Consider the following 97,156-nt stretch of genomic DNA (forward strand, 5'->3'; position numbering starts at 1 on the left):
TCGTTCGGCATTTCGTGTTCCCGACTCTATCAGACTCTTTCGTGTCCGACTTCCTCGGTGCTTTCCAGTTCTTCGCTTTCGCGTTTCCCTTTCCGGCAGTTCCGACTCTATCAGATCCTTTCGGGCCTGACTCCCAGTCAGCGGGCTTTGTCATTGCGGCTGTTGGGCCGTTCCGACGTCTCAAACCCTAGCGGATCTCCCGGACGGCTCATAATCGAGCCTGTCGAATGAATTCCGGCATGCCGAAATTCTTCCCGAGTGGGAGATCGCGCAGAGTTTGGGTGTGCCGCGTGCGCGGCGAGTGGTCGACGCAGAACCGTTCCGGCTCCGTGACAACTCGAAGAACCTTACGGATCGGCGAGGTCGGTGTCAACCCCTGCCCTTCCCCCGTCAGTCGAGGTCCGTGAGACGGCCGCCGGCGTCCGGCTGGGCGTCCTCGACCCGTCGCAGCAGCCGGATCAGCATCTCGCCGAGCGAGCCGCGTTCGTCCGCTGAGAGGTCCTGGAGCAGGTCCTCCTCGAAGCTCGACGCCATCCGCATCGCCTCGAGCCACTTGGCCCGGCCCTCGTCCGTGAGCTCCACGATCACGCGCACGCGGTTGCTCTCGTCCCGGTCCCGGGTGACCAGCCCGTCCGCCGCCATCCGGTCGATGCGGTGCGTCATGGCGGCCGGGGTGAGGCCGAGGCGCTTCGCCAGCTCGCCAGGGCCCAGCCGGTAGGGGGCCCCGGAGACCACGAGGGTCTTCAGTACTTCCCATTCCGTGTTGCTGATGCCGAGTGCGGCGACCTGGCGGCCGTACGCCACGTTCATGCGGCGGTTGAGGCGGCCCAGGGCCGAGACGACCTTCTCCACCTGCGGGTCCAGGTCGCCGTACTCGCGCTGGTAGGCGGCGATCTGTTCGTCGAGGCTCGGCTCCTGGGGGCCGTGCGGCTCTGGGGTCTCAGGCATGCCGCGCAGTATGACACGTACTCGTTGGCCTTTAAGTCCTTCGATGTGTACTGTTGAGGTTCTAACTTTAGTGTTGAAGTCTTCAGACTTCAGCTCTTCTCATCGAAACCTTGAGGCAGGTGAGTGTGACCAGGGCAAGGGCCATGGGCGCCGCGATGCGCCGGATCCAGATGGGGAACGCGTTGAGTGCGTTCGGTATCGGGTTCACCGTTCCGTATCTGTATGTGTACGTCGCTCAGGTGCGGGATCTGGGCGCGAGTACAGCAGGTGTGGTGCTCGCCGTCTTTGCTGTGGCCGCACTTCTCGTCCTGCCGTTCACCGGGCGCGTCATCGACCGGCGGGGGCCGGTGCCGGTAGTGGTCGCCGCCGCTGTCGTCGCTTCCGCCGGCGCTCTGTGCATGGGGCTCGCCACCGACGTGCCGATGGTTCTGCTGTCCGCCGCGCTGCTCGGCGCCGGTACGGCGGTGGTGCAGCCGGCGCTCGCCACCATGATCGTGTGGTGCTCCACCCCCTCCACCCGTACGCGGGCCTTCGCGATGCAGTTCTTCCTGGCGAACCTCGGGCTCGGCATCGGCGGCCTGATCGGCGGCCAGCTGGTCGACGAGAGCCGGCCCGACAGCTTCCTGCTGCTCTTCGGCATCGAGGCGGTCATGTTCCTGGTGCTCGCCGGGATCGGCGCCGGCGTCCGGCTGCCGCACGCGGCCGTCATCCCCGGTGCCGTGCCGCAGGACGATGCCGCTCCCAAGGGCGGCCTGCGGGCACTGCTGCAGCACCGCGCGATGGTGCAGTTGTGCGGGCTCGGGTTCGTCCTCTTCTTCGCCTGCTACGGGCAGTTCGAGTCGGGTCTCGCCGCGTACGGCACCGAGGCGGCCGGGATTCAGCCGTCGACGCTGGGCATCGCCCTGGCGGCGAACACGGCGGTCATCGTGCTCGCGCAGTTCGTGGTGCTGCGCCTCGTCGAGCGGCACCGGCGCTCGCGCGTCATCGCGCTCGTCGGACTGATCTGGACCGTCGCGTGGATCGTGGCGGGGTACGCCGGTCTCGGGCACGGCAGCCAGACGATGGCCACGGCCGCGTTCGTCTCCACGTACGCGCTCTTCGGACTGGGCGAGGCGATGCTGTCGCCGACCGTCGCGCCGCTGGTCGCGGATCTGGCGCCGGAGTCGATGATCGGCCAGTACAACTCGGCGTTCGCGCTGGTCAAGCAGCTCGCGCTGGCCGTCGGGCCCGCGGTCGGCGGGCCGATGGGAGCGTCGCTGCACGCGCCGTACATCCTCACCTTCGTCGCCTTCTCGCTGGGCATCAGCGTGCTGGCGCTGCGGCTCGGCAAGCAGCTGACCCCGGCGCAGGACAAGCCGCTGCCCACCAAGTCGCGGGTCGTCGCCTCGGGCACTCCGGCGAAGGATCTCGCTCCGGCGGGTTAGGGCGCCGTACCCCGGGGGTCAGCTGTCCGGCAGGGCGAACTCGCACCAGACCGCCTTGCCGCCGCCTGGCGTGCGGCGGCTGCCCCAGGACGAGGCGATGGTCGCGACGATAGAGATGCCGCGTCCCGCCTCGTCCGCCGGTTCGGCGCGGCGGCGGCGCGGCAGGTGGTCGTCGCCGTCCGTCACCTCGATGATCAGGCGGCGGTCGGTGCGGCGCAGGCGCAGGCGCATCGGGGGCGTGCCGTGCTGGAGGGAGTTGGCGACGAGCTCGCTCGCCGCCAGGACGCCGAGGTCGCACAGCTCCACCGGGAAGCGCCAGGAGGCCAGGACCCCGGTCGCGAAGGCGCGGGCCCTGGGAGCCGCCTCGATGCCGCCGAGCAGCTCCAGCGCGGCGTTGTGGAAGAGCTCCGCGTCCGGGCCGGTGCGGGTGGGGTGCTGGAGGACCAGCACCGCCACGTCGTCGTCGTGGTCGGCCGTGACGCCCAGCGCGCGGATCAGGCGGTCGCAGACGACCTGGGGCGTGCCGGTGGCGCCGGACAGCGCGCGCTCCAGCGCTGCCACGCCCTCGTCGATGTCCTCGCGGCGGCGCTCGACGAGACCGTCCGTATAGAGGACGGCCGTCGAGCCCGGCGGGAGGGCGATCGTGCCGGAGGTGTGCATCCAGCCGCCGGTGCCGAGCGGGGGTCCCGTGTGGTCCTCGGCGCGGCGGACGGTGCCGTCCTCGTCGCGGACGAGGATGGGGAGGTGGCCCGCCGACGCGTAGACGAGGCGGCCCTCGTTGGGGTCGTGGACGGCGTACGCGCAGGTGGCGATCTGGCTGGCGTCGATCTCGGCGGCGAGGCCGTCGAGCAGTTGGAGGACCTCGTGGGGCGGGAGGTCGAGGCGGGCGTACGCGCGGACCGCCGTGCGGAGCTGGCCCATCACAGCGGCGGCCCGCACCCCTCGGCCCATGACGTCGCCGATGACCAGGGCCGTCCGGCCGGCACCGAGGGTGATGACGTCGTACCAGTCGCCGCCGACCGCCGCGTCGGTACCGCCCGGCTGGTAGGTGGCGGCGATGCGCAGGTCGTCGGGCTGCTCCAACTCCTGGGGCAGCAGGGAGCGCTGGAGGGTGACGGCCGTCTCGCGCAGGCGGCGCTCGCTCGCGCGCAGCCGCTCGGCGGCCTCGGCGTGGTCGGTGACGTCGGACGCGAAGACGAGCACGCCGTTCTCTCCGCTGCCGGCGGTGCCGGCCGGGAGCTCGATCGGCGTACAGGTGATGGTGTACGAGCCGCCCTTGGGGACCTTGCGGGACTTGACCGTACGGGGCGTGCCGCTGCGCAGGACCTGGTCCAGGAGGGGGAGCAGGCCGAGCTCGTCCAGCTCGGGGAGCGCGACGGCGGCCGGGGCTCCGGGCTCGCGGGGTCCGAAGGCGGCGGCGTAGGCGTCGTTGACGTACGCGACGCGGTGGTCGGGGCCGTACACCAGGGCGACGAGGGCGGGGAGGCGGCCGAGGATCTCGCATACGGAGAGGTCGGTCAGGGGCTGCGCCGCGGCCGAGGAGGGCAGGGCGTCGTCGCCGGGCGTGTCCTGGGCGTCGGGCCCGTGCTCGGACGGCCGGCCGTACTCAACGCGGGCCGCCGGGACGGAGCCGCGGTCGCTCCGCGCTGCGGCGCGGCGCTGCGTTCCGGGGAGACGGGCGCTCCAGCGCGTGAAGTTCACTGACTTTCAAGCCTCATGGTGTCGCGTTGCGTTGTGTGGCGTGACTGACGCTGTGGTCGCTGCGTTCGTTGGGGTCGCTGCGCTTGCTGTGGGGGGAGGAACTGCTGTGCCGTTACAGCGGGTGACTCTGGGCGGGCGTGAGCCAGCCTATGGTCACACGTCCAGTGTGACCGACCGCACTGACAGTCGTCACGTGGTCTTGGGCGGCTCGCCGCCCGCGGCCAGTTCGAACTCGGCGCGCGGGTGCTCCAGGGAGCCGAGGGATACGATCTCGCGCTTGAAGAGCCCGGCGAGGGTCCATTCGGCGAGGACGCGGGCCTTCCGGTTGAAGGTCGGCACGCGGCTGAGGTGGTAGGTGCGGTGCATCAGCCAGGCCGGATAGCCCTTGAGCTTGCGGCCGTAGACGTGCGCGACGCCCTTGTGGAGTCCGAGCGAGGCGACCGAACCGGCGTACTTGTGCTCGTAGTTCTTCAGCGGTTCGCCGCGCAGGGAGGCCACGACGTTCTCGGCGAGGACCTTCGCCTGCCGTACGGCGTGCTGGGCGTTGGGCGCGCACTCCTGGCCCTTCTCCGGCGCGCTGAGGTCGGGTACGGCGGCGGCGTCGCCCGCGGTCCAGGCGTGCTCGGCCCCTTCGACGGTGAGCCGGGCGGTGGCGGCGAGGCGGCCGCGTCCGTTCAGCGGCAGGTCGCTCGCGGCGAGGACGGGGTGCGGCTTGACGCCCGCCGTCCACACGACGGTGCGGGTGGGGAAGCGGGAGCCGTCGCTGAGGACGGCGACGCGGTCCGCGCAGGAGTCGAGGCGGGTGTCGAGGCGTACGTCGATGTTGCGCCTGCGCAGTTCACGGATCGCGTACTTGCCCATCTCCTCGCCGACCTCGGGGAGGATGCGGCCGGACGCCTCGACGAGGATCCACTTCATGTCCTCGGGCTTGACGTTGTGGTAGTAGCGGGCGGCGTAGCGGGCCATGTCCTCCAGCTCGCCGAGCGCCTCCACCCCGGCGTATCCGCCGCCGACGAAGACGAAGGTGAGCGCGGCGTCGCGGACGGCGGGGTCGCGGGTGGCGGAGGCGATGTCCATCTGCTCGATGACGTGGTTGCGCAGGCCGATGGCCTCTTCGACGGTCTTGAAGCCGATGCCGTAGTCGGCCAGGCCGGGGATCGGGAGGGTGCGGGAGACGGAGCCGGGCGCGAGGACGAGTTCGTCGTACGTGATCTCGACGGCGCCGGTGCCCTCCTCCTCGGTGGCGAGGGTCGTGACGGTCGCCGTGCGCTTGGCGTGGTCGATGGACTTGGCCTCGCCGATGACGATCTTGCACTTGTCCAGGACCCGGCGGAGCGGCACCACGACGTGACGCGGGGAGATGGAGCCGGCCGCCGCCTCGGGCAGGAACGGCTGATAGGTCATATAGGGATCAGGCGTCACCACAATGACCTCGGCCTCGCCGCTTCTCAGCTTCCGCTGGAGGTGCAGCGCGGTGTACATCCCGACGTAGCCGCCGCCGACAACGAGAATGCGCGCAGGTTCTGTCACTGTCCCATGACGCAACGGCGACGGGAGTTTGTCCACAGGGCCGGCAGATTGTGTGACCGGAGGTCATGCGTGCCGCACACCGCTGGAATGACCGATCGATCGGGAAGGGTCGCAGGTCAGCGGGTGAGGAGGGGGTGCGGACAGTGGCCGAATCAGGAAGGTTTTGGGCGATACTCCGATCGGGCGGGCGCTCCGTGCGGAACTACCCCCTTCTGTATCTACGCGCGCTCAACTATGTTCGTATCTCGTCGGGGCGGCCAGGTCCGCGGTCCCGGCCGACTATCAGGGCGGGGAGTCTCCGGGGGGAGACATCATTACCGGGGGAACGCTGATGCACATTCAGGAATCTCATTGGCAGACGGCCGTCGCATCCGACGGCCACGGGCGTGCGGGGGCGGGATCTCGCTCCGCACCGCTGCGTGTGGACGCACAGCGCAATCTTGAGCATGTACTGCGAGCCGCTCGCGAGGTCTTCGGCGAGCTGGGCTACGGAGCGCCGATGGAGGACGTGGCGCGACGGGCCAGGGTAGGGGTCGGGACGGTGTACCGCCGCTTCCCGAGCAAGGATGTACTGGTGCGCCGCATAGCCGAGGAGGAGACCTCCCGGCTGACCGACCAGGCGCGTACGGCTCTCGGACAGGAGGACGAGCCGTGGTCGGCGCTGTCCCGCTTCCTGCGTACGTCGGTGGCGTCCGGCGCTGGCCGGCTGCTGCCGCCGCAGGTACTGCGGGTGGGCGTGGACGGCGGCGAGGGCGGCGACGGTGCGACCGGCGCCGATGTCGTGGGCATCGCGGAGGCGCCGACGGTCCGGGGCGAGGTGCGGGTGCCGCAGCAGCGGCAGGCCGTGGCCCCGGTGGGTGCGGGCTCCGCGGGGCCCGAGCTGCGGCTGGTCGAGCAGCGGCCCTCGGGCACCGGTTCCGACGGCCTGGGCAGCGACGACGCGGGTGCGGCGGAGCTGCTGGAGGTCGTGGGGCGGCTGGTGGACCGGGCGCGTGCGGCCGGTGAGCTGCGGGGTGATGTGACGGTGGCCGACGTGCTGCTGGTGATAGCCACGGCGGCGCCTTCGCTGCCGGACGCCGCGCAGCAGGCGGCGGCCTCCGCCCGGCTGCTGGACATCCTGCTGGAGGGTCTGCGGTCCAGGCCCGCGTGAGTCCTGATCGGGACTCGGGCGGGTGTGCCCCGCCGGCCCGCTTGTTCGCCGGGTGGCGGACGGGCGGGCCTTCCGCTGTCCGGGGGCGGTTTCCGACGGCGAGCGGGAGCGCGGACGGTCGAATCCGCCGAGCCTCTCCCCGTTCGGGTGAACGTTAGTGCTCACTTACGGGAAAACTCCCCGGATGAGTGGTTCCCCGTTCGGAGCAATGGGCAGTGCTTCGCCCCGTGGGATTCTTGGCCGGTATTTCCGGGTCCGAGGGTGCTTACGGGGGCTTCCGCTATGGGTGTTGAGGGGCGGGACGAGCCGCTCGACCGGGTCGGCACGGAGCCCGACGGGCCGCCGCCCGCGGGGCAGGTGCCGAGCCAGGCGGGGCCGGGTCGGGCGGACGGCTACGGCTCGGGAGGCGGGCACGGCTCGGGAGGCGGGTACGGCTCGGGAGGCGGGTACGACGGCGCGGACGGGAACGCGGCCGCGTACGAGGAGACGTACGCGGCCGAGGACGGTGGCGGGGGCTGCGGGACCGTGCTGCCGGGGCCGTGGCCGGCGGCCGTGGAGGGCGACGACGCGAGCGTCCCCATGCAGCGCGAGGGCAGGACGAGCGGGGGCGGCGGACCGGCGGCGCTGACGCCCACCTCTGACGCCTCGCTGATCGAGCGGATGCGCGCCGGCGACGACGGCGCGTACGAGGAGCTGTTCCGGCGGCACTCCGACGCCGTGCGCCGGTACGCCCGTACCTGCTGCCGGGACGCCCACACCGCCGACGACCTGACGGCCGAGGTCTTCGCGCGCACCCTTCAGGCGGTGCGCGGGGGCGCCGGGCCCGCGCACGCCGTCCGGGCGTACCTGCTGACGACGGTGCGGCGGGTGGCGGCGGCGTGGACGAAGACCGCCAGGCGTGAGCACCTGGTCGAGGACTTCGCGGTCTTCGCGGCGCAGTCGGCCCGTTCGGTGGACGCCTCGGACGACGACACCCTGGAGCTGGGAGCCGACGTACGGGCCATGCACGAGGCCGAGCAGACGCTGGCGATGCGGGCGTTCCGCAGCCTGCCCGAGCGTTGGCAGGCCGTGCTGTGGCACACCACGGTCGAGGAGGAGTCGCCGAGCGAGGTCGCGCCGCTGTTCGGGCTGACGGCGAACGCCACAGCCGTGCTGGCGTCCCGCGCGCGGGAGGGCCTCAAGCAGGCGTACCTCCAGGCGCACGTGAGCACCGCGCTGACGGCGGGCGGCGACTGCGCGCGGTGGGCCGACCGGCTCGGCGCGTACGCCAGGGGCGGGCTGCGGACGCGCGCCGAGCGGGGGTTGCGCAAGCATCTGGAGGAGTGCGCGCAGTGCCGGGTGGCGGCCGGCGAGCTGAGCGATGTCAACGCCGGGATTCCGGCGCTGCTTCCGGTCGCCGTCATCGGCTGGTTCGCCGCCGGGTACGCGGTCAAGGCCGCCGGGCTGGTGGCGGGTGGCGCCGCCGGAGCGATGGGGGCGGCCGGGGCGGGGGCCGCCGCGGCGGCGGCCGGCGGGGGGTCGAGTTCGGCGGGGGGCGCGGCCGGTGCGGTCGCGGGCGAGGCGATGGGTGCCCCGGCCAAGGTGGCGATCGGTGCGGCGGTGGCCGTGGCGGTGACGGCGGGGGTGGTGTTCGCGCTCGCGGGTGAGGAGCCGAAGCCGGAGCCGAGGGCGGTGGCCAAGCCGCCGGCGTCGCGGCCGGCCGTACCGCAGCGGCCGAGCGCGAAGCCGCCCGCACCGCGTGCGCCGAAGCCGCCGATGGCGCTGCCGGAGCCGTCGCCCACGCGTACGGCTTCGCCCAGGCCCTCGGCCCCTGAGGCACAGCCCGCTCCGAAGCCGAAGCCGCCCGCGCCCGAGCCGCCGGAACCGGAGCCGACACCGCCGCCCGCACCGACGCCTCCCCCTCCTCCTCCGCCGCCGGCCGCCCCGGTCGTCTACCAGGTGAACACGCTGAAGTACGGCGCGTTCGGCGACCACACGGAGCCCGAGGTGCGGGTCGCCCGGAGCAGCTGGCTGTGGCAGCGCTACGGCATGTCGATCGGAGGCGTGCGCTACGGCAACGGTGTGACGACGCACGCGAAGTCGTCCGTCACCATCGACCTCAACCGCGCCTGCACCACGTACGACGCGCTGGTCGGCATCGACGACATGACGATGGGCATCGGGTCCGCGCGCTTCTCCCTGTACGGGGACGGCGCGCTGCTGTGGCGTTCGGGGCTCGTGCGGGGCAACGACGGGGCGGTGGCGGTGCGGGCGGGCATCTCCGGGCGGAAGTCGATCCGGCTGGTCGTGGAACCGGAGCACCCGCACGAGTCGATGGTCCTGGCGGACTGGGCGCAGTCACGCATCAGCTGCGGGGGCTGAGGGCGAGCGGAGCGGCGTCGACAGGTGGGGTCAGAGGGCCCGGCGTGGGGGGACTCCGCCGGCCACCGCGCGTTGGCGCGGGGCCGCCGTGCCCGTCCAGCAGGTTCCGCGCCGCGAGATCAGGCGGCGCAGCCACAGCTCCGTCGAGACCAGGTCGGCGAGGCCGTCCAGGGGGACCGGTTCGCCCTCGGCCGCCGCGCGCAGGGCCTTGCGTACGACGCGGGCCTCGATCAGGCCGGCGTCGGCCAGCAGCGGTGCGTCGAACAGTGCGATCAGGTCGCCGATCGCGGCGCGCAGCCCGGCGCGGGCGGCCACCGCCGAGGAGGCGTGCGACGTGGCGCCCCAGCCCGGCGGCAGGTCCCTGATCCCGGCCCCCGCCAGGACGGCGCGCAGGATCGCCGCGCGGGCGCCCGGCTGGACCCGCAGGGCCTCGGGGAGGGTACGGGACGCCCGTACGACCTGGTTGTCGAGGAACGGGGCGTGCAGGCGCTGGCTGCGCACCTCCGCGGCCTGCTCGAAGACCCGGTGGTCGGCCGCCGCCCGCGCCAGGGCGGCCCGGGCGCGGGCCTCGCCCGGACGCTGGACCGACGAGGGCCGGGTGATCGAGCCCTGGAGGCGAACCGATACTTCAGCCAGCGCCTCACCCGTCAGCCAGCGTGCCGCGGGGCCCGGTCTGGTCCAGGAGAGCGCGGCGAGTGAGGCGTCGAGGGCCGTGACCGGGGCGTTGCCCGTGCTCCGGGCGCCCGGCTCGTCGAAACGGCCGTCCATGAGACGGGCCGCCGCCTCCTCGATGCCCGCGCGGTACGGCGTACGGGCGAGGCGGCGTGCGGCGCGGTAGACGGTCAGCGGGACGAAGAGGGAGTGGGCGGAGGGGCCTTCGACCTTCGCGAGGGCGGCGACCGGTCGCAGCAGGTCGCGCCGTCTGCGGTCCATCAACAGGTCGGCCAGGCGGGCCGGATGGGCGTCCAGGACCTGGCGCGCGCCGTGCCCCGTGAAGTGGTCGGCGCTGCCCGCCGCGAGGCGGCGGCGGTGGCGCTCGGCGGTGACCAGGGACGGCCCCGGTTCGTCGGTGAGAGGACCGCTGTCCAGGTCGGCGTACGGCAGGGCTTCCGCTCCGGCGGCCACGACGACGTGGTGCAGCCTGGGGTTGGCTGCGATCGCGCCGGCCCGCTGCAACTCCGCGTCGCCGCCGGGGCCTTCGGCGGTCAGGTCGTTGAAGGTGACGGCGAGCAGCCGCTCCCCCGCGCCCGTGCCGTGGCCCAGGACCGTGCCGGGCACCCCCGGCAGGCCCGCCGCGAGGAGGGCCAGTGTCGCCGAAGCGCTGCCGCCCGAGAGGTCGGCGCCGATGCCGGGGACCGGCGCGCCGCGGGCGGCGCGGCGGTCGGCGGGGCCCATGCCGGGGACGGGGCCCGGGTCGGGCGGCACGGTCTCGGGGGCGTGGCGCGGGGCGGTGAGTCTGGCCCGTACCGCTTCGACCAGCGCGTCGCGCACTCCGTCGACGGCTCGCTCCGCGTCGAGTTGGGGCGCGGCCACGGCGAGGGAGGCCACCGGTTCGTACCCGGTGATCTCGCGGGATCCCTCGCGCAGGACGAGCGCGTGGCCCGGTGGGATGCGCCGTACACCCGCGTACGGCGTGCCGTCGCGCAGCGCCTCCGGCACGTCGGGGCAGGCGAGCAGGGCGGCGAGGTGGCCGATGTCGAGCTGTGCCTCGATGAGGTCGGCGAGCGGGAGCGCGGCGGTGGCGTACGCGGTGCCATTGGCCCAGGGCGTGTAGAAGACCGGGCGGGCACCTGCCAGGTCACCGACCACGGTGACGCGGCGGCCGGCCTGGACGACGGCGGTGTAACTGCCGGACCATGCGGTCAGGTGCCGCAGTGCGCCGCCGCGCGCCGCGAAGAGGCCGACGCGCAGTTCTTCGTCGGAAGCGCCGCAGCAGCCGAGGACGGCGATCCGGGTGAAGGGGTCCACGCTGACGACGCGGACCTCGTCGGGGCGCCAGTCGCCGACGGCCCACAGGGGGTCGGGGTCGCCCCACAGGAGCTGGGAGCCGACGGGGTGCACGGTGAGGGATTCGTCGTCCGCGGAGGGATGGGACGAGGGCCGCGAGGAGGCGGGGCCGGCACCGGCCGTGCCGGGCGCCCGGACCGCTCCCACTGTCCCGAAGCTGGCGGCGACACTGCTCCACCCCACCAACCACCGCATCGCGCCTCCACAGGCTGTGGACAACCAAACGCACGTACCGAAGCGGCATCGACGAATTCGAGAAGCGGCTTCGGGACCATGCTGCCACGACAACGGCACGCAGGAGGTGCTGTGGAAGGCGTACGGGCAAGTCAATGCGCCCGCCGCGTACAGGACTTCGGCCGGTTTGGGCGACAGGCGCCATTCAGCCATTCTGCGGTCCCGGCGGTACCCGGGGGGCGCCGCGGGGAACGCACAGTCCGGGAGGCGCTGTCCGCCTCCCGGACCGGTCCGCCGCCCGCGGGGATGAAGGCGGCGGTGTCCCCCAGCCCACTGGATCCAGTGCAGCGGGCCGACCCACGCGACTCCCATGGAACGGCTCCGGCCGTCGGCCCGACGAGAGCGCAGGGCGGGCGCACGGCCACACGCACGGAGCACGGGCGTGTCGCGGGCGTTCGTGTAACTACACGAATCTCGCCATACGGACCACCGCCCCTTAACGGTCGGGAGGCGGAGAACTACGCTGGGTTTACTGATGTTCTGAGCGGGCCGCATATTCCGGCTGGGCTGGCCGCGTGGTTGTGCGGGCGGTACGGCTGGAAATGTCCCCGCCGGACGGCTGTCTGTGTCGAGGGGTGGCGCATGTCCAGGGAGCAACGCGGGCCGAACGAAAAGCTCGGCACGGTTCTCGCCCTCGCGGGAATCAGCAATGCCGGCCTGGCGAGGCGGGTCAACGATCTCGGGTCGCAACGCGGCCTGACACTGCGGTACGACAAGACGTCGGTGGCCCGGTGGGTGTCGAAGGGCATGGTGCCGCAGGGCGCCGCGCCCCACCTCATCGCCGCCGCCATCGGGGCCAAGCTCGGCCGGCCCGTGCCGCTGCACGAGATCGGGCTCGCCGACGCCGATCCGGCGCCGGAGGTGGGTCTGGCCTTCCCGCGCGACGTGTCGGCGGCCGTGCGGTCGGCGACCGAGCTGTACCGGCTCGATCTGGCCGGCCGGCGGGCGGGCGGCGGCGGCATCTGGCAGTCCCTGGCGGGGTCGTTCGCGATCAGCGCGTACGCCACACCCGCCTCCCGGTGGCTGATAACACCGGCCGACTCCTCGGTCGCGCGGGATTCCGCGGCCGACGAGTCGGCGGCCGACGCGACTCCGCTGCGGGTGGGACACGCGGACGTGGCCAAGCTGCGCGAGGCGGCGGAGGACGCGCGGCGCTGGGACTCGAAGTACGGCGGCGGGGACTGGCGTTCGTCGATGGTGCCCGAGTGCTTACGGGTTGACGCGGCGCCGCTGCTGCTCGGCTCGTACAGCGACGACGTCGGCCGCTCGCTCTTCGGCGCCACCTCCGAACTGACAAGGCTCGCGGGGTGGATGGCCTTCGACACCGGGCAGCAGGAGGCCGCCCAGCGGTACTACATCCAGGCGCTGAGGCTGGCGCGCGCGGCGGCCGACGTGCCGCTGGGCGGGTACATCCTGGCGTCGATGTCGCTCCAGGCGACCTACCGGGGCTTCGCCGACGAGGGGGTCGACCTGGCGCAGGCGGCGCTGGAGCGCAACAGGGGGCTCGCCACCGCCCGGACCATGAGCTTCTTCCGGCTGGTGGAGGCGCGGGCGCACGCCAAGGCGGGCGACGCGCAGGCGGCGGGCGGCGCGCTGAAGGCGGCCGAGGGGTGGCTGGAGCGGGCGCGGGAGGGCGACGCCGATCCGTCCTGGCTGGGCTTCTACTCGTACGACCGGTTCGCGGCCGACGCGGCGGAGTGCTACCGCGACCTGAAGGCGCCGCGCCAGGTGCGGCGCTTCACCGAGCAGGCGCTGTCCCGGCCGACGGAGGAGTTCGTGCGCTCCCACGGGCTGCGGCTGGTGGTGTCGGCGGTCGCCGAGCTGGAGTCGGGGAACCTGGACGCGGCGTGCGCGGCGGGGACCCGGGCGGTGGAGGTGGCGGGGCGGATCTCGTCGGCGCGGACGACCGAGTACGTACGGGACCTGCTGCACCGGCTGGAGCCGTACGGCGACGAGCCCCGGGTCGCGGAGCTGCGGGAGCGGGCGCGGCCGCTGCTGGTGGCGCCGGCGTAGGGGTGCGCCGGCCGGGCCCCCTGTGCGGGCGGGAGGGGCCGGGGGCCCGCGGCCGGTGGTTTGAAGGCGTTGTCAGTGGGTCAGTGCATCATCGGGAGTCCGGGGGCGCTCCCCGGAGAGCACGAATCCGGACATGGCCGCGGTGGGAGGTGGAGCGATGCCGTACGACCGCTGTGACCGGTACGACTGCGATGTGCTGGTGATCGGTGCGGGCATCGTCGGCCTCTCGGCGGCGTACGCCGTCACCCGCGCCGCCCCCGGCACCCGGGTGGCGGTGCTGGAGAAGGAGCGGGGCCCCGCCCTGCACCAGACCGGGCGCAACAGCGGCGTGATCCACAGCGGCATCTACTACCGGCCCGGCTCGCTCAAGGCGCGGTACGCGGTGCGGGGCGCGGCCGAGATGGTCAAGTTCTGCGCCGAACACGGCATCGCGCACGAGGTCACGGGCAAGCTGATCGTCGCGACGGAGCGGGAGGAGCTGCCCAGGCTGCACGCGCTGGTGCAGCGCGGGCGCGAGAACGGCATCCCGGTGCGGGAGCTCGGGGCCGCGCAGATAGCGGAGTACGAGCCGAACGTGCGGGGCCTGGCGGCGATCCACGTGGGGACGACCGGCGTGTGCGACTACGGTGCGGTGGCGCGCCAGCTCGCGGAGAGTCTCGCCGCTTCCGGCGGGGAGGTCCGGTACGGCGCGGAGGTGGCCGCCGTCGACCGGCGGCCCTGGGGCGTCGCGGTGCGCACGGCCGGCGGGGCGGTGGTGCGGGCGCGGGTCCTGGTGAACTGCGCGGGGCTGCACTGCGACCGGGTGGCGCGGCTGGCGGGCGACGACCCGGGCATGCGGATCGTCCCCTTCCGGGGTGAGTACTTCGATCTCGCGCGCCCCGAGCTGGTGCGCGGCCTGGTCTATCCGGTGCCGGACCCGGCGTTCCCCTTCCTCGGGGTGCACCTCACCCGGGGCATCGACGGCGGCGTCCACGTCGGGCCGAACGCGGTTCCGGCGCTCGCCCGGGAGGGGTACGCCTGGTCGGCGGTCCGGCCGCGCGAGCTGGCCGGCACCCTCGCCTGGCCGGGTTCCTGGCGGACAGCCCGGCGGCACTGGCGGTACGGGGCGGGGGAGCTGCACCGCTCACTGTCGAAGCGCGCGTTCGCCGACGCGGTGCGGCGGCTGCTGCCGGACATCGCGGAGGCGGACCTGCGGCCGGCCCCGGCCGGGGTGCGGGCGCAGGCGGTGCTGCGGGACGGGACCCTGGTCGACGACTTCCTGATCCGGGAGGCCCCGCGCACGATCCACGTCCTGAACGCCCCTTCCCCGGCGGCCACGGCCTCACTCCCGATCGGCAGACAGGTGGCGCGGCGGGCGCTGGGGGTGCTGGGGGCGGCTGGGGTGTAGGGGGGCGCGGGCGCGGGGGATGCCAAGGCGGCCGGGGCGCGGGCCGCCCAGGGGGCCGGGGCCTGCCCCGGAGAAGCGCCGCAGGCGGGGGCTGCCCGGCGCGCCGTAGAATCGGGGCATTGTGTCTGAGTCCTCCCGCGTCCACCCCGACGCCACCACCCCCCATGTCTCCCCCTTCCACCGGGCCAAGGGCGAGCCCCGGTTCCCCGGTGGCCCCGCACCCGACCCCGCCGGTTCGCACCACGAGCGGCGGATCCGCAGCTTCCAGCCGCGGCGCAGCCGGGTGACCGCGGGCCAGGCCGAGGCGCTGGAGCGGCTGTGGCCCCAGTGGGGCCTGGACATCGACGGCCGGCGGGTCCTCGACCTCGACGAGCTCTTCGGCGGCCGCGGCCTGCCCGTCGTGCTGGAGATCGGGTTCGGGATGGGCGAGGCCACCGCGCAGATGGCCGCCGAGGACCCCGCCACCGGCGTCCTCGCCGTCGACGTGCACACCCCCGGCCAGGGCAACCTGCTCGCTCTCGCCGAGCGCGCCGGTCTCACCAACGTCCGGGTCGCGAACGGCGACGCGATCATCCTGCTCCGCGAGATGCTGCCGCCCGCCTCCCTGGCCGGCCTGCGCGTGTACTTCCCCGACCCGTGGCCGAAGAAGCGGCACCACAAGCGGCGCCTCATCCAGCCCGAGTTCCTCGACCTGGTCGCGCCCCGCCTCGCCCCCGGCGCGCTCGTGCACTGCGCGACCGACTGGGAGCCGTACGCCGAGCAGATGCTGGAAGTGCTCAGCGCGCACCCCGACTTCGAGAACACGGTTCCGGGCGGCGGCTACGCACCCCGGCCCGCCTTCCGGCCCCTCACCCGCTTCGAGGGCCAGGGTCTCGACAAGGGCCATGTCGTGAACGACCTGCTCTTCCGCCGCCGGTAGGGCGCACAGGCGCCATCGCCGGTGTCAGTGCCGATCGTTAGGGTCGACGGGTGTACGAGAGCCCTCCGCACCCCCGGCAGCACCCGGCGGTCCCGGACTGCGAGCAGCAGCCGCAGTTCACCGCCGTACCGCCGCCCGCGCTCTGGCGCTACAAGCCGCGCCGCGCGTGGTGGCGCACCAGGGCGGTGCGCGCGGGCGCGGTGATCACGGCGCTCGCGCTCTGCGCCCTGGTGATCCTGGCGATCGTCCGCGACCAGACCGGCACGCAGGGCTTCCTGGTGGGCCTGGGGCTGGCCGGGCTGCCGGTGCCGTTGCTGGCGTCGGCGTTCCGCTGGCTGGACCGGGTGGAGCCCGAGCCCTGGCGGAACCTCGCGTTCGCCTTCGCCTGGGGCGCGTTCGCGGCGGCCCTCGTCGCGATCGTCGCGAACAGTTTCGCGACCCGTTGGATAGCCACGGCCACGGCCGATCCCGCGGGGGCCGAATCTCTCGGCGCGACGGTGATAGCGCCGGTCGTCGAGGAGAGCGCGAAGGCGGCGGCGATATTGCTGATCTTCCTCTTCCGCAGACGGGACTTCACCGGGCTCGTCGACGGGGTGGTGGTCGCCGGGTTCACGGCGACCGGCTTCGCCTTCACCGAGAACATCCTCTACCTCGGCAACGCCTTCGGCGAGGACCAGGAAGCGGGCGTCTCCGGCCTCGCGTCGGTGACGGCGGCGACCTTCTTCGTACGCATAGTGATGTCGCCGTTCGCGCACCCCCTGTTCACGGTGCTGACCGGCATCGGCTTCGGGCTGGCCGCGCTCGCGTCGCCGCGCGGGGGGCGGTGGCGGCGCATCGCGCTGCCCCTGCTGGGCCTGGTGTGCGCGATGGGCATGCACGCCCTGTGGAACGGCTCGGCGGTCTTCGGGGGGCTCGGCTTCTACCTCGTGTACGCCGTCTTCATGGTCCCCGCCTTCGCACTGCTGACCTGGCTGGCGGTCTGGACGCGCCAGCGCGAGCTGGGCACGATAGCCGCCGAGCTGCCCGCGTACGCCGCCGCCGGCTGGCTGCTGCCCGCCGAACCGCTGGCCCTGTCCTCGATGCGGGCCCGCTCGCTGGCGCGGGGCGCGGCGGCGCGCAGGTACGGAAGCGGCGCTGCGGGGCGTGCCGGGGGCCGGGCGGCCGCCCGTGCCGTCGCCGAGTACGAGCTGTTCGCCACGTCCTTGGCCTTCCTGCGCCACCGGGCCCACCGCGGCGCGCTGGGCCCGGACTTCACGGCACGCGAGCAGGAGCTGCTGCACCATCTGTGGCAGCGCAGGGAGGTCGCCGGTCCGGCGCTGGAGTACGCGGCGCGGGCGGCGGGCCGGGTACGGCTCCCGCCGCCCCGGCCGCCCGCGTGGCAGCCGTACGGGTACGCGCCGCCCCCGCACCGGGACTACGCGGCGTACAACCCGTACCGGCAGCAGTGACCGGGGCCCTCCAGGGACGCGAGGACTCGGGGCCCCAGGCAAGACCTGGACCCGGACAGACCGGCAGCCCTGGGCGCGGGGGGCGTGCGTCAGGGCTGCCGGGGACCGGGGCGGTGCGGTGCCGCGCTCCGGCGGGGACCGGCCGCCGGAGCGCGAAGCGAAAGGCGGAGCCGTCAGACGGTGAGGCCCTTGCCGCGCAGCCACGCGGCCGGGTCGACGCCCGCGCCGTCCGGCGTGTGCACTTCGAGGTGCAGGTGCGCCCCGGTGACGTTGCCGGTGGCGCCGACGCGGCCGATGACGTCGCCCGTACCGACCTCGCCGGACGTGACGGTCATCGAGGAGAGGTGGCAGTACCAGACCTCCGTACCGTCCGGGAGCTCCAGGACGATGCGGTAGCCGTACGAACCGGACCAGCCCGCGGACTTGATCGTGCCGCCGTGCACGGCCTTGAGCGGCGTGCCCGTCGGAGCGGCGAAGTCGAGGCCGGTGTGCTGGCCGGAGGACCACATAGCGCCGGCCTGCCCGTACGTGGAGGTGAGCGTGTACGACGAGAGGGGCATCGCGTAGCTGGCGGCCAGCTTGGCGAGCCGCTCCTCCTCCGCCTTGCGCGCGGCCTCTTCCCGCGCCTCGCGCTTCTCCTCCTCGGCCTCGCGCTTCTCCTCGGCCGCCTCGGCCTCCGCCGCGCTCTGCTGCTTCTTCGCCTCGGCCGCGGCCTTCTCGGCGGCCTCCTTCTCGGCGGCGACCTTCACCTCGGCGTCGGCGGCGGCCTGCTGCTGCTCGGCCTGCTGGAGGATGCGGGCGCGCAGGGCCTCGCCCGCGTCGGTGGTGCCCTGCCGGGCGTCGGCTGTCGTGACGCCCGCGGTGGAGAGCGGGGCGGCGGCCACGACGGCCTCGTTCGCCGCGCCGGCCTGCACGTCGGAGCCGGATTCGGCGTCGTCGGACATCAAAGAGCCGACACCGGGTAGTGACTTGGGGTCGGGAAGCGAGTCCGTTATCGCGTCGGGAAGGGAGATCGATATGGCCGGCTTGTCCTGGGCGGTGGCGATTCCGCCCGCGCCGACCGCGGCGATGACGCCCACGCCGAGAACGGTGGAGCTGCGACCGAGACCGCCGCGCTGCTTGGCCACACGGTGACGGCCGCGTACGGGACGGACGGATTCCTCAGTCGGATTCCATTCCTCCCAGGTCCCCTCCCCGCCGACGTGCGTGCCGGTGTCGTGGGCCGCCCCGTAAGGGGGCATGGCGGTCTGGGGGGCGGGGCTGTTGGACGCCACGGAGGCGTGCTCCTTTCCTTCCTTCTCGCCTACCGGGTTAGCTGACGGGTTCGGAGCAGGAAGGTCTCCTACGAGCCTCTCCGTGGGTACGAAGCGGCCCGATTCACCCCAAGGAACGTGGTTCCCCGGTTCCCTCGCGGGATTCGGCGTGTGCGCACGGTGCCGTCTCTTGCGACGACTGGGACGACCGCGCTGCGTTATCGAACGTTAATAGACACCGGCTTCGGTTTCCAAGCTGTTCCAAGTGATCGTTAAGGGTCTTGGACTGAACCAATCGGGACACAAGCAGTCACAGTCGGACGAGTTGACCGCCACTCAGAAAACATCCGTCGCATGACGGTTCGTCAATCGTTATGCGCAAGGGTGTTCTGGACTACGCAGCGTCGCGAGCCGGATCCCACGGCTAACTTCAGCACCATGGTCGTCAACAACACGCAGTCGGTGGCCGATCGCTACCGCGAGTTCTCCGAGCAGCAGGCGCGCGCCGTTTCGCCCGTGTACGCCGAACTCACCGCCCGCATCAGCAAGGACCCGGACTTCTGCGCCCTCGTCGCCGCTCTCCCGCCCGGCAACAAGCAGCAGCCCAACCTCCTCCTGGCCGCCGTCCGGTATCTCGGCGGCCCCTACGAGCGGTGGGCGCCCTTCCGTGACTGGACCCTGACCCACTGGGACGCCGTACGCGCCGTCATGCTGGCCCGCTTCACCCAGACCAACGAGCCCGCCCGCTGCGCCACCCTGCTGCCCCTCCTCGCCGCGCTCCCCCAGCCCCTCGCCCTCATCGAGGTCGGCGCCTCCGCGGGCCTGTGCCTCCACCCGGACCGCTACGCGTACCGCTACGACGACGGCCCCGTCCTGGGCGACGCCCCCGTCACCTTCGACTGCCGTACGGAGGGTCACGCGCCCCTGCCCAGCGCGCTCCCGGACATCGCCTGGCGGGCCGGCATCGACCTCAACCCCCTCGACCCCACCGACGCGGACGACGTCCGCTGGCTCCAGTCACTCATCTGGCCCGGCCGCACCGAGCGCCCCCGCCAGCAGCTCGCCGCCATCGAGGCGGTCCGTACGGCGCCCAGGCCCCGCATCGTGCGCGGCGACCTCGTCGACGAACTCCCGGCGCTGGCCGCCGAGGCCCCCGGGGACGCCACCCTGGTCGTCTTCCACACCGCCGTACTGACCTACCTGCCGCTCGCCCGCCGCGAGGAGTTCGCCGCGCTCGTCCGCGAGCTGGCCGGCCACTGGATCTCCAACGAGCACCACACCGTCCTGCCCTGGCTCGACGCCCCCGCCCCGGACGACGAGCACCTTCTCACCCTCGCCCTCGACGAGCGCGCGGTCGCCTTCACGGCCCCGCACGGCCAGAGCCTGCACTGGTTCGCTCCTCCGGCAGCTCCGGCCGCCTGACCAGGCCCACCGTCCTGCGGCGGTCCCGCTGCCCCTCGGCGGGCCGCCCGACCGCCAGCAGGGCCATGTCGTCCGTGGCCGCCCCGGCCGTGTGCAGCCGTACGTCGGCGACGAGCGCGTCCAGCAGCTCGTCGGGGCCGGGGAAGATCCGGCCGCGCAGCCGGGCGGCCGGGTCGTAGAAGACCCCGGCCGCGTTCCGCGCCTCGGACAGGCCGTCGGTGTAGAGCAGCAGCGTGGCACCGGGCGGGAACGCGCACTCCAGCGTCCGGTCCGGCCAGGCGCCCAGGTCGCCCATCCCGAGCGGCAGCGCGGCCTCGGGCGGCACGATCTGCGCGATGTCCCCGTCGGCGTACAGCAGGAGCGGTTCCGGGTGGCCCCGGTTGACGAACCGCACGACGCCCCGACCGTGCGGGATCTCGGCCAGTACGGCCGTGGTGAAGCCCTCGAAGGCGTCGAGCCCGTCGCGCCGGGCGCCCTCCCGCGTCAGCGCCCGCTCCAGCCGCCGCGCCACCCCGTCGAGCGCGCTCTCCTGCTCCGCGGCCTCCCGGAACGCCCCGACGACGACGGCCACCGCCTCCACCGCGCCGAGCCCCTTGCCGCGTACGTCGCCGACCACCAGCCGCACCCCGGACGGCGTGTCCTGGACGGCGAACAGGTCCCCGCCGATGAAGGCGTCCGCCTGGGCGGCCTCGTACCGCGCGGCGATGTGCAGCCCGGCGATCCGGTCCGCCGGTACGGGGAGCACGGCGCGCTGGGCCGCCTCCGCGATGGTGCGGGCGGAGGCGAGCTGCCGGCCGCTGCGGCGTACGACACGGTTGATGAGCAGCGCGAGGACGGCGACGGTCACCACGGTGATCAGCTCGGTCACGGACTCGACGTGCGTGGAGGTGCCGTTGTAGAGATGCAGCCCCACGACGGCGGCGACGGCGACGGCGCCGGTCACCAGGGTGTTGCGGAACGAGGACAGCGGGGCTGCGATCAGCGGGGCTGCCGCGAACAGCGGCGACGCGGTGAAGTTCGGCGGCGTGGTGACGTCGAACGCGCACCCGCCGACGATCAGCAGCGCGGGCAGCGCCCGGACGAACCGCGAGACCGCCCTGCCCCCGCCGCGTCCGGCCGCCGCTCCGCCCAGCTTCCCCACCAGTGGTCTCCTGCTCGCCGCGCACCCGGCTGCGGACCGTACCGCGCCCAGCCCAGGCTGGCCGCAGCCGCGCCGGGCGGCCATCGGAGGCCGACCGAACGGGGGACGCGGGAGCTCCCCGGACACGACGAAGGCCCGGATCTCTTCCGAGATCCGGACCTTCGTCTTCTTCTTCAGTAGCGGGGACAGGATTTGAACCTGCGACCTCTGGGTTATGAGCCCAGCGAGCTACCGAGCTGCTCCACCCCGCGTCGTTGAACTCAACTGTACGCCATCGGGGAGCCACCCCCGACCACACGCCCCACGCAGCTCACACGGCCCACCGCGCTCCGGGCGGACGGCCGGGTCGAACACGGTCGGGCCGTACCACCACCCCTGCGGGGCGCCGCCAACCCGCCTCCCCCGCGGCGGCGTTACTCCGCGATCTCCGTACGCTCCCACCACTCGTACACCGTCACGCGCCCCTGGTCGGTGTCCTGGTGCCGCGCCGTGACCTTGAAATGCTCGTACCCGCCGCGGTGCGGGATCTTCAACTCTTTCCCGGGCGGCGTGATCGGCACGATCCGCTCCCGCAGATCGTCCGGCCCGCCTTCGAGGAGCGCCTTTTGCGTCATGCCCCAGTCTTCGCACGGCTGCCCCGCACGCGCACGTCGGAGCGCCCGTCCGAGAACGCGAGAGCGCCCCGCCGGACGTGTCCGGGCGGGGCGCTGACGTGCGGGTCGACCGGGCTGCCCCGGTCGCCTCGGGCGGTAGGCCGTGTGGGACTCGAACCCACAACCAACGGATTAAAAGTCCGCTGCTCTGCCAATTGAGCTAACGGCCCTCGGCGAATCACCCCCGAGCATAGCCGCAGCGGACCCGGTAGCCGATCGGGTATCGGTTACCGGGCCCGTCACCGGGAGCACCGGCTCTAGAACAGGCCCTTGTAGCCCTGCCATCCGGTGGCGATCTGCGTGCGGCCGCCGAAGGAGCCACGGCCGTTGCCGTCGTTGCGGAAGAGCTTGCCGGCGGAGTCCCGCACGACGATGTCCGCCCTGCCGTCACCACTCACGTCACCGACGCCGACGAGGGCGTTGTAGGACCGCCCCCAGTCCTCGAAGACCTGCACGCGGCCCTCGAACCAGCCGTCGCCGGTCCCTTCGTAGCGCCAGAGGCCGCCGGACCTGTCGTGCGCGAGCAGATCCGCCCGGCCGTCCCCGGTGATGTCACCGACGCCGGCGATCCGCCCGTACGTCTTCCAGTTCGAACCGACCTTCACCTTGGCCGCGAGCTTGCCGCCCGCCGCACCGGCGAAGAAGTACATGTCGCCGGTCGACGCCTGACGGGCGACCAGGTCCGGACGGCGGTCGCCGTTCATGTCGCCGGGAGACGTCAGCACGTTGTACTGGCCCCATCCGCTCCCCAGTGAGCTGGACGCCGTCGAAACGGTCAGGGCCTTACCGCACTTCGGCTTGTACGCCCGGAGTTCGCCGGAGGCCGACCGCACCAGCACGTCGTTGCACCGGTCGCCGTTCACGTCGCCGAACGGCACGGCGTACGCCGACGAGGCCCACCCGGTGGCCGAGGTCTTCCCGGAGAACTTCCCGGCGCCGGTCCCGTGGTGGAAGGTGAAGCTGCCGTGGAAGTTGAGCGTCAGCAGATCCCCGACGGTGTCGTCCCCGACGAAGTCGTGGCGCACGGGTGACGCTCCCCGCAGCTCGACCGTGCCCGTACGCCGGAGCGCGGGGCCGTTGCCGTCGGCGGGCAGGACGGACAGCGTCCAGGCGTACGTGCCGTTCGGGAAGGCGGCATCTCCCTGCGCGCCGGGCACCATGCCGTGCCAGCGTGCTTCGAGCCGCTCGCGCACGGCGCCGCCGCGGACCGTGTCGACGGTCCTGCCGGTGACCTTGTCGCGCAGCGTCAGTGTCCAGGACGCGGCTGGCTTGGACAGCGGCGTGACGGTGACGATCTCCGGTACGGCGTCGAAAGTGCGTGCGGTGACCTGGGGGATGTCGACCGGGGACCCTGCCGTGGCCATGGGCTGCCCGGGCACGCCGGACGGGACCAGGTGCACCCGCTCGTCGCCGTCGACGTAGGCGGCGTTCCCGGCGAAGCGGTCGACGGTCCACCGCACATGGCGCTGCGAGACGCCCGTGTCCGGGAGGTCGCCGACGGTGCGGCTCCGGGCCTGGCCGGTGTCCACGGCTGTGAGGAGGAGCTTCCCGTCGGCCTTGTCGTGCGTGACCACCCACCCGTCACCGAGCAGCGCCTCACCGGAGGGCACGGGAATGGACTTCTTCTCCGTACGGTCGTACACCCCGGCCGGGCCGCCCGAGGGGCAGCTCCAGTACAGCCAGCGCCCGACCGCCTGAAGCTCCTCGGGCACGCAGCCCGCGCCGGTGTCCGCCGTCTCGACGGTCGTCCCGGCGGCGAGGTCCCGCGCGGTGACCACGCCTTTCGCCACACCCGGGGTCCACAGCCGGCCCGCCCAGACGGCGGCGGCGCCGGCGTCGCGCTGGACGACGGCCTTGCCGTCGGAGAGGCGGTAGAGGGTCTGCCTTCCCCCCGCTTCGGAGGTGTGGAGGAGATGGCCAGGGGTGACGGAGGTGATTTCCCCGCCGGGGGGGACGAGGATCGAAGCATGGTCGTCGTTCCTGGGCCCGTCGATACGGACCAGGTCCTTCTCGGCGGTGTACTCCTCCAGCCTGGCGAACCGCCCGTCACCCACGCCGTGCAGCGCCGCGCAAGCCGCGTCGTCATGCGCACACCACGGCGGGTAGGCAACCGCGTTCATGAGCCGGGATCGCTCTCCGTACGTCGGCGTCCCGGTGGCGCTGAGCGTGCGGCCGTGGGCCTCCCTCGTGCCCGTGCTGTTGTCGACGAGGCCGAGGCGCCCCTGCGCGAGCGCCAGGCCTCCGACCACCGCCGACAGTTGCGGCAGCTTCTTCACAAGGGTCGCCCGGGGCTGGCCGTCCCCATCTGCGGTGATGCGGCGAATGGCCCAGTCAGTGGGGTAGGACGAGCCGCCGACCACCACTGCGGTCCCACCGGGGCCGCTCGTCAGCGCTCCTGTGCTCCTCGCTGTGACAGTCAGCGGCGCGCCACCTGCGATCGGCTTGGCCATGATTGCTGACGTGTTGCTCTCGTACACCACCCATTGACCGACAACCGCCAGGTTGTGCTGCGGTGCACCGTCGGGCGTCACGTCCACCGTGGTGGGCTCGGCCGGGAGGTCGTCGCGGGGGATGACGAGAACAGCGGTCTTGCTCGTGCTGTACACCGCGAGATGCTCGTCGGAGAGCTTCGCGTACTGGTATCCCTCGGGAAGCGGAGCGCTGATCCCGCTCACCTGGCCTGTAAGCGGGTCAACCTGCACGAGACGAATACGGTCGTCGGTTTTGCCGATTTTGCCGAGGAACACGATCCCCTTGTGGTCTCCGGCAACAGGGGCGCCCAGCATCCCGCCCGCGGGCAGTCCCGTGACGACGGCATGACGCGTACCGCCGTCTCCGTCGGACGACAGCAGGTGCAACCTCCTGGCGCCGTGACCGTCGGAATCGACGACGTTGTCGAAGGCCACTGCCGTCCCATCGAATACACGAAGGAGGGCGAGACCATCAGGAATGGTGAACTTGTGGTTCGTACCGTCCGATGCGTTCCGGAACTCCACTTGCGCGCCGTTGTCATACGTCACATGGGCCAAAGCATCGGTCCCCGTAGGGCGGGCGACGGCTCCGGCATCGGGCACCGCGAACGTCTTGCCGTCCTCGAACCGGGTCCACTGCAGACCATCGAGGCCGGCTTCCCGGTGGAACACTCCGCGGGCGCCGACGCCGTCCGCGTCCCAGGCCTGTACCCCACCGAACAGCGTCGCCGATCGTGCCGCGTCCCGAAGTGCCGGCGGAATGACGACTTCCTGCACGGCAGGCGGCACATCCTCCTTCGCGGCCGCTGCGGCGTCCACGGACGTACAGAGTCCGATCCCCATGGCTGCGGCGATCGTGCCGCGCACAAGGGCGTGTCGTGTCACTCGGTTCCCTCCCCGGGAGCCAGAAGAAAGGCGTGGGGAAGCGACGGCGGCTGTGTGTCACGCGCGCCGTCGGCGAATCGAATCGAGCCACGCCCCCCGGCAGTGCCCCCCATGCAAGTGGGGCGGAGCGTAGCAGGAGTCACGGGTGGGGGGAAAGGGAAAAGAAAAGCGGGCCCGTTCGTGAAGAACGGGCCCGCCTTCGCAGGTCAGCGGCCTACGCCGCCGAGCTGATCAGCTATCAGCTGCGCTTCCAGCGCGGCTTGTCGTCGCGGCGGCCGAACGAGCCGGTCGCCGTGCCGCTGCCACGGTGGTCGTCGCGACGGCCCTGCGGGCGGTCGTGGCCGGTGCGGAAGCCGCCACCGGTGGCCGGACGGTCGTCACGGCGGTCGCGGTTGAACGGACGGTCGGCGCCGCCGGTGCGGAAGCCGCCACCGGTGGCCGGGCGGTCGTCGCGGCGCTGGAAACCACCGCGCTCGCCGCCACCACGGTTGTCGTCACGGCGGAAGCCACCGCCACGGTTGTCGTCACGACGCTCGAACGGACGGCCACCACGGTCGCCACCCGCCGGACGGTCGTCACGGCGCTGGAAACCACCGCGCTCGCCGCCACCACGGTTGTCGTCACGGCGGAAGCCGCCACCACGGTTGTCGTCACGACGCTCGAACGGACGGCCACCACGGTCGCCACCCGCCGGACGGTCGTCACGGCGCTGGAACCCGCCACGCTCGCCGCCACCACGGTTGTCGTCGCGACGGAAGCCACCACGGTCGCCACCGCGGTCGCCGCCGCGGAAGCCGCCACGGTCACCGCCACGGTCGCCACCGCGGTCGTCACGGCGCTGGAAGTTGCCCCGGTCGTCGCGACGCTCCGGTGCCTGCGCCGGCACGGCGGCGGCGGCCTCGGCGGCCGCCAGCTCGGCCTCGGCGGCCTTCGCCATCTCGGCGACGGCCTCGTCCGGGTCCTCGCCGCGCTCACGCGCCGCGCGGGCGACCAGACGGTCGGCCTCCTCGCGCAGCTCGGTCGCCCGGCGCTGGACGCGCTCCAGCTCGCGGGTGAGCTCCTTGGCCTCGCGCTCCGCCTGCTTGGCGGCGTTGTTCGCGGAGTCGGCCTGGACCTCGGTGAGCGAACGGGCGCCGGTGATCTCGGCGACCTCCGGCTCGAACGCGCCCGCACCGCCGACGATGTGGCGCGAGGCGTCGACGCCCGCGTCCTCCATCAGGCGGAAGATCTGGCGGCGCTGGTGCGGCAGCGACAGGGAGACGACGACACCGGACTTGCCGGCGCGGGCGGTACGGCCCGAGCGGTGCAGGTAGTCCTTGTGGTCACCGGCCGGGTCGACGTTCAGGACCAGGTCGATGCCGTCGACGTGGATGCCGCGAGCGGCGACGTCGGTGGCGACCAGGGCGTTGACGTAACCCTTCTTGAAGTCCTCGAGGACGCGCGTACGGGCGCCCTGCGTCATGCCGCCGTGCAGCGCGTCGGCCTTGACGCCCGAGTCCTGGAGCTGCTCGGCGATGCGGTCCGCGCCCAGCTGGGTGCGGACGAAGATGATCGTGCGGCCCTTGCGGGCGGCGATCGCGGCCGTGACCGGCGCCTTGTCCTTCGGCTTCACGACGAGGACGTGGTGGGTCATGGTCGAGACGTTGCCCTGCGCGCTGTCGACCTCGTGCGTGACGGGGTTCGTCAGGTAGCGCTTGACCAGCGTGCTGATCTCGTTCTCCATGGTGGCGGAGAAGAGCATGCGCTGGCCGCCGCCGGGGATCTGGTCGAGCAGCTCGGTGACCTCGGGCAGGAAGCCCAGGTCGGACATCTGGTCGGCCTCGTCGAGGACGGCGACCTGGACGGCTCCGAGCGACGCGGCGCCTCGGTTGAGGAGGTCGCGCAGACGGCCCGGGGTGGCGACGAGGACGTCGACGCCGCGCTCCAGGGCGTAGATCTGGTTGCTCATGGACGTACCGCCGCAGACGACCTTCATCTTCAGGCCGAGTACGTCGCCGTACGGCTGCAGCGCGTCCGCGACCTGCATCGCGAGCTCACGCGTCGGGGTCAGGATGATCGCGCGGGGCTTCTTCTTCTCGGTGTGACCGCCGGCCAGCTGGGCCAGGGTCGGCAGACCGAAGGAGAGCGTCTTGCCGGAGCCGGTGCGGCCACGGCCGAGGATGTCCTTGCCGGCCAGGGCGTCCGGGATGGTCGCGGCCTGGATCGGGAAGGGGGCGGTGACGCCGTTCTGCGCGAGCTTGCGGACGATGCCGTCCGGCAGGCCCAGGGAGGCGAAGGTCACGGAGGGCTCGGTGTTCTCGTCGGCCTCGTCGGCCTCGATCACGTCGGTCGCGTCGGTGCTCTCGGTGAGCTCGGCGGGGGTCTCGGTGGTGACCTCTGCGGCCTCGACGACGTCGGCGGTCACTACGACCGTCTCGTTCTCGGGCATGGCGGTGCGGTCAGTGCTGGAAATGGACATACGAAATGCGAAACCTCTCGGAGTCTCGGCACGCGCCCAAACTCCGTGAAATCGCAAATCAATCGCAAATCGACCGCCTCAGTGCGGTCAGTCACGGTAAGGGAGAGTACGCGCCACGGGGCGCTCCAGGTCCTCGTTCTTTACGAGAACTCAACGGCGCCGGGCAATGGGATCAAACGATCTATAACCATACGCACCCTCCCCCCCTTATGGCAAACCGAGGCCCCTACACCGGCCCCACCTGCGGTGATGCCTCCGGCTCCCGCACCATTTCGCGCCGCTGCCCCATCGCCGCCGTCTGCGTGTCCGCCGCCGGTGACGCCGAGGGCGGCGGCGGGGTCGGCTCCGGTTCGGACGGCTCCGGGGGCGGCGGCTCGGTGACCGGGGGCGGCTCGGGCGGCTGCGGAGGCTTCGTCGGCGTCGGCGTGTCCTGCGTCGGGGTCGGTACGCCGGGGCGCGGCTTCGGCCGGGTGCCGTCGCCCCGGGGCGGGGCCTCGCCGCTCTTCGACGGCGAGGCCGAGGCGCCCGGCGACGCGCCGGGACTCGCCGACGGGTCGTCCCCGGCCTTGCCGTCCTTGGCCTTCTCGCGGCCGTCCCGGTCCTTCTGGGCCCGCCCGCTCGTACGGTCGATCCCCGTCCCGGTCCGCGCCTGCCCGCCGTCGGGCTCCGCGGCCGCCGCCTCCTGCCCGGCCGCCGAACGGGACGGCTCCGGCCTGCCTCCCTCGTCGCTCACGCTCATGCAGCCCGCGGACGCCGCGACCGCGAGGACGGCGGCGGCGAGTCTGGCGGGGGCCAATCGGACAGGCGGGAGCAACTGGCGCACGAGCGGCACCTCCGGGGCACGGCGGGCGGGTTTCACTGCCCAACTCCCTTTAACCCACAAGGGACACGCACGGGTGACCGGGTGAACGCGCCGGGCGGCCGGGGGCGAAGGCCCGGCACGGCCCCCGACGGCGCGTCAGGCCCCGGCCGCTCCGCGGCCCCCGGCTAGCCCGCCAGGGCCCGCCCGAGGGCCGACCCCAGGAAGACCGCCGCGAGCCCCACGAGCAGCGAACCGCCCGCGTTGGCCACCGCCAGGACGCCCCGCCCGCGCTCGGCCAGCCGCAGCGTCTCGTAGCTGAAGGTCGAGTACGTCGAAAGGGCCCCGCAGAGCCCGGTCCCGAGCAGCGCGTACGTCCCCGAGGACACCACCGCCCCCGTGAGCACCCCCAGCACCAGGCTCGCCCCCGCGTTGACCACGAACGTCCCCCACGGGAACTCGCCGGCGTGCCGCGCCTGCACCGCACGGTCCGTCAGGTACCGCAGCGGCGCCCCGACAGCCGCCCCCAGCGCCACCAGCAGCCAGCTCACGCGGCGGCCCCGGCCCGGCCGACCGCCGCCCGCGTCAACCTCACCCCGGCCCACACCGCGCCCATCGCCCCCGCGAACGTCCCGGCGGCGTACGCGGTCGCGGTGAGCGCCTCCCCCCGCTCCAGCAGCCGCGCCACGTCCGCCGCGTACGTCGAGAAGGTCGTGAAGCCACCGAGGACGCCGGCCCCGAGGAACGGCCTGGCCAGCGCGTGCCCCCGGCCCTGCTCGGCCACCAGCACCATCAGCACGCCGATCAGCGCGCAGCCCACCACGTTGACGCCGAGGGTCGTCCACATGCTCCCCGGCCACAGCACCGCCGCCCCGTACCGGCCCAGCGCCCCCAGCACACCGCCCGCCGCGACCGCGGCCGGCACCCGCCACCCGCCGCGCCCGGCGGTCTCGGCGCGCTGCGCGGGCACCCGCAGGTCGACATCGGGGTCGACGGCGTCACCGGGGCCGGCCGGCCCGCTCACCCGTACCCCAGCGCGTGCAGCCTCTCGTCGTCGATGCCGAAGTGGTGCGCCACCTCGTGGACGACGGTGATCTCCGTCTCGGCGACGACGTCCTCCCGGGACTCGCACATCCGCAGGGTCGGCCCCCGGTAGATCGTGATCCGGTCCGGCAGCACGCCCGCGTACCACTCGCCGCGGTCCGTCAGCGGGGTCCCCTCGTACAGCCCGAGCAGGTCGGGGCCGTGGTCGGGATGGTCCGCCGGCGGTTCGTCCTCCACGAACACGGCGACGTTGTCCATCAACCGCGTCAGCTCCGGCGGGATCCTGTCCAGCGCCTCGGCGACCAGTTCCTCGAACTCCTCACGCGTCATCTCCAGCACCCGGCCATTGTCACGTAATTCCGTGCGACAGGGTGGAGACGGGCCACGGCGGGCATGGGCCACCGCCCGCCTGGGCATACGGGACCAATGGCCCGCGCTTCCTTTCGTGCCACGCTGACCCGCCTGCGACACCACTACCGCTCCCGTGACACCGCCCCCACCAGCACCCTCGTCCGGACCCCCCATCCCTACGCGCGGGCGCTGGGCCTCGCCGCCGTGGTCCTGTGCGGCGCGTGGCTCGGGCTGCTGATCGTCGGCAGTGTCCGTACTCCGGTCGGTCCGATGGACACGACCATGACGCTCCGCGCGTCCGCCGCCGGCGGCACGAAGATCAACGTCTCGCCGCTGGGCGCTCTGGAACTCGACACCCACACCGCGCCCCTGCGCCTCGACGTGGACGTCGACCAGCTCGACCCGGCCCGCTCCCAGGCCCTCGTCGAACACCCCGAGCGCCTCTCGGGCCTCCAGGAGGAGATCACCCAGGACGTCGCCGACGGCGCGACGGAACTGGCCGTACGCTCCTGCGTCGCCGTCGTGTCCGGCGCCACCGCCCTCGGCCTCGCCGTCTACCGCCGCCCGCGCCGCGCCCTCGCGGCGGGCGGCCTCGCGCTCGCCCTGCTGACCGCGTCGGCCGTCAGCGCGTACGCCACCTGGAACCCGAAGTCGGTCCTGGAGCCGAAGTTCTCCGGCCTGCTGTCCTCCGCGCCCTCGGTCGTCGGCAACGCGCGCAGCATCGTCAGCGAGTTCGACGTCTACCAGAAGGAGCTGGCGCGCCTGGTCACCAACGTGACGAAGCTGTACGACGCCACCTCGACGCTCCCGACCTACCAGCCAGACCCGGCGACGATGCGCGTCCTGCACGTCTCGGACATCCACCTCAACCCGGCGTCGTGGCACATCATCGGCTCGCTCGTCGAGCAGTACGACATCGACCTGATCATCGACTCCGGCGACACCATGGACCACGGCAGCGCCGCCGAGAACGGTTTCCTGGACCCGATCTCCGACCTGGGAGCGCCGTATGTCTGGGTCCGGGGCAACCACGATTCGCTCGCCACTCAGGACTACCTCGAACGGCTCAAGAACGTCCACGTCCTCGACGAGGGCCGGGCGGTCACCGTGGCGGGCATCCGGGTGGCCGGCACCGGCGATCCGCAGTTCACCCCGGACCGCTCGGTCGAGGCGCAGGGCGATCCGGCCGAGCGCATGGCGGGGATACGCCTCGCTTCGGCGCTGCGCGACCAGCGGCGGGCCGGTACGCCGGTCGACATCGCGGTGGCGCACAACCCGGTCGCGGCGCGCGAGACCGACGGCACGGTTCCGCTGGTCCTGGCGGGGCACGTGCACAACCGCAGGACGCAGGTGCTGAAGCACGGCACCCGCCTCAAGATCGAGGGTTCGACGGGCGGCGGCGGCCTGCGCGCGCTGCAGAACGACGAGCCCGAGAAGGTCCGTACGTCGGTGCTCTACCTGGACCGTTCGACCAAGCGGCTGCAGGCGTGGGACGAGGTCACGCTGGGGGGCCTGGGCCTGACGACGGCCGAGGTCAGCCGCCACCTGCCGGCCGAGAACCGGCCGGGCGCCCCCACCTCGCAGACCCCGTCCGCCACGCCCCCCTCACCCTCCCCGTAAACCGTTTTGGCGAACGGTCCCGCCATCCCATATGCTTCTCACGTCCCCGACGCGCTGCAAAGCGCCCAGGCGGGCTCTAGCCCTCATCGTCTAGTGGCCCAGGACGCCGCCCTTTCAAGGCGGTAGCACGGGTTCGAATCCCGTTGGGGGCACGCACAACCGTGTGCGAGACTTGTTCTCGCACCACGCTTGGTCCTGTGGAGCAGTTTGGAGTGCTCGCCACCCTGTCAAGGTGGAGGCCGCGGGTTCAAATCCCGTCAGGACCGCTGCGGATCGCGAGATCCGAGTGGCTGGGTAGCTCAGTTGGTACGAGCGATCGCCTGAAAAGCGATAGGTCGCCGGTTCGATCCCGGCCCCAGCCACCATGACGAAAGCCCCCGTCCACGGACGGGGGCTTTCGCGTACCCGTCGGCCCCCCGAAGGCCCCGCCCACCGGACGGGGCCGTTCGCGTCAGCCCTCCTCGGGCACCTTCCGGCGGCGGGCCCGCAGCGCCAGTACCGCGCCGACCACCGCCACCACGCCGGTCAGGAGCACCGCGTCGGGCACGGACGCGCCGAGGCCGCCCACCCACTCCTCGACGGCGAACGAGTCGTCCACGTCCAGCAGACCGGGCAGCGCCGTCGTGCCGTCGAACACCAGGAACAGCGTGCCCAGGGCGACGAAGAAGAGGCCGGACAGCAGCGACGTGGTGTGCAGCTCGAAGCGCCCCACCCGAAACGTCCGCCCCCGCAGCCAGTGCCGCTTCCCGAGCTCGAACCGCTCCCAGAGCAGCGCGAGGACGAAGAGCGGCACGGCCATGCCCAACGCGTAGACGGCCAGCAGCAGTCCGCCGTACACCGGACTGCCGCTGACGGCCGCGACCGTCAGGACGCTGCCGAGGATGGGGCCCGCGCAGAAGCCGGCCAGACCGTAGACGGCTCCCAGCGCGTACACGGACGCCGCCGTCGTGGGCCTGATCCGCCCCGACAGCGCGGCCATGCGCCGGGACGCGAAGCCCCTCCCCAGGATCTGCGCGACGCCGAGCGCGACGATCAGCCAGCCGCCGGCCAGGACGAGCTGGTCCCGGTGCCCGTAGAAGAGCCGCCCGGCGTACGAGCCGGCCGCGCCCAGCGGCACGAGGGTCGTGGCGAGTCCGGCGTAGAAGATGCCGGTCCTGGCCGTCAGCCGGGACGTCGTGTCGATCGAGTACGCGAAGAACGCGGGGAGCAGCAGGGCGCTGCACGGGCTGAGCAGGGCGAGCAGCCCGCCGAGGAAGGCGGCGAGATACCCGATGTCGGGGCTCACCGGTCCGCCTTGGCGTCCTTGGCGTCCTTCGTGTCCTTCGTGTCCTTCGTGTCCTTCGTGTCCTTGGCGGTCCTCGCCGCCTTGGCCGCCGCCTCGATCGCGTGCGTGAAGGTCGCGGCGGGCTGGGCGCCGGCGATCGGCCTGCCGTTGACGAGGAAGGACGGCGTCGAGGTGGCCCCCAGCTGGTACGCCTCCTCCTGGTCCGTCCGCACGGCCTTCGCGGCGGCCTCGCCGCCGGCGTCGCGGGTGAAGCGGGCGATGTCCTTCACGCCCGCCTCCTCGGCCAACGCCTTGAGCCGTGCCTCGCCGAAGCCCTTCTCCTTGGCCCCCTCGGCGTACGCGGCCGCGTGGAACTGCCAGAAGCGGCCCTGCCGGCCGGCCGCCCACGCCGCACGCGCCGCCGCGTCCGACTCCTTGCCGAAGATCGGGAAGTTGCGCCACTCGATGCGCAGGGTGCCGTTCTCGACGTACTTCTTCACGAGCGCGGGCTCGGTGTCGCGGGCGAACTTGCCGCAGTAGCCGCACAGGAAGTCGGCGTACTCGATGAGCACGACGGGCGCGTCGGCCCGGCCCTGGGCGAGCGCGTCGCCGTGGTCGCGCCGGGCGAGTTTCGCCAGCTCGGGGTAGACACCGGCCTGCGGATCGGCGGAGACCTCGGCCGCCGGTACGTCGGCGGAGGCGGCGCCGCCGGGCTTGGTGGCGGTGTACGAGGCGACGCCGAGGAGGGCGGCCGCGACGGCGACGGCCGCGCCGATGCCGATGTTGCGGCGGGTGGAGGTCCTGGAGGAGGTGGTCATGGGTGTTTCGGTACTCCTGAACGGATGCGGGAGGCGGAGACGAGGGGCCGGCGAGCGGCGGCGCGAGGCAGCCGGGAGCCGGGAGCCGGGAAGCCGATGGACCGGGCGGGGCCACTTTCCCCGCCCCGCCCCTTCCCGAACCGGGGCTCCGCCCCGGCCCCGGCTCTCGGACGCCGGACGGGGCGGACAACCGGAGGCCGCAGCCCCGGAAGCAGGGCACGGGACGCCGCCGGTGGGCCGAAGGGGGCGGATCGGAGAGCAGTGGGCTGTCCGGGGTGCCGTACGGCCCGTCCGGTGGTCCGGGGCGGGGCGGGCGGGCCGGGGACCGAGCCGGCCGCGGACCCGCCTACACCCGCAGGATCGAGAGGTCTTCCGGGGTCGGTGGGTCCAACGGCGGCGGCAGGTGGCCGGGGGCGCGATGCGGGACCAGGTCCTCGGCTCCCCAGGAGCCTCCACCGGCCCTGGCCGCGCACAGGGTGGCCGGCAGTTCGTACGCCGCACCGCCCCGCGGCGGCGCCACCGGCACGCTCGCCGGACCGGGGTGCCGCTGTCGGCACCCGGGCTCCGGGGCGTCGGAGGCGGCGGCGAAGCCGGCGGCGGACGCCGGGCCGGCGGTGGGGGCTGGAGCAGGGGCGTAAGCCGTCGCCGGGCTGGAGGAACGCGCGTAGGGCGTCTCCGCCGCCGGGCCGAAAGCCGGGGCCGAAGCCGGGGCGGTCACCGCACCCGAAGCCGGAACCGGGCCCCCGGCGCCGGGCACGCCCCCACCCCCCGTGTCCGTACCGAGCAGCAGCATGATCACCACGAGCACCGTACCCACCAGGGCACTCACGGTCGCCGCGCTGCGGCGCCGGGGGCTGACCTGGGGCATTGGCTCTGGATCTCCTGTCCGGGGACGTCCCGTCAAGCGTAAAGGCTCCCCCGACGCCGCCCCGCGGAAATCGGTTCGCCAGTCGCGACCGGCGGGTGAGATCCTGAATCAGGTATGTCTACTTCCTTCGCCGACCTCCAGACCGTGCTCGGAGGGCTGCCGCTGCGCGACGCCCACCGGCTCGGCCGCCGTCTCGACGGCGCCCGCCGCATCCGCAAGCCCGAGGCCCGCCAGGCCGTCCTGGACGAAATCGCCGCCGAGGCCGAGAAGTCCGCCGCCCGCCTGGCGCAGCGTGCTGCCCGGATGCCCGAGATCACGTATCCGGAGTCGTTGCCGGTCAGCCAGCGCAAGGACGACATCGCCGAGGCGATACGCGACCACCAGGTCGTGATCGTCGCGGGTGAGACCGGCTCCGGCAAGACGACGCAGATCCCCAAGATCTGCATGGAGCTCGGCCGTGGCGTGAAGGGCATGATCGGCCACACCCAGCCCCGCCGCCTCGCCGCCCGCACCGTCGCCGAACGCATCGCGGACGAGCTGAAGACCCCGCTCGGCGAGGCGGTCGGCTGGAAGGTCCGGTTCACCGACCAGGTCAATCCGGACGCGACCTTCGTCAAGCTCATGACGGACGGCATCCTGCTCGCCGAGATCCAGACGGACCGCGAGCTGCGCGCGTACGACACGATCATCATCGACGAGGCCCACGAGCGGTCGCTCAACATCGACTTCCTGCTGGGATATCTCGCCCAGCTGCTCCCCAAGCGCCCCGACCTCAAGGTGGTCATCACCTCCGCGACCATCGACCCCGAGCGCTTCTCCCGCCACTTCGGCGACGCGCCGATCGTCGAGGTCAGCGGCCGTACGTACCCCGTCGAGGTCCGCTACCGGCCCCTCCTCGAAGACGACAGCGACGACTCCGACCGCGACCAGATCACCGCGATCGCCGACGCGGTGGACGAGCTCCAGGCCGAGGGCCCCGGCGACATCCTCGTCTTCCTCTCCGGCGAGCGGGAGATCCGCGACACCGCCGACGCGCTCAACAAGAGGAACCTGCGCCACACCGAGGTCCTCCCCCTCTACGCCCGCCTCTCGCACGCCGAGCAGCACCGCGTCTTCCAGCGCCACACCGGCCGGCGCATCGTCCTCGCCACCAACGTCGCGGAGACCTCGCTCACCGTCCCGGGCATCAAGTACGTGATCGACCCGGGCACCGCCCGCATCTCGCGCTACAGCCACCGCACCAAGGTCCAGCGCCTGCCGATCGAGCGGATCAGCCAGGCCAGCGCCAACCAGCGCAAGGGCCGTTGCGGCCGTACGTCCGACGGCATCTGCATCCGGCTGTACGCCGAGGACGACTTCCTCACCCGGCCCGAGTTCACCGACGCCGAGATCCTGCGGACGAACCTGGCCTCCGTCATCCTCCAGATGACCGCCGCCGGCCTCGGCGACATCGAGAAGTTCCCCTTCATCGACCCGCCGGACCACCGCAACATCCGCGACGGCGTCCAGCTCCTCCAGGAGCTCGGCGCGCTCGATCCGGCCGAGAAGGATCCGAAGAAGCGGCTCACCGAGCAGGGCCGCAAGCTGGCCCAGCTCCCCGTCGACCCCCGCCTGGCCCGCATGGTGCTGGAGGCCGACAAGAACGGCTGCGTGCGCGAGGTCATGGTGATCGCCTCCGCGCTCTCCATCCAGGACCCGCGCGAGCGCCCCTCCGAGAAGCAGCAGCAGGCGGACCAGCAGCACGCCCGCTTCAAGGACGAGACGTCCGACTTCCTCGCCTATCTCAACCTCTGGCGGTACGTCCGGGAGCAGCAGAAGGAGCGCGGCTCCTCCAGCTTCCGCCGGATGTGCAAGTCGGAGTATCTGAACTTTCTGCGCATTCGCGAATGGCAGGACATCTACACCCAGCTGCGGTCGGTCGCGAAGCAGATGGGCATACACGTCAACGAGGACGACGCGCCCGAGCTGTCCGTGCACCAGTCCCTGCTGGCCGGTCTGCTGTCCCACATCGGGCTCAAGGACACCGAGAAGAACGAGTACCTCGGGGCCCGCAGCGCCAAGTTCGCGATCTTCCCCGGCTCGGCGCTGTTCAAGAAGCAGCCCCGCTTCATCATGTCCGCCGAGCTGGTCGAAACGTCACGCCTGTGGGCGCGGGTCAACGCGAGGATCGAACCGGAGTGGATCGAGCCGCTCGCCCAGCACCTCATCAAGCGCACGTACAGCGAGCCGCACTGGGAGAAGGACCAGGCGGCCGTCATGGCGTACGAGAGGGTCACGCTGTACGGCGTCCCGATCGTCGCCCAGCGCAAGGTCAACTACGGCCGGATCGACCCGGAGACGAGCCGCGACCTTTTCATTCGCAACGCCCTGGTCGAGGGTGACTGGCGGACCCACCACAAGTTCTACGCGGACAACCGCAAGCTCCTCACCGAGGTCGAGGAGCTGGAGCACCGGGCGCGCCGCCGCGACATCCTGGTGGACGACGAGACGCTCTTCGACTTCTACGACAAGCGCATCCCCGAACACGTCGTCTCGGGCGCGCACTTCGACTCGTGGTGGAAGCACAAGAAGCGCGAGGAGCCCGAACTCCTCGACTTCGAGCGCGAGATGCTCATCAACGAGAAGGCCGGGGCGGTCACCAAGGACGACTACCCGGACTCCTGGCGGCAGGGCAAGCTCAAGTTCCGGGTGACGTACCAGTTCGAGCCGGGCGCGGACGCGGACGGCGTGACCGTCCACATCCCCCTCCAGGTGCTCAACCAGGTCACGTCCGAGGGCTTCGACTGGCAGATCCCGGGCCTGCGCGCGGACGTGGTCACCGAGCTGATCCGCTCCCTCCCCAAGCCGATCCGCCGGCACTACGTCCCGGCCCCGGACTACGCGCGCAAGTTCCTGGACCGCGCCGTGCCGCTCCAGGAGCCGCTGCCGCTCACGCTCGCCCGCGAGCTGAAGCGGATGGTCGGCGTCCCGGTCGAGGCGGACGACTTCGACCTCTCCCGCGTCCCGGACCACCTGAAGATCACCTTCCGGATCATCGACGAGCGGCGCAGGAACCTCGCCGAGGACAAGGATCTGGAGGCGCTGCGGCTCACGCTGCGCCCCAAGGCCCGTCAGGCGCTCTCCAAGGCCGCCGCGGCGACCGCGGGCCCCACGGGCGAGTCCATCGAACGCAAGGGCCTCACGGGCTGGTCCATCGGCACGCTCAGCCGCGTCTTCGAGACGCGCAGGGCCGGGCAGCCGGTCCGGGCGTACCCGGCCCTCGTCGACGAGGGCGAGAGCGTCGCCGTACGGCTCTTCGACACCGAGGCCGAGCAGCGGCAGGCGATGTGGCGCGGCACGCGGCGGCTCATCATGCTGAACATCCCGGTCAACCCGGCGAAGTTCGCGTCGGACAAGCTCAGCAACCAGCAGAAGCTGGCGCTCTCGCGCAATCCGCACGGTTCGATCCAGGCGCTCTTCGACGACTGCGCGACGGCCGCCGCCGACCAGTTGATCGCCGACCACGGCGGCCCGGCCTGGGACGAGGAGGCGTTCCGGAAGCTGTTCGACAAGGTCCGCGCCGACCTCGTGGACACGACCGTGCGCACGGTGAACCAGGTCCAGCAGATCCTGGCGGCCTGGCAGGCGTGCGAGCGCCGGCTGAAGGCCACGAGCAGCCTGGCCCTGATGAACAACCTCGCCGACGTACGCGACCAGCTGGCGTTCCTGGTGCCGCCCGGCTTCGTGACGAAGACGGGGCTGCGCCGGCTGCCCGATCTGATGCGCTATCTCGTCGCGGCCGACCGCAGGCTCCAGCAGATGCCCACGGCCGTCCAGCGCGACACCACGCGCATGGAGAAGGTCCACGAGATGCAGGACGAGTACGCCTGGCTGCTGGAGCAGCTGCCTCAGGGCAGGCCCGTTCCGCAGGAGGTGCTGGACATCCGCTGGATGATCGAGGAGCTGCGGGTGAGCTACTTCGCGCACGCCCTCGGGACGGCCCAACCGGTCTCGGACAAGCGGATCGTGAAGGCGATCGACGCGGCGGCCCCGTAACTCCGCCGTCGCCATGAGTGAGTTCGCCCGCACCCCCTGACCTGCTGTACAGTCTGTCTTCGCAGCGCAACGCAGTACGGCGCGGCGAATCAAGGTCCTGTGGAGCAGTTTGGAGTGCTCGCCACCCTGTCAAGGTGGAGGCCGCGGGTTCAAATCCCGTCAGGACCGCACGACAAGAAGTACGAGAAGGCCCGGATCCGCAAGGATCCGGGCCTTCTTGCGTCTTGACTGCGTCATCTGCCACCGGTACCCAGGCATCAGGGCATCGGGGGGCCCGCACCGGGGAGGTGGCGCATGGCGGCATCAACGGCCAGGCACGAGACGCGCGCACTGCTGCGCGCCCATCTGGCGGCCTCGACGGGGTATCGGCATCTCACACGGCACTGTCCCATCTGCCACCGGCTCCTGCGGCTCGCCATGGAGCCGGAACCGGCGAAGCCGGCCAGGCCGGTGAGCGCGGAGGGCGGCGGGGCCGGGGAGCCGGCGGCGGACGCCGAGGAGAGCGGCCCGCCGGACCGCTGAACCCCTATCGCCGGTCGGCCGGCGATGCACAAGGGCCAGGCGCTGTGACGGGTGTCACGCCACGAGTTTCGGGAACCGGTGGACTTACACCCTTCCTACAACGGGCCAATTTAATATGTGCAATTGCACCTCTCCCCAAGGGTCGCCCCGAGGCTTCCGCACCCGTCCCCGGGAGTCGGCGGACCGCAGGTCAGAGCGGTCGCCACCGCCTCGGTGCGGGCACAAAAAGATCGCGCTGGACCCGGCGGAGTCCAGCGCGATCGACGACGCACCCGTCATGCATGGATGTGGCGCCTGTTGGGGCAGACGCCTGTCGTGTGGTGCTCAGGTGGGCGTCCGGGTTGGGGGACCCGGAGGAATGCCCGGTAAAGCGGGGTTATGCGGTTGTTCAGGCCTCGCTGCGCTGCTGCGGAATGCCCGCAAGCAGTGCGCGGACCTCAGCCTCGCGGTAACGCCGGTGTCCACCAAGCGTGCGGATGGACGTGAGCTTGCCTGCCTTGGCCCAGCGCGTAACCGTCTTCGGGTCCACGCGGAACATCGTGGCAACCTCAGCCGGGGTCAGCAGCGGCTCGGCGTCAGGGGTGCGAGCGGTCATGAGCGGCCTCCTCGGGAGAACCGAACCATCACGGTTCTTTCCTCTAAATTCTGCACCTTGACCCGCGTTGCCCGAAATGGCGGACGCGGGCCGAGTCGGTTATAGGACGAACGGCTTGTCCTCGGCACTACAACTACACCATCCGTCCAGCCACGTCGGCCAAACCGATGGAATTGCCCTCCCAGGTGTTCATCAGCGACGAAGCCGATGGACCATGCCATAGCGGACAGTCACGTCACAGTGACGATCAGTCGCAGAGCGATCAGGAGCCACCAGACCCCCCATAGCGCGCAATACCGAGCTAACCCGCCCTTAGTTGGACGGAAGGAGCCCTCGCCGGACTCCTTGTCCTATTTTGGCATGAGGATGGGTGATGGGCGCAAGAGCCCGCTTAGTGCTGTCCGTCACGCTTGAGGCAAAGGCCCGGATCGGGACCTACGTCCCGGCCGCCGGGAGCCGCCCGTACGCCCTCAGTTCGCGAACTGGCGCTCGCGCACCACCCGCCACCGCTCGGTGAGCCGCCCGTACGCTTCACGGGCCCCCACGCCGTCCCCGGCCCGCAGCGCCGCGATGCCCTCGGCCACGTCCGCCGCCGAGTGGTCCTCGGACAGATGCTCCTGCGGAAGTACGTGAGCGAGGCCGCCGTAGTCCAGCTCGACCAGCGACCGGGGGTGGAACTCCTCCAGCCAGCGCCCCACATCTACCAGCCCCTCGACGAGCGGCCCCCCGGCCTCCGCGTCCAGATGCTCCCGCAGCGCCTTCAGGGCCCGCGCCACGCGCCGCCGCGCCTGCGCCATCGGCGTCCGGTAGCGCAGTACGGACGCCGCCTCGCCCTCGGCCTTCGCGTACTCCCGCTCCTCGCTCGCGAAGAGGGCGAACCAGCGCACCGGCACGTGCCACGCCGACGTCCTGATCCACGGCCGCGCGTCCGGGTTGCGCTCCAGCCAGCGCTCGAAGTCCGCGGCCGCCTGCCGGCGCACCAGCGGCGGCAGCGCCGCGTCCAGCAGCGGCTCGGGGAAGAGGTCGGGCAGCTCCTCCAGCGCCAGCCACCCGCGCAGCCGAGTCCGCCAGGGACAGACGCACACCACCCCGTCCACTTCGGTCACGAACGCGTCGCCGCTCTCGTGCACCGGCACCGGGACCGGCGGGGTCGGCAGCAAGTCCGCCAGGGAGCGCCGCAGTTCGTCCTGCGCGGTGGGCAGCCGCTCGCGCTTCGCGTACCGCGTCCAATGACCGCGTTCGGGCTCGGGGAAGGCCGCCAGCGGTTCGTACACCCTCAGATAGGAGACGTACGGGACGATCACCGAGGACTCCTGGGCCACGCCTGCTCCTCACTCGACCGGAACTCGGACCGGCACCCCGGACCGCGAGCCGGACCGCGAGCCGGACCGGAAAGAACCTCGACGAACCGGAAGGAAACCGGAAGGAAATCGTCCCACGCGTACTCCGCCAGGGGGTGATCCTCGGCACTGCCGTACGCCCCCGGGCCACCAGGTCTTACTCTCTTGCCCATCGGCCCTCCCCACCCGCAGGAGGGCGAAGCGCCTCGTACTTGGGAGTCACCACCGTGACCGACGCAACCGACGGCGTCCTGCACACCCTGTTCCGATCGGAGCAGGGCGGCCACGAGCAAGTCGTGCTGTGCCAGGACCGTGCCAGCGGCCTCAAGGCCGTCATCGCCATCCACTCCACCGCTCTGGGCCCGGCCCTCGGCGGCACGCGCTTCTACCCGTACGCGAACGAGGAGGAGGCCGTCGCCGACGCGCTGAACCTCGCCCGCGGCATGTCGTACAAGAACGCCATGGCCGGACTCGACCACGGCGGCGGCAAGGCCGTGATCATCGGCGACCCCGAGACGCTCAAGAGCGAGGAACTGCTCCTCGCGTACGGCCGGTTCGTGAACTCCCTCGGCGGCCGTTACGTGACCGCCTGCGACGTCGGCACGTACGTCGTCGACATGGACGTCGTCGCCCGCGAGACCCGCTGGGCCACCGGCCGCTCCCCCGAGAACGGCGGCGCCGGCGACTCGTCCGTACTCACCGCCTTCGGCGTCTTCCAGGGCATGCGGGCCTCGGCCCAGCACCTGTGGGGCGACCCGACCCTGCGCGACCGCAAGGTCGGCGTCGCGGGCGTCGGCAAGGTCGGCCACCACCTCGTCGAGCACCTCCTGGCGGACGGCGCCCAGGTCGTGATCACGGACGTGCGGGAGGAGTCGGTACGCCGCATCACCGACCGTCACCCGAACGTCACCGTCGTCGCGGACACCGAGGCGCTGATCCGCGTCGAGGGGCTCGACATCTACGCCCCGTGCGCGCTCGGCGGCGCGCTGAACGACGACAGCGTTCCGGTCCTCACGGCGAAGGTGGTGTGCGGCGCGGCCAACAACCAGCTCGCCCACCCGGGCGTCGAGAAGGACCTCGCGGACCGCGGGATCCTCTACGCCCCCGACTACGTGGTGAACGCCGGCGGCGTCATCCAGGTCGCCGACGAGCTGCGCGGCTTCGACTTCGACCGGTGCAAGGCGCAGGCCGCGAAGATCTTCGACACCACGCTGGCAATATTCGCACGTGCGAAGACGGACGGGATTCCGCCGGCTGCGGCGGCCGACCGGATCGCCGAACAGAGGATGGCCGAGGCACGCCGGAGCTGACCCGCGAGCGGGGCCGGCCCGCCGTCGGCGGGACATGACGAGACATGACTCACCCCCGTCGGCGGGTCGACCCTCAAGAAGAGGTTAAAATCGCAGTTGACCAGCGAGGACGGGGCTCCTCGCTGGTTCTGTGACGAGGCGTTGCATGCGGGCGGCGTACCGTATGGCCGCGGAAGCAGGTACCGTTGATGCCCTACGGACCGGTCTCTCCGAGGGGAGCCCGTTCCGAACCATGAACGCGTGTCAAGACTCTGGGGCCGTCGAGCCCCGTCACCGAGGGGGTCGAGCCATGGGGCGCGGCCGGGCAAAGGCCAAGCAGACTAAGGTCGCCCGCCAGCTGAAGTACAGCAGCGGCGGGACTGACCTGTCGCGTCTGGCCAACGAGCTGGGCGCTTCGACGACTTCGCAACAGCCGCCTAACGGCGAGCCGTTCGAGGACGACGACGAGGAAGACGACCCGTACGCACAGTACGCGGCTCAGTACAACGATGACGAGGACGAGGACTCGACCGAAGAGTCCGGTCCGTCGGCCCATCGTCGCGGCGCTTGACGTCCGTACACCTCGAACAGGCATTACGCACGTGACCCGGTCCTGGGGCCTCGGCCCCGGACCGGGTTCTGTGCTGCCACCGGCGATTACTTCGCGTAGTCGCCCGTAAGCGTCGCGCCCGAGGCGTGGGCGCCGCGCTCGGTGATCTCTCCGGCGACCCAGGCGTCCACGCCCCGGTCGGCGAGGGTCTCCAGGGCCACGTCCACCGACGCCTCCGGGACGACGGCCATCATGCCGACACCCATGTTGAGGGTCTTCTCCAGTTCGAGCCGCTCGACCTGTCCGGCCTTGCCGACCAGGTCGAAGACCGCGCCGGGCGTCCAGGTGGAGCGGTCGACCGTGGCGTGCAGGCCGTCCGGGATCACGCGGGCCAGGTTGTTCGCGAGACCGCCGCCCGTGATGTGGCTGAAAGCGTGCACCTCGGCGGTGCGGGTGAGGGCCAGGCAGTCCAGCGAGTAGATCTTGGTGGGCTCCAGGAGCTCCTCGCCGAGGGTGCGGCCGAACTCCTCGACCTCACGGTCCAGCGCCCAGCCGGCGCGGTCGAAGACCACGTGGCGCACGAGTGAGTACCCGTTCGAGTGAAGACCGGAGGACGCCATGGCGATCACCGCGTCACCCTTACGGATACGGTCCGCGCCCAGCAGCCGGTCGTACTCCACCACGCCGGTGCCGGCGCCCGCGACGTCGAAGTCGTCCTCGCCCAGCAGACCGGGGTGCTCGGCCGTCTCGCCGCCGACCAGGGCGCAGCCCGCGAGGACACAACCCTCGGCGATGCCCTTCACGATGGCCGCGACACGCTCGGGATGCACCTTGCCGACACAGATGTAGTCAGTCATGAAGAGCGGCTCGGCGCCGCAGACGACCAGGTCGTCGACGACCATGCCGACCAGGTCGTGACCGATCGTGTCGTACACGCCCATCTTGCGGGCGAGGTCGACCTTGGTGCCGACACCGTCCGTGGCGGACGCGAGCAGCGGACGCTCGTAGCGCTTGAGCGCGGAGGCGTCGAAGAGACCGGCGAAGCCGCCCAGGCCGCCCAGGACCTCGGGGCGCTTGGTCTTCTTCACCCACTCCTTCATCAGCTCTACGGCGCGGTCGCCTGCCTCGATGTCGACGCCCGCGGACGCGTAGCTGGCACCGGTGCCCGCGTGCGGAGCACGCCCAGAAGATTCAGCAGACATTGCTGGGAACTTTCGTGTCGTGGAACGGGGGCGTTACGGGCGACGGAGCGCCTCGGCCGCGGCGTTCGCCGGGCCGGCCGCGAGCTCGGTCTCCAGAAGCTGCTTACCGAGCAGCTCGGGGTCCGGGAGCTCCATCGGGTACTCGCCGTCGAAGCAGGCGCGGCACAGGTTCGCCTTGGGAATGGTGGTCGACTCGATCATCCCGTCGAGGGAGATGTACGAGAGCGAGTCGGCGCCCAGCGAGGTGCCGATCTCCTCGATCGTCATGCCGTTGGCGATCAGCTCGGCGCGGGTCGCGAAGTCGATGCCGAAGAAGCAGGGCCACTTCACCGGCGGGGAGGAGATCCGGATGTGGATCTCGGCGGCGCCGGCCTCGCGGAGCATCTTGACCAGGGCGCGCTGGGTGTTGCCGCGGACGATCGAGTCGTCGACGACCACGAGGCGCTTGCCGCGGATGACTTCCTTGAGCGGGTTGAGCTTCAGGCGGATGCCGAGCTGGCGAATCGTCTGCGACGGCTGGATGAAGGTCCGGCCCACGTACGCGTTCTTGACGAGGCCCGAGCCGTACGGGATTCCGCTGGCCTCCGCGTAGCCGATGGCGGCGGGGGTGCCGGACTCGGGCGTCGCTATCACCAGGTCGGCCTCGACCGGGGCTTCCTTCGCCAGCCTGCGGCCCATCTCGACACGCGAGAGATAGACGTTGCGGCCGGCGATGTCGGTGTCCGGGCGCGCCAGGTAGACGTACTCGAAGACACAGCCCTTGGGCTTCGCTTCCGCGAATCGGGAGGTGCGCAGGCCGTTCTCGTCGATGGCGAGCATCTCGCCCGGCTCGACCTCACGGACGTACGCGGCGCCGCAGATGTCGAGGGCGGCGGACTCGGAGGCCACCACCCAGCCGCGCTCCAGCCGGCCGAGGACCAGCGGGCGGATGCCCTGCGGGTCGCGGGCGGCGTACAGCGTGCCCTCGTCCATGAAGACGAGGGAGAAGGCGCCCATGACCTCGGGGAGGATCTTGGCGGCGGCTTCCTCGACGGTGAGGGGCTTGCCGTCGTCGTCCGTCTGGCCGGCCAGCAGGGCCGTGACCAGGTCGGTGTCGTTGGTCGCGGCGACCTGTGTCGCGCGGCCGTTCTCCTTGGGGAGGTCGGCGACCATCTCGGCGAGCTGCGCCGTGTTGACCAGGTTGCCGTTGTGACCCAGGGCGATCGATCCGTGCGCGGTGGCACGGAACGTCGGCTGCGCGTTCTCCCACACCGAGGCTCCGGTGGTGGAGTAGCGGGCATGACCGACCGCGATGTGGCCCTGGAGGGAGCCGAGGGAAGTTTCGTCGAAGACCTGCGAGACCAGTCCCATGTCCTTGAAGACCAGGATCTGGGACCCGTTGCTCACTGCGATGCCCGCGGACTCCTGTCCACGGTGCTGCAGGGCATACAGTCCGAAATAGGTGAGCTTGGCGACCTCTTCGCCGGGAGCCCAGACACCGAAGACGCCGCAAGCGTCCTGGGGGCCTTTCTCACCGGGGAGCAGGTCGTGGTTGAGTCGTCCATCACCACGAGGCACACCACCGAGTGTAGGCGAGATCGACCACTGGTCCGAATTGGGGATACGGGCGGCCGCCCCTCCCGGGCACCCGGCGCTTGACAGGTACGTGGTGCCTCCGTCAGGCTCCCGCCTCATGCAGCCCCTCGGTGACCTCCCGGTCCCGCTTGTGGAGCGCCGCCACGTCGACCTGGTCCGTGTCGCGAGCGCCATCTGTCGCCGCGCGTAGGCGCGCACACCGCCGCGCCCCGTAGTTCACCTCTCCGTTCCCCGGTGCCTCCGCGCACCGCTCCCCGCCCCGACCCGGCCCCGGCCGAGCGCTGATCCGCGCCGCCACGGGGCCCGGCCGGTGTGCCCTTCATCACGGGAGACCCTGTGACCTCGCACGACCAGAAGCTGTCCCGGCGCGCCTTCGGGGCCGTCGTCGGCGCGGGCGCCGCGGCCGTCGGCCTGTCGGCCGGACCGGCGCTCGCCGCCCCTGGCCCGGGCCCTGCCCCGGCCGCCGCCGGTGCCGCCGCCGAGCGGCCTTTCCGGGCGGCCGCCGAGCGGCGCTCGCGGCGGCCCAACATCCTGTTCATCCTGGGCGACGACCTGGGCTGGGCCGACCTCTCCTCGTACGGATCACCTCACATCCGTACGCCGCACCTCGACCGGCTCGCCCGCCAGGGGGTCCGGTTCACCGACGCCTACTCCGGGTCCGCGACCTGCTCCCCCACCCGCTTCAGCCTCTACACCGGGCGCTTCCCGGGCCGTACGAAGGGCGGGCTCGCCGAACCGATCGCCGACAAGTCGGTGGGGCTGGAGCCGACGCACCCCACGCTCGCCTCGCTGCTGAAGGGCGCCGGGTACGCGACGGCGCTGATCGGCAAGTGGCACTGCGGGTATCTGCCGGACTACAGCCCGACGCGGTCGGGCTGGGACGAGTTCTTCGGCAACTTCGGGGGCGCGCTGGAGTACTACTCGAAACTGGGTCTCGGCGGGGAGTACGACCTCTACGAGGGTGACACCCCGTACAAGGATCTGCGGTACTACACGCGGGTCCTCACCGAGCGGGCGAGCGAGTACGTACAGCGCGGACACGACAAGCCGTGGCTGCTGAACCTGAACTTCACCACTCCGCACTGGCCCTGGATCGCCGACGGTGACGAGGAGCAGAGCGCGGAGATCGTCCGGCGGATCAGGGCGGGCGACCGCGGGGCGCTGTGGCACCAGGACGGCGGCTCGGTCGAGAAGTACAAGGAGATGGTCGAGGACCTGGACCGGTCGGTCGGTGAGGTGCTGGGGGCGCTGAAGCGGTCGGGGCAGGAGAAGGACACCCTGGTCTTCTTCGCGAGCGACAACGGCGGCGAACGCTTCTCGTACAACTGGCCCCTCTCCGGCAACAAGTCCTCCCTGAAGGAGGGCGGCATACGGGTGCCGACCCTCGTGCGCTGGCCCGCCAGGATCGACGGCGGCCAGGTCAGCGACGTGCCGGTGTTCACGCCGGACTGGACGGCGACGCTGCTGGAGCTGGGCGGCGCGCGTCCCGATCCGGCGTACCCGCTGGACGGCGCGAGTCTCGCCGGGTACCTGCTGCGGGGTGAACGGGCGCCGCGGCGCGACCTGTTCTGGCGCGTACGGGGTGAACGGGCGCTGCGGCGGGGCGAGTGGAAGTACTACCGGGGTCCCGGCGGCAAGGACCAGCTGTTCCGGCTCACCGAGGACGCGCGGGAGCAGGCGGACAAGGCGTCGGCCGAGCCCGGCTGGCTGGCCGCGCTGCGGGCCGCCTGGGAGCGGACGGACGCGGGGCTGCTGCCGTACCCGACCGTGCCCTGAGGGGTGGTGGGGGAGATGTCGTGGTTTAGCGGACGCCGCGCGTGATCACGATCTCCTCCCCCACTGTTTTCGTTTCGCGGCGGAAGGAACCCCCACATGCAGTCGACCTCCCGAGTCCGTCTGTCGGCCCTCGCCTGCGGCGTCGTACTGGCGTCGGCGGCGCTCCCCGCCGCGACGCACGCCGCCCAGGCGCCCGCCGACCGACGCACCGTGCAGGTCGTGATGGTGGACTTCAGCGACAGCGGGTTCACCGACGCCGCCGGGCTCAAGCCGGCTCTGGAGGCCGCGTACTACGGGAAGAACGGTTCCCTGAACTCGTACTACGACGAGATCACGCGCGGCCGGACGGCCTTCGCCCCCGTCGGCGCCGACCCGGTGATCGGGCCGCTCACGCTCCCCATGGCCGCCGCGTGCGACAGCGGCCGGATCGCGGACGAGGCGCAGAAGGCGCTGGCGGCAAAAGGCGTCGGGGAGAGCGCGTACGACCATGTCTCGATCGTCTTCCCGAACGAGAAGGCCAAGTGCGCGTACGCCGGCCTCGGCACGGTCGGCGGCGGGAAGACGTGGATGCCGTCCCAGCACTTCTCGATCGACGCGCTGGTCCACGAGTTCGGCCACAACCTGGGCTACCACCACCAGAAGCGGCTGCGCTGTCCGGACGGGGATCTGGGCGCCGGCTGCAAGGAGGACGGCGACAGCCGCAAGTCGGTCATGGGCGGCGGGCATGCGGCGGCCGGTCTGTCGGCGGCGGAGCTGATCCACAACAAGTGGCTCACGGGCGACGAGCTCACCGACGTGAACGCGTCCGGTACGTACACGCTCCGTCCGCTGCACGGCGGCGGCACCGGCGTGCGCGCGCTGCGGGTCCCGCTCGGCGACAAGGACCAGCTCGTCGTGGAACTGCGGGCGCGGGCGGGCTCGCTCGACGAGGCGATCCAGGGGGTCCACGCCTACCGGGTGTCCGGGGGCGACTACACGCGGTCGGCACTGATCGACCCGACGCCGGGCGAGGGGAGGGCGGCGGACGCCGACGCGCTCAAGGCCGGTACGGAACTGAGCGACACCGCGCGCAAGGTGTCGGTGAAGGTCGTGACGTCGGGCGACGCGGAGGCGACGGTCGCCGTCAGCGTGGCGGGGGCGGCGAGTGCGGGCACGGGTGCGGGGGCGGGTCCGGGAGGCGCGGTCCCGGCGAGCTGACCGGGCCCCGGAGTGCCGGGGCCCCCGCCGCCCGCGCCCGCGACCGCTCGACCGGGGGGGCGCGGCTCCGGCGGCTACCTGGCGATCGCCATGGCCTCCAGGCCCTTGCCGTCCGCCCCGGTGAGGGTCAGGGCGCGCTCGCGGATCTCGTACTCCGCCTCGCCTTCGAGGACCTCCAGCAGGGCCTCCTCGGTGTTCATCACCGCCGGCGGGCACAGCTTCCGGGTCGTGGCGATCTTGGAGAAGGTGAGGGTGGAGCCCGAGACCTTCGCCTTGCCCGAGACGTTGTTGCAGCCGAGGTTCCCGCCCACGGACCCGTCCTCGCCGAAGAACAGCTTCGCCTTGGCCGCCGCGTCCTCGGGCAGCGAACTCGTGGTGTCGCCGTCCCGCACGGACTCCACCCGCCACTCCGTCCCGAGGAGCCGCGCGTCGGGCTCCGGCTTTGTCTCGGAGAGGGCGATGCTGTCGCCCTCGGCCGTGGTCAGCGTCAGCCGGTCGTCCGCGATCCTGGCCTTGAGCTCTCCGGCGAACGTGCGCTGGAGATGCTGCTCGAACTCCGCGACGCCCTTCGGGCAGCCGATCTCGGTGGTCTGGGCGGGCCCCACGGTGACCGTGTCGCCCTTGACCTTCACGTCGGCGCCGAACTGGTTGCAGCCGGTGTTGCCGCTGGCCCGGCCCTTGTCGTCGATCCGTACCGTGGCCTTCTCCGGCGCCGTCGTCTTCTTCCCGTCGACGGTCACGCTGTCGACGGTCCAGTCGATGCCGGAGAGCTGAAGGTCCGGCTTCACGGTGCCGTCACGTCCGGCGTCCGAGCCCGGCTCCGTGCCGCAGGCGGCCAGGGTCAGGAGGGCGAGGACGGTGACGGCGCCGGTGAGCGGGCCGCTGATGCGGGTGCGTGACGTATCCATGGCGATGGGACGGAAGCGGTGGGGTGTTCGGTTCCGCTTCCGCCGTCCCCTCACTCGCCCGGCGCAGCCCTCGTACCGATGACGACGGTGGCGTACAGCTCGTCGGACGTGACGACCCGGGGGACCAGACCGCCGCGTACGACGGTCTCGACGGCGCGCGGCATCTGGCGCTCGCTCGTCTCGAAGAGCAGGTGCCCGCCCGGCGCCAGCCACCGCGCGGTGTCCGCCGTCACCCGGCGCAGGACGTCGAGGCCGTCCGCCCCGCCGTCGAGCGCGACCCGCGCCTCGTGGATGCGGGCCTCCGGGGGCAGCAGGTCTATCTCGTCGGTCGGTACGTACGGCACGTTCGCCAGGAGTACGTCGACCCGCCCGCGCAGCGTCGTGGCGGGCAGCGGTGCGAAGAGGTCGCCCTCGTACACCTGCCCGCCGGCGGCGGTGACGTTGCGCCGGGCACACCGCACGGCGGCGGGGTCCACGTCGGCGGCGTACAGCTCGACCTGCTCCAGCGAGGCGGCCAGCGCCGCGCCGAGCGCGCCCGACCCGCAGCACAGGTCGACCACGACCGCCCGGGCGGGGGCGAGAGCCACGGCCTGCTCGACGAGGAACTCGGTGCGCCGGCGGGGCACGAAGACGCCGGGGTCCACGGCGAAGCGGTGGCCCCGGAACTGGGCCCAGCCGAGGACGTGTTCCAGGGGCAGGCCCTCCGCGCGGCTCTCCACCATGGCGAAGAGGTGGGCGGCGTCGCGCGCGGCGGCGAGGAGCAGATCCGCCTCGTCCTCGGCGAAGACGCAGCCGGCGGCGCGCAGCCTGATGACGACGGCGGAGGGGGAAAGCGGCGGGGAGAGGGACATGGGAAGCCTTTCGGGACACCTGGAGGCGCTCCCTCGGTCCCGGGTTCCGGCTCCTACGTCCGGTGGACCGCGCGGTCGCGAGAGGAGAGCACCCGACCTGACACAGCGGTAATGGGTCTCACCTCCTCGGTGCGCATGTCCTGCGTTGGCGTCGGCCACAGTACATGATCAACTCCCGGTTCAGCCGAGAACGGGCAGCAGTCCGGCCAGGCGCGCCCGTTCGCCGCTGGCGCCGACCTTCGCGTCGTCGACCGCGGCGTCCCACGTCGTGCGTCCCGTGGCGAGCCGGATCCAGGTGAGGGGGTCCGTCTCGACGACGTTGGGCGGCGTGCCCCGGGTGTGGCGGGGGCCCTCCACGCACTGCACGACGGCGTACGGCGGGACGCGCACCTCGACCGAACCGCCGGGCGCCTTCACGGCGAGGGCGTCGGCGAGCAGACGGGTGCAGGCGGCGAGCGCCTGGCGGTCGTACGGGACGGCGAGCCCTGCGGCGTGGTTCAAGTCGTCGGTGTGCACGACGAGTTCGACGGTGCGGGTGACGAGGAAGTCGTCCAGGCGCATCGCGCCGACGCGGGTCGCCAGGAGCCGGTCGTCCGGCGCGGCGGGCAGCAGCTCGGCGAGGCGGGCGCCGGTCCGCTCGTACAGCGCGTCGAGGTCGGGGGCGGACGCGGCGATCGACTTCGTGTCGTCGGAGATCTGGGCGGCGCGGGAGACGGTCGCGAACGGCCAGTCGAGCAGGGGCACTTCCTGCCGGGGCGGGGCGGGCTTCTCCAGGCAGGCGGCGACCGATCCGGCGCCCATGGCGATGTGCGCGGCCAGGTCGCGGACCGTCCAGTCCCCGAGGTGCGTGGGGAGCGCGAGCTGCGCGGGCGTGAGGTCGCGCACCGCGTCGTGCACGGCGCCGAACTGGATCAGGACCGCGGCACGGATCTTGCCGGCGTCGTACCGACGCGGGCGGGGGCGCGGGCGCTTCTGGGCAGCGGATGACATGGCCCCGAGATTAGCCGCCGGCTGTGAACGCCCGCTTGTTCTCCGCGCGCCCGGGGTGCGAGGAGCGGGGTCCGGGAGGCCCGCTCCTCGCGGGCGAACGCTTCGGCCCCGGCCAGTGGCTGACCGGGGCCGAAGAAGTGCTGCGGCGAGACGTCAGGCGAAGAGGCCCGGCAGCGTCGCCTCGTGCGCGGTGCGCAGCTCGCTCAGCGGGATGCTGAACTCGGCCTGCACCTCGATCTCGTCGCCGTCCACGACACCGATCCGGGTCGCGGGCAGACCGCGCGCCCCGCACATGTCGTTGAAGCGGAGCTCCTCGCTGCGCGGCACGGACACGACCGCCCGGCCCGCCGACTCGGAGAAGAGGAACACGAAGGAGTCGAGGCCGTCCGGCACGACCAGCCGCGCACCCTTCCCGCCCCGCAGGCAGGACTCGGTGACCGCCTGGATCAGGCCGCCGTCGCTCAGGTCGTGCGCCGCGTCGATCATGCCGTCGCGCGAGGCCGAGATCAGGATCTCGCCGAGCAGCTTCTCCCGGTCCAGGTCGACCTTCGGCGGCATGCCGCCGAGGTGGTCGTGGATCACCTGGGACCAGGCCGAGCCGCCCAGTTCCTCGTGCGTGTCGCCGAGCAGGTAGAGGAGCTGGCCCTCTTCCGCGAAGGCGACGGGCGTACGCCGGGTCACGTCGTCGATCACGCCGAGCACCGCGACGACCGGCGTCGGGTGGATGGCGGTCTCGCCGGTCTGGTTGTAGAGCGAGACGTTGCCGCCGGTCACCGGCGTACCGAGCTGCAGGCAGCCGTCCGCGAGACCGCGCGTGGCCTCAGCGAACTGCCACATGACGTCCGGGTCCTCGGGGGAGCCGAAGTTCAGGCAGTCGGAGATCGCGAGCGGCTTGGCGCCGGACGCGGCGACGTTGCGGTACGACTCGGCCAGCGCGAGCTGCGCGCCCGTGTACGGGTCGAGCTTCGCGTACCGGCCGTTGCCGTCGGTCGCCATGGCGACGCCCAGGTTCGTCTTCTCGTCGATCCGCACCATGCCGGCGTCCTCGGGCATGGCGAGCACCGTGTTGCCCTGCACGAACCGGTCGTACTGGTCGGTGATCCACGACTTCGACGCCTGGTTCGGCGACGAGACCAGCTTCAGCACCTGCTCGCGCAGCTCCGCCGCGTTCGCCGGGCGGGCCAGCTTGTTGGCGTCGTCGGCCTGGAGGGCGTCCTGCCACGCGGGACGGGCGTACGGCCGGTTGTAGACCGGGCCCTCGTGGGCCACGGTGCGCGGCGGCACGTCGACGATCTGCTCGCCGTGCCAGAAGATCTCCAGCTGCGAGCCGTCGGTCACCTCACCGATGACGGTGGCGATGACGTCCCACTTCTCGCAGATCTCCATGAACCGGTCGACCTTGTCCGGCTCGACGATCGCGCACATGCGCTCCTGCGACTCGCTCATGAGGATTTCCTCGGGCGAGAGGGAGGAGTCGCGCAGCGGAACGGTGTCCAGTTCCACGCGCATGCCGCCGGAACCGGCCGAGGCCAGCTCGGAGGTGGCACAGGACAGGCCCGCGCCGCCGAGGTCCTGGATGCCCGCGACGAGCTGCTCGCGGAAGATCTCCAGGGTGCACTCGATGAGGAGCTTCTCCTGGAACGGGTCGCCCACCTGGACGGCCGGACGCTTGGCGGGCCCGGTCGACTCGAAGGTCTCCGAGGCCAGCACCGACACGCCGCCGATGCCGTCGCCGCCCGTGCGGGCGCCGTACAGGACGACCTTGTTGCCGGGACCGCTCGCCTTCGCGAGGTGGATGTCCTCGTGCTTCATGACGCCGATGCAGCCGGCGTTGACCAGCGGGTTGCCCTGGTAGCACGCGTCGAAGACGACCTCGCCGCCGATGTTCGGCAGGCCCAGGCAGTTGCCGTAGCCGCCGATGCCCGCGACGACGCCGGGCAGCACGCGCCGGGTGTCGGGGTGGTCGGCCGCGCCGAAGCGCAGCGGGTCGACGACCGCGACCGGGCGGGCGCCCATGGCGAGGATGTCGCGGACGATGCCGCCGACACCCGTGGCCGCGCCCTGGTAGGGCTCGATGTACGAGGGGTGGTTGTGCGACTCGACCTTGAAGGTCACGGCGTAGCCCTGGCCGACGTCGACGACGCCCGCGTTCTCGCCGATGCCGACGAGCATCGCGTCGTTGGCGGGGACCTTCTCGCCGAACTGCTTCAGGTGGACCTTGCTGCTCTTGTACGAGCAGTGCTCGGACCACATGACGCTGTACATGGCGAGCTCGGCGCCGGTCGGGCGGCGGCCGAGGATCTCCCGGATGCGCGCGTACTCGTCCTCCTTGAGGCCGAGTTCCTTCCAGGGCTGCTCGGCCTCGGGGGTCTCGCCCGCGTGCTTGACAGTGTCCAAAGTCATGCGTTGACCAGCTTCTTCAGGATCGAGGTGAAGAATCCGAGGCCGTCGGTACGTCCCGTGCCGACCAGCGGCTCCACGGCGTGCTCCGGGTGCGGCATCAGGCCGACGACGTTGCCGGCGGCGTTGGTGATGCCGGCGATGTCACGGAGCGAGCCGTTCGGGTTGACGTCGAGGTAGCGGAAGGCGACGCGGCCCTCCGCCTCCAGCTCGTCGAGCACGCGCTCCTCGGCGACGTAACGGCCGTCCATGTTCTTGAGCGGGATGTGGACCTCCTGCCCGGCGGTGTAGTCCGCCGTCCAGGCCGTGCCGCTCGTCTCCACGCGCAGCTTCTGCTCGCGGCAGATGAAGTGCAGGTGGTTGTTCTGGAGCATCCCGCCGGGCAGCAGGTGCGCCTCGGTGAGGATCTGGAATCCGTTGCAGATGCCGAGGACCGGGAGACCGGCCTTCGCCTGCTCGATGATCGTCTCCATCACCGGCGAGAAGCGGGCGATCGCGCCGGCCCGCAGGTAGTCGCCGTAGGAGAAGCCTCCCGCGAGCACGACCGCGTCGACCTGCTTGAGGTCCTTGTCGCGGTGCCACAGCGAGACCGGCTCGGCGCCCGCGGTCCGGACGGCGCGGAGGCTGTCCTTGTCGTCGAGCGTTCCCGGAAAGGTGACGACTCCGATACGAGCGGTCACTTCGACTCCTCCACCTTCACGGTGAAGTCCTCGATGACGGTGTTGGCGAGGAACGTTTCGGCCATCTCGTTGATGCGGGCGAGGGCGGCGTCATCGACCGGCCCGTCGACCTCGAGCTCGAAACGCTTTCCCTGACGGACGTCCGCGATTCCCTCGAAGCCGAGACGGGGCAGTGCACGCTGCACCGCCTGTCCCTGCGGGTCGAGGATCTCGGGCTTGAGCATGACGTCGACTACGACGCGTGCCACTGGCACTCCCGGTGGTGGTGTGGTGCGAAGGCGGTTCCATCAGCGTACCCGCCCTGAAATTCTACGCGGGTAGATATACGTTGACGTGGATCACGTTCCGGTATCGGGCACGACAACTCAGGGAAAAATCCGCGAAAAAGTGGCCGTCTCCGATTGCGGAGAGACACGCGGACGGAATTAACTGGGCTTCACCATGCAATGCCTCGCGCTGTACAAAGGAATAGCGAGAAAATGAGCATTGCTCCAAATCAGCCGGAAGGCCGGCATCACCGCACGTCAGGCGCGATGTCTGATGCGGTAGTGCCGCAGGAAAGGACCGACGTCCGTGGCTCAGCGCGTAGTGGTCACGCTCTCCGACGACATCGACGGAGGGGATGCAGCGGAAACGGTCAGCTTCGGCCTGGACGGGAAGTCGTACGAGATCGACCTGAATCCCGCCAATGCAAAGAAACTGCGCACGGCACTGGAGCCCTTCATCGAGGCCGGCCGAAAGCACTCGAAGTCGGGCAAGGTCTACCGCCACACGCCCGTGGCGCCCGACCCCGCCGCCGTGCGCGCCTGGGCGCGCTCGCACCAGATGGACGTTCCGGCCCGCGGCCGCATCCCGAAGAAGGTCTACGAGGCCTTCGCCGAGGCCTCCTGACGGCCCGAGGGCGGCCCGCCGCCGGCCGGGCGCGCGGGCCGGGGCGCGGCCTCGGAGCCCCCGCGAGCAGCCGACTTGCGTTCCACCCCTGGTGATCGGCTAGAGTCTGGAGCACGCCGAGGGGCAAGGCCGAAAAGCCGGTCCCCGAGCAGCGTGCGGGTGTAGTTCAGTAGTAGAACACCCCCCTTCCAGGGGGGAGGCGCAGTGTGCAATTCCTGTCACCCGCTCTACATCGCTCATCGACCACTCCGGTGGATCGGGTACAGTGATGGCACCACATGCGGACGTGGCTCAGTTGGTAGAGCATCACCTTGCCAAGGTGAGGGTCGCGAGTTCGAATCTCGTCGTCCGCTCCATGAGTACGAAAGGCCCCGGTCATTGCGACCGGGGCCTTCGTCGTGTTGTCCCCGGTGCCGAAGGGCGACTGCGGTACTGACATTTGTCATGGACCCCGGTGACACCGCGCACTGCCGCCGGCCTTGGTCCGGCGGAAACCTTGAGACATGACCAGCGACGAGCATGTGATCGACGCCGAGGGGTTGCGGCGTACCTACGGCGGCGGCTTCGAAGCCGTCCGTTCCCTCTCCTTCTCCGTGGCGCGCGGCGAGCTCTTCGCGCTGCTCGGCACCAACGGGGCGGGCAAGACCTCGACCCTGGAGCTCCTGGAGGGCCTCGCCCGCCCCAGCGGCGGCAGCGTCCGAGTGCTCGGGCACGATCCTTACACCGAGCGCGCGGCCGTGCGGCCCCGGGTCGGCGTCATGCTCCAGGAGGGCGGCTTCCCGTCCGAGCTGACCGTGCGCGAGACCGTCCGGATGTGGGCGGGCTGCACCAGCGGGGCGCGGCCGGTGGGCGCGGCGCTGGAGATGGTGGGGCTGCACGGGCGGGAGAACGTACGGGTGAAGCAGCTCTCCGGCGGGGAGCGGCGGCGGCTCGACCTGGCCACGGCGCTGCTCGGACGGCCCGAGGTCCTCTTCCTCGACGAGCCGACCACGGGGCTCGACGCCGAGGGGCGGCGCGAGACCTGGGACCTGGTGCGTGAGCTGCGCGACGGGGGGACGACCGTGCTGCTGACCACGCACTACCTGGAGGAGGCGGCGGAGCTCGCCGACCGGCTGGCGATCCTGCACGAGGGGCGGTTCGCGGCGCAGGGGCGGGTGGACGAGGTCGTGGCGCAGTACCCGTCGCGGATCTCCTTCGAGCTGCCGGACGGCTACCACCTGGGGGACCTGCCGCCGCTGGGGCAGCTGGGGGTCACGGGGCACGAAGTGGCGGGGCGTACGACGCGGTTGTTCACCGACCGGCTTCAGCGGACCGCCACCGGGCTGCTGACGTGGGCGCAGGCGGCGGGGGTGGAGCTGCGCGGACTCGACGCCCGGTCGGCCTCGCTGGAGGAGGCGTTCCTGGAGATCGCGGGCGGGGCGAGGAAGAACGAGCGGGACGAGGAAGGGGCGGTGGTCCGATGAACACGGCTGTGACGGGACGTATGGCGGCTCTGACGCGGGCCGAACTGACCCTGCTCGTACGGCACAGGGCGGTGCTCCTCACGGCGCTGGTGGTGCCGGTGGCCATGACGTTCGCGATGCGGCCGGTCGTCGAGGACATGGACCTGCGCGAGGCGGGGCTGTCGCTGGGGGAGGCGATGATGCCGATGGCCGTGGCGTTCGTGCTGCTCTTCGGGGTGTACTCGGCGCTGGTCACGGTCTATGTGGTGCGGCGCGAGGAGCTGGTACTGAAGCGGCTGCGGACCGGGGAGCTCGGCGACGCGGAGATACTGGCCGGGACGGCCGCCGCCACGCTGGTGGCCGGTCTCGCGCAGTGCGTGATGCTGCTGGTCGCGGGGGCGGCGGTGCTGGGGATGGAGATGCCGGCCGATCCGGTGTGGGTGATGGCCGGTGTGCTGCTGGGGCTGGTGCTCGCCACCGCGATGGCCGCCCTGACCTCGGTGTTCACGCGGTCCGCCGAGGGCGCCCAGATCACGATCATGCCGCTGATGCTGATCTCGATGGTGGGGTCCGGTGTCGTCGTTCCGCTGGAGCTGCTTCCGGAGCGGGCGGCCCCGGTCCTGGAACTGCTGCCGCTGTCGCCGGTGGTGGAACTCGTGCGCGGCGGCTGGAGCGGGCAGTTGGGGGCGTACGAGGCGCTGGGGGCGGTCGGCACGGCGGTGGCGTGGACCGTACTGTCGGTGGTCGCTGTCCGGCGGTGGTTCCGGTGGGAGCCTCGGCGGTAGGGGCGGCGTACGGGCGCGGTTCTGTGCCGGGCGCGGAGAGCCGGGCGCCGAGCTGGTGCGGGGAAGAGGGGGACGGGATGAGGGGCTTCTGGCGGAAGCGGAGTCAGGCCGCGAAGCTGGATCTGTACATGCGGGCGCTGCTGTACATCCTGCCGTGGCCGCTCTCTCTCGGCGTCGTGCTCCCGCTCATGGGTGGGCTGACCGGCCCCGACCCCGGTGCCGCCGCACTGGTGCGGGGAGTGCTGGCGCTCTCCGTGGCCCAGTGCGCTGTCGCCATGCACACCATCCACCACGGGCTCGCGCATTACGTCGACGGCGCCCCGGCGCCCTGGCGCTCGGCGACCGTCGCGCTCGCGCTGATGGTGGCGTCGGTGGGGCTGATCGCGGCCCTTCAGGCGACCGGCGGCATCGACCGTCAGGGGACGGTGATGGCACAGATGCTGCTGAACACCCTGCTGACAGCGGCCATGTCGACGTTCATGCTGTCGACGCTCCGGCGGCTGGTCCTCGGGACGCTGGTCGTGGCGGTGCTGGTGGCGGGCGCGCTGGCAGCGACCGGCGGACACAGCGGGCTGCCCGTGGCGGGGGTGATCATCGTCCTCTGTGCAGGACTCTTCGGGCTGGTGACCACCCGGTCGTCGGCCTGGTTCGTCGCGGTGATCTGGGAACTGGACCAGGCCCGCGACGTGGCCGCGCGGCTCGCGGTCGCCGAGGAACGGCTGCGGTTCGGACGGGACATGCACGACGTGATGGGCCGCAACCTCGCCGTCATCGCGCTCAAGAGCGAGCTGGCGGTGCAGCTCGCGCGGCGGGGCAGGCCGGAGGCCGCCGACCAGATGGCCGAGGTGCAGCGGATCGCGCAGGAGTCGCAGCGCGAGGTGCGTGAGCTCGTACGGGGCTATCGAGCGGCGGATCTGCCCGCCGAACTGGAAGGGGCGCGGGGCGTGTTGAGCGCGGCGGGCATCGAGTGCCTGATGGACCGGGGTCCCGGCGACGAGCTGCCGGCCGGCGTGCAGTCGGCGCTCGGGTGGGTCGTCCGGGAAGCGACGACCAATGTGCTGCGGCACGGGGACGCGCGCAGGTGCACGGTACGGCTGAGGGCGGACGGGGGGCGTGCGGTGCTGGTCGTGGAGAACGACGGCGCGGGCGAGGTGTCCGCCACGGGCAGCCCCGGGTCGGGGCTCGCGGGGCTGCGGGAGCGGCTGGGCGCGGTCGGCGGGACGCTGCGGGCGGGGCCGGCCGGGGACGGGCGCTTCCGGCTCACAGCCGAGGTTCCGCTGGCCCGGGAGGCGCTGCGGTGAGTGATTCCGCCGTACGACCGGTGCGGGTGCTGCTCGCCGACGACGAGCATCTGATCAGGGGCGCGCTGGCGGCGCTCCTCGGACTGGAGGACGACCTCGTCGTGGTCGCCGAGGCGGCCACGGGGCCCGAGGCGCTGGCGATGGCACGGGCCCACCGGCCGGACGTCGCCGTGCTGGATCTCCAGATGCCGGGTCTCGACGGTGTGAGTGTGGCCACAGCCCTGCGCGACGAGCTGCCCGACTGCCGCTGCATGATCGTGACCAGCCACGGGCGGCCCGGGCATCTGAAGCGGGCGCTGGCGGCGGGGGTGCGGGCGTTCGTGCCGAAGACCGTCAGCGCGCAGCGGCTGGCCGAACTGATCCGGAGCGTACGGGACGGAAACCGTTACGTGGACCCGGAGTTGGCGGCCGACGCGATCTCCGCCGGGGACTCGCCGCTGACCGCCCGCGAGGCGGAGGTGCTGGAACTGGCGGCGGACGGGGCGCCGGTCACGGAGATCGCAGAGCGGGCGGCCCTGTCGCCGGGAACGGTGCGCAACTACCTGTCCTCGGCCGCCTCGAAACTGGGCGCCGAGAATCGTCATGCGGCGGTGCGGCTCGCACGCGAGCGAGGTTGGGTATAGTGGGCATCGCACACGGCAACACAGTGCATGCGGACGTAGCTCAGTTGGTAGAGCGCAACCTTGCCAAGGTTGAGGTCGCCAGTTCGAACCTGGTCGTCCGCTCAGAGGAGAAGGCCCCGGTCGTCACGACCGGGGCCTTCCGCGTGTTCTAGGTCCAGCTCGTGCCGGTGAGCAGTTCGTACGCCTCCAGGTACTTCGCCCGGGTCGCGTCGACGATCTCCTGCGGGAGCGCGGGCGGCGGCAGCTCCGCCGCGCGGTCCCAGCCGGAGGCCGGCGAGGTCAGCCAGTCGCGGACGTACTGCTTGTCGTACGACGGCTGGGCGCGGCCCGGCTCCCAGGTGGCGGCGGGCCAGAAGCGGGAGGAGTCCGGGGTCAGGACCTCGTCGGCGAGGATCAGCTCGTCGCCGTCGAAGCCGAACTCGAACTTCGTGTCGGCCAGGACGATGCCCCGGTCGCGGGCGATGTCGCGGGCCCGGTTGTAGACGGCGAGGGTCATCTGGCGCAGCTGTGCGGCCGTCTCGGCGCCGACCTGGCGGGCCACTTCCTCGTAGCTGACGTTCTCGTCGTGGTCGCCCACGGCGGCCTTGGTGGCGGGCGTGAAGATCGGGGCCGGGAGTTCCGAGCCGTCCGACAGGCCCTCGGGGAGAGCCAGACCGCAGACCGTGCGGGACGCGTTGTACTCGGTGAGCCCCGATCCGGTGAGGTAGCCGCGGGCCACGCACTCGACCGGGACCATCCTCAAGGACTTGCAGACGAGCGTACGGCCGGCCCAGTCGGCCGGGGCTCCGGCGGGGAGGTCGGTCGAGATCACGTGGTTCGGGGCGAGGTCCGCGAGCTGGTCGAACCACCAGAGCGAGAGCTGGGTCAGGACCCGGCCCTTGTCGGGGATCTCCGTGGGCAGCACCCAGTCGTACGCGGAGATCCGGTCGCTGGCGACCATCACGAGGTCGCCGGCCTCGTTCTGGTAGAGGTCACGCACCTTGCCCGTGTGGAGGTGGGTCAGGCCCGGGAGCTGGAGCGGCTCGGGCTTTTCTACGAATCCGGACACGGTTCCTCCGCGTAGGTTGATCCAGGAGCGCTTCCGATTCTCCCGCATGCGGGGCGCGGGCGTGGGCGCGGGGGCGGGGTGTGCGGGTCAGTCGCGTTTGCAGATGCGGTCCAGGAGGTTCGCCGTCGCGCGCTGGATGCGCGGGTCCACGTGGCCGGGGCGGTCCAGGGCCGGGGACCAGGCGAAGGTGCCGGAGGCGAAGACCAGGGCGCCGCTGGGGGCCCGGTAGAGGGACGTCTCCTGGTGGCGCAGCGCGCCTTCGCCGTCCCGGTAGGGGGAATGGGCCAGCAGGATGCGGCCCTGGTGCTCGGGGAGCGCCGTACGGGGGAAGTACCGGTCGGCCTCGCCGGCCACCAGGCCCTCGATCTCGTCGTTCTCGTGGGCGCCGGTCGAGTCCCAGAGCCAGTGGTCCGCGTTCCGTACGACCAGAGGGCTCGGCTCCGGGACCCTGCCCGCGTACTGGATGCCCAGCAGCTGCTGCTCCGGGCGGTCGATCTCGCGCCAGAGGGCGGGCTTGCCGGGGGCCCGGCGTTTTCGGCAGGTGAGGAGGCGGTCGGCCGTACCGGAGGCGGACGGGGCCAGCTCCACCTGCCAGTACATCGTGTTGGCGGAGAGGAACACGAGGGACGTGCCCGCCTCGCGCGCCAGCTCCGTCGTGCGGCGCATGGGGACGGACCAGTACTCGTCGTGGCCCGGGAACACCAGGCCCCGGTAGCGGGTCGGGTCGATGCGGCCCGCGTGCAGGTCGCGGGCGTCCGCGTACGCGAGGTCGTAGCCGTAGCGCTCGGCCCAGCGGATGAAGTCGTAGGCGTGGCCGACGTGCAGGGGCAGACCGGCGCCGGCGTAGGGGCGGTCGAAGGAGACCGTTGTCGCCGCTTCCTCTTCGCCCAGCAGGCGGCCCATCCTGTCCCACGCGTGGTAGAGGCTGGCGCCGGTGCGGCCGTCCTCCGGGTACAGGTTGTACGCCTGCCAGGTGATGTCCGGCAGGAGGAGCAACAGGTCGGCCGGGTGGCTGTCGCGGACCGTGAAGGGGATGTGGGAGCGGTAGCCGTCGGCGGTGGTGAGCACGGCGACGTACGCCCCGACGCTCCAGAAGTCGGGAATCTGGAGGCGCCAGGACAGCCACCAGTGGTGGCAGGAGACCGTCCGGTCGGCGGTGAGCGGGGCCGGCTGGACGATGCCGGAGAGGCGGGGACTGGTGGTGATCTTCGCCGCGCCGTCGCCGCCGTAGTGACCGATCCGGTAGATGTCGACGGAGAACTGCTGGGGCGGGTCGACAGTGATGTGGAAGTCGATCGCCTCGCCGGGGGCGGCGGCGCCGGGGGACGCGAAGCCCTTGATCTGCTGGCGTACGTCGTCCGCGGTGCGGGGGCCGCCGGTGGAGGCGGAGCGGCGCTGCGGGAGCCGGGCGCCGGTGACGGGGTCGCGGTGGTCCGCGCCCTCCGTGGGCTCGGCGTACCAGGGGATGACCTGGCCGCTGTCACCGAAGTAGTGCTCGCTGCCGCGCAGCCAGGGCAGTGGTCCCTGGCCGAAGGGATCGGACACGGCATGCGCGAGGGCGCCCGATTCCCAGCGCCGGATGAACTCGTCCCCCATGCCGCTTCCCTCCCTCTAGCCCCCGAGACAACTGTGATGCGCCACTTGTCAGCTACTGGCCCCCAGCACATCACATAACGCACGCACTCCGTCACCGTTCGTCGCGAATTGACGTTAACGGAACGCCTGGCTCCGGTAAGCGGGGGGCGTGATAGGGGCGCGGGTGGTGCGGGTGGCGCGCGGCGCGGGAGGGTGAGCGGGGGCGGGAGAACGGGGGCGGGGCTTCGGGGCCGGTGCTGGAGGCGTGCGGCAGGGGCGCCGGTGGGTGTGGCGGGGCGGGCTTCGGGGTCGGTGCCGCGCCGGGGCGTCTCCTCCCGGCGCCGGGTTCGTGGCTCGGGGGCTCAGACCAGGCGGACTGTCTTTTCCGGGCGTACCCCGACCGACGCCAGCCAGGAGCGGAGGGGGGCCGCGTCGCCGTCCTCCACGAGGGTCAGGACCCGGGTGGCGAGGTCCTGCCGGCGCTCGCCGTCCACCAGGAGCGCGGGGCCGTCGAGCCAGTCCAGGCCCGGGACGGCGCCGGCCGTGTCCACCGCGGCGCAGCAGACCATCGCCGTGACGTGGTCGGCCAGGAGGTCGCGGCCCGTCCTCGGCGGAACGAGGGGGAAGAGCGGGAGGGGGTCCGTACTCCAGGGGTCGCCTTCGCCCACCAGTGGTGCGGGCGGTGGAGCGGCGGCCTCCTCCCGGGCCACCTCCGCCCCGATGGCGGCGGCGAGGGTCTCCGACGGCGGGTCGTCGCCGTCGGCCGACAGGTGGTCCATCACCCGGGTGAGCGTGGCGGCCGTGGCGCGGCGTACGCCCATGGTGTCCAGGACCCGGTGCAGGCGGGCGGCGTCCGCACGCCACTTCCGGTCGACCACTTCTTCCGGGTACTGCTGCCAGTCCACCGGCGACCAGTCCGGGCCCGGGGCGGCGGGGCCGCCGTGGAACAGCCGGGCGGCGAGGAGCGAGGCCGCCTCGTCGACGGAGCCGGGCTCCTCCAGGAGGTCGCACGCCGGCCGTTCGCCCAGGCGGGAGGCGAAGCCTTCGGCCAGGCGGTCGCGGCGGGAGAGTTCGGTGAGCGCGGAGACCACACCGGCGTCCAGGCGGGAGGGCCAGCGGCCCATGCGCCAGGCGGGCAGCGCCACGCGGGTCAGGAGGCGGTCCCAGCCCGCGTACGCCAGGCCCACCTGCTCCTGCGCGACGATGCGCAGGCCGTAGTCGACGGTCTGGGCGCGCTCCGACGCCGCCGTGGCGACGCCCCGCTCCATTTCGGCGGCGTGCACGCGGCAGCCGCGCAGGAGGAGTGTGGAGATCCAGCCGACGAAGCCCAGGGGCAGGCGGCGCAGCGGATTGCGGTGCGGGGCGGCCGACTCGGCCACCGCGGCGTCCAGGCCGCGCACGAAACGGCGGGCGGCGGCTATGTCGGGATGCGCGGAGGGGCCCGTACCGGCGACGACAGGTGCCAGCACCGCGCGCAGCTCGGCCACCCGCATCCACCACAGGAACGGCGACCCGATGACCAGCACGGGCGCTGCCGCGACCCGGCGGCGCCCCGGGCCCGCGCCCGGTATGGACGCCGGGTGCGTACGGTCCTCCAGCCAGCTGTCGCAGTCCGGCGTCAGCGCTATGGCGGACGGCGCCGGCACCTCCAGGCGGTCCGCCAGGTCGCGCACGAGCCGGTAGAGATCCGGCGCCGAACGCTCGGCGATCTCGACCGTCGGGGTCGTCGCCGGTCTGGCCCGCGCGATCACCGCCCCTACGGCGACGGCCGCCAGCAGGACCACGACCGCGACGACGGTCGTCACCCGGCGCGCGGCGTCCCAGCCCCCGCCGACCGCGTGGCCCGTCGCGCCGCCCACCAGCAGGACGACGGCGACCGCCGCGGGCAGCAGGGCGACGGCCAGCGCTGTGCTGCGCACGCGCAGCACAGCGAGAGCCCTGGAACGCGCGGACTGCGCGCCCCTCTCCACACCCGTACCGGTACCGGACACGGCCGGACGTCACCCCCTTCGCCCTGCGACGGCTTTGCTCACTCCCCCACTGTGGCACCCGGCACTGACATCGCAATGTCGGTGGGCCAAGTGCCGGAACGCTTGCGCCGCACCCTAGTTGGGGGTGGGGCGGTCGTCAGCCGGATGGGCCAGCGGTCACTCGATGGAATGGCTTTGGGGAAAGCTGCTGACGTCGTCCGGCGGTGGACGGGGCCAATACCGGGTGCCGGGACGGGGTGCGGTCAGGCTCCGGACGCCGCCTTCGCGGCGATGTCCGTGCGGTGCTGCGAGCCGTCGAGGCGGATGCGGGAGACGGCCGCGTACGCCCGCTCCCGGGCTTGGGCGAGGTCTTTGCCGGTCGCCGTCACGGACAGCACGCGGCCGCCCGCGCTCACGACCGTGTCGCCATCGCGCCGGGTCCCGGCGTGCAGGACGTACGCCTGGGGCTCGTCCTGGGCCGCGACCTCGTCGAGGCCCTCGATCGGGTCACCCGTGCGGGGCGTCCCGGGGTAGTTGTGCGAGGCGATGACGACCGTCACGGCAGCGTCGTCGCGCCAGGTCAGCGGCGGTTCGACGTCGAGCGTGCCGTTGGCGGAGTGCAGGAGCACGCTCGCCAGCGGGGTCTTGAGGCGGGCCAGCACCACCTGGGTCTCGGGGTCGCCGAAACGGGCGTTGAACTCGATGACGCGGACGCCGCGCGAGGTGATCGCCAGACCGGCGTACAGCAGACCGGAGAACGGCGTGCCGCGACGGCGCAGCTCGTCGACGGTCGGCTGGAGCACGGTCGCCATGACCTCGTCGACCAGCTTGGGGTCGGCCCACGGGAGCGGGGAGTACGCGCCCATGCCGCCGGTGTTCGGGCCCTCGTCGCCGTCGAGCGCGCGCTTGAAGTCCTGCGCGGGCTGGAGCGGGAGCACGGTCACGCCGTCGGTGATCGCGAAGAGGGAGACCTCGGGGCCGTCGAGGAACTCCTCGATGACCACGCGGTCGCAGGCCAGCGCGTGCTCGCGGGCCTCATGGAGGTCGTCGGTCACGACGACGCCCTTGCCGGCGGCGAGGCCGTCGTCCTTGACCACGTACGGAGCGCCGAAGGCGTCCAGGGCCGTGTCGATCTCTTCGGGCGTGGTGCAGACGTAGCTGCGGGCGGTGGGGACGTTCGCGGCGGCCATCACGTCCTTGGCGAACGCCTTGGAGCCCTCCAGCTGGGCGGCCTCCTTGGACGGCCCGAAGCAGGGGATCCCGGCCGCGCGCACGGCGTCGGCGACGCCCGCGACGAGCGGCGCCTCCGGGCCGACGACGACCAGGCCGGCACCGAGCTCGCCGGCCAGCCGGGCCACGGCCGCGCCGTCGAGGGCGTCGACGGGGTGCAGCTCGGCCACCTCGGCGATGCCGGCGTTGCCGGGGGCGCAGTACAGCGCGGTGACGTCGGGATCGAGGGACAGAGAGCGGCACAGGGCGTGTTCGCGGGCGCCGCCGCCGATGACGAGGACCTTCACGGTGTGCAGCCTAGCCCGCGCGCCGCGCTCCCCCCGCCGGGCTACTCGTTCGTGAACTCCTCGACGACCGTCGCACCGAGCTCCCGGACGATCAGGTCGTGCCCGGAGAGGGCCGAGTCGACGAGGTCCGGGTCGTCCTCCTCCGGTACGTCGTCCTCGATCGCCATCGGCGGGGGCGGGGGCGGCGCAGGTGCGGGCGCGGGATCCGGGGCCGCCCGGTACGCCGCGCCACCGGTGGCGCCCTGGGCGGGGTCCGGGCGCTGGGGGGCGGCGGGCGGCGCGGCCTGCTGGGCCTGCGGGGCGGGGCGCGGAGCGGGGGCCGGAGCGGGGGGCCTGCCCCCGAATCCGCCTCCTCCGCCGCCGGGGGGCTGGGCCCCGCCGCCACCGCCGCCGCCGGACGGGTCGACGACCGACTCGATCTTCCACTGCACGTTGAAGGACTCGGCCAGCGCCTGCTTGAGCACGTCCTCGCTGCCGCTGCTCGCGAAGTTGTCGCGGGCGCCGGCGTTGATGAAGGCGATCTGGAGCGTGGTCCCGTCGAAGCCGCTGACCTGGGCGTTCTGGCTGAGCAGGATCCAGGTGAAGCGCCGCCGGTTCTTGACGGCCTCCAGGATGCCCGGCCACATGTTCTGCACCTGCAGGGCGCCCTGCGCGGCCGACGGCGAGACGGCGGGCGCGGCAGCAGCCGCGGCGGGATCCGCCGCAGGCGCCGGGGCGGGCGCGGGCTGCGGCTCGGGCCGGCCCTGACCGGGAGCGGAGGCGGTGGGCCACCCGCCGGGCCGGCGCTGGCCGGTGTCCTGTCCGGCACCGCCGCCACCGGGGCCGCCCGAACCGGGCCACGCGCCGGGGCGCTGGCCGCTGTCGGGAACAGGAGAGGCCTGCTCGGCGACCGGAGCCGGTGCGTGGGCGGGGGCCGCCGCTGCGGGCATGACGGGCGTGGGAGCGGCCACCGGCGTGGGGACGATCCCGGCCGCCCCATGTGCCTCGGGGCCCGGTACGTACCCCATCGCGGGCCCGGGGGCCGCCGCCGCGGCCATGAACGCGCCACCCGCGCCGCCGCGCTCCAGCCGGTCGAGGCGCGCCTGGAACGAACGCTCGTCGTCGAATGCCGCGGGCAGCAGCACGCGGGCGCAGATCAGCTCCAGCTGGAGCCGCGGCGACGTCGCCCCGCGCATCTCGGTGAGCCCGGTGTTGACCAGATCGGCGGCGCGGCTCAGCTCGGCCGCGCCGAACACCGACGCCTGGGCCTGCATCCGCTCCACGACGTCGGCGGGCGCGTCGATCAGGCCCTTCTCGCGTGCGTCGGGGACGGCGGCGAGGATCACCAGGTCCCGCAGCCGCTCCAGCAGGTCGGCCACGAAGCGCCGGGGGTCGTTTCCGCCCTCGATGACCTGGTCCACGACCTCGAACGCGGCGGCTCCGTCCCCCGCGGCGAACGCGTCCACGACGGAGTCGAGCAGCGAGCTCTCGGTGTACCCGAGGAGCGCGGTCGCCATGGCATATGTCACACCGTCGTCGGCCGCGCCGGCGAGCAGCTGGTCCATGACGGACATCGAGTCACGCACGGAACCGGCCCCGGACCGCACGACGAGCGGCAGCACGCCGTCCTCGACCGGGATGCCTTCCTTGCCGCACACCTCACCGAGGTACTCCCGCAGGGTGCCCGGCGGCACCAGACGGAAGGGGTAGTGGTGCGTACGCGAACGGATCGTGCCGATGACCTTCTCGGGCTCCGTCGTCGCGAAGATGAACTTGAGGTGCTCCGGGGGCTCCTCGACCACCTTCAGCAGGGCGTTGAAGCCCGCCGGGGTGACCATGTGGGCCTCGTCGATGATGTAGATCTTGTAGCGGCTGCTCGCCGGGCCGAAGAATGCCTTTTCCCGCAGGTCACGGGCGTCGTCCACGCCACCGTGCGAAGCGGCGTCGATCTCGATGACGTCGATCGATCCCCTGCCGTTGCGGGCCAGGTCGACACACGACTGGCACACGCCGCACGGGGTGGGGGTGGGGCCCTGCTCGCAGTTCAGACAGCGGGCGAGGATGCGGGCGCTGGTCGTCTTTCCACAGCCCCGCGGCCCGCTGAACAGGTACGCGTGGTTGACCCGGTTGTTACGCAGGGCCTGCTGCAGCGGGGCAGTGACATGCTCCTGCCCGATGACCTCGGCGAACGACTCGGGACGGTAGCGGCGGTAGAGCGCAAGGGACGACACGTATACGAGGTTATCGGGACCCACCGACAACCGGACCCGCCCAACGCAAGCGCCCCCCACGCACCCGCCAGAGCTCACTTACCCTTGCTGCCTTCCGGCCCTGGGGGAGTTCGGTGAGATAGCGCCACGTGAGGGGCTGGCCCCCACCCTAGCGGATCGCGCCCCGGGAAAACGACCCGGACCCCGACCTGGCGGCGACCACGAGGAACGCGTTCGCGAGCACTCCTCAACGTCTTGTATTGTTTGCGGCGGAGGATTCGCCTAGTGGCCTAGGGCGCACGCTTGGAAAGCGTGTTGGGGGCAACCCCTCACGAGTTCGAATCTCGTATCCTCCGCCAGTGCCTCACCGGGCACTTGAAGGCCCCGACCGGGAAACCGGCCGGGGCCTTCTGCGTTCGTAGTCTCAGTTCGAGTCTCGCTTATTTGCCTCATAACCGGACGCTTCCCCGCGTTCCGGCCTCGATGGCCTATCCCCCGTACTCCCAAGGGTTCAGCAGGAGTGCGCCTGATCGCGCCAGATGCTTGATGTTGCGGCTCACCAGCGTCCAGCCGTTCGCCAGGGCGGTGGCGGCGATCAGCGCATCGGGTGGATCGATACTGGTCCCGGCACTCTTGAGCCTCCGGTGGAGAGCGAGGTAGGCGAGTGCCTCCCGCTCGCCAACTGCGGCGATCCGGTCGCGGTACTGATCACGGATGTCTGTGAGTGCCAGCTCGAAAGCGGTACGCCGCACTGGATCAGGTGTTCCCTCGATGCCTGCTTCGATCTCCGCGACCGTGATGACGCTCAGGTAGAGGGCAGGAGACGGAACCGAGCGAGCCCAGGCAACGACGGCCGGGGCGGGCTTCGGCCGGGTGGTGATCTCGGCGACCACACTGGTGTCGAGCAGATAGATCACTCGCCGTCTGCCGCATCGTCGTAGGGCCGCTGCCCGAACTCCAGACCCTCGAACGGGGCCGCCGTAAGCCGCTCAAGGAATCCGTCGCTGCCCAGGGTCGCCCAGCGGTGAAGCATGTCGGGCAAGGCATCGATGTCGGTGTCGGCCAGCTCGGCATCGAAGTGCCCAAGCTGGTGCTCGGGCAGAGACTCCCGGATCTCCCGGATCGTCCGTAGTGGATGGGACTCCTCGGGTCTGCGCGGCGGGAGCGGCAGGTTCGGGGCAGTGCTCATGATCGGCTCCTCCACGCTGTGGTCACGGGCTCATGCCTGAAGACCACCCTAGGCCGGGCAGCCCTGGAGAGGGTCGGAAAAGCCCCGAATCCGAGCTTCGACGGGTCTCATCCGCCGAGTCACCGCCGACTGTGTGTGGCAGCCGCCGTCCGCCGGCGACAGCGATGCCCCTTTGGTTGGAACCAGCCGAACGAAGCTGCCGGGCTGGTCACAATGGGGAGCGCCACCCTGTAGCCGGTTTCGTGACACGTCTCGTGCACCACGCCATTGGTACATGGCGGAGATCAGCCGTCGTCCCCTCCACCGAAGGTAGCGAATGACGCAGAGCGCAGCCGCCCGAGCCGGACGCTTCCACACGGGGCGTTTATCCAAGGGACTGCCCCAGGCCCTGGATGCCTGGCGTGTCACCACCGACGATGCCGATGTAGCCGTCCGTGTCGCCGGCTTCCTGGGTGGCGAACCTCGACCGAACGAAGGGACAGGAGGAACGGGCCCTGCCTACGAAGTGATGACGAGCCGCGAGAGCGTACACGTTCTCCTGGACGGGCCCGACGCGGTGGCGGCACACATGGTCCTCCGGGGCAGTACGGGCATCATCCACGAGTGCGACGGCGTGGAGTTCCTGTCACCGGAAGAGAAGAGGGGCCAGCCCTGCGGCTGCCCTCCACTGCTTGAGGACAGGAAGCTGGCGGCCCGGGACGGGCGCGGCCCGATGCCCTCCGTCGACATCACCTTCCGGATCGCAGCGGCACCCGGGCTCGGCGCATTCCACTTCATGACGCACTCGTGGCAGATGGCCGCGCAGCTCTCCCACCTGACGGACGCGCTGGAGCGGGTCAACGGCCCGGCCATCTGCGACCTCACCCTGGAGCTCGTCGTCTACACGACCAAGGCGGGGAGAGGCGTCTGCTATCGAAAGCCGGTGGTCACGGTGCTCGGCAGCCCCTACACTGTTGCGCCCGAACCCCAGCCGACGGCCGAACCCACGCCTGCTCCGGCAGGTCGGACAGATCGCCGCCATCGCGAGGCAAGCGCTCCAAGGCCGGGATTCCTCACTCACCTGACCGGTTCCGACCGTCTCGCAGTGATCACCGGCAGCCGGGGCAGGCTGGTCTCAGTCCTGGTCTCGTTCACCTCCGTTCGAGAGTGTTCGGACGGGTCTGGACCGAACGGTCCGACGCAGGCCAGGACGGACACGGCCCCCTCTGGACGTCCGTACGAACATTTGGAAAGCGTGTTGGGGGCAACCCCTCACGAGTTCGAATCTCGTATCCTCCGCAGTCGCCTGACCAGGCGAAACGAAGAACCCGGACCGCTCAGCGGCCGGGTTCTTCGGCATGCCCTGGTCTCATTCGCAGTCTCGGTCATCTCCGGCATTCACGACATCTCGTACGGCACTCCACTCCATCAGCAGCTCGCTCTCCGCGGGTGAACTCCACGCCGAGTACCGCCGACGGACCATCGAATGCGCAATCCTTGGCTCGGCCCGGGGGTACTCCGGTCCCCAGCCGCGTTCCCATCCTTGCGAGGTGCTCTCGATGACGTCCCGGTCCACGCTGACTGCCTGGTTGGCCGGCCTCGACGCCGCACAGCTGGCGCGCGTACTCGGCACAAGGAAGGACGCGGCGGCGCCACCGGAGCCGCTCTCCGTGGAGGAGTTGGCGGAACGTCTCCTGCGGCCGGGCTCGGTTGCGCTCGTCCTGCCGCGGCTCCCCCTGCCGTACCTGCAAGTGGCCGAGGTCCTGGCCGCCTGGGGGACACCGTTGACACACGGCGCTCTGGTGAAGGCGCTGGGAGCGACAGCACCCACTGCCGCTCGGAAACTGGACGGCGTGCTGGCGGCTCTGGCCGATCACGCTCTGGTGTGGCCGGACTGCGACGGGAGGCTCCACATGGCCGCACCGTTGCGGCAGGCGTGGGATGCGCCCCTGGGGCTGGACGCTCCGTTGGAGGAGCTGCTGGAAGGCGTGACCTCAGAGGAACTGCGCGGCATGCTCGTGGCACTGGGCATCAAGCCGCCCGGCACCAGGCAGCAGCGCACGGCCGCTGTCCTGGAACACCACGGCGATCTGCAGCGTGTGGCCTCCCTGATCGCGAAGGCCCCCGCGGCCGCCCGGCAGCTACTTGAGCACCGGGCGAAGTCCGCACCCCGGCACAAGGAATTCATCGTGTTCGGAGCTCCCGTGGCCGATACCCGGCCGGGCGAGCGATGGGCCCTGGACCGGGGGCTCCTGATCCGGAACCGCAACGGATACGGGCTGGCCCGTATGCCCGCCGAAGTGGCGCTCACTCTGCGCGGGGCGGACTGGCATGCCCCGTTCGAGCCCGCACCGCCCGCCGCGGAGCTGGTGCCCGTCCCCGCGGTGGAGGTGAACAGGGAGGCAGCGGCAGCGGCCACGGCGTTCGCTGCCCACGCCGCCTCGGTCCTATCGGCCTGCTCGTCGGCTCCACCGGCCCGGCTGAAGTCCGGCGGGATCGGCGCGCGCGTACTGGCTCGGATCGGCAAGGCTGCACAGGCCGACGACGCCGTGCTGCGCATCGCCGTGGAGACCGCGTACTCGGCAGGACTGCTGGCCGTGGACGGCGACCGGGTCGCGCCGACCGAGGAGTACGACACCTGGGCGGTGCGGGCACCCGCGGAACAGTTCGCCGTGCTGCTTCAGGCATGGCGGGACCTCCAGTTCACCCCCTCACAGGCTCGCGACACGGACGGCAAGTCGCTGCCCGCCGTGGCCGGAGCGCTTGCCTGCGACGGCTGCTTGCAGGCACGGCATGGGCTGCTCACTGCGGCGGCGATGCTCCCGGAAGGGCAGGGGCTGAAGGTCGCCACGGATCTGGGCGCCCTCGTGGCGTGGCACCGTCCACTCGCTCATCCGGCGCCCCAGGACGAAACACCGTTCGCCGCCGCTGTCCACGAGGCCGAGCTGCTCGGCGTCGTCGCCCGGGGCTCCCTCTCCCCGCTCGGTGCGGCCCTGCTGAGCGGTGGCGCGGAGGAACTGGCCGCTGTATGCCGACAACTGCTGCCCAAGGCCACCGAAACAGCCCGGTTCGGCAGCGACCTGACGGCTGTCGTCACCGGAACGCCCTCCGCGCGCGTCGCGGAGCTCCTGGATTCGACCGCCGATCGGGAGGTCAGTGGCACTGCCTCGGTGTGGAGGTTCTGCGGCGACAGCATCCGCCGGGCCCTGGACGCCAGCCGCACACCGGACGAAATCCTGGCCGAGCTGAACGCCATCACCGATGGTCCCCTACCGCAGCCCTTGTCCTATCTCATCGCCGACGCCGCCCGCCGTCACGGCCACGTGCGCATCGCTCCTGCCGTCTGCGTCATTCACGGCGACGACCCGGCGCTCCTGACCGAAATCGCCGCCCACCGCGGACTCTCCTCGCTCGGGCTGCGACAGCTCGCCCCGACAGTACTCGTCAGCGGCAGCCCACCCGAGAAAACCCTCACCGCGCTCCGGAACCAGGGCTATGCCCCCGTCCCCGAAGACACGGACGGAACCGTACGCATCGAGAAGGTGGCGTCTCGACGGGCTGCCGCCGTTCCGCCCCCGCGGAAGGCCACGACCAAGGCCGACATCAGACGCTCGGCGCACCGGGCGGCGGAAGCGTCGGCCGCCATCGAGACGTCCGCCCTGGTGGCCCGGCTCCTGACCGCTCCGCCCACCGCCCCGAAGCCCGATCCTTTCGGCACCGGGGTCGCCTTCGATACGGATACCGAGGAGATCGTCGCCGGGTACGCGAAGCAGTTGACGTACACCGACGTCCGCCAGCTGGCTCACGCCATCGACGCCGGTACGGCCATCACGGTCGAGTACGTCGCCGCGTCGGGAAGCGACACCGTCCGCACCCTCAGCCACCTCGACCTGGACCCGCCCTACCTCGAAGCATGGTGCCATCTGCGTGACGCCGAACGTGTCTTCACGCTCTCCCGCATCCACAGCGTCATGCCGGTCTAGGGCCAGGTCGAGCCCGAGGTCAGCGCTGAAGGCCGAGGAGCAGGCGAACGGAGTCCTCCACGCGGTGCAGCTCCCCCGGAGCCCCGGACCCGAAGACGGAATATGGAAAGCGTGTTGGGGGGCAACCCCTCACGAGTTCGAATCTCGTATCCTCCGCACTTGCCCGCCAGGGCAGACGAAGGCCCCGACCGGTTCGCCGGTCGGGGCCTTCGTCGTGTGCCGCCGGTGAGGTCACCGGCTCCGAGAGGTGGGCGGGTCAGCAGTTGTCCGGGGCCGGCCGGCCCGCGAAGCGGTCCGCGATCCAGGTCAGGTACTGCTTCTCGGCGACGACGGGGATCGTCTGGTGCGTCGCGCCCTTGTACTTCGTGTACTGCACCGGCTGGTTGAACTCGCAGGCCCGGTGGACGTACTGGGTGGTCGAGTGCGGGTTGATGACCGTGTCCGCCGTCCCCTGCACGACCAGCACCGGGGCGACCGTCGTGGCGTGGCCCGGGGTGTTCTCGCGGAAGCGCTTGTGCCAGGCGCGCGGCACCTCCCGCAGCGGCTTGAACAGCGTGTCGAGCTTCCCGTTGTTCCCGACGTTGTTCTGGATCACGTCGGAGAAGTGCTCGATGCACGCCTCCCCGTCACCCTTGAGGGCCTTCAGCCCGGCCGGCTTCAGCACGTCCGCGGCCCTCAGCTCCGGATAGGCCGCCAGGAAGCCCCGGTAGACGTTGATCCGCAGCGCCGCGTTGTGGGAGGCCGAGGTGGCGCTGGCCGGCTCGGGCGGGACCAGGCCGGTGAAGTCCGGCCCCAGGTTGGCGGCGGGCGCCAGTCCGGCCACGCCGACCAGCCTGGTCTCGGGGGTGTACGTGCGGACGTTCTGGCCGATGAACATCGCCGCGCCGCCGCCCTGCGACCAGCCCAGTACCGCGGTCTTGTGGTTGGCGTGGGTGTCGGTGATCTGCCGCGCCGCGCGGACGGAGTCGAGGACGTTGTTCGCCTCCGTCGCCCCGACGACGTACTGGTGCACGCCGGGCGTACCCAGCCCCTGGTAGTCGGTGCCGACCACGACGTCGCCGGAGCCGAGGAACTGCGTCAGCGCCGGCACGCCGACGTCGATCCCCCACGGACTGTCGTACGTGAAGTAGTCCACCAGGTCGACGGCCGGGTCCGGCACGGCGGAGGGCGCGCACATGCGCGGGCCGCCGACGGTGCCGTGGGCCCAGGCCACCACGTTGCGGCCGCCGCGCGGTGCCGGCTTGTCGGGCCAGGCCACGATGCCGGAGACGGCGACCGGGGCACCGCTGTGGAGAGTCGAGAGGTAAAGGATCCGGCAGGCCCTCGCGCCGTCGGGGGCGTTCACTTCACGGGCCCAGAGCAGGTCACCGTGCTCGCCCTCGGGCAGCGGCGACGGGGGGTCGTAGAAATCCTTGCCCTCCGGACCGACCGGGACGCCCGGTGCGCACTGCCCGTTGCCCCTGACCTCGTCCGACGTGGCCGGGTGCGCGGCGGCGGTGCCGCATCCCAGCGCGAGGATCGCGGCCACACCGGCCGCGGTGATCGCCGAAAGCCTTCGTCTCATCTGATTGTCCGTTCACTCGGTGCCGGACCAGAGACTAGGGAGGCGAGTGTGGATTGTGAGGGATTATGACGTTGTGACGGGTTTGTGTCCTGTAGGGGGTGCTCGGGTCCGCCGGCTGTGCGATTGGTCCGCCGTGCGCGCGTCAGTGCCTCAACGGCATTCCCCGGAGCGCCAGTTCACCGCCGTACGATGGGCTTCCGGCATGCGGCGCGACCAGCCGTGTGACGACGTTGAACGGCCCTGGGCCGGACCATGCGGAGCGGGAAAGCGTGTGGCGGCCCAGCGGTGACAACTCGGGGAATGGGACAGCGATGGACAGCACACTCGGTGAACAGATCATGCTCCTCTCTCTCGACGACGACACAGGTGTCGGTCAGGAGACGACGAGGACGGGGCTGGCCGTGACGGGGGCGGCGCTAGTGGAGCTGGCGCTGGCGGGTCGGATCGCGGTGACGAAGGGCGAGGTCGTGGTGCTCGACGCGGCTTCCGTCGGCGAGCCGGTCCTGGATGCGGTGCTTGCCGCCCTCGCGGGCCGGGAGAAGCCGCGCAAGGCCCGTGCCTGGATCGAGCTGCTGCAGAAGGACGCCGTGCGGGCGGTGCGTGAGCGGCTGCTGGAGCGGGGGCTCGTCCGTGAGGAGAAGGCCCGGGTGTGGGGGATCTTCCCGGCCCGCCGCTACCCGGAGGCCGACGGGAGCGTGGAGCGTGACCTGCGGGGCACGCTGGACGCGGTCGTCCGGGGAGGTGCGGCGCCGGACGAGCGGACCGTCGTACTCCTGGCGCTGCTGCACGGCGCCGGGCTCCAGAAGCTGGCCTTCCCGGAAGCGTCGGCCAAGGGGCTCGACCGGCGCCTGGCCGAGCTGACCGAGGGTCAGTGGTCGGTGGCCGTGGTGCGGGACGCTGTGCTGGCGGTGCAGGCCGCCACCGTCGCTACGATCGCGGCGGCCACTGCGGTCATCTGATCGACCGGGGCGTGCGGGGTGCGGGGCGTGGGCCGGCTGCAGTGATCTACGGCCACGGGGCGGTACGTCGCCCCGGGCTCGGTGCCGGGGCCGCTCTTGGTGCCGGTGCCGGTCGTGGTGCCGGTTTGTCGTCAGGCCGGTTTGTCGTCAGGTCGGTGGCGCCGGTGCCGTTCCGGTGAGGTGCTTGAAGTAGAAGCTGCAGGGCCTGAGCGTGCCGGCGGGATCGGCCGCGTAGCCGGGGACCGTGCCGTAGTGCGTCCAGCCCGCGGTGCGGTAGAGGTGCTCGGCGGGGCTGTCGGTCTCCGTGTCCAGGAGCAGGAGCGTGGCGCCCGCACGGGTGGCCTCCCGCTCGGCGGTGGCGAGGAGGGCGCGGCCCAGGCCCTGGCCGCGCGCGGTGCGGTGGACCATGAGCTTGACCAGCTCGGCGCGGTGCCGGCTGTTGGGCTTGGGGCTCAGCGCCAGCGCGAAGGTGCCTTCGATGCCGCTGGGGCCCCGGGCCGCCCAGACGGTCAGGCTGCCGTCGTCCACCGCCGGCTGCTGGGCGGCCCACCAGGCGGCGGCCTCGTCCGGGCCGAACGGGGCGAGGAAGCCTACGGACGCGTTGTCGTCGACCGCGTCCGCGAGCACGGCGGCCAGGTCCTCCACGCTGTGTCGGAATTCCTCGGCGGAGAGGGCGGTGATGGTGTGGGTTCGGATGTCCGCGCCGGTCATGGCTGGACCACCGTCACCACGTAGCGGGCACCGGTGGGTGCCGGGCAGCGGAAGCGTGACGGGCCCCAGAGGCGGAAGCGCAGGCAGTCGCCGGTGCGGAGCTCGTGGACGTCGTCGCCCGCCGTGATCTCCAGGGCACCCTCCAGGACCCAGATGTGCTGCTCGATGCCGGGTACCGGCGGTCCGTCGTACGCGATGTCCGCCCCCGGGCGCAGGACGCCCTCGACGAGTTCGGCCCGCAGGCCGGGGTGGGGCGGGGACACGGATCGGCGGGTGAAGCCGGACTCCTCGTCGCGCCACACCGACTGGGCGTCGGCGCGGACCAGTTGCGGCGGCTCCGACTCGACCTCCGCGAGCAGGCGCGACATCGTTCGGCCGTACACCGCGCACAGGCTCCCCAACAGGGACGCCGTCGGGCTGATCTCGGCGCGTTCCAGTCGGGAGAGCGTGGAGCGGCTGACGCCTGTACGGGTGGCCAGGTCGTCCAGCGACCAGCCCTGTTCTACGCGCAGGGCGGAGAGCCGGTCTGCCAGGCGGGCCGCGATGGTTCTCACATCCGGGAGGGTATCTCAGATCTGGGAATCGAGGAGCCTCCCGGCGAAGGACAGGTGTGCGGCTGTGGTCGCCAGCACCTCGCCCAGGAGGACGGGGTCGGGGGTGGCTTCGGTGCCGCCGGTTCGTTCGCAGCGGCCGCACAGCGTCATGCCGAGCACCGCGCGCCACTTGGCGTGCGGGATGCCGCACGCGTCGCAATCGTCGTACGAGTCCATGACCCCCACCCCGGAGCTGCCGACTTTGGGGAATCGTTCCACGGGGGTCTGACAGTCATGCCGGGGTGGCGTTGGCGGCCTGCTTTTCGGGGGCGTCGGGGTCGGTGCCGCGCCGGGGCGTCTCCTCCCGGCACCGGGACAGGTGCGGGGGGCTGCCCGGCCCCAGCGGCGGGGCGTCCACTCCTGGTGGCGGTTGCCGTTGTCCCGGCGGCTGGGGCGTCAGAAATCGTCGCAGCTGGCGGTTGCGAATCTGCCGGTGGCGGTGGCGGTGGCGGTCCTCGGTTCGTTCTCGTCCACCGTCACCGAGCAGGTGGCCGTGCCGCCGGAGGCTCCGATGGTGACGGTCAGCGAGCCGCCCTTGACCAGGCCGGTCGTGTCGACCTCCTTGCGCCAGGGAAGACGCGCGTCGGTGACGGTGTTCGAGGAGGCGTCGCCGTCCCGCCAGGTCGTGTACGCGAGGGTGACGTCCCTGGCGTCGCCCGTCACGGCGTAGCGCACCTTGACGGTCCGGGTCGACTCCTCGTCGACCACCGTGGCGATCGTGGCGATGACGGCGATGCAGCCGCCGGCGAACAGGAGCAGCATTCCGAGCAGGATCCAGGGCCAGATCCGGCGCCTGCCGGGCGGTCCCGGCCGGCCGGGGGGCGGGAGGCCGCCGTCCGGGGGGCGGGGTCCCCACTGCTGGCCGCCGGGGGGCGGGGGTGGCGCTTGGGACATGGGCTGGTCCTTCCCGAGGGTCGCCCTTCGATGATTGACCGGGGTGCGCCCGCGCGCCCGGCGGGCGTGTGCGCGCGGGCTTCCTCTGGGTGATCATCGGAGGATGAGTCCTGAGATCCGCCTCGCCCAGCAACCGGAGGCCGACGAACTGCTCGGCCGCAGCCCGCTCGCCGATCTGATCGGCATGCTGCTCGACCAGCAGATCCCCATGGAGTGGGCGTTCGCGGGCCCGTACACGATCGCCCAGCGGCTGGGCGGTGACGATCTCGACGCGCACGAGATCGCCGCGTACGACCCGGAGGCCTTCGTCGAGCTGCTGTCGGCCAAGCCGGCCGTGCACCGCTATCCGGGGTCGATGGCCAAGCGCGTGCAGCAGCTCTGCCAGTACCTGGTCGACGAGTACGACGGCGACGCGACCGCGCTCTGGCGCGACGTCGCCACCGGCAAGGAGCTGCTGGCCCGCCTGAACGCGCTGCCGGGCTTCGGGAAGCAGAAGTCGCAGATCTTCCTGGCCCTGCTGGGCAAGCAGCTCGGCGTACGGCCGCACGGGTGGCGGGAGGCGGCGGGCGCGTACGGCGACGAGGGCTCGTACCGGTCCGCGGCGGACATCACGGGCCCGGAGTCGCTGGCGAAGGTCCGCGCGTTCAAGCAGGAGGCCAAGGCGGCGGCGAAGAAGGCCGCGCCGAAGTGACCGGCGGACAGCGGCGTACTCCGAACGGGGGAATGCCCGCCCGGTCCGCTCCGCCCGCCCGTGGGGCGCGCAACACCGTGCCACATCGCCGGAGTGGGTTGTTCCGCTCGTGACTTGCTCCCGGTCCGGCACCGAATACGACGTTTGCACCCCGTCCTCATGGCTGCGCCCGGAGCCGCTTGCCCGGTAGGCTTTCCGTGTGATCTTCAAGCGCATCGGAAACGGCCGGCCGTATCCCGACCACGGCCGGGAAAGCACCCGGCAGTGGGCGGATGTCGCGCCGCGCCCGGTCCGCCTCGATCAGCTGGTGACCACCAAGGGCCAGCTGGATCTCGAGACACTGCTGGCGGAGGACTCGACGTTCTACGGCGATCTCTTCGCCCACGTCGTCAAGTGGCAGGGCGACCTGTACCTGGAGGACGGGCTGCACCGCGCGGTCCGGGCCGCGCTCCAGCAGCGCCAGGTGCTGCACGCGCGCGTCCTGGAGCTCGACTCCATGTGAGGACCCGAACAGCTGACCCAATTAGGCCTTACGGGTTGGCCTGTCCGGTGTCATTGATCATTTAGTAGGCATCATCACCGCGGCGCACTACGCTGCGCCCATGAGCATGCTGACTCCCCCCGGCATGGGCGGAAAGTACCGCATCACGGGCGACAAGTTCCCGCGCATGCGCCGTCCCCGGAACCGGCGCAGGACCATCCTCGTGGTGGTGTCCTCCCTCGTGGCCCTCGGTCTGGCCGGCTGGGGGACGCTGCAGCTCATCGACGTGTTCACCGGGGGCGCGAAGGAGACCTCGGCCGCCGGGCGCGTGAAGCGCTGCGACAAGGCGGCCGCGCCGTCCGCGCCCGCCCGGGCCGCCGCCCTGCCCAAGCCGCGCGCGATCAAGGTCAACGTCTACAACGCGACCAAGCGCAGCGGTCTCGCCAAGGAGACCGCCGACGAGCTGAAGAAGCGCGGGTTCACCGTCGGGAAGGTCGGCAACGCGCCGCCGGAGTACGACAAGAAGGTCAAGGGCGCCGGGATACTGCTGGGATCGCCCAAGGCGGTGTCCGGGGTCATGCCCGTGCTGGGTACGCAGCTCAAGGGCGCCGCGCAGAAGGCCGACGCCCGCAAGGGCGCCGACGTGGACCTGATCCTGGGCTCCGGTTTCAAGAGCCTGACGACGAAGAAGGCCGCGGACAAGGCCCTGGCCGCTCTGGCCAGGCCCGCGCCCGCGCCCTCCGCGAAGTGCTGAGACGGACCGTCGGCTAGCCGGCGGTGCCGTACATCCGGTCGCCCGCGTCGCCGAGGCCCGGAACGATGTAGCCGTGCTCGTTGAGCCGCTCGTCGACCGAGGCGGTGACGACGGTGACCGGCGTGCCGGCCAGCTCGCGCTCCATGACCTCGACGCCCTCGGGCGCGGCGAGCAGGACGACCGCCGTGACGTCGTCCGCGCCGCGCTTGATGAGCTCGCGGATCGCCGCGACCAGCGTGCCGCCGGTGGCCAGCATCGGGTCCAGGACGTACACCTGGCGGCCGGAGAGGTCCTCCGGCATGCGCGTGGCGTACGTCTCCGCCTGGAGCGTCTCCTCGTTGCGGATCATGCCGAGGAAGCCGACCTCGGCGGTCGGCAGCAGCCGCACCATGCCGTCGAGCATGCCGAGACCGGCGCGCAGGATCGGTACGACCAGCGGGCGGGGGTGGGAGAGCTTCACGCCCGTCGTCGCCGTCACCGGGGTCTCGATGTCGACCTGTTCGGTGCGCACGTCCCGGGTGGCCTCGTACGCGAGCAGGGTGACCAGCTCGTCGGCGAGGCGCCGGAAGGTAGGGGAGTCGGTGCGCTTGTCGCGCAGCGTGGTGAGTTTGTGCGCCACCAACGGGTGGTCGACGACGTGGATCCGCATGACGTCAACAGTAACCGGGCACACGGACCGCTCGCGCTGGCATCAACCCGCAGGCCGGAGGGAAGGTGGGGTGGGGGACAGACGCGGGCTTGGGGTGGTGTGGCCGATGCCGGACGCGGACCGGGAGCGGAAACCGGGGCAGGAACCCGGAGAGGAACAGCGGGAGACCACCGAGGGCGACCGCCGGCGGCGGCGCGCCCAGTTCCTGCGCGAGCTGAACGAGGCGAAGGCGCTGCGTGAACGCGTACAGCCGCGCCGGGCCCGGGCGGCCCGGATGCGGCAGCAGATGCGGATGCGCACGTTCCGCTGGTAATGGGCCTTCTCGCAGGACTGGTACACGACGCAAGAGCGGAAGACCTCTCGCGGAACGCTTTCTTCTGCCACGATTCCGAAGTGGGCGGGGCTCGGAGCTGCGAAACGGTTTCTCCCCGACCTCAGCGTCACCCTCCGGCCGGGAGGAACTCCAACCGGCACTTCTCAAGACCAGTGGGAGAGTCACGGTGTACTTCGCCGCACTGCTCGCGCGCACCGAAGACGGGTGGAAAGCGAGCGACACGGAGCTCGACGACGTGGAAACCCTGTCGGACCTGACCGATCTGGCCCGTGAGGCCACGGTCGACGACGACACGGTGATCGTCTTCATCGAGCAGGAAGACGCATGGTTCGGCCTCGTCCGGGTGGACGGCGAGGAGGACCCGCGCATCTATGTCTCCGACGCGGCCGCGGCCGCCCGTTCCTCGTACGGGGAGATCCTGCTCACCGACGAACTGCTCGGCCGGGACCCCGAGGACCCGGACGCCCTGGAGGAGCTCGTCGATCTCGACGGCACCGAGGACGGGGAACCGGACGGGGAGACCGACGACGACAACGACGAGGAGGAGATCAGGGCGGACGACGGCAGCGTCGTACCGGCGGGTCCGCTCGGGGAGACGGCGGTCCTCGCGGACCTCGGCCTGTCCGAGAAGGAGCTGCTGGCGCTCGGCACGGACGCGCTCGCGGAGATCGCCGACGCCCTGGGCGCCGCCGACGTACTGGAGACCGTCCAGTAGTGAGCCCGGCAGTGACTGAGGACCAACGACCGGAGTCGGAGCCCGATCCGGTGCGCGACCGGTGGCGGGCGCCCATGCGCCTGGCGCTGGACGAGGCGGCGCGGGCGGCGGAGGCCGGCGATGTGCCGGTCGGCGCCGTCCTGCTGGCTCCCGACGGCTCGCTGCTCTCGGCGGGCCACAACGAGCGCGAGGCGACGGGCGACCCTACGGCGCACGCGGAGGTGCTCGCCATCCGCCGGGCGGCGCGGGCGCTCGGCGAGTGGCGGCTGACGGGCTGCACGCTCGTCGTGACCTTGGAGCCGTGCACGATGTGCGCGGGGGCGATCGTGCAGTCCCGGGTGGAGCGGGTGGTGTACGGGGCGCTCGACGAGAAGGCGGGAGCCGCCGGTTCGCTCTGGGACGTCGTACGGGACCGGAGGCTGAACCACCGGCCCGAGGTCGTCCAGGGCGTGCTGGAAAGGGAGTGCGCGGACCGGCTGACGGCCTTCTTCAGGGACCGCTGAACCGGGCGCCGCACCGGCGGCCGGGAACCGATTTCGGAGCACGGCCCGGTGTGGGCTAAGCTCTCTCTCGGTAGCGTGTCCGAGTGGCCTAAGGAGCACGCCTCGAAAGCGTGTGATGGTGCAAGCTATCCGTGGGTTCAAATCCCACCGCTACCGCTCAGAACGAGAGCCCCGACTCCCCGAGTCGGGGCTCTCGTGTTGTGCGGTTAGACTCACGCGACTCACGGGACCGGCAGGGGAGGCCGCACGATGGTGCAAACGAAGAAGATCGCTCTCTACGTGGTCGTTGTCTTCGTGCTGTACACAATCATCACTTCCCCCGCCAGGGCGGCCGATCTCGTCCAGGTAGGGTTCGAAGGCGTGTCCAGTGCCGCCCAGGGGGTCGGCGAGTTCATGTCCCAGCTGATCCAGTAGGAGTGCCCCTTGATCCGCCATCTGGTCCTCTTCAAGCTCAACGAGGGTGTCGAGCGGGACGAGCCGCGCGTCCTCGCCGGGGTGAAGGCCTTCGAGGAGCTCGACGGGGTCGTTCCCGAGCTGGAGTTCTGGGAGTGCGCCTGGAACATCACCGACCGGCCCATCGCGTACGACTTCGCCATCAACTCGGCGGTCCAGGACCGCGACGCGCTCCAGCGCTACATCGAGCACCCCGCCCACCAGGCGGCCGCCGGGCAGTGGCGTGAATTCGCCACGTGGGTGATCGCCGACTACCCGTTCTGATCCTTCGCCCCAGCAGGCCCCGCACCGCTCCGGTGCGGGGTTTTCTCATGTTCGGGACCGAACTTGACGTCAACACGGAGTTATGCGGTGCTTGCACACAGTGCACATGTCTTGTGATGCTATGACCGCTTTTGACGGATGAGTTGATCGTGGTTGACCGAGAAAAGGGGTGGCGTGACCGTGCCGGCCAGTACAGCGCCTCAAGCTCCGCCCCAGCACCTCCAGCCGCTCCCTCCCGAGACCGCCCCCGATCCCCCGGCGGGCAGCACCCCGAAGAGCCGCGGCGCGGACACCAGGGCCCTCACGCAGGTGCTGTTCGCGGAGCTCAAGGGGCTGGACCCGGGCACGCCCGAGCACAACCGGGTGCGCGGCGCCCTCATCGAGGCGAACCTGCCGCTGGTGCGGTACGCCGCGGCCCGCTTCCGCAGCCGCAACGAGCCGATGGAGGACGTCGTACAGGTCGGCACGATCGGCCTGATCAACGCGATCGACCGGTTCGACCCGGACCGCGGTGTCCAGTTCCCGACGTTCGCGATGCCGACCGTCGTGGGCGAGATCAAGCGGTACTTCCGCGACAACGTCAGGACGGTCCACGTACCCCGGCGGCTGCACGAGCTGTGGGTGCAGGTCAGCGGGGCCACCGAGGACCTCACGACGGCCCACGGGCGCTCCCCCACGACCGCCGAGATCGCGGAGCGCCTGCGCATCTCCGAGGACGAGGTGCTGGCGTGCATCGAGGCCGGTCGGTCGTACCACGCGACCTCGCTGGAGGCCGCCCAGGAAGGTGACGGGCTGCCCGGACTGCTCGACCGGCTCGGGTACGAGGATCCGGCGCTGGCCGGCGTCGAGCACCGCGACCTCGTGCGGCACCTGCTCGTACAACTGCCCGAGCGCGAACAGCGGATCCTGCTGCTCCGGTACTACAACAACCTGACACAGTCCCAGATCAGCGCCGAGCTGGGCGTCTCACAGATGCACGTGTCGCGCCTCCTGGCGAGGAGCTTCGCCCGTCTCAGATCCGCAAATCGAATCGAGGCGTAACCGGATCGGGTAAGACCCACCGATGGCCGAAAAGCCGCACACCCCCTCTTTCCTGCGCAGATTTGTCGACTTGGCGCTACAGCGTGTTGCCGACATGTGACATTCTGCTGGAACCGCGTTTGCCGCAGCTTCGCCGCCGGTATTCAGGTGGAGGCTGCTTCCTCCGACGGGAGCGCCCCGACGCTACCGTCAGCGACCGCAGGACTGAAAGGGGGCCGGCATGTCCGTAGAAATGGGCAGCTCGAAGGTGCTCACCAAGGAAGTGCCCGCCGTGCTCGACCAGATGACGGCTCCTCAGCCGCCACCGCTGGTCGCGCAGCCGGAAGCCATCGACACCCGCACTCTGTCCCGCTCCCTCTTCCTGCGGCTTGCCGCCCTCGACCAGGACAGCCCCGACCGTGTGTACGTGCGGGACACCCTCATCGAGCTGAACCTCCCTCTGGTGCGGTACGCCGCGGCCCGCTTCCGCAGCCGCAACGAGCCGATGGAGGACATCGTCCAGGTCGGCACGATCGGCCTGATCAAGGCGATCGACCGGTTCGACTGCGAACGGGGCGTGGAGTTCCCGACGTTCGCGATGCCGACGGTCGTCGGCGAGATCAAGCGCTTCTTCCGCGACACCAGTTGGTCGGTACGGGTCCCCCGCCGCCTCCAGGAACTGCGGCTCGCGCTGACGAAGGCGAGCGACGACCTCGCGCAGAAGCTCGACCGGTCGCCGACCGTGCCCGAACTCGCCGCCGTGCTCGGCGTTTCGGAGGACGACGTCGTCGACGGGCTGGCCGTGGGCAACGCCTACACCGCCAGCTCGCTGGACTCGCCCTCCCCGGAGGACGACGGCGGCGAGGGGTCGCTGGCGGACCGGCTCGGCTACGAGGACATGGCGCTGGAAGGCGTCGAGTACCGCGAGTCGCTCAAGCCGCTGCTGGCCAAACTGCCGCCGCGCGAGCGCCAAATCATCATGCTGCGGTTCTTCGCGAACATGACGCAGTCCCAGATCGGCGAAGAGGTCGGCATCTCGCAGATGCACGTCTCGCGCCTGCTCACCCGCACGCTCGCGCAGCTGCGGGAAGGGCTCATCGCCGACTGACCCCCGGCAGTAGGGTTCACGGGGTTTCTAATTGACGGTGCGTCAGAGACACTGACGCGATGCGACGTCATGGTCTGACGCACGGCCGCCGAGGTGCCGCCACGGGCGCCGCGGCGGTTGTGCTGTGTCTGGGCGGGGTCCTGGCCGCGTGCGGCGGCGGGAGCGACGACGGCTATGTGGCGGTCGGCGCGGCGGGCTCGGGCTCCGAACGGGCGCCCGGCCGGGCCGTACCGCCGCAGGGCGAGGTCGAGCTGGTGCCGCTCGACGGGGAGAGCGCGCGCGGCGACGGGGCCGGCCGCGAGGGTCCGCCCGCCGGCCGCCGGGGCGCGGACACCGGTGACGCCGACGACACGGGCGCTCCCGGCGCCGGCGACGGCAGTGGCTCCGCCACGGCGCCGCCCGCCCGGGGCGGCGCACCGGACTCCGGCGGGAACGATGCTCAGGGAACACCCGGCGCGCCCGGCGGAAGCGGCGGCGCGGGTGGCGGTGATCAGGGCAGCGGCGGCGTGGGTGGCGGGGGTACGCCGACGAAGCCGCCGGTGACCGGTGCGCCCGGAACCCCCGGGCCGCCCGGGAACGGCCCCGGGGGCGGCTCGCCCGCGCCACCGCCCGGGGCCGCCGTGCTCAAGGTCGGCGACCCGCTGCTGGCGCCGGGCGACAAGCGGTGGTGCGAGCAGGTGACCGTGCCGCTGCGCAACACCGGCGGTACGGCGGTCCGTTCGGGCACCGTGACCTTCGCGACGCACATCATCGGCGCGCTCGGTGTCGACTGGGGCACCAGGACCTCGTCCCAGCCGCTGCCCGGGCCGATCGCCGCGGGCGCGGCCGTGACGAAGACGTACACCGTGTGCGTGGACGCCTGGCGGGTGCCGCTGGGCATGCGGGTCGAGACCCAGGACGTCACCGCCGACTGGACGTGACCGGCAGGGCCGGTGATCAGCCCAGGGCGAGCCAGGCGACCGCCGCGAGGATCACGAGGACGGCTACCACGCCGACGATCAGGCCCGTCTTGGGGCCGCCCGACGTGGCGGCCGCGGCCGGCTGCTGCCGCTGCGGTTCGCCCTCGTCCACGAAGGCGCGGAACATCTGGGTGCTGCCCGCCGGGTCGTGCTGACCTTCGGGGCCCTGGGGAGCGTGGGGGTTGTGTGCCATGGGCCACGACCCTAGCGAAGAGGACCCCCTCCGCACACCCCCGGACCCCCGACGGGAGTGATCTGCGGCTTTGCCGGGCGCGCGAACGTCTTTGACCCGCCCCGCACGGAGCCTTTTGGGTTCCTTTACCCCGGCTGGCCCGAATTAGCTTGCCTGAAGCAACCAACTACTTCTATGGTTGCCCTAAGCAACAAGATGTTCGGAGGTGCCCGTGGCCGCGCAGAGTCGGTTCGAGGAACTGGCCCGGCAGCTCAGTGCCATCGGCGCCGTCAAGCGCGATCTGGCCCGCGTACTTCCCGCGCACTGCCCCGCCGGATCGGCCGCCGTGCTCACCGTGCTCGACCGGCACGGCGAGATGCGGATGAGCCGGCTCGCGGAGCTCCTCGCGGTCGACATGTCCGTGACCAGCCGGCACGTGGCACACGTGGCCGAGCGCGGCTGGATCGACCGGGCCCCCGACCCGTGCGACAAGCGCTCCCGCATCCTGCGGCTCAACCCGGCGGGCCGGGCGCTCCTGGAGGAGCTCTCCGAGCGGTACACCCAGACGCTCGCCGGCGCCCTCGACGACTGGTCCGACGAAGAGGTCGGACAGCTCAACTCCATGCTGGCCCGCCTGCGCAGCAGCTTCGGTGACTGCCGGGCCCGGGCCCCCCACCACTTCGAGCACCACGCAGAAGTGCCCGTTCCACCCGCGACACCCGCGTAAAGCAAAGGAAATCAATGGCTACGACCACACCGGCCGGTGTGCGGGGCGGCCACGCCAAGCAGGGGTCCCACCACCACTCCTCCGACGGCGCGCCGATGACCCACCGGCAGATCATGGAGGCCCTCACCGGTCTTCTGCTCGGCATGTTCGTCGCGATGCTGTCGTCGACGATCGTGTCCAACGCCCTCCCCGAGATCATCAGGGACCTCGACGGCACCCAGAGCGCGTACACCTGGGTCGTCACCGCCGCCCTGCTGTCCATGACCGTGACCACCCCCCTGTGGGGCAAGCTGGCAGACCTCTTCAGCAAGAAGCTGCTGGTCCAGATAGCCCTGGTCATCTTCGTCATCGGCTCGGCGCTCGCCGGCATCTCGCAGAACACCGGCACGCTCATCGCCTTCCGCGTGCTCCAGGGCATCGGCACCGGCGGCCTCGTCGCGCTCTCGCAGATCGTGATCGCCGCGATGATCCCGCCGCGTGAGCGCGGCCGGTACGCCGGGTACATCGGCGCGACCTTCGCGGTCGCCACGGTCGGCGGTCCGCTGCTCGGCGGTGTCATCACCGACACCGACTGGCTGGGCTGGCGCTGGTGCTTCTACGTCGGCGTGCCGTTCGCGGCCATCGCCCTCGTACTGCTGCAGAAGACCCTCAAGCTCCCGGTCGTCCGCCGCAAGGTGAAGATCGACTGGCTCGGCGCGTTCTTCCTGGCCGCCTCGGTCTCCCTGCTCATGATCTGGGTGACGCTGGCGGGCGACAACTACGACTGGATCTCGTGGCAGACGTACGCCATGGTCGGCGGATCGATCGTGCTCGGCCTGATCTTCATCGTGGTCGAGACGAAGGCCGCGGAGCCCCAAATCCCGCTGCGCTTCTTCCGTAACCGCACGATCGCGCTCACGTCCTTCGCGAGCCTCTTCGTCGGTGTCGCGATGTTCGGCTCGACCGTCTTCCTGAGCCAGTACTTCCAGCTCGCCCGGGACAAGTCGCCGACGATGTCCGGCGTCATGACGATCCCGATGATCGCGGGCCTGTTCGTCTCGTCCACGGTCTCCGGCCAGATCATCACCAGGACCGGCCGCTGGAAGGGCTTCCTGGTCGGCGGCGGCGTCGGCCTGGTCGCGGGCCTCGGCCTGCTCGGCACGATCACGTACGACACCGCGTACTGGCAGGTCGCCGTCTACATGGCGGTCCTCGGCCTCGGCCTCGGCATGATGATGCAGAACCTGGTCCTGGCCTCCCAGAACCAGGTGAAGCCCGCCGAGCTCGGCGCGGCCAGCTCGCTGGTCACCTTCACCCGCTCGCTCGGTGGCGCGATCGGCGTCTCCGCGCTCGGCGCGGTGCTCTCCAGCCGCATCACGCACTACGTCGAGGACGGCCTGGCCGCCCTCCACATCAAGCCGGGCGGCGCGGCGGCCGGCGGGAACACCATCCCGGACATGGACGCGCTGCCCAGCTTGATGCGGACCGTGATGGAGAGCGCGTACGGAGACGGCGTCGCGGACCTCTTCCTGTACGCCGCGCCCATCGCGCTCGTCGGTCTGGTCCTGGTGCTGTTCGTGAAGGAGGTCGCCCTGAAGTCGTCCAACGACGACGCGGTGGAGCCGGCGGCCGAGTCGGTGGCGGAGCCCACCGCCACCGCCACCGAGCCCGTCGCGGCCCCCCTCGCCACCGGCAGGACCCTGCACGGCACGGTCCGTACCGCCGAGGGAACGACCGTCCCGCACGCCGCGGTCACGCTCATCTCGCTCGCCGGACGGCAGCTCGGCCGCGCGGTCGCCCAGGAGGGCCGCTACGCGCTGGACGCCCCGGCGGCCGGTTCGTACGTCCTGATCGCCGCCGCCGACGGATTCCAGCCGCAGGCGTCCACGGTGGTCGTGGGCGACGAGCCCGTCGCCCACGACATCCTGCTGTCCGGTACGAGCGGACTCACCGGCTCCGTGCGCGCCGCCGACGGCGGCCAGCCGGTCGAGGACGCGATGGTCGTCGTGACCGACGTGCGCGGCGATGTGCTGGCCACCGGCAAGTCCTCCGAGCGGGGCGAGTTCGTCTTCGGCGAGCTGATCCCGGGCACGGTGACCGTCGCGGTGAACGCGGCCGGCTTCCGGCCGACGGCGCTGCCGGTCGAGATCGGCGGCCAGGGCGTCACCCGGATCGAGGTAGCGCTCCAGTCCGGGGCGCTGGTCCATGGCACGGTACGCGGCGGCGCCGACCGGCGGCCGCTGCCCGACGCCCGGGTGACGCTGATGGACGCGGCCGGGAACGTGGTCGCCACCTCGACCACCGGGGACGACGGGGCGTACGCCTTCGCCGACCTCGACTCGGGCGAGTACACGGTCGTCGCGACCGGCTACCCGCCGGTGGCCGGAGCGCTCACCGTCACGGGCCGCGGCGTCGACGGCCACGACATCGAGCTCGCCCACCCGGGCGAGTAACCAAGAGCCCCCGGCCGCCCGCGGCGCGTCCCCAGCGGAGGCGCGCCACGGACAGTGCGGCCGGTGCGGAAACGGGCCCCGGCGGGGGCCGACAGGCAGGGGACGGCCTGTCGGTCCCGGCCGGGGCCCTCGTCATTCGTTCAAGGAGAGAAAACGGGATGGGACTTCGCGCACAGGTACGGACGCGGGACGGCTGGGCCGTGCGGCACGCGGTGGTGACCGTGACCGACATGAGCGGCACGCAGGTGGTCCGGGCGGCGGCCGACGAGGACGGGACGGTGCGGACCGACGCCCTCTTGCCCGCCGGTCCGTGCACGGTCATCGTGACGGCGGCCGGTTACGCGCCCGTCGCGTCCACGGCCTTCGTGACGGCGAGCGGACGGGCGGAGGCCGGAACGGTCGTACTGGCCCGCCAGGGCGGCGTGGAGCTGCCGCCGCCCGGCGTCTGGACCCTGGACCCCGCGCACTCCTCGGTGGCGGCGGTCGCCCAGCACCTGGGACTCTCCAGCGTGCACGGCCGGTTCCTGGAGTTCGGCGGGCGCGTCGAGATCGCCGAGGACCTCGGGAAGTCGCGCGTGGAGGCGGTGATCGGCGCGGCGAGCATCGACACCGGCAACGGCATGCGGGACGGGCACCTCAAGTCGCCGGACTTCCTCGACGTCGAGCGCTACCCGGAGATCATGTACAGCAGTACGGGCCTGACCCCGGCGGGGCCCGACCGGTGGACGGTCCACGGCGAGCTGTCGCTGCACGGCGTCGCCCGCCCGGTCGACCTGGACCTCAGCTATCTGGGGACGGGGCCGGACCCGTGGGGCGGCGTGCGGGCGGCGTTCCGGGCGACGGCGCAGCTGCGCCGGGAGGACTTCGCCATGAACTACAACCAGGTCGTCCAGGCGGGCATCTCCGCGATCGGCGCGACGCTGCGGGTGGAGCTCGACGTACAGGCGGTGCAGGGGGAGCGACTGCCGCAGGCCGGCTGAGGCCCGGCCCCCGGGGGCTCAGACGGGCGCGGTCCGGTCCGCGGGGGGCTCCTGCTGACCCCGCTTGACGAAGCTCCCGGGCGGGGGCGGGCCGCCGCCCGTGTCGGACACCAGTTCGTGGCAGAGGTCGCGGAGCTTGACGTTGCGGGCCTGGGAGGCGCGGCGCAGTACGGCCATGGCCTCGTCCGGGGTGCAGCGCCTGCGGGCGACGACGATGCCGATCGCCTGGTCGATGACCGAGCGGGAGAGCATCGCGGTCCGCAGGTCGTTCACCGCCTCCGCCTCCTGCTCGATGCGCTCGGCGACCGCGACCGCTCCCGCGGCCTGGGCGGAGAGGCGCCGTGCGGTCTCCAGGTGGTTCACGAAGGCGTCGGGCTTGGCGGAGTAGAGGTTGAGGGCGCCCAGGGAATGGGAGTTCAGCGCCAGGGGCGTGGCCAGGACGGACCGGGCGCCGCGCTTGGCGGCCGCGGCCGGGTAGGGGGCCCAGCGGCGCTCCAGGAGCATGTCGGGGACGTAGTTCTCCTCGCCGTTCTCCATGCTGCACACGCAGGGGCCGGCCTCGGCCTCGTACTGGAGGAGGTCGAGCTCCAGCGCGCCGCCGCTGTCGGCGGCGGCGGTGACCAGGTGGCCGTTGCGGCGCATGGTGATGCTGCACGCGTCCGCGCCCTCCATGGCCCGTACGGCACGCTCCGTGACGTCCTGGAGGAACGCGTGCAGGCCCCGCCACTCGGTGACGGCGTCCTGGATCGACGCCAGGTCGAACCCGTCGGCCGGCCGTCTGCCGATGCCTTCCGCGTCCCTCGTCGTGTCCGTCATACCCCCCATGTTCCCGCACACGCTCCGGTAACGCGGGGTGCTATTCGGTGGCCCGTACTTCGACGATGCGTGACGCGATGTCGCGGAGCTTCACATTGCCCTTCTGGGACGCGCGCACCAGCCGGTCGAAGGCCTGCGCCGCGTCGATGTTCATGCGCCCCATGAGGATGCCGGTGGCCTGCCCGATGACGTCCCGGGTGTGCATGGCCTCGGCGAGCTGTTCCTGCACTTCGACGGACTCCAGGGCGATGCCCAGGTGCGCCGAGAAGACCCTGCCGGTGCGCACCGACGCGTCGTCGAAGGCCCCCGGCTCACGGGAGTAGAGCGTCAGTACGCTGAATCTTCGCTGGTGGCCGCGGAGCCGCAGGAACAGGGCCGAGCGCAGTCCGCTCCCGGCCAGCACCGGCCCGTGGCCGTCACAGGCGGTGATGTCCTCGACACGGACGACGGGGCTGGTCCAGATCTCCGGCCGGCGCACGGCGCAGCCCGCTCCGCACGACGTCACGGCGTCGGCGGTCCGCACGACCTCGTCGGTCCAGGCGACGGTACGGGCGCGTCCCGCGCGTTCGACCAGGGAGATGCCCGCCTGATCGGCGTCCGGCACGATGTCCGTGGCCAGCCGCACCGCGAGCCTCGCCGTCTCCACGCGCCCCTCGGCTTCGTGCAGGGCGGTCGCGGCGGCGGCCAACGATTCCGCCAGGGAGGCAGAAGATCCCAAATGGGCAGAATCGTATGAAATTTCAGGAATGTCGGACGCAGTCACCACGAACCTCTTCGGCGAGCATGGCTGAGGGTGCGGCCATGCGCAGGAGAGCTCCGCAGCACATTCCCGACTGCGAGCAAAGGACGGACAGACTCTATCCGCTTCTGTCCTGCGACGAAGCAAGCGTGGCCATGCCCCGACGGCTCAGCGGGACGCCATCGCCTCGATGCCCGCGACCAACGTCTCCAGGGCGAAATCGAAGTCCCGCTCGCGCATCTCCTCGACCGTCTCCCCGGCCCGCGCGTCGAGCAGGTCCTGCGCGTTCTCGAACGACTTCCGCAGGCTCGGCGCGGCGCTGATCCCGCCCATCGCCTCGGCGAGGTACTCGTCCTGGCTCATGCCCGCCGAGGCGCACCGCTGCACGAAGTGGCCCTCGACCGTGCCGAAGCCGTACACGAACTGGAAGACCGCGGCGACGGCGCCCATCTGGCCGTGCGGCGGCAGCCCCGTCGCGCGCACCACGTCCTGCACGGCCAGGGAGAACGCCATCGAGTGCGGCCCGATGTTCAGGAACGTCCCGATCAGCGGCGACACCCACACATGGCGCACCAGCAACTCGCGGTAGCTGGTGGCCAGTCCGCGCAGCCGGACGCGCCAGTCGTCCGTCGCCGCGGGCGGCGTGATCTCGCTGAAGACCGAGTCGAGGGACAGTTCCAGCAGGTCGTCCTTGGTGTCGACGTACCAGTAGACGGACATCGGGGTGACGTTCAGCTCGGCGGCGAGCCGGCGCATGGAGAACTTCGCGAGCCCCTCCGCGTCGAGCAGCCGCACGGACACCGCCGTGATCCGGTCCCGGTCGAGACCGGCCGGCTGGTCGGACCTGCGGGTGCGCGAGGTCTTCTCCTCCAGCCAGACGCTGTTGCGCGCCGGATTCTTGACGCGGTCGGCCGCGGACACCATGACGCACACTCCTCGTTCTCCCGGCGGGCGGCAGACCGGAATGCTCCGCTCCGCTCCCCCGCTCCCGATGCTATGCCGCTGCTGCGGATGAGTCTGCCCGCTCCGCCCGCCGCAGCAGCACCGCGGCGAGAAGTCCGCCGGCGAGGACCGCGACCGCGCCGACCAGTTGGCTGGTCTCGACCCCGGAGGCGAAGGCGTCCGCGATACGGGCCCGCTCCCCCGCGTCGTCCGCCGCCGCCAGCGCCGCGGGCAGCGAGGCCGCGGCGACCGCGCCCGGCACGAGCGCGGCGAAGCGGGAGTTCAGCACCGCGCCGAGGACGGCGACGCCGAGGCCGTTGCCGAACTCCGCCAGCGTGCCGTTGACGCCGGCGCCCACGCCCGCCTTCTCCGGCGGGATCGCGCTCATGATGGCGTTGGCCATGGCCGGCATGGCGAGCGAGATGCCCGCGCCCATCACGATCAGGCCCGCCAGCATCCCGCCGTAACCGGAGCCGCCGAGGAGGGCGATCGCGGCGAGGCCCGCCGACAGCAGCGTCATGCCGCAGGCGATGGTGCCGGGCGTACCCAGCCTCGGCAGCAGGCGCGCGCCGATACCGGTGAGGTTGAGCGCCACGACGGTCAGGGCGAGGGGGGCCGTGCGCAGCCCGGCCTCCAGGGGCCCGTACCCCAGCACGAACTGGAGGTGCTGCGTCAGGAGGAACAGCGAGCCGCCCATCCCGAACGCGACGAGGATCGCACCCGCGACCGCTCCGACGAAGCGCTGGTCGCGGAAGAAGTGCAGGTCCAGCATCGGGTACGGGACGCGCAGCTCCCAGAAGGCGAACGCGCCGAGCACGACGACGCCGGCCGTCGCGGAGGCGAGCACCTGGGCCGAGGTCCAGCCGTGCTCGGGGCCGGAGATGATCGCGTACACGACGGCGGTCATGCCGAGGGTGGACAGCACCGCGCCGAGCAGGTCGGGACGGTCGCCCTGCCGGCTCTTGGACTCCGGCACGAGCGAGACGACGGCGACCAGGCCGAGGACCGCGACCGGGATGTTGACCAGGAAGATCGCGCCCCACCAGAAGTGGTCGAGCATGACGCCGCCGATCAGCGGGCCGACCGCGAAGCCGAGCGAGTTGACCGTCGACCACAGGCCGATGGCCTTCACGCGCTCGGTGTCGTCGAAGATCTGCACGACGACGGCCAGGGTCGTGGTGATCAGCAGCGCGCCGCCGACGCCCATGCCCGCGCGGGCGGCGATCAACTGGGCGCTGGACTGGGCGATTCCCGCGACGAGCGAACCGATGCCGAAGAGCGCGAGGCCGGCTATCAGCATCTTCTTGCGGCCGTAGCGGTCGGCGGCGCTGCCGGCGGTGAGCAGCAGACCCGACTGGACCAGCGAGTACGCGTTGATCATCCACTGGATGTCGGCGGTGGACGCGTCCAGTTCCTCGGTCAGCGACGGGATCGCGACGTTGAGGACGGTGTTGTCGAGCAGCACGGTGAGCTGGGCGAGACAGATGACGCCGAGGATCAGCCAGCGCTGCGGATGGCCGTGCGCGGTGGGGCGGTGCTCGGCGGTCGTCGCCGTCATGCGGGCTCTCCTTGTACGGGTACGGGGGTGGACCAAGGGGTGGGGGGTCGTTCCCGTACACCGTACAAGAGAGTCCTGTACGCCGTACAACTACTTTCGGTCGGTCAGGTCGTAGAGGGTCGTCCCGTCGACCGTGACCTTGGTGAAGTGGGCCTCGACCCAGGTGGCGATCTCCGCGTTGCCGCCGCCGGGACCGCCCTGCCCGCCGCCGGGACCGCCCTGCCCGCCGCCGTCGCCGCTCGCGACGAACCAGTGGATCGCGCCCTTCGCCACGTACGCCTTGAACGCGGCCGGGGTCGGCGAGGGGTCACTGCCGTTGAACCCGCCGATCGCCATCACCGGCTTTCCGGTGGCGAGTTGGTAGCTCGCCGCGTTCTGCGAGCCGATCGCCGCGGCGGCCCAGGTGTAGTCCTCGGCGTCGGCGGAGATCCTGGCCTCGGCCGCGGATCCGACACTCCGGCCGCCGAGGAGCCCGCCCATACCGCCCGCGCCGCCCCGCCCGCCCTCGCGCACCGCCGCACCGGGAGCGCCGCCGGGCGCCGTCGCGGCCGGGGGAGCGCCCTGAGGCCCAGCGGGCCGGCCCCCGGTCCGCCCCGCGCCGGCGGGGGGCTGTCCGACGCCCCCCGCCAGGCGCTCGCCCGTACCGTCGCCGTCCGGGCCGCCCGGCCGGCCACCGCCGCCGGGCCCGCCCCGTGCCGAGGCCGGTCCCGCCGTGACGATGGACCCGGTGTGAACGCTGCCGACCGTGGAGGCGGCGTACGCGCTCGGCCCCGCCAGCGCCGCCACGAGCCCGAGGCCGGCGGCCCCGAGGGCGAGCCGCCGGTCGACGCGCCCGGCGAGCACCAGCCCGAGCGCGGCCACCAGGCCGCACACGAGCACGGCCCAGCGCAGCCACGGCAGGTAGTCGGGGGTGCGCCCCAGCAGGACGTACGCCCACCCGGACGTCACCGCGGCCGCCCCGGCCAGCGTCCCCGCCGCCAGGAGCGACCGGCGCTCCTCCCACAGCACGGTCGTGCCCATGCCGATCAGGGCGGCGATGTACGGGGCGAGGGCCACCGTGTAGTACTCGTGGAAGATCCCCGCCATGAAGCTGAAGACGGCCGCGGTCATCAGCAGCGAGCCGCCCCACGCGACGAAGGCGGCGCGCGCGGTGTCGGCCCGCCCGGCCCGCCAGGTGACGACCAGGCCGGCGACGAGCAGGATCAGGGCGGCGGGCAGCAGCCACGAGATCTGGCCGCCGACGCTCGTGCTGAACATCCGCCCGATGCCGCTCTCGCCCCAGCCGCCGCCGACGCTTCCGGCCTCCTCGCCGTTGATGCGGCCGAGGCCGTTGTAGCCGAAGGTCAGCTCAAGGAAGCTGTTGGTCTGCGAGCCTCCGACGTAGGGGCGCGACGCGGCCGGCCACAGCTCGACGACGGCGACCCACCAGCCGCCCGCGACCACGGCGGCGAGCCCGGCGAGGGCGAGCTGGCCCAGGCGGCGGCGTACGGACGCCGGGGCGCACACGGCGTACAGCACGGCGAGCGGCGGCAGGATCAGGAACGCCTGCAGGGTCTTCGTCAGGAACGCGAAGCCGACCGCGACCCCCGCCCACACCAGCCACTTCGTCCGCGCGCCTTCGAGGGCGCGGAGCACGCAGTACACGGTGACGGTCATCAGCAGCGCGAGCAGCGCGTCCGGGTTGTTGAACCGGAACATCAGGGCGGCCACCGGCGTCAGCGCGAGCACCGCGCCCGCGATCAGGCCGGCGGCGGGGGAGAAGCGGCGGCGTACGGCGGCGTACAGCACCGCGACCGTGCCCACGCCCATCAGCACCTCGGGGACGAGGATCTGCCACGAGCCGAGACCGAAGAGGCGTACGGACAGGGCCATCGGCCACAGGGCCGCCGGGGGCTTGTCGACGGTGATCGAGTTCGCGGCGTCCGAGGAGCCGAAGAAGAACGCCTTCCAGCTCTCACCGCCGGCCTGGACGGCGGCGGAGTAGAAGGAGTTGGCGTAGCCGGACGAGCTGAGGTTCCACAGATAGAACAGCGCGGTGGCGAGCAGCAGCCCGGCGAGGGCGGGCCGCGCCCAGCGGGGGTCACCGGCGCGGGGGGCGCCGCTCGGGGGCGCGGTCACGGGGGCGGTCATCGGACGGCCTTCCTCGGGTCGCGTGCGGGCAGGTCGGAGCGCCGGTCCGGGAAGACCCAGAGGCGGAAGAGCAGGAAGCGCAGGACGGTCGCGGCGAGGTTCGCGGCGACGAGCACGGCCAGTTCGGTGCCGTGCGACGGCGAACCGGACGGCGAGGCCCCGACGGCCGCGTCGAGGGCGGCGAGCGAACCGCTGGTGAGGGCGAGCCCGATGGCGAAGACGACGAGGCCCTGGGCCTGGTGCCGTGCGGCGCGCTCCCGGCCCCGCACCCGGAACGTGAACCTCCGGTTGGCCGCCGTATTGGCCACGGCCGAGACCAGCAGGGCCAGCGCGTTGGCCGCCTGCGGGCCCACGCCCGCCCGGAAGACGGAGTACAGCGCCAGGTAGGCGAGCGTGCTCAGCGCGCCCACGGCGCAGAACCCGACGAGCTGGCGCGCCAGGCCGCCGGGCACGCCGCCGATCGCGCGGTCGCGCGGGTCGTCGCCGAAGGGCCGCGCGAGGCGGTCCAGCGGCAGCGCGCCCACGGCGAGCGCCCGCCCGACCCGCCAGACGCCCTTGAGGTCGTCGACGGCCGTACGCACGACACGCACCGTGCTGTCGGGATCGTCGACCCAGTCCACCGGGACCTCGTGGATGCGCAGGCCGGCGCGTTCCGCCAGCACCAGCATCTCGGTGTCGAAGAACCAGCCGGTGTCCTCGACCATCGGCAGCAGCCGCTCGGCCACGTCGGCGCGTATCGCCTTGAACCCGCACTGCGCGTCGGAGAAGCGCGCGGCGAGCGAGGAACGCAGGATCAGGTTGTACGTACGCGAGACGAACTCGCGCTTCGGACCGCGCACGACCCGCGAACCACCCGCCAGGCGGGAGCCGATGGCGAGATCGGAGTGGCCGGAGATCAGCGGCGCGACCAGGGGCAGCAGTGCCTTGAGGTCGGTGGACAGGTCGACGTCCATGTACGCGAGGACGGGCGCGTCGGAACGCTCCCAGACGGCCCGCAGGGCCCGCCCGCGCCCCTTCTGCTCCAGGCGTACGGAGGTCACCTCGGGCACCACGCGCCCGAGCCGGTCGGCGATGTCGGGCGTGCGGTCGGTGCTCGCGTTGTCGGCGACGGTGATCCGGAACGTGTACGGGAAGGTGCGGGCCAGGTGCTCGCGGAGCCGGAGCACGCACGCTTCGAGATCCCGCTCCTCGTTGAACACGGGGACGACGACATCGAGGACCGGGGCACCCGACTCCCCGAGAGGCTCCCGAGCCGGCAAGGTGCCCGCTGAAGTGTGGATTCGCATGCTCCCGAGACTCACGACCGGCCCTGTCAGCGGGATGTGACGCCCCTGTCCCCCACCTGTGAGTCCACCGACCCGAAAGCCCCCGGTCCGCACCCTTGAGTTCTAGTGGTCGTCGCAACACCCCAGTTCAGGGGATGCGATGGACTTCAAG

84 protein-coding genes, 11 tRNA genes, 1 other RNA gene and 1 riboswitch are annotated in these 97,156 nt (G+C 71.9%); of the genes, 47 read left to right on the top strand and 49 right to left on the bottom strand.

The genetic code is table 11. The annotated features are described in order from the left end of the window. Positions 1–390 precede the first annotated feature (390 nt). The gene (locus IE185_RS27135; protein ID WP_138897189.1) at positions 391–948 is read right to left on the bottom strand and encodes a MarR family winged helix-turn-helix transcriptional regulator; all 558 of its coding nucleotides are present in this window, start codon (positions 946–948) and stop codon (positions 391–393) included. Between the two features lie 143 nt (positions 949–1,091). Here IE185_RS27135 and IE185_RS27140 point away from each other — a divergent pair, with 143 nt between their 5' ends. Beyond that, positions 1,092–2,372: an MFS transporter gene (locus tag IE185_RS27140; RefSeq protein WP_138897194.1), complete on the top strand. Its 1,281-nt coding sequence runs from the start codon at positions 1,092–1,094 to the stop codon at positions 2,370–2,372. Between the two features lie 18 nt (positions 2,373–2,390). On the opposite strand, the gene IE185_RS27145 is transcribed toward IE185_RS27140, so the two are convergent. Together IE185_RS27145 and IE185_RS27150 are read right to left on the bottom strand one after the other, a co-directional pair. Beyond that, positions 2,391–4,073, bottom strand: coding sequence for an ATP-binding SpoIIE family protein phosphatase (locus IE185_RS27145; protein WP_138897190.1), 1,683 nt, complete (start codon positions 4,071–4,073; stop codon positions 2,391–2,393). A gap of 189 nt (positions 4,074–4,262) precedes the next feature. Further along, positions 4,263–5,603 (bottom strand): NAD(P)/FAD-dependent oxidoreductase, encoded by a 1,341-nt coding sequence (locus tag IE185_RS27150; protein ID WP_138897191.1) that lies wholly within the window; start codon positions 5,601–5,603, stop codon positions 4,263–4,265. A 331-nt stretch (positions 5,604–5,934) separates the two neighbouring features. On the opposite strand from IE185_RS27150, the gene IE185_RS27155 reads away from it, so the two are divergent. After that, positions 5,935–6,753 (top strand): TetR/AcrR family transcriptional regulator, encoded by an 819-nt coding sequence (locus IE185_RS27155; RefSeq protein ID WP_138897192.1) that lies wholly within the window; start codon positions 5,935–5,937, stop codon positions 6,751–6,753. Positions 6,754–7,035: 282 nt separating this feature from the next. Then, positions 7,036–9,114, top strand: coding sequence for a sigma-70 family RNA polymerase sigma factor (locus IE185_RS27160; protein WP_189716186.1), 2,079 nt, complete (start codon positions 7,036–7,038; stop codon positions 9,112–9,114). 30 nt (positions 9,115–9,144) lie between these two features. Here IE185_RS27160 and IE185_RS27165 read toward each other — a convergent pair whose 3' ends face one another. Continuing rightward, a complete protein-coding gene (locus IE185_RS27165) occupies positions 9,145–11,316 on the bottom strand; it encodes an asparagine synthase-related protein (protein WP_189716188.1) in 2,172 nt (723 codons plus the stop codon). 621 nt (positions 11,317–11,937) lie between these two features. On the opposite strand from IE185_RS27165, the gene IE185_RS27170 reads away from it, so the two are divergent. From IE185_RS27170 to IE185_RS27185, 4 genes are all read left to right on the top strand, one after another. Further along, a complete protein-coding gene (locus IE185_RS27170) occupies positions 11,938–13,368 on the top strand; it encodes an NsdA family TPR-like regulatory protein (RefSeq protein WP_138899089.1) in 1,431 nt (476 codons plus the stop codon). Between the two features lie 157 nt (positions 13,369–13,525). Beyond that, positions 13,526–14,755, top strand: coding sequence for an L-2-hydroxyglutarate dehydrogenase (gene lhgD, locus IE185_RS27175; protein ID WP_189716190.1), 1,230 nt, complete (start codon positions 13,526–13,528; stop codon positions 14,753–14,755). A gap of 121 nt (positions 14,756–14,876) precedes the next feature. Further along, positions 14,877–15,674 (top strand): tRNA (guanosine(46)-N7)-methyltransferase TrmB, encoded by a 798-nt coding sequence (trmB, locus tag IE185_RS27180; RefSeq protein WP_229843722.1) that lies wholly within the window; start codon positions 14,877–14,879, stop codon positions 15,672–15,674. Between the two features lie 50 nt (positions 15,675–15,724). After that, entirely contained in the window at positions 15,725–17,122 is a 1,398-nt protein-coding gene (locus IE185_RS27185; RefSeq protein ID WP_138907786.1) for a PrsW family intramembrane metalloprotease, read from the top strand. A gap of 173 nt (positions 17,123–17,295) precedes the next feature. Here the strand turns inward: IE185_RS27185 and IE185_RS27190 are convergent, their stop codons facing one another. Beyond that, positions 17,296–18,396, bottom strand: a complete 1,101-nt coding sequence (locus IE185_RS27190) for a M23 family metallopeptidase (protein WP_229843723.1) — start codon at positions 18,394–18,396, stop codon at positions 17,296–17,298. A gap of 11 nt (positions 18,397–18,407) precedes the next feature. Then, a riboswitch (cyclic di-AMP (ydaO/yuaA leader) is annotated at positions 18,408–18,555 on the bottom strand. A gap of 258 nt (positions 18,556–18,813) precedes the next feature. Between IE185_RS27190 and IE185_RS27195 the strand changes: the two genes are divergently transcribed. Next, positions 18,814–19,797 (top strand): DUF2332 domain-containing protein, encoded by a 984-nt coding sequence (locus tag IE185_RS27195; protein ID WP_189716192.1) that lies wholly within the window; start codon positions 18,814–18,816, stop codon positions 19,795–19,797. Here IE185_RS27195 and IE185_RS27200 read toward each other — a convergent pair. The 10 genes from IE185_RS27200 to IE185_RS27245 form a co-directional block, all read right to left on the bottom strand. Further along, on the bottom strand, positions 19,736–20,938 hold the full coding sequence (locus IE185_RS27200) for a PP2C family protein-serine/threonine phosphatase (protein ID WP_229843724.1): 1,203 nt from the start codon (positions 20,936–20,938) through the stop codon (positions 19,736–19,738). The two genes, IE185_RS27195 and IE185_RS27200, sit on opposite strands and share 62 nt — an antisense overlap. 177 nt (positions 20,939–21,115) lie before the next feature. Continuing rightward, positions 21,116–21,189, bottom strand: a tRNA-Met gene (locus IE185_RS27205). Positions 21,190–21,351: 162 nt separating this feature from the next. After that, positions 21,352–21,552 carry a DUF5988 family protein gene (locus tag IE185_RS27210; RefSeq protein ID WP_138897161.1) on the bottom strand — a complete coding sequence of 67 codons (201 nt, stop codon included), beginning with the start codon at positions 21,550–21,552 and terminating at the stop codon, positions 21,352–21,354. Positions 21,553–21,688: 136 nt separating this feature from the next. Next, positions 21,689–21,761 (bottom strand) — tRNA-Lys (locus tag IE185_RS27215). 87 nt (positions 21,762–21,848) lie between these two features. Further along, entirely contained in the window at positions 21,849–24,905 is a 3,057-nt protein-coding gene (locus tag IE185_RS27220) for an FG-GAP repeat domain-containing protein (RefSeq protein ID WP_138897160.1), read from the bottom strand. 280 nt (positions 24,906–25,185) lie between these two features. Further along, positions 25,186–27,405, bottom strand: coding sequence for a DEAD/DEAH box helicase (locus IE185_RS27225; RefSeq protein WP_189716194.1), 2,220 nt, complete (start codon positions 27,403–27,405; stop codon positions 25,186–25,188). Positions 27,406–27,631: 226 nt separating this feature from the next. Then, positions 27,632–28,228 (bottom strand): hypothetical protein, encoded by a 597-nt coding sequence (locus IE185_RS27230; protein WP_229843725.1) that lies wholly within the window; start codon positions 28,226–28,228, stop codon positions 27,632–27,634. Between the two features lie 164 nt (positions 28,229–28,392). Further along, the gene (locus IE185_RS27235; protein ID WP_138907779.1) at positions 28,393–28,755 is read right to left on the bottom strand and encodes a fluoride efflux transporter FluC; all 363 of its coding nucleotides are present in this window, start codon (positions 28,753–28,755) and stop codon (positions 28,393–28,395) included. Further along, on the bottom strand, positions 28,752–29,228 hold the full coding sequence (locus tag IE185_RS27240) for a fluoride efflux transporter FluC (protein WP_189716196.1): 477 nt from the start codon (positions 29,226–29,228) through the stop codon (positions 28,752–28,754). Before IE185_RS27240 ends, IE185_RS27235 begins: the two co-directional genes overlap by 4 nt. Continuing rightward, positions 29,225–29,587: a metallopeptidase family protein gene (locus tag IE185_RS27245; RefSeq protein ID WP_189716198.1), complete on the bottom strand. Its 363-nt coding sequence runs from the start codon at positions 29,585–29,587 to the stop codon at positions 29,225–29,227. Before IE185_RS27245 ends, IE185_RS27240 begins: the two co-directional genes overlap by 4 nt. Positions 29,588–29,674: 87 nt before the next feature. Here IE185_RS27245 and IE185_RS27250 point away from each other — a divergent pair, with 87 nt between their 5' ends. The 4 genes from IE185_RS27250 (at position 29,675) to IE185_RS27265 (ending at position 31,584) form a co-directional block, all read left to right on the top strand. Continuing rightward, positions 29,675–31,219: a metallophosphoesterase family protein gene (locus IE185_RS27250; protein WP_189716200.1), complete on the top strand. Its 1,545-nt coding sequence runs from the start codon at positions 29,675–29,677 to the stop codon at positions 31,217–31,219. 79 nt (positions 31,220–31,298) lie between these two features. After that, positions 31,299–31,371: transfer RNA gene (locus IE185_RS27255), tRNA-Glu, on the top strand. 39 nt (positions 31,372–31,410) lie between these two features. Continuing rightward, a tRNA-Asp gene (locus tag IE185_RS27260) sits at positions 31,411–31,485 on the top strand. Between the two features lie 22 nt (positions 31,486–31,507). Continuing rightward, positions 31,508–31,584: transfer RNA gene (locus IE185_RS27265), tRNA-Phe, on the top strand. An 86-nt stretch (positions 31,585–31,670) separates the two neighbouring features. Here IE185_RS27265 and IE185_RS27270 read toward each other — a convergent pair. The 3 genes from IE185_RS27270 to IE185_RS27280 all read right to left on the bottom strand — a co-directional run bounded on the left by IE185_RS27270 (position 31,671) and on the right by IE185_RS27280 (position 34,169). Further along, a complete protein-coding gene (locus IE185_RS27270) occupies positions 31,671–32,504 on the bottom strand; it encodes a cytochrome c biogenesis CcdA family protein (RefSeq protein WP_138899324.1) in 834 nt (277 codons plus the stop codon). After that, the gene (locus IE185_RS27275) at positions 32,501–33,301 is read right to left on the bottom strand and encodes a DsbA family protein (RefSeq protein ID WP_138899323.1); all 801 of its coding nucleotides are present in this window, start codon (positions 33,299–33,301) and stop codon (positions 32,501–32,503) included. The genes IE185_RS27270 and IE185_RS27275 overlap by 4 nt, the downstream gene beginning before the upstream one ends. A gap of 346 nt (positions 33,302–33,647) precedes the next feature. After that, positions 33,648–34,169 (bottom strand): hypothetical protein, encoded by a 522-nt coding sequence (locus tag IE185_RS27280; protein ID WP_138908306.1) that lies wholly within the window; start codon positions 34,167–34,169, stop codon positions 33,648–33,650. Between the two features lie 114 nt (positions 34,170–34,283). On the opposite strand from IE185_RS27280, the gene hrpA reads away from it, so the two are divergent. The 3 genes from hrpA (at position 34,284) to IE185_RS27295 (ending at position 38,726) form a co-directional block, all read left to right on the top strand. Further along, complete coding sequence (hrpA, locus tag IE185_RS27285; RefSeq protein ID WP_138897524.1) at positions 34,284–38,204, top strand: ATP-dependent RNA helicase HrpA; 3,921 nt, start codon at positions 34,284–34,286, stop codon at positions 38,202–38,204. Positions 38,205–38,297: 93 nt separating this feature from the next. Continuing rightward, positions 38,298–38,372: transfer RNA gene (locus IE185_RS27290), tRNA-Asp, on the top strand. Positions 38,373–38,498: 126 nt separating this feature from the next. After that, positions 38,499–38,726 (top strand): DUF6274 family protein, encoded by a 228-nt coding sequence (locus IE185_RS27295; RefSeq protein ID WP_138897525.1) that lies wholly within the window; start codon positions 38,499–38,501, stop codon positions 38,724–38,726. A 388-nt stretch (positions 38,727–39,114) separates the two neighbouring features. Here the strand turns inward: IE185_RS27295 and bldC are convergent, their stop codons facing one another. Both bldC and IE185_RS27305 read right to left on the bottom strand, forming a co-directional pair. After that, positions 39,115–39,321: a developmental transcriptional regulator BldC gene (gene bldC / locus IE185_RS27300; protein ID WP_003949541.1), complete on the bottom strand. Its 207-nt coding sequence runs from the start codon at positions 39,319–39,321 to the stop codon at positions 39,115–39,117. 470 nt (positions 39,322–39,791) lie between these two features. Continuing rightward, a complete protein-coding gene (locus IE185_RS27305; RefSeq protein WP_138897526.1) occupies positions 39,792–40,643 on the bottom strand; it encodes a DUF8083 family protein in 852 nt (283 codons plus the stop codon). A 245-nt stretch (positions 40,644–40,888) separates the two neighbouring features. Between IE185_RS27305 and IE185_RS27310 the strand changes: the two genes are divergently transcribed. Together IE185_RS27310 and IE185_RS27315 are read left to right on the top strand one after the other, a co-directional pair. Next, positions 40,889–41,971, top strand: coding sequence for a Leu/Phe/Val dehydrogenase (locus IE185_RS27310; RefSeq protein ID WP_138897494.1), 1,083 nt, complete (start codon positions 40,889–40,891; stop codon positions 41,969–41,971). Between the two features lie 289 nt (positions 41,972–42,260). Further along, positions 42,261–42,521: a DUF3073 domain-containing protein gene (locus IE185_RS27315; RefSeq protein ID WP_069928096.1), complete on the top strand. Its 261-nt coding sequence runs from the start codon at positions 42,261–42,263 to the stop codon at positions 42,519–42,521. A gap of 86 nt (positions 42,522–42,607) precedes the next feature. Here the strand turns inward: IE185_RS27315 and purM are convergent, their stop codons facing one another. Together purM and purF are read right to left on the bottom strand one after the other, a co-directional pair. Continuing rightward, complete coding sequence (purM, locus tag IE185_RS27320; protein ID WP_138897493.1) at positions 42,608–43,702, bottom strand: phosphoribosylformylglycinamidine cyclo-ligase; 1,095 nt, start codon at positions 43,700–43,702, stop codon at positions 42,608–42,610. Positions 43,703–43,735: 33 nt separating this feature from the next. Beyond that, positions 43,736–45,259: an amidophosphoribosyltransferase gene (purF, locus tag IE185_RS27325; protein WP_138897492.1), complete on the bottom strand. Its 1,524-nt coding sequence runs from the start codon at positions 45,257–45,259 to the stop codon at positions 43,736–43,738. 115 nt (positions 45,260–45,374) lie between these two features. On the opposite strand from purF, the gene IE185_RS34055 reads away from it, so the two are divergent. From IE185_RS34055 to IE185_RS27335, 3 genes are all read left to right on the top strand, one after another. Continuing rightward, positions 45,375–45,467 carry a putative leader peptide gene (locus tag IE185_RS34055; protein WP_369334558.1) on the top strand — a complete coding sequence of 31 codons (93 nt, stop codon included), beginning with the start codon at positions 45,375–45,377 and terminating at the stop codon, positions 45,465–45,467. 146 nt (positions 45,468–45,613) lie between these two features. Next, positions 45,614–47,053: a sulfatase family protein gene (locus IE185_RS27330; RefSeq protein WP_229843726.1), complete on the top strand. Its 1,440-nt coding sequence runs from the start codon at positions 45,614–45,616 to the stop codon at positions 47,051–47,053. Positions 47,054–47,149: 96 nt separating this feature from the next. Next, on the top strand, positions 47,150–48,250 hold the full coding sequence (locus tag IE185_RS27335; RefSeq protein ID WP_189716202.1) for a metallopeptidase domain-containing protein: 1,101 nt from the start codon (positions 47,150–47,152) through the stop codon (positions 48,248–48,250). 74 nt (positions 48,251–48,324) lie between these two features. Here IE185_RS27335 and IE185_RS27340 read toward each other — a convergent pair whose 3' ends face one another. The 6 genes from IE185_RS27340 to purS form a co-directional block, all read right to left on the bottom strand. Next, on the bottom strand, positions 48,325–49,158 hold the full coding sequence (locus IE185_RS27340) for an META domain-containing protein (protein ID WP_138899280.1): 834 nt from the start codon (positions 49,156–49,158) through the stop codon (positions 48,325–48,327). Between the two features lie 50 nt (positions 49,159–49,208). Further along, positions 49,209–50,009, bottom strand: a complete 801-nt coding sequence (locus IE185_RS27345; RefSeq protein ID WP_138899279.1) for a putative protein N(5)-glutamine methyltransferase — start codon at positions 50,007–50,009, stop codon at positions 49,209–49,211. Positions 50,010–50,189: 180 nt separating this feature from the next. Next, positions 50,190–50,999 carry a maleylpyruvate isomerase family mycothiol-dependent enzyme gene (locus IE185_RS27350; RefSeq protein WP_138908427.1) on the bottom strand — a complete coding sequence of 270 codons (810 nt, stop codon included), beginning with the start codon at positions 50,997–50,999 and terminating at the stop codon, positions 50,190–50,192. 153 nt (positions 51,000–51,152) lie between these two features. Further along, positions 51,153–53,402 (bottom strand): phosphoribosylformylglycinamidine synthase subunit PurL, encoded by a 2,250-nt coding sequence (gene purL / locus IE185_RS27355; protein ID WP_138898079.1) that lies wholly within the window; start codon positions 53,400–53,402, stop codon positions 51,153–51,155. Next, entirely contained in the window at positions 53,399–54,079 is a 681-nt protein-coding gene (gene purQ, locus IE185_RS27360) for a phosphoribosylformylglycinamidine synthase subunit PurQ (RefSeq protein ID WP_138898078.1), read from the bottom strand. The genes purL and purQ overlap by 4 nt, the downstream gene beginning before the upstream one ends. After that, positions 54,076–54,327: a phosphoribosylformylglycinamidine synthase subunit PurS gene (gene purS / locus IE185_RS27365; RefSeq protein ID WP_138898077.1), complete on the bottom strand. Its 252-nt coding sequence runs from the start codon at positions 54,325–54,327 to the stop codon at positions 54,076–54,078. Before purS ends, purQ begins: the two co-directional genes overlap by 4 nt. Before the next feature lie 325 nt (positions 54,328–54,652). Here purS and IE185_RS27370 point away from each other — a divergent pair, with 325 nt between their 5' ends. The 8 genes from IE185_RS27370 to IE185_RS27405 all read left to right on the top strand — a co-directional run bounded on the left by IE185_RS27370 (position 54,653) and on the right by IE185_RS27405 (position 59,223). After that, complete coding sequence (locus tag IE185_RS27370; RefSeq protein ID WP_138898076.1) at positions 54,653–54,970, top strand: histone-like nucleoid-structuring protein Lsr2; 318 nt, start codon at positions 54,653–54,655, stop codon at positions 54,968–54,970. 155 nt (positions 54,971–55,125) lie between these two features. Then, positions 55,126–55,197 (top strand) — tRNA-Gly (locus IE185_RS27375). A gap of 53 nt (positions 55,198–55,250) precedes the next feature. Then, positions 55,251–55,326: transfer RNA gene (locus IE185_RS27380), tRNA-Gly, on the top strand. 147 nt (positions 55,327–55,473) lie between these two features. Then, positions 55,474–56,433, top strand: coding sequence for an ABC transporter ATP-binding protein (locus IE185_RS27385; RefSeq protein WP_189716205.1), 960 nt, complete (start codon positions 55,474–55,476; stop codon positions 56,431–56,433). Beyond that, positions 56,430–57,197 carry an ABC transporter permease gene (locus tag IE185_RS27390; protein ID WP_138899695.1) on the top strand — a complete coding sequence of 256 codons (768 nt, stop codon included), beginning with the start codon at positions 56,430–56,432 and terminating at the stop codon, positions 57,195–57,197. The genes IE185_RS27385 and IE185_RS27390 overlap by 4 nt, the downstream gene beginning before the upstream one ends. Before the next feature lie 77 nt (positions 57,198–57,274). Next, the gene (locus tag IE185_RS27395) at positions 57,275–58,498 is read left to right on the top strand and encodes a sensor histidine kinase (protein WP_189716207.1); all 1,224 of its coding nucleotides are present in this window, start codon (positions 57,275–57,277) and stop codon (positions 58,496–58,498) included. Next, the gene (locus IE185_RS27400) at positions 58,495–59,121 is read left to right on the top strand and encodes a response regulator transcription factor (RefSeq protein WP_138899431.1); all 627 of its coding nucleotides are present in this window, start codon (positions 58,495–58,497) and stop codon (positions 59,119–59,121) included. The genes IE185_RS27395 and IE185_RS27400 overlap by 4 nt, the downstream gene beginning before the upstream one ends. 29 nt (positions 59,122–59,150) lie before the next feature. Then, positions 59,151–59,223 (top strand) — tRNA-Gly (locus IE185_RS27405). Positions 59,224–59,269: 46 nt separating this feature from the next. On the opposite strand, the gene IE185_RS27410 is transcribed toward IE185_RS27405, so the two are convergent. From IE185_RS27410 to ffs, 6 genes are all read right to left on the bottom strand, one after another. Next, on the bottom strand, positions 59,270–60,169 hold the full coding sequence (locus IE185_RS27410) for a phosphoribosylaminoimidazolesuccinocarboxamide synthase (RefSeq protein WP_138899432.1): 900 nt from the start codon (positions 60,167–60,169) through the stop codon (positions 59,270–59,272). Positions 60,170–60,256: 87 nt separating this feature from the next. Further along, on the bottom strand, positions 60,257–61,765 hold the full coding sequence (locus IE185_RS27415; RefSeq protein WP_138908422.1) for a N,N-dimethylformamidase beta subunit family domain-containing protein: 1,509 nt from the start codon (positions 61,763–61,765) through the stop codon (positions 60,257–60,259). A 341-nt stretch (positions 61,766–62,106) separates the two neighbouring features. Beyond that, complete coding sequence (locus tag IE185_RS27420) at positions 62,107–63,735, bottom strand: M48 family metalloprotease (RefSeq protein ID WP_138898884.1); 1,629 nt, start codon at positions 63,733–63,735, stop codon at positions 62,107–62,109. A 242-nt stretch (positions 63,736–63,977) separates the two neighbouring features. Beyond that, a complete protein-coding gene (gene purD, locus IE185_RS27425; RefSeq protein WP_138898885.1) occupies positions 63,978–65,231 on the bottom strand; it encodes a phosphoribosylamine--glycine ligase in 1,254 nt (417 codons plus the stop codon). 41 nt (positions 65,232–65,272) lie between these two features. After that, positions 65,273–67,441 (bottom strand): DNA polymerase III subunit gamma and tau, encoded by a 2,169-nt coding sequence (locus tag IE185_RS27430; RefSeq protein WP_189716209.1) that lies wholly within the window; start codon positions 67,439–67,441, stop codon positions 65,273–65,275. Between the two features lie 42 nt (positions 67,442–67,483). Next, positions 67,484–67,582, bottom strand: an RNA gene (gene ffs, locus IE185_RS27435) — signal recognition particle sRNA small type. A 109-nt stretch (positions 67,583–67,691) separates the two neighbouring features. Here ffs and IE185_RS27440 point away from each other — a divergent pair. Then, a tRNA-Ser gene (locus IE185_RS27440) sits at positions 67,692–67,779 on the top strand. 129 nt (positions 67,780–67,908) lie between these two features. Here the strand turns inward: IE185_RS27440 and IE185_RS27445 are convergent. After that, positions 67,909–68,337, bottom strand: a complete 429-nt coding sequence (locus IE185_RS27445) for a type II toxin-antitoxin system VapC family toxin (protein WP_138896176.1) — start codon at positions 68,335–68,337, stop codon at positions 67,909–67,911. Continuing rightward, positions 68,334–68,609: a hypothetical protein gene (locus tag IE185_RS27450; protein WP_167519087.1), complete on the bottom strand. Its 276-nt coding sequence runs from the start codon at positions 68,607–68,609 to the stop codon at positions 68,334–68,336. The genes IE185_RS27445 and IE185_RS27450 overlap by 4 nt, the downstream gene beginning before the upstream one ends. A 316-nt stretch (positions 68,610–68,925) precedes the next feature. On the opposite strand from IE185_RS27450, the gene IE185_RS33315 reads away from it, so the two are divergent. Together IE185_RS33315 and IE185_RS27460 are read left to right on the top strand one after the other, a co-directional pair. After that, positions 68,926–70,041 (top strand): recombination directionality factor, encoded by a 1,116-nt coding sequence (locus IE185_RS33315; RefSeq protein ID WP_229843727.1) that lies wholly within the window; start codon positions 68,926–68,928, stop codon positions 70,039–70,041. Positions 70,042–70,147: 106 nt separating this feature from the next. Further along, the gene (locus IE185_RS27460) at positions 70,148–72,571 is read left to right on the top strand and encodes a helicase C-terminal domain-containing protein (RefSeq protein ID WP_138896177.1); all 2,424 of its coding nucleotides are present in this window, start codon (positions 70,148–70,150) and stop codon (positions 72,569–72,571) included. A 256-nt stretch (positions 72,572–72,827) separates the two neighbouring features. On the opposite strand, the gene IE185_RS27465 is transcribed toward IE185_RS27460, so the two are convergent. Further along, on the bottom strand, positions 72,828–74,135 hold the full coding sequence (locus tag IE185_RS27465) for a lipase family protein (RefSeq protein ID WP_138896178.1): 1,308 nt from the start codon (positions 74,133–74,135) through the stop codon (positions 72,828–72,830). A 311-nt stretch (positions 74,136–74,446) separates the two neighbouring features. On the opposite strand from IE185_RS27465, the gene IE185_RS27470 reads away from it, so the two are divergent. After that, positions 74,447–75,094, top strand: a complete 648-nt coding sequence (locus IE185_RS27470; protein WP_138896179.1) for a GOLPH3/VPS74 family protein — start codon at positions 74,447–74,449, stop codon at positions 75,092–75,094. A 147-nt stretch (positions 75,095–75,241) separates the two neighbouring features. Here IE185_RS27470 and IE185_RS27475 read toward each other — a convergent pair whose 3' ends face one another. The 4 genes from IE185_RS27475 to IE185_RS27490 all read right to left on the bottom strand — a co-directional run bounded on the left by IE185_RS27475 (position 75,242) and on the right by IE185_RS27490 (position 77,292). Continuing rightward, on the bottom strand, positions 75,242–75,805 hold the full coding sequence (locus IE185_RS27475) for a GNAT family N-acetyltransferase (RefSeq protein WP_138896180.1): 564 nt from the start codon (positions 75,803–75,805) through the stop codon (positions 75,242–75,244). Further along, positions 75,802–76,350: a helix-turn-helix domain-containing protein gene (locus IE185_RS27480; RefSeq protein ID WP_170198320.1), complete on the bottom strand. Its 549-nt coding sequence runs from the start codon at positions 76,348–76,350 to the stop codon at positions 75,802–75,804. The genes IE185_RS27475 and IE185_RS27480 overlap by 4 nt, the downstream gene beginning before the upstream one ends. 24 nt (positions 76,351–76,374) lie before the next feature. Next, the gene (locus IE185_RS27485; RefSeq protein ID WP_138896182.1) at positions 76,375–76,575 is read right to left on the bottom strand and encodes a hypothetical protein; all 201 of its coding nucleotides are present in this window, start codon (positions 76,573–76,575) and stop codon (positions 76,375–76,377) included. Between the two features lie 219 nt (positions 76,576–76,794). Next, positions 76,795–77,292, bottom strand: coding sequence for a hypothetical protein (locus IE185_RS27490; RefSeq protein ID WP_189716211.1), 498 nt, complete (start codon positions 77,290–77,292; stop codon positions 76,795–76,797). A 103-nt stretch (positions 77,293–77,395) separates the two neighbouring features. On the opposite strand from IE185_RS27490, the gene IE185_RS27495 reads away from it, so the two are divergent. From IE185_RS27495 to IE185_RS27505, 3 genes are all read left to right on the top strand, one after another. Beyond that, positions 77,396–77,983, top strand: a complete 588-nt coding sequence (locus IE185_RS27495) for an HhH-GPD-type base excision DNA repair protein (protein ID WP_138895408.1) — start codon at positions 77,396–77,398, stop codon at positions 77,981–77,983. A 199-nt stretch (positions 77,984–78,182) separates the two neighbouring features. Continuing rightward, positions 78,183–78,485: a type II toxin-antitoxin system VapB family antitoxin gene (locus tag IE185_RS27500; protein WP_138895407.1), complete on the top strand. Its 303-nt coding sequence runs from the start codon at positions 78,183–78,185 to the stop codon at positions 78,483–78,485. Positions 78,486–78,585: 100 nt separating this feature from the next. Further along, positions 78,586–79,218 carry a LytR C-terminal domain-containing protein gene (locus IE185_RS27505; RefSeq protein WP_138895406.1) on the top strand — a complete coding sequence of 211 codons (633 nt, stop codon included), beginning with the start codon at positions 78,586–78,588 and terminating at the stop codon, positions 79,216–79,218. A gap of 13 nt (positions 79,219–79,231) precedes the next feature. Here the strand turns inward: IE185_RS27505 and upp are convergent, their stop codons facing one another. Further along, on the bottom strand, positions 79,232–79,867 hold the full coding sequence (gene upp, locus IE185_RS27510) for a uracil phosphoribosyltransferase (protein ID WP_138895405.1): 636 nt from the start codon (positions 79,865–79,867) through the stop codon (positions 79,232–79,234). A gap of 106 nt (positions 79,868–79,973) precedes the next feature. Here upp and IE185_RS27515 point away from each other — a divergent pair, with 106 nt between their 5' ends. From IE185_RS27515 to IE185_RS27555, 9 genes are all read left to right on the top strand, one after another. Beyond that, positions 79,974–80,180: a hypothetical protein gene (locus tag IE185_RS27515; protein ID WP_138895404.1), complete on the top strand. Its 207-nt coding sequence runs from the start codon at positions 79,974–79,976 to the stop codon at positions 80,178–80,180. Between the two features lie 187 nt (positions 80,181–80,367). Then, positions 80,368–80,916, top strand: coding sequence for a tRNA adenosine deaminase-associated protein (locus IE185_RS27520; RefSeq protein WP_138895403.1), 549 nt, complete (start codon positions 80,368–80,370; stop codon positions 80,914–80,916). 74 nt (positions 80,917–80,990) lie between these two features. Further along, positions 80,991–81,419 carry a tRNA adenosine(34) deaminase TadA gene (tadA, locus tag IE185_RS27525; protein WP_138895409.1) on the top strand — a complete coding sequence of 143 codons (429 nt, stop codon included), beginning with the start codon at positions 80,991–80,993 and terminating at the stop codon, positions 81,417–81,419. A 69-nt stretch (positions 81,420–81,488) separates the two neighbouring features. Beyond that, positions 81,489–81,575: transfer RNA gene (locus IE185_RS27530), tRNA-Ser, on the top strand. Positions 81,576–81,668: 93 nt separating this feature from the next. After that, positions 81,669–81,833: a hypothetical protein gene (locus tag IE185_RS27535; protein ID WP_167518426.1), complete on the top strand. Its 165-nt coding sequence runs from the start codon at positions 81,669–81,671 to the stop codon at positions 81,831–81,833. 9 nt (positions 81,834–81,842) lie between these two features. After that, positions 81,843–82,136, top strand: coding sequence for a Dabb family protein (locus IE185_RS27540; RefSeq protein ID WP_138895402.1), 294 nt, complete (start codon positions 81,843–81,845; stop codon positions 82,134–82,136). Between the two features lie 180 nt (positions 82,137–82,316). After that, the gene (locus IE185_RS27545) at positions 82,317–83,177 is read left to right on the top strand and encodes an RNA polymerase sigma factor SigF (protein ID WP_138895401.1); all 861 of its coding nucleotides are present in this window, start codon (positions 82,317–82,319) and stop codon (positions 83,175–83,177) included. Positions 83,178–83,397: 220 nt separating this feature from the next. Continuing rightward, entirely contained in the window at positions 83,398–84,264 is an 867-nt protein-coding gene (locus tag IE185_RS27550; RefSeq protein ID WP_138895400.1) for an RNA polymerase sigma factor SigF, read from the top strand. 59 nt (positions 84,265–84,323) lie between these two features. After that, positions 84,324–85,184: a hypothetical protein gene (locus IE185_RS27555; RefSeq protein WP_138895399.1), complete on the top strand. Its 861-nt coding sequence runs from the start codon at positions 84,324–84,326 to the stop codon at positions 85,182–85,184. Between the two features lie 16 nt (positions 85,185–85,200). On the opposite strand, the gene IE185_RS27560 is transcribed toward IE185_RS27555, so the two are convergent. After that, entirely contained in the window at positions 85,201–85,416 is a 216-nt protein-coding gene (locus tag IE185_RS27560) for a hypothetical protein (RefSeq protein ID WP_138895398.1), read from the bottom strand. Between the two features lie 211 nt (positions 85,417–85,627). Here IE185_RS27560 and IE185_RS27565 point away from each other — a divergent pair, with 211 nt between their 5' ends. The 3 genes from IE185_RS27565 to IE185_RS27575 all read left to right on the top strand — a co-directional run bounded on the left by IE185_RS27565 (position 85,628) and on the right by IE185_RS27575 (position 89,534). Continuing rightward, complete coding sequence (locus IE185_RS27565; RefSeq protein WP_138895397.1) at positions 85,628–86,122, top strand: MarR family winged helix-turn-helix transcriptional regulator; 495 nt, start codon at positions 85,628–85,630, stop codon at positions 86,120–86,122. A 95-nt stretch (positions 86,123–86,217) separates the two neighbouring features. After that, positions 86,218–88,554: a DHA2 family efflux MFS transporter permease subunit gene (locus IE185_RS27570; protein ID WP_500809314.1), complete on the top strand. Its 2,337-nt coding sequence runs from the start codon at positions 86,218–86,220 to the stop codon at positions 88,552–88,554. Between the two features lie 158 nt (positions 88,555–88,712). Further along, positions 88,713–89,534, top strand: coding sequence for a YceI family protein (locus IE185_RS27575; RefSeq protein ID WP_138895395.1), 822 nt, complete (start codon positions 88,713–88,715; stop codon positions 89,532–89,534). Between the two features lie 18 nt (positions 89,535–89,552). Here the strand turns inward: IE185_RS27575 and IE185_RS27580 are convergent, their stop codons facing one another. The 6 genes from IE185_RS27580 to IE185_RS27605 form a co-directional block, all read right to left on the bottom strand. After that, positions 89,553–90,350: a GAF and ANTAR domain-containing protein gene (locus tag IE185_RS27580; RefSeq protein WP_138895394.1), complete on the bottom strand. Its 798-nt coding sequence runs from the start codon at positions 90,348–90,350 to the stop codon at positions 89,553–89,555. 40 nt (positions 90,351–90,390) lie between these two features. Continuing rightward, a complete protein-coding gene (locus tag IE185_RS27585; RefSeq protein ID WP_167519029.1) occupies positions 90,391–91,068 on the bottom strand; it encodes a GAF and ANTAR domain-containing protein in 678 nt (225 codons plus the stop codon). 189 nt (positions 91,069–91,257) lie between these two features. Further along, positions 91,258–92,013 (bottom strand): TetR/AcrR family transcriptional regulator, encoded by a 756-nt coding sequence (locus IE185_RS27590; RefSeq protein WP_138895393.1) that lies wholly within the window; start codon positions 92,011–92,013, stop codon positions 91,258–91,260. A gap of 70 nt (positions 92,014–92,083) precedes the next feature. Next, on the bottom strand, positions 92,084–93,589 hold the full coding sequence (locus IE185_RS27595; protein ID WP_138895392.1) for an MFS transporter: 1,506 nt from the start codon (positions 93,587–93,589) through the stop codon (positions 92,084–92,086). 90 nt (positions 93,590–93,679) lie between these two features. Next, on the bottom strand, positions 93,680–95,719 hold the full coding sequence (locus IE185_RS27600) for an ArnT family glycosyltransferase (RefSeq protein WP_189716213.1): 2,040 nt from the start codon (positions 95,717–95,719) through the stop codon (positions 93,680–93,682). After that, complete coding sequence (locus tag IE185_RS27605) at positions 95,716–97,005, bottom strand: bifunctional glycosyltransferase family 2/GtrA family protein (RefSeq protein WP_189716215.1); 1,290 nt, start codon at positions 97,003–97,005, stop codon at positions 95,716–95,718. Before IE185_RS27605 ends, IE185_RS27600 begins: the two co-directional genes overlap by 4 nt. Between the last annotated feature and the right edge of the window lie 151 nt (positions 97,006–97,156).

The sequence above is a fragment of the Streptomyces chryseus genome (genome assembly GCF_014650755.1).
Taxonomy (GTDB): Bacteria; Actinomycetota; Actinomycetes; order Streptomycetales; family Streptomycetaceae; genus Streptomyces; species Streptomyces chryseus.

Excerpts from the sequence above, each read along its gene's own strand:
- IE185_RS27515 (WP_138895404.1), top strand. The coding sequence starts at position 79,974 with ATGCCGGACGCGGACCGGGAGCGGAAACCGGGGCAGGAACCCGGAGAG.
- IE185_RS27315 (WP_069928096.1), top strand. The coding sequence starts at position 42,261 with ATGGGGCGCGGCCGGGCAAAGGCCAAGCAGACTAAGGTCGCCCGCCAG.
- bldC (WP_003949541.1), bottom strand. The coding sequence starts at position 39,321 with ATGACCGCTCGCACCCCTGACGCCGAGCCGCTGCTGACCCCGGCTGAG.
- IE185_RS34055 (WP_369334558.1), top strand. The coding sequence starts at position 45,375 with ATGCAGCCCCTCGGTGACCTCCCGGTCCCGCTTGTGGAGCGCCGCCAC.
- IE185_RS27580 (WP_138895394.1), bottom strand. The coding sequence starts at position 90,350 with ATGACGGACACGACGAGGGACGCGGAAGGCATCGGCAGACGGCCGGCC.
- IE185_RS27600 (WP_189716213.1), bottom strand. The coding sequence starts at position 95,719 with ATGACCGCCCCCGTGACCGCGCCCCCGAGCGGCGCCCCCCGCGCCGGT.
- IE185_RS27450 (WP_167519087.1), bottom strand. The coding sequence starts at position 68,609 with ATGAGCACTGCCCCGAACCTGCCGCTCCCGCCGCGCAGACCCGAGGAG.
- IE185_RS27345 (WP_138899279.1), bottom strand. The coding sequence starts at position 50,009 with ATGTCCCTCTCCCCGCCGCTTTCCCCCTCCGCCGTCGTCATCAGGCTG.
- IE185_RS27470 (WP_138896179.1), top strand. The coding sequence starts at position 74,447 with ATGGACAGCACACTCGGTGAACAGATCATGCTCCTCTCTCTCGACGAC.
- IE185_RS27560 (WP_138895398.1), bottom strand. The coding sequence starts at position 85,416 with ATGGCACACAACCCCCACGCTCCCCAGGGCCCCGAAGGTCAGCACGAC.
- IE185_RS27575 (WP_138895395.1), top strand. The coding sequence starts at position 88,713 with ATGGGACTTCGCGCACAGGTACGGACGCGGGACGGCTGGGCCGTGCGG.
- upp (WP_138895405.1), bottom strand. The coding sequence starts at position 79,867 with ATGCGGATCCACGTCGTCGACCACCCGTTGGTGGCGCACAAACTCACC.
- IE185_RS27210 (WP_138897161.1), bottom strand. The coding sequence starts at position 21,552 with ATGACGCAAAAGGCGCTCCTCGAAGGCGGGCCGGACGATCTGCGGGAG.
- IE185_RS27275 (WP_138899323.1), bottom strand. The coding sequence starts at position 33,301 with ATGACCACCTCCTCCAGGACCTCCACCCGCCGCAACATCGGCATCGGC.
- IE185_RS27350 (WP_138908427.1), bottom strand. The coding sequence starts at position 50,999 with ATGTCATCCGCTGCCCAGAAGCGCCCGCGCCCCCGCCCGCGTCGGTAC.
- IE185_RS27590 (WP_138895393.1), bottom strand. The coding sequence starts at position 92,013 with ATGGTGTCCGCGGCCGACCGCGTCAAGAATCCGGCGCGCAACAGCGTC.
- IE185_RS27485 (WP_138896182.1), bottom strand. The coding sequence starts at position 76,575 with ATGGACTCGTACGACGATTGCGACGCGTGCGGCATCCCGCACGCCAAG.
- purL (WP_138898079.1), bottom strand. The coding sequence starts at position 53,402 with ATGACTTTGGACACTGTCAAGCACGCGGGCGAGACCCCCGAGGCCGAG.
- IE185_RS27395 (WP_189716207.1), top strand. The coding sequence starts at position 57,275 with ATGAGGGGCTTCTGGCGGAAGCGGAGTCAGGCCGCGAAGCTGGATCTG.
- IE185_RS27460 (WP_138896177.1), top strand. The coding sequence starts at position 70,148 with ATGACGTCCCGGTCCACGCTGACTGCCTGGTTGGCCGGCCTCGACGCC.
- IE185_RS27160 (WP_189716186.1), top strand. The coding sequence starts at position 7,036 with ATGGGTGTTGAGGGGCGGGACGAGCCGCTCGACCGGGTCGGCACGGAG.
- IE185_RS27535 (WP_167518426.1), top strand. The coding sequence starts at position 81,669 with ATGGTGCAAACGAAGAAGATCGCTCTCTACGTGGTCGTTGTCTTCGTG.
- IE185_RS27495 (WP_138895408.1), top strand. The coding sequence starts at position 77,396 with ATGAGTCCTGAGATCCGCCTCGCCCAGCAACCGGAGGCCGACGAACTG.
- IE185_RS27475 (WP_138896180.1), bottom strand. The coding sequence starts at position 75,805 with ATGACCGGCGCGGACATCCGAACCCACACCATCACCGCCCTCTCCGCC.
- IE185_RS27340 (WP_138899280.1), bottom strand. The coding sequence starts at position 49,158 with ATGGATACGTCACGCACCCGCATCAGCGGCCCGCTCACCGGCGCCGTC.
- IE185_RS27605 (WP_189716215.1), bottom strand. The coding sequence starts at position 97,005 with ATGCGAATCCACACTTCAGCGGGCACCTTGCCGGCTCGGGAGCCTCTC.
- hrpA (WP_138897524.1), top strand. The coding sequence starts at position 34,284 with ATGTCTACTTCCTTCGCCGACCTCCAGACCGTGCTCGGAGGGCTGCCG.
- IE185_RS27335 (WP_189716202.1), top strand. The coding sequence starts at position 47,150 with ATGCAGTCGACCTCCCGAGTCCGTCTGTCGGCCCTCGCCTGCGGCGTC.
- IE185_RS27415 (WP_138908422.1), bottom strand. The coding sequence starts at position 61,765 with ATGGGGGACGAGTTCATCCGGCGCTGGGAATCGGGCGCCCTCGCGCAT.
- IE185_RS27225 (WP_189716194.1), bottom strand. The coding sequence starts at position 27,405 with ATGTCCATTTCCAGCACTGACCGCACCGCCATGCCCGAGAACGAGACG.
- IE185_RS27250 (WP_189716200.1), top strand. The coding sequence starts at position 29,675 with ATGGCCCGCGCTTCCTTTCGTGCCACGCTGACCCGCCTGCGACACCAC.
- IE185_RS27135 (WP_138897189.1), bottom strand. The coding sequence starts at position 948 with ATGCCTGAGACCCCAGAGCCGCACGGCCCCCAGGAGCCGAGCCTCGAC.
- IE185_RS27140 (WP_138897194.1), top strand. The coding sequence starts at position 1,092 with ATGGGCGCCGCGATGCGCCGGATCCAGATGGGGAACGCGTTGAGTGCG.
- IE185_RS27170 (WP_138899089.1), top strand. The coding sequence starts at position 11,938 with ATGTCCAGGGAGCAACGCGGGCCGAACGAAAAGCTCGGCACGGTTCTC.
- tadA (WP_138895409.1), top strand. The coding sequence starts at position 80,991 with ATGCGCCTGGCGCTGGACGAGGCGGCGCGGGCGGCGGAGGCCGGCGAT.
- IE185_RS27195 (WP_189716192.1), top strand. The coding sequence starts at position 18,814 with ATGGTCGTCAACAACACGCAGTCGGTGGCCGATCGCTACCGCGAGTTC.
- IE185_RS27505 (WP_138895406.1), top strand. The coding sequence starts at position 78,586 with ATGAGCATGCTGACTCCCCCCGGCATGGGCGGAAAGTACCGCATCACG.
- IE185_RS27220 (WP_138897160.1), bottom strand. The coding sequence starts at position 24,905 with ATGGGGATCGGACTCTGTACGTCCGTGGACGCCGCAGCGGCCGCGAAG.
- IE185_RS33315 (WP_229843727.1), top strand. The coding sequence starts at position 68,926 with ATGACGCAGAGCGCAGCCGCCCGAGCCGGACGCTTCCACACGGGGCGT.
- IE185_RS27550 (WP_138895400.1), top strand. The coding sequence starts at position 83,398 with ATGTCCGTAGAAATGGGCAGCTCGAAGGTGCTCACCAAGGAAGTGCCC.
- lhgD (WP_189716190.1), top strand. The coding sequence starts at position 13,526 with ATGCCGTACGACCGCTGTGACCGGTACGACTGCGATGTGCTGGTGATC.
- IE185_RS27165 (WP_189716188.1), bottom strand. The coding sequence starts at position 11,316 with ATGCGGTGGTTGGTGGGGTGGAGCAGTGTCGCCGCCAGCTTCGGGACA.
- IE185_RS27385 (WP_189716205.1), top strand. The coding sequence starts at position 55,474 with ATGACCAGCGACGAGCATGTGATCGACGCCGAGGGGTTGCGGCGTACC.
- IE185_RS27570 (WP_500809314.1), top strand. The coding sequence starts at position 86,218 with ATGACCCACCGGCAGATCATGGAGGCCCTCACCGGTCTTCTGCTCGGC.
- IE185_RS27595 (WP_138895392.1), bottom strand. The coding sequence starts at position 93,589 with ATGACGGCGACGACCGCCGAGCACCGCCCCACCGCGCACGGCCATCCG.
- purM (WP_138897493.1), bottom strand. The coding sequence starts at position 43,702 with ATGTCTGCTGAATCTTCTGGGCGTGCTCCGCACGCGGGCACCGGTGCC.
- IE185_RS27465 (WP_138896178.1), bottom strand. The coding sequence starts at position 74,135 with ATGAGACGAAGGCTTTCGGCGATCACCGCGGCCGGTGTGGCCGCGATC.
- IE185_RS27295 (WP_138897525.1), top strand. The coding sequence starts at position 38,499 with ATGGCGGCATCAACGGCCAGGCACGAGACGCGCGCACTGCTGCGCGCC.
- IE185_RS27490 (WP_189716211.1), bottom strand. The coding sequence starts at position 77,292 with ATGTCCCAAGCGCCACCCCCGCCCCCCGGCGGCCAGCAGTGGGGACCC.
- IE185_RS27390 (WP_138899695.1), top strand. The coding sequence starts at position 56,430 with ATGAACACGGCTGTGACGGGACGTATGGCGGCTCTGACGCGGGCCGAA.
- IE185_RS27155 (WP_138897192.1), top strand. The coding sequence starts at position 5,935 with ATGCACATTCAGGAATCTCATTGGCAGACGGCCGTCGCATCCGACGGC.
- IE185_RS27280 (WP_138908306.1), bottom strand. The coding sequence starts at position 34,169 with ATGCCCCAGGTCAGCCCCCGGCGCCGCAGCGCGGCGACCGTGAGTGCC.
- IE185_RS27555 (WP_138895399.1), top strand. The coding sequence starts at position 84,324 with ATGCGACGTCATGGTCTGACGCACGGCCGCCGAGGTGCCGCCACGGGC.